At 42.0% G+C, this 115,343-nt stretch carries 127 protein-coding genes, 2 other RNA genes and 1 other annotated feature (2 of these 130 running past the window's edge); of the genes, 18 read left to right on the forward strand and 111 right to left on the reverse strand.

Annotated elements, in window-relative coordinates; translation table 11 throughout:
- From ACG3M1_RS19845 to ACG3M1_RS20080, 48 genes are all read right to left on the reverse strand, one after another.
- A protein-coding gene (locus ACG3M1_RS19845; RefSeq protein ID WP_242410823.1) for a phage tail protein crosses the window boundary here: on the reverse strand, positions 1 to 3,249 show its 5' portion. 519 nt of this gene lie to the left of the window's left edge; 3,249 of the gene's 3,768 nt are visible here — the first part of the coding sequence; the start codon lies at positions 3,247 to 3,249; its stop codon lies beyond the left edge, outside the window.
- 36 nt (positions 3,250 to 3,285) lie between these two features.
- Positions 3,286 to 3,558 carry a Gp15 family bacteriophage protein gene (locus tag ACG3M1_RS19850; RefSeq protein WP_240140331.1) on the reverse strand — a complete coding sequence of 91 codons (273 nt, stop codon included), beginning with the start codon at positions 3,556 to 3,558 and terminating at the stop codon, positions 3,286 to 3,288.
- Between the two features lie 53 nt (positions 3,559 to 3,611).
- On the reverse strand, positions 3,612 to 3,962 hold the full coding sequence (locus ACG3M1_RS19855) for a hypothetical protein (RefSeq protein ID WP_395814505.1): 351 nt from the start codon (positions 3,960 to 3,962) through the stop codon (positions 3,612 to 3,614).
- 1 nt (position 3,963) lies between these two features.
- Positions 3,964 to 4,434, reverse strand: a complete 471-nt coding sequence (locus ACG3M1_RS19860; protein WP_008818031.1) for a phage tail tube protein — start codon at positions 4,432 to 4,434, stop codon at positions 3,964 to 3,966.
- Between the two features lie 3 nt (positions 4,435 to 4,437).
- Positions 4,438 to 4,833, reverse strand: coding sequence for a phage tail terminator protein (locus tag ACG3M1_RS19865; RefSeq protein ID WP_161128897.1), 396 nt, complete (start codon positions 4,831 to 4,833; stop codon positions 4,438 to 4,440).
- Complete coding sequence (locus tag ACG3M1_RS19870) at positions 4,830 to 5,222, reverse strand: hypothetical protein (RefSeq protein ID WP_395814508.1); 393 nt, start codon at positions 5,220 to 5,222, stop codon at positions 4,830 to 4,832. Before ACG3M1_RS19870 ends, ACG3M1_RS19865 begins: the two co-directional genes overlap by 4 nt.
- Positions 5,219 to 5,566 carry a hypothetical protein gene (locus ACG3M1_RS19875; RefSeq protein WP_395814511.1) on the reverse strand — a complete coding sequence of 116 codons (348 nt, stop codon included), beginning with the start codon at positions 5,564 to 5,566 and terminating at the stop codon, positions 5,219 to 5,221. The genes ACG3M1_RS19870 and ACG3M1_RS19875 overlap by 4 nt, the downstream gene beginning before the upstream one ends.
- A complete protein-coding gene (locus tag ACG3M1_RS19880; RefSeq protein ID WP_008728257.1) occupies positions 5,551 to 5,910 on the reverse strand; it encodes a hypothetical protein in 360 nt (119 codons plus the stop codon). The genes ACG3M1_RS19875 and ACG3M1_RS19880 overlap by 16 nt, the downstream gene beginning before the upstream one ends.
- A gap of 1 nt (position 5,911) precedes the next feature.
- Positions 5,912 to 6,136, reverse strand: a complete 225-nt coding sequence (locus ACG3M1_RS19885) for a hypothetical protein (protein WP_008728256.1) — start codon at positions 6,134 to 6,136, stop codon at positions 5,912 to 5,914.
- A gap of 2 nt (positions 6,137 to 6,138) precedes the next feature.
- A complete protein-coding gene (locus ACG3M1_RS19890) occupies positions 6,139 to 7,044 on the reverse strand; it encodes a capsid protein (protein WP_161128901.1) in 906 nt (301 codons plus the stop codon).
- A gap of 13 nt (positions 7,045 to 7,057) precedes the next feature.
- Entirely contained in the window at positions 7,058 to 7,690 is a 633-nt protein-coding gene (locus ACG3M1_RS19895) for a hypothetical protein (protein WP_008728253.1), read from the reverse strand.
- Positions 7,691 to 8,020: 330 nt separating this feature from the next.
- On the reverse strand, positions 8,021 to 8,185 hold the full coding sequence (locus tag ACG3M1_RS19900) for a hypothetical protein (protein WP_164468389.1): 165 nt from the start codon (positions 8,183 to 8,185) through the stop codon (positions 8,021 to 8,023).
- A 29-nt stretch (positions 8,186 to 8,214) separates the two neighbouring features.
- A complete protein-coding gene (locus ACG3M1_RS19905) occupies positions 8,215 to 8,409 on the reverse strand; it encodes a hypothetical protein (protein ID WP_008728252.1) in 195 nt (64 codons plus the stop codon).
- Complete coding sequence (locus ACG3M1_RS19910) at positions 8,387 to 10,060, reverse strand: phage minor capsid protein (protein WP_008728250.1); 1,674 nt, start codon at positions 10,058 to 10,060, stop codon at positions 8,387 to 8,389. The genes ACG3M1_RS19905 and ACG3M1_RS19910 overlap by 23 nt, the downstream gene beginning before the upstream one ends.
- The gene (locus ACG3M1_RS19915; protein WP_008728248.1) at positions 10,060 to 11,604 is read right to left on the reverse strand and encodes a phage capsid protein; all 1,545 of its coding nucleotides are present in this window, start codon (positions 11,602 to 11,604) and stop codon (positions 10,060 to 10,062) included. Before ACG3M1_RS19915 ends, ACG3M1_RS19910 begins: the two co-directional genes overlap by 1 nt.
- Before the next feature lie 10 nt (positions 11,605 to 11,614).
- A complete protein-coding gene (locus ACG3M1_RS19920; protein ID WP_008728246.1) occupies positions 11,615 to 12,955 on the reverse strand; it encodes a terminase in 1,341 nt (446 codons plus the stop codon).
- Complete coding sequence (locus tag ACG3M1_RS19925; protein WP_008728244.1) at positions 12,952 to 13,812, reverse strand: terminase small subunit; 861 nt, start codon at positions 13,810 to 13,812, stop codon at positions 12,952 to 12,954. Before ACG3M1_RS19925 ends, ACG3M1_RS19920 begins: the two co-directional genes overlap by 4 nt.
- A gap of 187 nt (positions 13,813 to 13,999) precedes the next feature.
- Positions 14,000 to 15,625: an N-6 DNA methylase gene (locus tag ACG3M1_RS19930; protein ID WP_074747379.1), complete on the reverse strand. Its 1,626-nt coding sequence runs from the start codon at positions 15,623 to 15,625 to the stop codon at positions 14,000 to 14,002.
- Positions 15,626 to 16,191: 566 nt separating this feature from the next.
- A complete protein-coding gene (locus ACG3M1_RS19935) occupies positions 16,192 to 16,647 on the reverse strand; it encodes a hypothetical protein (RefSeq protein ID WP_217752750.1) in 456 nt (151 codons plus the stop codon).
- Positions 16,644 to 16,832: a hypothetical protein gene (locus ACG3M1_RS19940; protein ID WP_022300254.1), complete on the reverse strand. Its 189-nt coding sequence runs from the start codon at positions 16,830 to 16,832 to the stop codon at positions 16,644 to 16,646. Before ACG3M1_RS19940 ends, ACG3M1_RS19935 begins: the two co-directional genes overlap by 4 nt.
- Before the next feature lie 70 nt (positions 16,833 to 16,902).
- Entirely contained in the window at positions 16,903 to 17,025 is a 123-nt protein-coding gene (locus tag ACG3M1_RS19945) for a hypothetical protein (RefSeq protein ID WP_257269963.1), read from the reverse strand.
- A gap of 8 nt (positions 17,026 to 17,033) precedes the next feature.
- Positions 17,034 to 17,549, reverse strand: coding sequence for a hypothetical protein (locus tag ACG3M1_RS19950; protein WP_217752751.1), 516 nt, complete (start codon positions 17,547 to 17,549; stop codon positions 17,034 to 17,036).
- A gap of 10 nt (positions 17,550 to 17,559) precedes the next feature.
- On the reverse strand, positions 17,560 to 18,426 hold the full coding sequence (locus ACG3M1_RS19955) for a hypothetical protein (protein WP_395814514.1): 867 nt from the start codon (positions 18,424 to 18,426) through the stop codon (positions 17,560 to 17,562).
- 11 nt (positions 18,427 to 18,437) lie between these two features.
- Complete coding sequence (locus ACG3M1_RS19960; protein ID WP_257269965.1) at positions 18,438 to 18,902, reverse strand: single-stranded DNA-binding protein; 465 nt, start codon at positions 18,900 to 18,902, stop codon at positions 18,438 to 18,440.
- A complete protein-coding gene (locus ACG3M1_RS19965; RefSeq protein ID WP_257269966.1) occupies positions 18,899 to 19,303 on the reverse strand; it encodes a YopX family protein in 405 nt (134 codons plus the stop codon). The genes ACG3M1_RS19960 and ACG3M1_RS19965 overlap by 4 nt, the downstream gene beginning before the upstream one ends.
- A 35-nt stretch (positions 19,304 to 19,338) precedes the next feature.
- Positions 19,339 to 19,965, reverse strand: a complete 627-nt coding sequence (locus ACG3M1_RS19970) for a hypothetical protein (RefSeq protein WP_257269967.1) — start codon at positions 19,963 to 19,965, stop codon at positions 19,339 to 19,341.
- A complete protein-coding gene (locus ACG3M1_RS19975) occupies positions 19,962 to 20,765 on the reverse strand; it encodes a hypothetical protein (protein ID WP_257269968.1) in 804 nt (267 codons plus the stop codon). The genes ACG3M1_RS19970 and ACG3M1_RS19975 overlap by 4 nt, the downstream gene beginning before the upstream one ends.
- The gene (locus ACG3M1_RS19980) at positions 20,734 to 21,393 is read right to left on the reverse strand and encodes a ThiF family adenylyltransferase (protein WP_217781062.1); all 660 of its coding nucleotides are present in this window, start codon (positions 21,391 to 21,393) and stop codon (positions 20,734 to 20,736) included. Before ACG3M1_RS19980 ends, ACG3M1_RS19975 begins: the two co-directional genes overlap by 32 nt.
- A 2-nt stretch (positions 21,394 to 21,395) precedes the next feature.
- Entirely contained in the window at positions 21,396 to 21,716 is a 321-nt protein-coding gene (locus ACG3M1_RS19985; protein ID WP_008728229.1) for a hypothetical protein, read from the reverse strand.
- Positions 21,716 to 22,678 carry a hypothetical protein gene (locus ACG3M1_RS19990; RefSeq protein ID WP_008728228.1) on the reverse strand — a complete coding sequence of 321 codons (963 nt, stop codon included), beginning with the start codon at positions 22,676 to 22,678 and terminating at the stop codon, positions 21,716 to 21,718. The genes ACG3M1_RS19985 and ACG3M1_RS19990 overlap by 1 nt, the downstream gene beginning before the upstream one ends.
- Entirely contained in the window at positions 22,675 to 23,100 is a 426-nt protein-coding gene (locus ACG3M1_RS19995; RefSeq protein WP_008728226.1) for a hypothetical protein, read from the reverse strand. Before ACG3M1_RS19995 ends, ACG3M1_RS19990 begins: the two co-directional genes overlap by 4 nt.
- Position 23,101: 1 nt before the next feature.
- Positions 23,102 to 23,872 (reverse strand): DnaD domain-containing protein, encoded by a 771-nt coding sequence (locus tag ACG3M1_RS20000; protein WP_008728225.1) that lies wholly within the window; start codon positions 23,870 to 23,872, stop codon positions 23,102 to 23,104.
- Positions 23,873 to 23,889: 17 nt separating this feature from the next.
- On the reverse strand, positions 23,890 to 24,054 hold the full coding sequence (locus tag ACG3M1_RS20005) for a hypothetical protein (RefSeq protein WP_008728224.1): 165 nt from the start codon (positions 24,052 to 24,054) through the stop codon (positions 23,890 to 23,892).
- Between the two features lies 1 nt (position 24,055).
- A complete protein-coding gene (locus tag ACG3M1_RS20010) occupies positions 24,056 to 24,445 on the reverse strand; it encodes a DUF1064 domain-containing protein (RefSeq protein WP_242410832.1) in 390 nt (129 codons plus the stop codon).
- A complete protein-coding gene (locus ACG3M1_RS20015) occupies positions 24,426 to 24,794 on the reverse strand; it encodes a hypothetical protein (protein ID WP_074747358.1) in 369 nt (122 codons plus the stop codon). The genes ACG3M1_RS20010 and ACG3M1_RS20015 overlap by 20 nt, the downstream gene beginning before the upstream one ends.
- Before the next feature lie 9 nt (positions 24,795 to 24,803).
- Positions 24,804 to 25,322: a hypothetical protein gene (locus tag ACG3M1_RS20020; RefSeq protein ID WP_395814517.1), complete on the reverse strand. Its 519-nt coding sequence runs from the start codon at positions 25,320 to 25,322 to the stop codon at positions 24,804 to 24,806.
- Between the two features lie 2 nt (positions 25,323 to 25,324).
- Positions 25,325 to 25,609 carry a hypothetical protein gene (locus ACG3M1_RS20025; protein ID WP_257269971.1) on the reverse strand — a complete coding sequence of 95 codons (285 nt, stop codon included), beginning with the start codon at positions 25,607 to 25,609 and terminating at the stop codon, positions 25,325 to 25,327.
- Positions 25,602 to 26,345, reverse strand: coding sequence for a DUF1071 domain-containing protein (locus tag ACG3M1_RS20030; protein ID WP_257269972.1), 744 nt, complete (start codon positions 26,343 to 26,345; stop codon positions 25,602 to 25,604). Before ACG3M1_RS20030 ends, ACG3M1_RS20025 begins: the two co-directional genes overlap by 8 nt.
- 10 nt (positions 26,346 to 26,355) lie before the next feature.
- Positions 26,356 to 27,267, reverse strand: coding sequence for a PD-(D/E)XK nuclease family protein (locus ACG3M1_RS20035; RefSeq protein ID WP_257269973.1), 912 nt, complete (start codon positions 27,265 to 27,267; stop codon positions 26,356 to 26,358).
- Entirely contained in the window at positions 27,245 to 27,544 is a 300-nt protein-coding gene (locus tag ACG3M1_RS20040; protein ID WP_257269975.1) for a hypothetical protein, read from the reverse strand. Before ACG3M1_RS20040 ends, ACG3M1_RS20035 begins: the two co-directional genes overlap by 23 nt.
- Positions 27,544 to 27,702: a hypothetical protein gene (locus ACG3M1_RS20045; RefSeq protein ID WP_257269976.1), complete on the reverse strand. Its 159-nt coding sequence runs from the start codon at positions 27,700 to 27,702 to the stop codon at positions 27,544 to 27,546. Before ACG3M1_RS20045 ends, ACG3M1_RS20040 begins: the two co-directional genes overlap by 1 nt.
- Positions 27,689 to 27,820, reverse strand: a complete 132-nt coding sequence (locus ACG3M1_RS20050; RefSeq protein WP_257269977.1) for a hypothetical protein — start codon at positions 27,818 to 27,820, stop codon at positions 27,689 to 27,691. The genes ACG3M1_RS20045 and ACG3M1_RS20050 overlap by 14 nt, the downstream gene beginning before the upstream one ends.
- A complete protein-coding gene (locus tag ACG3M1_RS20055; protein ID WP_217781066.1) occupies positions 27,805 to 28,539 on the reverse strand; it encodes an ORF6C domain-containing protein in 735 nt (244 codons plus the stop codon). Before ACG3M1_RS20055 ends, ACG3M1_RS20050 begins: the two co-directional genes overlap by 16 nt.
- Positions 28,520 to 28,858, reverse strand: coding sequence for a hypothetical protein (locus ACG3M1_RS20060; RefSeq protein WP_217781065.1), 339 nt, complete (start codon positions 28,856 to 28,858; stop codon positions 28,520 to 28,522). The genes ACG3M1_RS20055 and ACG3M1_RS20060 overlap by 20 nt, the downstream gene beginning before the upstream one ends.
- A 96-nt stretch (positions 28,859 to 28,954) precedes the next feature.
- On the reverse strand, positions 28,955 to 29,077 hold the full coding sequence (locus ACG3M1_RS20065; protein ID WP_257269980.1) for a hypothetical protein: 123 nt from the start codon (positions 29,075 to 29,077) through the stop codon (positions 28,955 to 28,957).
- 127 nt (positions 29,078 to 29,204) lie between these two features.
- The gene (locus tag ACG3M1_RS20070; RefSeq protein ID WP_142419838.1) at positions 29,205 to 29,456 is read right to left on the reverse strand and encodes a hypothetical protein; all 252 of its coding nucleotides are present in this window, start codon (positions 29,454 to 29,456) and stop codon (positions 29,205 to 29,207) included.
- A 14-nt stretch (positions 29,457 to 29,470) separates the two neighbouring features.
- Complete coding sequence (locus tag ACG3M1_RS20075; protein WP_142419839.1) at positions 29,471 to 29,656, reverse strand: hypothetical protein; 186 nt, start codon at positions 29,654 to 29,656, stop codon at positions 29,471 to 29,473.
- A 10-nt stretch (positions 29,657 to 29,666) separates the two neighbouring features.
- An RNA gene (locus ACG3M1_RS20080) (hammerhead ribozyme type II) lies at positions 29,667 to 29,729 on the reverse strand.
- A 34-nt stretch (positions 29,730 to 29,763) separates the two neighbouring features.
- On the opposite strand from ACG3M1_RS20080, the gene ACG3M1_RS20085 reads away from it, so the two are divergent.
- Complete coding sequence (locus ACG3M1_RS20085; protein WP_142419840.1) at positions 29,764 to 30,447, forward strand: DUF4145 domain-containing protein; 684 nt, start codon at positions 29,764 to 29,766, stop codon at positions 30,445 to 30,447.
- Here ACG3M1_RS20085 and ACG3M1_RS20090 read toward each other — a convergent pair.
- A complete protein-coding gene (locus ACG3M1_RS20090; protein WP_373143821.1) occupies positions 30,411 to 30,614 on the reverse strand; it encodes a hypothetical protein in 204 nt (67 codons plus the stop codon). The genes ACG3M1_RS20085 and ACG3M1_RS20090 overlap by 37 nt on opposite strands.
- A gap of 121 nt (positions 30,615 to 30,735) precedes the next feature.
- Between ACG3M1_RS20090 and ACG3M1_RS20095 the strand changes: the two genes are divergently transcribed.
- A complete protein-coding gene (locus ACG3M1_RS20095; RefSeq protein ID WP_416328144.1) occupies positions 30,736 to 31,119 on the forward strand; it encodes a helix-turn-helix domain-containing protein in 384 nt (127 codons plus the stop codon).
- 254 nt (positions 31,120 to 31,373) lie between these two features.
- Here the strand turns inward: ACG3M1_RS20095 and ACG3M1_RS20100 are convergent, their stop codons facing one another.
- Positions 31,374 to 31,571 carry a helix-turn-helix domain-containing protein gene (locus ACG3M1_RS20100; protein WP_373143819.1) on the reverse strand — a complete coding sequence of 66 codons (198 nt, stop codon included), beginning with the start codon at positions 31,569 to 31,571 and terminating at the stop codon, positions 31,374 to 31,376.
- Between the two features lie 86 nt (positions 31,572 to 31,657).
- Between ACG3M1_RS20100 and ACG3M1_RS20105 the strand changes: the two genes are divergently transcribed.
- On the forward strand, positions 31,658 to 32,539 hold the full coding sequence (locus ACG3M1_RS20105; protein WP_373143818.1) for an SHOCT domain-containing protein: 882 nt from the start codon (positions 31,658 to 31,660) through the stop codon (positions 32,537 to 32,539).
- Positions 32,540 to 32,567: 28 nt separating this feature from the next.
- Here the strand turns inward: ACG3M1_RS20105 and ACG3M1_RS20110 are convergent, their stop codons facing one another.
- The 20 genes from ACG3M1_RS20110 to gap form a co-directional block, all read right to left on the reverse strand.
- Complete coding sequence (locus ACG3M1_RS20110) at positions 32,568 to 33,809, reverse strand: tyrosine-type recombinase/integrase (RefSeq protein ID WP_395814520.1); 1,242 nt, start codon at positions 33,807 to 33,809, stop codon at positions 32,568 to 32,570.
- Positions 33,810 to 33,944: 135 nt separating this feature from the next.
- Positions 33,945 to 34,326, reverse strand: a transfer-messenger RNA (tmRNA) gene (gene ssrA, locus ACG3M1_RS20115).
- A gap of 77 nt (positions 34,327 to 34,403) precedes the next feature.
- A complete protein-coding gene (gene smpB / locus ACG3M1_RS20120) occupies positions 34,404 to 34,859 on the reverse strand; it encodes an SsrA-binding protein SmpB (RefSeq protein ID WP_002605967.1) in 456 nt (151 codons plus the stop codon).
- 14 nt (positions 34,860 to 34,873) lie between these two features.
- Complete coding sequence (locus ACG3M1_RS20125; RefSeq protein WP_008728198.1) at positions 34,874 to 36,040, reverse strand: CapA family protein; 1,167 nt, start codon at positions 36,038 to 36,040, stop codon at positions 34,874 to 34,876.
- 18 nt (positions 36,041 to 36,058) lie between these two features.
- Positions 36,059 to 38,191 carry a ribonuclease R gene (rnr, locus tag ACG3M1_RS20130; protein ID WP_002605969.1) on the reverse strand — a complete coding sequence of 711 codons (2,133 nt, stop codon included), beginning with the start codon at positions 38,189 to 38,191 and terminating at the stop codon, positions 36,059 to 36,061.
- A gap of 73 nt (positions 38,192 to 38,264) precedes the next feature.
- Positions 38,265 to 38,495 (reverse strand): preprotein translocase subunit SecG, encoded by a 231-nt coding sequence (gene secG, locus ACG3M1_RS20135; RefSeq protein WP_002605970.1) that lies wholly within the window; start codon positions 38,493 to 38,495, stop codon positions 38,265 to 38,267.
- A 226-nt stretch (positions 38,496 to 38,721) separates the two neighbouring features.
- A complete protein-coding gene (locus ACG3M1_RS20140) occupies positions 38,722 to 40,557 on the reverse strand; it encodes an APC family permease (RefSeq protein WP_002605971.1) in 1,836 nt (611 codons plus the stop codon).
- Between the two features lie 496 nt (positions 40,558 to 41,053).
- Entirely contained in the window at positions 41,054 to 42,352 is a 1,299-nt protein-coding gene (gene eno / locus ACG3M1_RS20145; RefSeq protein ID WP_002605972.1) for a phosphopyruvate hydratase, read from the reverse strand.
- Between the two features lie 103 nt (positions 42,353 to 42,455).
- Positions 42,456 to 43,220 carry an HAD-IIA family hydrolase gene (locus ACG3M1_RS20150; RefSeq protein ID WP_002605973.1) on the reverse strand — a complete coding sequence of 255 codons (765 nt, stop codon included), beginning with the start codon at positions 43,218 to 43,220 and terminating at the stop codon, positions 42,456 to 42,458.
- Positions 43,221 to 43,280: 60 nt separating this feature from the next.
- Positions 43,281 to 43,472, reverse strand: a complete 192-nt coding sequence (locus ACG3M1_RS20155; RefSeq protein WP_002605974.1) for a hypothetical protein — start codon at positions 43,470 to 43,472, stop codon at positions 43,281 to 43,283.
- A gap of 261 nt (positions 43,473 to 43,733) precedes the next feature.
- Positions 43,734 to 44,285 carry a transcription termination/antitermination protein NusG gene (nusG, locus tag ACG3M1_RS20160; protein ID WP_002605975.1) on the reverse strand — a complete coding sequence of 184 codons (552 nt, stop codon included), beginning with the start codon at positions 44,283 to 44,285 and terminating at the stop codon, positions 43,734 to 43,736.
- Between the two features lie 10 nt (positions 44,286 to 44,295).
- Positions 44,296 to 44,475 carry a preprotein translocase subunit SecE gene (gene secE, locus ACG3M1_RS20165; RefSeq protein WP_002605976.1) on the reverse strand — a complete coding sequence of 60 codons (180 nt, stop codon included), beginning with the start codon at positions 44,473 to 44,475 and terminating at the stop codon, positions 44,296 to 44,298.
- Positions 44,476 to 44,486: 11 nt separating this feature from the next.
- Positions 44,487 to 44,636, reverse strand: coding sequence for a 50S ribosomal protein L33 (gene rpmG, locus ACG3M1_RS20170; protein WP_002605977.1), 150 nt, complete (start codon positions 44,634 to 44,636; stop codon positions 44,487 to 44,489).
- A gap of 92 nt (positions 44,637 to 44,728) precedes the next feature.
- A complete protein-coding gene (locus ACG3M1_RS20175) occupies positions 44,729 to 45,313 on the reverse strand; it encodes a sigma-70 family RNA polymerase sigma factor (protein ID WP_395814523.1) in 585 nt (194 codons plus the stop codon).
- 32 nt (positions 45,314 to 45,345) lie between these two features.
- Positions 45,346 to 46,068 carry a 23S rRNA (guanosine(2251)-2'-O)-methyltransferase RlmB gene (rlmB, locus tag ACG3M1_RS20180; protein ID WP_002605979.1) on the reverse strand — a complete coding sequence of 241 codons (723 nt, stop codon included), beginning with the start codon at positions 46,066 to 46,068 and terminating at the stop codon, positions 45,346 to 45,348.
- A complete protein-coding gene (locus tag ACG3M1_RS20185; protein ID WP_002605980.1) occupies positions 46,065 to 46,451 on the reverse strand; it encodes a Mini-ribonuclease 3 in 387 nt (128 codons plus the stop codon). Before ACG3M1_RS20185 ends, rlmB begins: the two co-directional genes overlap by 4 nt.
- Positions 46,451 to 47,788: a cysteine--tRNA ligase gene (gene cysS / locus ACG3M1_RS20190; protein ID WP_395814526.1), complete on the reverse strand. Its 1,338-nt coding sequence runs from the start codon at positions 47,786 to 47,788 to the stop codon at positions 46,451 to 46,453. Before cysS ends, ACG3M1_RS20185 begins: the two co-directional genes overlap by 1 nt.
- A gap of 37 nt (positions 47,789 to 47,825) precedes the next feature.
- Positions 47,826 to 48,030: a binding site (T-box leader), on the reverse strand.
- A 38-nt stretch (positions 48,031 to 48,068) separates the two neighbouring features.
- Positions 48,069 to 48,257 carry a hypothetical protein gene (locus ACG3M1_RS20195; protein WP_002605982.1) on the reverse strand — a complete coding sequence of 63 codons (189 nt, stop codon included), beginning with the start codon at positions 48,255 to 48,257 and terminating at the stop codon, positions 48,069 to 48,071.
- Between the two features lie 68 nt (positions 48,258 to 48,325).
- The gene (locus tag ACG3M1_RS20200; protein ID WP_395814529.1) at positions 48,326 to 49,450 is read right to left on the reverse strand and encodes a GGDEF domain-containing protein; all 1,125 of its coding nucleotides are present in this window, start codon (positions 49,448 to 49,450) and stop codon (positions 48,326 to 48,328) included.
- Positions 49,451 to 49,696: 246 nt separating this feature from the next.
- On the reverse strand, positions 49,697 to 50,710 hold the full coding sequence (gap, locus tag ACG3M1_RS20205; RefSeq protein WP_008816593.1) for a type I glyceraldehyde-3-phosphate dehydrogenase: 1,014 nt from the start codon (positions 50,708 to 50,710) through the stop codon (positions 49,697 to 49,699).
- Positions 50,711 to 50,974: 264 nt separating this feature from the next.
- On the opposite strand from gap, the gene ACG3M1_RS20210 reads away from it, so the two are divergent.
- Together ACG3M1_RS20210 and ACG3M1_RS20215 are read left to right on the forward strand one after the other, a co-directional pair.
- Positions 50,975 to 51,544: an ATP-dependent Clp protease proteolytic subunit gene (locus ACG3M1_RS20210; RefSeq protein ID WP_002605985.1), complete on the forward strand. Its 570-nt coding sequence runs from the start codon at positions 50,975 to 50,977 to the stop codon at positions 51,542 to 51,544.
- A 64-nt stretch (positions 51,545 to 51,608) separates the two neighbouring features.
- Positions 51,609 to 52,094 carry an acyl-CoA thioesterase gene (locus ACG3M1_RS20215; protein ID WP_002605986.1) on the forward strand — a complete coding sequence of 162 codons (486 nt, stop codon included), beginning with the start codon at positions 51,609 to 51,611 and terminating at the stop codon, positions 52,092 to 52,094.
- Between the two features lie 248 nt (positions 52,095 to 52,342).
- On the opposite strand, the gene ACG3M1_RS20220 is transcribed toward ACG3M1_RS20215, so the two are convergent.
- Positions 52,343 to 53,413 carry a tyrosine-type recombinase/integrase gene (locus tag ACG3M1_RS20220; RefSeq protein WP_154410709.1) on the reverse strand — a complete coding sequence of 357 codons (1,071 nt, stop codon included), beginning with the start codon at positions 53,411 to 53,413 and terminating at the stop codon, positions 52,343 to 52,345.
- 230 nt (positions 53,414 to 53,643) lie between these two features.
- On the opposite strand from ACG3M1_RS20220, the gene ACG3M1_RS20225 reads away from it, so the two are divergent.
- The 3 genes from ACG3M1_RS20225 to ACG3M1_RS20235 all read left to right on the forward strand — a co-directional run bounded on the left by ACG3M1_RS20225 (position 53,644) and on the right by ACG3M1_RS20235 (position 56,360).
- Complete coding sequence (locus ACG3M1_RS20225) at positions 53,644 to 54,465, forward strand: PTS mannose/fructose/sorbose/N-acetylgalactosamine transporter subunit IIC (protein ID WP_002605993.1); 822 nt, start codon at positions 53,644 to 53,646, stop codon at positions 54,463 to 54,465.
- Positions 54,455 to 55,501, forward strand: a complete 1,047-nt coding sequence (locus ACG3M1_RS20230; RefSeq protein WP_009270628.1) for a PTS system mannose/fructose/sorbose family transporter subunit IID — start codon at positions 54,455 to 54,457, stop codon at positions 55,499 to 55,501. Before ACG3M1_RS20225 ends, ACG3M1_RS20230 begins: the two co-directional genes overlap by 11 nt.
- 184 nt (positions 55,502 to 55,685) lie before the next feature.
- On the forward strand, positions 55,686 to 56,360 hold the full coding sequence (locus ACG3M1_RS20235; protein ID WP_008816589.1) for a hypothetical protein: 675 nt from the start codon (positions 55,686 to 55,688) through the stop codon (positions 56,358 to 56,360).
- 188 nt (positions 56,361 to 56,548) lie between these two features.
- On the opposite strand, the gene ACG3M1_RS20240 is transcribed toward ACG3M1_RS20235, so the two are convergent.
- The 4 genes from ACG3M1_RS20240 to agaV form a co-directional block, all read right to left on the reverse strand.
- The gene (locus ACG3M1_RS20240) at positions 56,549 to 57,223 is read right to left on the reverse strand and encodes a hypothetical protein (protein ID WP_009270629.1); all 675 of its coding nucleotides are present in this window, start codon (positions 57,221 to 57,223) and stop codon (positions 56,549 to 56,551) included.
- A 121-nt stretch (positions 57,224 to 57,344) separates the two neighbouring features.
- Positions 57,345 to 58,349, reverse strand: coding sequence for a PTS system mannose/fructose/sorbose family transporter subunit IID (locus tag ACG3M1_RS20245; protein WP_008816587.1), 1,005 nt, complete (start codon positions 58,347 to 58,349; stop codon positions 57,345 to 57,347).
- A complete protein-coding gene (locus ACG3M1_RS20250) occupies positions 58,339 to 59,160 on the reverse strand; it encodes a PTS mannose/fructose/sorbose/N-acetylgalactosamine transporter subunit IIC (protein WP_002605988.1) in 822 nt (273 codons plus the stop codon). The genes ACG3M1_RS20245 and ACG3M1_RS20250 overlap by 11 nt, the downstream gene beginning before the upstream one ends.
- Before the next feature lie 61 nt (positions 59,161 to 59,221).
- A complete protein-coding gene (agaV, locus tag ACG3M1_RS20255; RefSeq protein ID WP_002605994.1) occupies positions 59,222 to 59,698 on the reverse strand; it encodes a PTS N-acetylgalactosamine transporter subunit IIB in 477 nt (158 codons plus the stop codon).
- 412 nt (positions 59,699 to 60,110) lie between these two features.
- On the opposite strand from agaV, the gene ACG3M1_RS20260 reads away from it, so the two are divergent.
- The gene (locus ACG3M1_RS20260; protein ID WP_009588851.1) at positions 60,111 to 61,292 is read left to right on the forward strand and encodes a helix-turn-helix domain-containing protein; all 1,182 of its coding nucleotides are present in this window, start codon (positions 60,111 to 60,113) and stop codon (positions 61,290 to 61,292) included.
- A 412-nt stretch (positions 61,293 to 61,704) separates the two neighbouring features.
- On the opposite strand, the gene yajC is transcribed toward ACG3M1_RS20260, so the two are convergent.
- From yajC to ACG3M1_RS20275, 3 genes are read right to left on the reverse strand one after another with little or no spacing between them, the layout of a single operon-like run.
- A complete protein-coding gene (gene yajC / locus ACG3M1_RS20265) occupies positions 61,705 to 62,010 on the reverse strand; it encodes a preprotein translocase subunit YajC (protein ID WP_008816586.1) in 306 nt (101 codons plus the stop codon).
- A 14-nt stretch (positions 62,011 to 62,024) separates the two neighbouring features.
- Positions 62,025 to 62,453 (reverse strand): PTS galactosamine/N-acetylgalactosamine transporter subunit IIA, encoded by a 429-nt coding sequence (gene agaF / locus ACG3M1_RS20270; protein ID WP_002605998.1) that lies wholly within the window; start codon positions 62,451 to 62,453, stop codon positions 62,025 to 62,027.
- 17 nt (positions 62,454 to 62,470) lie between these two features.
- Positions 62,471 to 63,649 carry an SIS domain-containing protein gene (locus ACG3M1_RS20275; RefSeq protein WP_217792956.1) on the reverse strand — a complete coding sequence of 393 codons (1,179 nt, stop codon included), beginning with the start codon at positions 63,647 to 63,649 and terminating at the stop codon, positions 62,471 to 62,473.
- Positions 63,650 to 63,836: 187 nt separating this feature from the next.
- On the opposite strand from ACG3M1_RS20275, the gene ACG3M1_RS20280 reads away from it, so the two are divergent.
- Positions 63,837 to 64,403: a hypothetical protein gene (locus ACG3M1_RS20280; protein WP_395814532.1), complete on the forward strand. Its 567-nt coding sequence runs from the start codon at positions 63,837 to 63,839 to the stop codon at positions 64,401 to 64,403.
- A gap of 246 nt (positions 64,404 to 64,649) precedes the next feature.
- On the opposite strand, the gene ACG3M1_RS20285 is transcribed toward ACG3M1_RS20280, so the two are convergent.
- From ACG3M1_RS20285 to rapZ, 6 genes are all read right to left on the reverse strand, one after another.
- Complete coding sequence (locus ACG3M1_RS20285) at positions 64,650 to 65,564, reverse strand: GNAT family N-acetyltransferase (protein ID WP_008816584.1); 915 nt, start codon at positions 65,562 to 65,564, stop codon at positions 64,650 to 64,652.
- A 3-nt stretch (positions 65,565 to 65,567) separates the two neighbouring features.
- Positions 65,568 to 65,834, reverse strand: coding sequence for a hypothetical protein (locus ACG3M1_RS20290; protein WP_002606002.1), 267 nt, complete (start codon positions 65,832 to 65,834; stop codon positions 65,568 to 65,570).
- Positions 65,835 to 65,906: 72 nt separating this feature from the next.
- The gene (locus ACG3M1_RS20295; protein ID WP_217792954.1) at positions 65,907 to 66,461 is read right to left on the reverse strand and encodes a nuclease; all 555 of its coding nucleotides are present in this window, start codon (positions 66,459 to 66,461) and stop codon (positions 65,907 to 65,909) included.
- 37 nt (positions 66,462 to 66,498) lie between these two features.
- Complete coding sequence (whiA, locus tag ACG3M1_RS20300; RefSeq protein ID WP_395814536.1) at positions 66,499 to 67,437, reverse strand: DNA-binding protein WhiA; 939 nt, start codon at positions 67,435 to 67,437, stop codon at positions 66,499 to 66,501.
- A 2-nt stretch (positions 67,438 to 67,439) separates the two neighbouring features.
- Positions 67,440 to 68,387, reverse strand: a complete 948-nt coding sequence (locus ACG3M1_RS20305) for a gluconeogenesis factor YvcK family protein (protein ID WP_118002167.1) — start codon at positions 68,385 to 68,387, stop codon at positions 67,440 to 67,442.
- 4 nt (positions 68,388 to 68,391) lie between these two features.
- On the reverse strand, positions 68,392 to 69,246 hold the full coding sequence (gene rapZ, locus ACG3M1_RS20310) for an RNase adapter RapZ (protein ID WP_118002168.1): 855 nt from the start codon (positions 69,244 to 69,246) through the stop codon (positions 68,392 to 68,394).
- A 520-nt stretch (positions 69,247 to 69,766) separates the two neighbouring features.
- On the opposite strand from rapZ, the gene ACG3M1_RS20315 reads away from it, so the two are divergent.
- The 5 genes from ACG3M1_RS20315 (at position 69,767) to ACG3M1_RS20335 (ending at position 74,581) form a co-directional block, all read left to right on the forward strand.
- On the forward strand, positions 69,767 to 70,198 hold the full coding sequence (locus tag ACG3M1_RS20315) for a GNAT family N-acetyltransferase (RefSeq protein WP_002606007.1): 432 nt from the start codon (positions 69,767 to 69,769) through the stop codon (positions 70,196 to 70,198).
- A complete protein-coding gene (gene rbsK / locus ACG3M1_RS20320) occupies positions 70,195 to 71,112 on the forward strand; it encodes a ribokinase (RefSeq protein WP_002606008.1) in 918 nt (305 codons plus the stop codon). The genes ACG3M1_RS20315 and rbsK overlap by 4 nt, the downstream gene beginning before the upstream one ends.
- Position 71,113: 1 nt before the next feature.
- Positions 71,114 to 72,034: a ribonucleoside hydrolase RihC gene (rihC, locus tag ACG3M1_RS20325; RefSeq protein ID WP_002606009.1), complete on the forward strand. Its 921-nt coding sequence runs from the start codon at positions 71,114 to 71,116 to the stop codon at positions 72,032 to 72,034.
- 29 nt (positions 72,035 to 72,063) lie between these two features.
- Positions 72,064 to 73,479, forward strand: a complete 1,416-nt coding sequence (gene dcuC, locus ACG3M1_RS20330; RefSeq protein WP_395814539.1) for a C4-dicarboxylate transporter DcuC — start codon at positions 72,064 to 72,066, stop codon at positions 73,477 to 73,479.
- Between the two features lie 94 nt (positions 73,480 to 73,573).
- The gene (locus ACG3M1_RS20335) at positions 73,574 to 74,581 is read left to right on the forward strand and encodes a LacI family DNA-binding transcriptional regulator (protein WP_021420519.1); all 1,008 of its coding nucleotides are present in this window, start codon (positions 73,574 to 73,576) and stop codon (positions 74,579 to 74,581) included.
- An 88-nt stretch (positions 74,582 to 74,669) separates the two neighbouring features.
- Here ACG3M1_RS20335 and ACG3M1_RS20340 read toward each other — a convergent pair whose 3' ends face one another.
- The 7 genes from ACG3M1_RS20340 to uvrA form a co-directional block, all read right to left on the reverse strand.
- Entirely contained in the window at positions 74,670 to 76,484 is a 1,815-nt protein-coding gene (locus tag ACG3M1_RS20340; RefSeq protein ID WP_254879666.1) for a hypothetical protein, read from the reverse strand.
- A 381-nt stretch (positions 76,485 to 76,865) separates the two neighbouring features.
- On the reverse strand, positions 76,866 to 77,024 hold the full coding sequence (locus tag ACG3M1_RS20345) for a rubredoxin (protein ID WP_008816574.1): 159 nt from the start codon (positions 77,022 to 77,024) through the stop codon (positions 76,866 to 76,868).
- 2 nt (positions 77,025 to 77,026) lie between these two features.
- Entirely contained in the window at positions 77,027 to 77,947 is a 921-nt protein-coding gene (gene trxB / locus ACG3M1_RS20350; protein WP_002606014.1) for a thioredoxin-disulfide reductase, read from the reverse strand.
- A complete protein-coding gene (gene lgt / locus ACG3M1_RS20355) occupies positions 77,926 to 79,398 on the reverse strand; it encodes a prolipoprotein diacylglyceryl transferase (RefSeq protein ID WP_217792950.1) in 1,473 nt (490 codons plus the stop codon). Before lgt ends, trxB begins: the two co-directional genes overlap by 22 nt.
- A gap of 9 nt (positions 79,399 to 79,407) precedes the next feature.
- Positions 79,408 to 80,016, reverse strand: coding sequence for an HPr(Ser) kinase/phosphatase (gene hprK / locus ACG3M1_RS20360; RefSeq protein WP_395815476.1), 609 nt, complete (start codon positions 80,014 to 80,016; stop codon positions 79,408 to 79,410).
- Between the two features lie 29 nt (positions 80,017 to 80,045).
- Positions 80,046 to 80,351, reverse strand: a complete 306-nt coding sequence (locus ACG3M1_RS20365) for a hypothetical protein (RefSeq protein ID WP_395814542.1) — start codon at positions 80,349 to 80,351, stop codon at positions 80,046 to 80,048.
- 5 nt (positions 80,352 to 80,356) lie between these two features.
- Positions 80,357 to 83,179, reverse strand: coding sequence for an excinuclease ABC subunit UvrA (gene uvrA / locus ACG3M1_RS20370; RefSeq protein ID WP_008816571.1), 2,823 nt, complete (start codon positions 83,177 to 83,179; stop codon positions 80,357 to 80,359).
- Between the two features lie 171 nt (positions 83,180 to 83,350).
- Here uvrA and ACG3M1_RS20375 point away from each other — a divergent pair, with 171 nt between their 5' ends.
- The 3 genes from ACG3M1_RS20375 to ACG3M1_RS20385 are packed head-to-tail and all read left to right on the forward strand — an operon-like array spanning position 83,351 to position 85,157.
- Positions 83,351 to 83,881 (forward strand): hypothetical protein, encoded by a 531-nt coding sequence (locus ACG3M1_RS20375; protein WP_008816570.1) that lies wholly within the window; start codon positions 83,351 to 83,353, stop codon positions 83,879 to 83,881.
- Between the two features lie 57 nt (positions 83,882 to 83,938).
- On the forward strand, positions 83,939 to 84,421 hold the full coding sequence (locus ACG3M1_RS20380) for an RNA polymerase sigma factor (RefSeq protein WP_002606019.1): 483 nt from the start codon (positions 83,939 to 83,941) through the stop codon (positions 84,419 to 84,421).
- On the forward strand, positions 84,408 to 85,157 hold the full coding sequence (locus ACG3M1_RS20385) for an anti-sigma-I factor RsgI family protein (RefSeq protein ID WP_008816569.1): 750 nt from the start codon (positions 84,408 to 84,410) through the stop codon (positions 85,155 to 85,157). The genes ACG3M1_RS20380 and ACG3M1_RS20385 overlap by 14 nt, the downstream gene beginning before the upstream one ends.
- 303 nt (positions 85,158 to 85,460) lie before the next feature.
- Here the strand turns inward: ACG3M1_RS20385 and ACG3M1_RS20390 are convergent, their stop codons facing one another.
- From ACG3M1_RS20390 to ACG3M1_RS20485, 20 genes are all read right to left on the reverse strand, one after another.
- A complete protein-coding gene (locus ACG3M1_RS20390) occupies positions 85,461 to 86,315 on the reverse strand; it encodes a DegV family protein (protein WP_008816568.1) in 855 nt (284 codons plus the stop codon).
- A 115-nt stretch (positions 86,316 to 86,430) separates the two neighbouring features.
- The gene (locus tag ACG3M1_RS20395; RefSeq protein ID WP_009589149.1) at positions 86,431 to 87,285 is read right to left on the reverse strand and encodes a DegV family protein; all 855 of its coding nucleotides are present in this window, start codon (positions 87,283 to 87,285) and stop codon (positions 86,431 to 86,433) included.
- 148 nt (positions 87,286 to 87,433) lie between these two features.
- Positions 87,434 to 89,572 carry a type I pullulanase gene (pulA, locus tag ACG3M1_RS20400; RefSeq protein WP_002606023.1) on the reverse strand — a complete coding sequence of 713 codons (2,139 nt, stop codon included), beginning with the start codon at positions 89,570 to 89,572 and terminating at the stop codon, positions 87,434 to 87,436.
- A gap of 483 nt (positions 89,573 to 90,055) precedes the next feature.
- Positions 90,056 to 91,213 (reverse strand): M20 family metallopeptidase, encoded by a 1,158-nt coding sequence (locus ACG3M1_RS20405; protein ID WP_009270638.1) that lies wholly within the window; start codon positions 91,211 to 91,213, stop codon positions 90,056 to 90,058.
- A gap of 112 nt (positions 91,214 to 91,325) precedes the next feature.
- On the reverse strand, positions 91,326 to 93,740 hold the full coding sequence (locus ACG3M1_RS20410) for a glycogen/starch/alpha-glucan phosphorylase (protein ID WP_008816564.1): 2,415 nt from the start codon (positions 93,738 to 93,740) through the stop codon (positions 91,326 to 91,328).
- Between the two features lie 301 nt (positions 93,741 to 94,041).
- Complete coding sequence (locus ACG3M1_RS20415; RefSeq protein WP_008816563.1) at positions 94,042 to 94,686, reverse strand: hypothetical protein; 645 nt, start codon at positions 94,684 to 94,686, stop codon at positions 94,042 to 94,044.
- Between the two features lie 463 nt (positions 94,687 to 95,149).
- A complete protein-coding gene (locus ACG3M1_RS20420; RefSeq protein ID WP_008816562.1) occupies positions 95,150 to 96,097 on the reverse strand; it encodes a glycosyltransferase family 2 protein in 948 nt (315 codons plus the stop codon).
- Positions 96,098 to 96,115: 18 nt separating this feature from the next.
- Positions 96,116 to 96,517 carry a GtrA family protein gene (locus ACG3M1_RS20425; protein WP_009270639.1) on the reverse strand — a complete coding sequence of 134 codons (402 nt, stop codon included), beginning with the start codon at positions 96,515 to 96,517 and terminating at the stop codon, positions 96,116 to 96,118.
- 263 nt (positions 96,518 to 96,780) lie between these two features.
- Positions 96,781 to 98,658 carry a HAMP domain-containing sensor histidine kinase gene (locus ACG3M1_RS20430; RefSeq protein ID WP_008816560.1) on the reverse strand — a complete coding sequence of 626 codons (1,878 nt, stop codon included), beginning with the start codon at positions 98,656 to 98,658 and terminating at the stop codon, positions 96,781 to 96,783.
- Positions 98,651 to 99,352: a response regulator transcription factor gene (locus ACG3M1_RS20435; protein WP_008816559.1), complete on the reverse strand. Its 702-nt coding sequence runs from the start codon at positions 99,350 to 99,352 to the stop codon at positions 98,651 to 98,653. The genes ACG3M1_RS20430 and ACG3M1_RS20435 overlap by 8 nt, the downstream gene beginning before the upstream one ends.
- 116 nt (positions 99,353 to 99,468) lie before the next feature.
- Positions 99,469 to 102,015: a YfhO family protein gene (locus ACG3M1_RS20440; RefSeq protein WP_008816558.1), complete on the reverse strand. Its 2,547-nt coding sequence runs from the start codon at positions 102,013 to 102,015 to the stop codon at positions 99,469 to 99,471.
- A gap of 191 nt (positions 102,016 to 102,206) precedes the next feature.
- Positions 102,207 to 103,307 carry a CDP-glycerol--glycerophosphate glycerophosphotransferase gene (locus ACG3M1_RS20445; protein ID WP_008816557.1) on the reverse strand — a complete coding sequence of 367 codons (1,101 nt, stop codon included), beginning with the start codon at positions 103,305 to 103,307 and terminating at the stop codon, positions 102,207 to 102,209.
- Between the two features lie 4 nt (positions 103,308 to 103,311).
- Positions 103,312 to 105,900 (reverse strand): bifunctional glycosyltransferase/CDP-glycerol:glycerophosphate glycerophosphotransferase, encoded by a 2,589-nt coding sequence (locus tag ACG3M1_RS20450; protein ID WP_224720988.1) that lies wholly within the window; start codon positions 105,898 to 105,900, stop codon positions 103,312 to 103,314.
- 178 nt (positions 105,901 to 106,078) lie between these two features.
- The gene (locus ACG3M1_RS20455) at positions 106,079 to 109,531 is read right to left on the reverse strand and encodes a bifunctional glycosyltransferase/CDP-glycerol:glycerophosphate glycerophosphotransferase (RefSeq protein WP_008816555.1); all 3,453 of its coding nucleotides are present in this window, start codon (positions 109,529 to 109,531) and stop codon (positions 106,079 to 106,081) included.
- 14 nt (positions 109,532 to 109,545) lie between these two features.
- Entirely contained in the window at positions 109,546 to 109,938 is a 393-nt protein-coding gene (tagD, locus tag ACG3M1_RS20460; RefSeq protein WP_008816554.1) for a glycerol-3-phosphate cytidylyltransferase, read from the reverse strand.
- A gap of 50 nt (positions 109,939 to 109,988) precedes the next feature.
- Positions 109,989 to 110,825, reverse strand: a complete 837-nt coding sequence (locus ACG3M1_RS20465) for an ABC transporter ATP-binding protein (protein WP_002606036.1) — start codon at positions 110,823 to 110,825, stop codon at positions 109,989 to 109,991.
- A 12-nt stretch (positions 110,826 to 110,837) separates the two neighbouring features.
- Positions 110,838 to 111,656 carry an ABC transporter permease gene (locus ACG3M1_RS20470; RefSeq protein ID WP_008816553.1) on the reverse strand — a complete coding sequence of 273 codons (819 nt, stop codon included), beginning with the start codon at positions 111,654 to 111,656 and terminating at the stop codon, positions 110,838 to 110,840.
- A 376-nt stretch (positions 111,657 to 112,032) separates the two neighbouring features.
- Positions 112,033 to 114,006, reverse strand: a complete 1,974-nt coding sequence (locus tag ACG3M1_RS20475; RefSeq protein ID WP_008816552.1) for an MBL fold metallo-hydrolase — start codon at positions 114,004 to 114,006, stop codon at positions 112,033 to 112,035.
- Between the two features lie 177 nt (positions 114,007 to 114,183).
- Entirely contained in the window at positions 114,184 to 114,999 is an 816-nt protein-coding gene (locus ACG3M1_RS20480) for a PIG-L family deacetylase (RefSeq protein WP_009589161.1), read from the reverse strand.
- Positions 115,000 to 115,087: 88 nt separating this feature from the next.
- Positions 115,088 to 115,343, reverse strand: partial view of an NAD(P)H-dependent glycerol-3-phosphate dehydrogenase gene (locus ACG3M1_RS20485; protein ID WP_008816550.1) — the 3' end only. The gene runs 746 nt beyond the window's last position; 256 of the gene's 1,002 nt are visible here — the last part of the coding sequence; its start codon lies off the right edge, out of view; the stop codon is at positions 115,088 to 115,090.

Below are 115,343 nucleotides of genomic sequence, written 5' to 3' on the forward strand. Positions count from 1 at the left end.
CATGTGGTTACCCCAAGAGTAAGAGCTGCCGCCAAGACCACTCAGCCACGATGTTGCTGTTCCTACACAGGACTGCACGGCAGATTTTATATTCACTGAGCCAGAACCTTTTTTGAATTTATCCATCATGTTTTTGGCCTTATCGTACATGTCGTTGTACATTTTATTAGCAATCCATTTTGTAGTATCGCTTAGATTGCTTGTTACAGATGACTTCATCCCTTTACTGCTTGAATCAACAGTGTTTTTAGAATCCTTAAATGTGCGTGAAATATCATTTTTAATAGAGCCGCACTTATCAGACATAAAGGTGACCAGAGGTCCCCATGCATTTTTAGTGTCATTACCCATTCCACGATTTGCGCCGATAAGGGAGTCGCGCGCATTGTTAAAGTTCTGCTCTATGGCCTTTCCCGCTTTTTCCGAGTTGACACTCACATCGTTTCTTATGGTGTCTATGGAGCCTGCCACAACGCCCTTTATGCTCCCCCAAGCACTTTCGGTATCCTTATCAGATCCATTCCACACTTCGCTGATTTTATCTCCGATTTTGCCGAAGATATCGCTTGCGCCTTTTTTTAAATCCTTCCAAGTATCGCCTAAAGACTTTGATATTTTATCCCACGCTTTACCCGCGCCTGTTTTAATGCCGTCCCATGTATCGCCAATAACTTGCTTTACGTTGTCAAATGCAATGCCAGCCCCCTCCTTGATCTGATTCCAAGTATTTCCGACATGAGTTTTTATTCCTTCCCATGCTGTTCCGGCAGCTGATTTTATGCCATCCCATACATCACCAATCGCGGAAGCAATTCCTCCGAATATGGATGGAATCAGTCCAACAAGAGCGCCAACTCCTGCTTTAATCCCGTTGATAAGCCCTTCTATCAAGAAACCCCCGATATCAGAAAATACTGTACTCGGCGAATGAATACCAAACAGCTCTTTTATGCCGTTTATGATAGGTTCGGCAATAACTCGATAAAGGAAATCTATTGGATCAGAAAAGAAATCCCTCACACCGTTGCAAAAACCGTCCCATAGCCACTTGCCAAGGTCTGCAGCTAGGCTCAGGATACCAGACCCTATGCCGTGCACAGCTGCGATTATTGTTTGGAGCAAGGAGCCTGCAACGCCCCACCAATCAATGTTTTTGATAAAGGTTGCAATGTCGGTACCGATTTGCCCCCAGTCTACACCCCTTATCGCTGTAAGCAATGTATCGAGGATACCCTGTGCTGCATCGCTCAGAGTCATGCCAAAGTCAGCCCAATTTATGTTATTAAAAAAGGCGTTTATACTCTTGGCAATCGTATCTCCCAGCTTGTGCCAGTCAATGTTTTTAACAAAGGTATGCACAGAGCTTATTGCTCCACTTAGACCTTTGCCGAGAGCTGCTGTAAATTTTGGCATATCCACGCTGTACATAAGACCCATTACTCCATCAGCCAGAGCCTTACCGATAGCAGGCCAGTCTGCTGTCGTTACAAATCCATAGAGAGCATCGATGTGAGCCTGTAAAAACGCGCCCATTGTATGCCCTAGCTTATCCCAGTCAACGCTGTATACAAGACCGTTAAGCCCCTGAGCTAATGCTTTACCTATCCGCTCCCAGTTAATGCCAGTAAACAACAAATACAACGTATTTACGATAGTGTTGATTCCGGCGCCAAACATTCGCCCGATATTTTCCCAGTTGATTGTGTCTATCAAGCTGTTAAAGAGCTCACAAAACCCGTCGCAAAACTCTGTGATGGATTTGCCTAAGTTATCCCACGATATCCATTTTGTAAATGACGCTACAGCCTTATTGACCTGCTGACCTATGAGCTTACCGATGCCAGCATAGTCACCCTTAGCCCATAAGTCTTTAAGTTGCTTGACCCATTTTTTAATAGGTCCGTCATCGACATCAGTCGGTGTGTAGACCGGCATATCGCTCCCGCCGCCACCTCCGCCGCCAGAGCCGGCAGAATTATCCGCATCATCCAGCTTGTTGATCTCATCAAATCCCATGAGTGACCTACGAGCTTTTTCCGACGCCTTGGCCGCTTTGTCAGCAGATGAGCCATATGCACCCATCGCATCCTTTGCTGCATAGATACCGGATGTAGCCTGCTTTGTAGACGCCATTGACTTACCAAATAGCGCAGACATAAAAGCTGCTATATATCCGGTCACTGTGGCCAATGCAGACATTAGCGCATTTAGAGCCGGCATGATTGCCTGAAAGATAGGTGTAAACGCTGTTGCCAGATTAGAGCGTATCTGGTTTAGACTGTTTGCAAAAGCGGTATTTGTCATAAGGGTAGCCCCGATATTTTGTGCTAAAGCCATGATGCCACGGGAAACCAAAGGGAAGATCAGCGAGAAAATCGTAAACGACTTAATCAGCTGACCTACGCCCATATGAGCGCGCCCCATACCGTTAGAGGCCTTTTTACCGGCTGACCCTATACCAAGTAATCGGCTTGCAAAAGACGCCGCATGCTGTCCTGCTGATTTTAGCCCATTACTAAACTTGTGCAATGCTGATGAGGCTAAGCGCTTTGTAAATTGCGCGATAGCACTGCCTGCTGCTCTAGCTACCCCGGACGTCGCCCCCATCTGTCTATTCATCGCGCTAAGAGTGATGTTTGACCGTGCTGCAGCGTCTTGTAGCTTAGCAATCTGCATATCAAGACTCATTACCTGCTTATCCAAGGCTCCCTCTGCTTGTGCTCCCATGTTAGGCTTATAGGATTCCAGCAGCGTTTTCCGCTGTGCTTGTTTAGCGAGTATCTGATTGTCGTACATATCCATCATGTTTTCAAGCTCAGCATATTTCTGGCGGAACATTTCTGTGTCAAATTGCGGGTCAAACTTGACTTTAGGCTTGCGGATACTGATTCCCGGTGGCCCCCTCACACTTGGACCCTGTGAGGCTGTTGTGTTTGGCTCCGTATCGCTTTGAGCCTGCTGATAGGGCATCTGTGCACCAGACATTTGTTTGACCATGCCCGCCATCTGCTCAACGAAGGCCTGCATTTCAAGTTTAGTGCGGTCGAGCGTAGCCTTAATTGATTCATTCATCTTATCCAGACTTGCCACAAGAGATTGCCTAAGATTTTTAAACATATCGCCGCTCATAGCGTCTACCTGCTTACGTATCCTGTCGGCTATCTTACTCGACTCTGCCTGTATGTCCTTGTCGAGGTCTGATTTTATCTCCAGATCCATCTGTATAGACCCTGCACTTGTTGTTCCCATATCATCACCTGCCTTTCTGCAAAATAAAAGAGGAAGCTATCTACACATGTCCAAAAACATTGAGCGGACTTCCTTCATAACTTCCTCTTTGCTCATACTTTCAATCATTCTCTGGGTTTGCTTATCTCTCCATTCATCCCGAATACGATGCTGCTCCTCGCTAAAGTGCTCCAGCGTGTCAGCATCATCCTCAGCTCTAATGGATATGATATTGCCCAAAGGTGTGTCTGGCATAATACCTGCTAAAAGCGTGGTAAACTCAATCCAGTCCATCTTATCATCATACAGGTCCTTTGTAGGGTACTGCATGGCAAAAGATGACTCTATCAGCTCCCAGTCTTCAAAGATATCATACCAGCGGTCTACTTTTTTTCATCCGGCGTTTCCTCATCCTCGAAATCTACCTCTGTATCACTGATAGCCGCCATAATAACAGCCATGATATCGTTTGTTGCAGCCATTGTCATATTGCTCTCATTGATATAATCAAGAGCCTCTTTGCCGAGAGCAATCTGTATGATCTTATCAATCATTTTAATGTCAGATTCAGGGTCGTCTTCCGTCTTTTTCTGCGCTTTCTTGACCTCGGACATAATCAGCAGCACATTAGTTTTAGACGTATTGATAGGATACTTGTGCTCTGCGTCGATTTCAACTACAGGTCTTTCGTTGCGGTTTCTCAGGCGGTCTATGACATCGTATCTACGTCCCATCTTAAGCGCCCCCTTCTGGTGTTGCTGGTGCAGGTACAAAGGTAGGCTTTCCGTCGAATATGATATCAAGCTCCAACGCGGCAACATTTGTGCTATCGCCGCCTGGTGCAGCTTTAACATCCAGCACACAATTACCAGTGATGCTAGAGCCATCCGGGAATTCAATAGAATACTTAGTGCTACAATCAAGACCATCCTTCCACAGTACAGTATAAACATAATCGTTCCCCTTATCTCCTACGCTTCTTTTGCCTTTCAGGGATACAGTAACTGCTTTAGCAGTTGCCAGGGCTCTACCCCATCCTCCTTGGTCCATCGGGCTCCATTTTTCTACATTACTTTCAACGGATAGGGAGAATGACTCCATATCCTTAATGGATGCCATATCATCTTCTGAGCTTGCAAGTCCCTTCGTCCCAATACTAAAAACAATGTCAAATACCGGATATACACCGGTCGTTACTTTTGCCATAAATTACTCCTTTCGCTCGTATGTGAGCCATGTTTCAATTACATATTCGTATATCCCATTTGTATCAGTCCCCACACTTATGGGTTCGTCGCTTCTCATATCGCATTTAATAACTCGGTAATCACCAATTTTCGGCTGCTGCCCGTAAAAAAGAGCATGTATGCTTTGCGCTACACGCTCAGTTTCATCCGGGTTTTTATTCCAGTGCACTACGATAGATATTCCCTTGACAGCTGTCGTGGTGTTTTGCAGGCCGCCTACAGCTAACATGCCACGGTTACTCGTCAGATTACGCACACAGATCATTTTGCCCTTGGATGCATCATAGACACCTATCTTCCATACATCAGCCGTAACTTGTTCGCTGAGCCAGTCCTTGACATCTTTTAAAGTCATCATTTGATAAGACCTCCACTTTCTTGCTTTAAAAACTTAGCAAACGTTTCTTGTACCCACTGCAATCCATCGCCATCCAGATAGTAATCCATCCAGTGATCCTGCGCGTTCGGGTTTTTAGTACGCTGAAACGTAGCGTCATCTAAGTTAAAGTACCATCGGCGCGCATATGGTGTGTCAAATACAATACTTGATACTAGCTCTGTATCAATATGCCCATCATCCACAAAACCGCTACGTTCTAGCTCTCCAATGTCTTTTGGTGCTACACCCCGAGATACAATATCTGACAGTATCGCATGTGCCGTGAGCACGAGGGCTCGCTTTTTTGCTTTGTCAAGCTGTGCCATCGCCTCCCGATTGATTTTGACCTTTACGCTCTTAACTCTCATAATAGATCAATCTCCGTGCTGTAGATAACACCTAGCAGTTTTGGCTTTCGCACAGCGTATATCTGCTTCTTTTCTTCACCGATTTGTACAAAGCCTTGGAAAGCCGTTTTGCCCTCCAAGGCCTGTACATCACCGTGTATGATAAGCATACCGCTGAGGGATATCTGCTTACTGTCTTTGCCGTATACAATCTTTGACTTTTCGTCGTAGATTGCCAATCCGTCGTAGATAACAGTCTCAATAGGTCCCTGGTCCCCTGTGTCCTGCTCCTGATAGACGACAACGTGTGTCGTGGCCTCCCAATCCGGGAAAGGAAAGGGGCTTACGATTACAACACCAGGCATCTTAGTCCTGTATCCTCTAAAAGATTGACGATTTCCTGTGTAGTGTTGATACCGCCATATGTTACGTTGGCCAGTTCGACCTTAGTGCTGCCCGCGTTATAGCCTTTGACGGGGTTTATGAGCATTGCCCCAAACTGCTTAATATAATCAGCCTGCAGGCAGACAGCACGACTTATGAGCTCTTGCTGATAGGGTGATAGGTTATCAAACCCTTTGCCCTTGATGCGGCCAAAACAAAGGTGGTCGATGCTGTACTCCGCATCTTTTAAGGCCTTGGGTAGCTCGTCTTGTGATATGAGGGTACCGCTGTAATTAGCGGTGTAGTATTCAGGTGTTGCATACATGCTATTCACCTGCTTTCTTTTGTTCCTTTTCATACTCCTTGATTCTTTTCTTTAACTGTTGATTTTCTTTTTCCAAAGCAGCATATTCACTGTATGCGATTTTCTTCTTTGGAGAGTATTCCAGCAGTTTTCCATCCTCCCCATAGATATCGTATCCTTCTTCAAGGTATGCATGCTTCTGCTCTTCGGCAATGGTGTACTCTTTATTGTCTTTTAATGCTTTCATGCTTATCCCTCCGCTTCTGCATTGATGATACATCCCTGTTTCAGCAGATCATCCAGCAATGCGAATGTTCCGTTGAAACGTCTGTTCTGATAAAGGTATTTGTCCGCAGTGCGGCTGTCATGACCTGGTGTAAATGCCTTGATATAAGAGTATTTGACGCGGGATACCTGTGCCTCAGGGTCAATCATGATGTAATTGATTTGTTTTCCTGCACTTGCTACCTGGAAGCCTTCTGTGAAGTCAAAAGCAGTCTTTAAGCGGCTTGCCGGCGCAGTCTTAATAGTGCTGATATCATCCAATGAGCGTACACGACGATCAATATTCTTCGCGCCACCAGATACCTCCAAGGTACGCTGGATGCCTTCTGCGTTTTTCAGTTTAGTTTTAAATGCAGGTGTACAGTACATGATAACACGTTCTAAAGGTACTCCTGCTTCTTCCATTGCCTCGATATTTGCGTCAAAATCAGAAAGGATATTTGCGGTTGTGATCGCTGTATTACTGATTTTTGCACCAACACGTTTTGCCTCTGTGTAGAGCTTAGAGAAGGTGTAACAATCTAATTCAGGAATAGCCTGCGTCTTCTCAAAACGTGATTGAATGTTTGCTAAGGAAACAATCTGATTCGTTTCGTCAACATCCATAGGGTCAATCGCGAATTCGATATCGCGATCATGGTCCAATGTCTTTGTTTCAAAGTCGTTACCATAAGAACCTGTGTTAAATGATAACGTCTTACGATTGTGATCTTTATAACCGGATACTGTGATTTTTGGTAATCGGATATCTTTTGTATTGATAATCTGAATGTCCTGATTTGTATTATACAACTCATTAGACATTAGCAAGTGCCCGTACATTTCAATGATACGTGGCCAAAATTGCGTTACATAATTTAATTCTGCCATTTATATAGCCCTCCTATTTTTTCTTAACTCCGAAAATATTGTCAAGTTGATCATCGACACCATTTCCGCCTGCAGTGCCTTGATTCCCTCCACCAATCTGCTGGAATCCTCCTGCTTGTGTTGTGGACTTGAAATCAGGGAATGCCTTTAAAACTGTTTCAATGGCCGTTTTGATGTTGTCATCGTTCAGCGTACCATCTTCTTTTGTTGCGTTTGCACGGTCTACAAGCTTACTTAAAAATGGTACTTTTTCAGCCTGCACTCCTAGCGTCCCTGCTAATTCTGCAACTTTCGCATCAATCTGTGAGTTCAGGATTTGTGCTTTCAGTTGTGCATTTTCCTGCTGCATAGTCTGGATACGCTGCGCCTCTTCCTGCTGCTTCGTTGCCTGCGCCTGCTTATATTGATTCATTGCTTCACTGGCCTGTTCTGGTGTCAATCCCTGCTGTTTAAAATATCCTTGTAGCACCTTGTCTTCTGTTCCAGCTGAACGTTTTGAAACAACTTCCGCAAGCTTGTCATAATCAATCTGTTGTGTGGCTGTCACTTGCGCTCCTGCTTGCGCCCCGGTATCGCCACCTTCTCCGCCGCTTCCATCTTCTGCAAAAAGCTGAATATTCAACGGATATCTTAGGTAATTTCTCATTTTTAATTTCCTCCTGTTTATTCGGGTGTGCTCCCCTATCCTTTCGGACATGCACCTTTTAAAGCCTTGTCATGGTTGGGCATAAAAAAGCAAACTATTTACGTCCGCCTTTACCTTTCTTTTTACAAGACATGTTAATCACCTCCTTAACTCTATACCGTCCTTCACTTCAAATGCTTACCAAAATACGGTAGTTTGCGCTTGGGTGGGTCTTTCACGTGCCTTACCTCTCTTTCCGTTCTTCCGCAAAAAATGCAGGAACGCTTTATTTTCAACGTCCTGCACATCAATCTTTTATCATGATACTGGTCTTCTACTGTCTCACAAAAGCTATGCATGCACATTTCTTTTACCAGCTTCTTTTATTTTCTTGTGATAATGTGCTTGCATGCGAAATAAATCATCACTTTCATCATCATGTGTTTTATAGTACTCATCAATCTTGTAATCAAGTTCCTGCACAATCTTTTGCTGCTTCCTATTTGCCTTTTTCACGATGTTCCTCCACTAAAAAAGCACCCAGTTTATGAGTGCTCGTTTGCTGCTTCTCTAATTCTTTTTAAATACTCTTGCTCCATGACTCTAAGAGGGAGGTATAGATCACCATTAGGCCACTTCTGCTTTTCTTCTTCGGGGACATTGTCATAAAACTCATCAGTTTTACGCTGTAATTCGTCCCAAAGCTCTTGCTGCTTTTTATTCAACTTTTGTTTTGGCATATCTAACATATCCCTCCCTATCTAACAGCTCAAAGGCTAGATCTCCAAAATCAATAAATTCAGCAAATATATCCACGTCCATGCTCGCTCTTAACTTTATATCCCGATATGATACCTCACTGAGGTCCTTTAGTACCTCTACTTCATAGCGCGTATTGCCATAAGTAGCTCGCAGCCGTTTAATCTCTGTTCCGAAATTCTGCAGAAATGCAAAATCGTCCTCCTGAAAGCTATTGCTTGGCTCTCCGGTGATAACGGGATGATTATGCAGCAACGTTGCGTTTTTCAGTATTGCATCTTCAAAGGCTACAGCTGCCTCTTTACCTACATATTTTAAGACCTTGCCATCCTCTTGAATGACATAAGCATTCTCAACCGGTAAATCCTTTATTTCATTTTCGTACTTTTCGATGTACTTGTCAATCTCTGAGGGGGTAATTGACTCGACGTATTTACCTTTAGACTTGGCAGCGGCGCCGCCCGTCCCATTGCCAAGCTTCACAGAAGTACCGTGCACTTTCTCCTTGCGTTGGCTGCGCTTAAATTCAGGATGTGCATCCAGAAAGTCTCTAAGATTTTTCTGTGCCTGCCTTAGACCAGCTCTTGCCTCTTTCCGGTCTTCGTCCTCCACAGTTCCAGCAAGTATCCTTTTACGTTTTCTGATTTCTCGTTCCAGCTTTCGCTGCCGCTGCTCATAGTTGTAATTTTCTAGGGCTATTTTTGGGTCTTGCGGTTTTGGCAGCCTTGTCACGCCCTCAAAGTACGTAGCAAGCGTGTGCCTGCAATTTGGGTGCAGAAGTCCTGCCTTAATAGCATCGGACAGCAGCTTATACTTCTCTTTGTATTTTGCAATGTATTCATCATTGGGATGGCTAAAAACATCATCAATGAGTATTTGTCCCTGCCAAGGCAAACAAAGCTTACAGGCGTTCGCATGGGCTGATACAAAGACCAGATGCACACCTAACTCGTCACGCTTGCTGCCCTCACCGAGTAATGTTGCTCTATGGCTCGCTGTGCGCAATGCCATTTCCGCATAGTCTGCAATATTCACGTATCTTATAATCTCGCCGTTTTTATCTTTATAGGCTATACAGTTAACGCCCTTGGCAAGAAAATCCTCTGTAGCCTTATCGATTGCCTTACCAAGTGATATAGCCCCGCTGGACAGCTGAAACTCAGTCTTAAAGATTGTTTGACGGTACACGTCATCCATCTTGCGATATACAGCTTGTTGCACATCCTCAAAGTCATTTTTTGTTGATTTGATCAGTGCGTCAAGCTTTTTCTTGTTCATGCTGAAAAACTGTTTTTCCTGTGGAGGTTCTTCGCCAGGCAGAGCAGTGCTGACTCCATCCTGCGGCAGTTTAATATCAGCTTTACGCTCTCCTACGCTAAAGTGATTACGTAAGACCTGCTCAATCGCTGCGCTGATTCGCTTTTTAAACCTGTATATGACGCTGGTTGTCTCCTTGCGGTACTCCTGCAAGTTACGCAGTTTAGCCTTTTGCCACATTTCCCAGCTAAATCCGTGCGCCTGTTCTTCAACTTTATGATTGATAAAGTTACGGCGCAGTGATGCCACGAGCTCCATCTCCATTTCCTTGAAGATATCCCTCAGTGCATATGGATCTTTCACTTTCTTTGCCATTATTCACCTTCATAATCTTCTGGTGTAGGTATCGTACCGCCTAAATCATCAAACTCTGATATAACAGGCTCTTGAGTTTCCATGACGCCATTTTCAATACGTAGCCGCTTTATTTCTTCTGCTTTCCATTCCTCATCTTTACTATCACCATACATTTCATCAACCGATGCCTCAACTGACATAATGACTTTGCCTGGTCTTGCTTTAGCAACAGTTTCCACAGTCGCTTCAAACGATGGACTTGCATATTCCCCGAAATTAACTGTAACATCGACATCGTTACCACTCGAATTTTTTGTGTAAGTATCAAATGCCTTGATAACGCAGTTTATTACCTCAGGAAGTGTTTTTTGTATCGCTTCAATGATGATATTTCTTGTATACAACGTGGTTTTTTCTTTTTCTCTCTGTGCTTCCGCATTATCCATCTTTTTTGTATCAATACCTAATGTAGATGGTGATATAACTCCCTGCAAACAGAGGTCTAGGAAAGAAATATAAGATTGTAGATAATTCTCAGAAGGGATGACAGGTTGCGTGACATTGATTTGATTTTCACCTTTTTCCTTCATGTTGCCTTCTATCATCAGGAATCTATCATCATATTGATTGAATTGCAGCATCTGCCCTGTTTCTGGATCACGAGGAATAAGCGCCTCCGGAATATATTGCTTTGTCCTGGCGGCTCTTACAGCATCTACCCACTGGCTGATAATCTCATCCAGCCCGTCAAAGGATGATGTTTTCTTATCAAAAATACTTTCTCCGCGATTCTCCCACTTTGTGCTATCCTTAATCTTGAACGGTACAGCCATTGCAAATCGACCGTAGACTTCATTTTCACCTTTTTCATCCGGCAATTTATAGCCAGCGAAGGCAACATCAATAATGTTAGCTGTTTGAGGGATAGTTGATAATGGCAAAGGATCATCCATGCCCCATTCTGTTAAAACATTTTTGATGTACCCCTTGCCGTAGTGCTCGTAATGAACATAACGCTTGTGTGCGTGCTTATATTCAGTCTTGAATACACATTCCGCAAAACGGCCACGTTCATAGACGATTTCCACCTTATCCCCAGGAACAAACTCTATAATTGGATATTGTGTAAGCTTCTTATCAAATGAGATTTTAAAAGCGCCGTCACCAATGAACAGCGCTTCTTTAATTGCCTTACGTAAAACCTCATTGAAATTGTTATCTTTGCTGATGTTATCCCAATCTATTTGCCGCGCCTCGACCTCGATGCCATTTAAATCGCGTATTACGATATCAGTAAGGACCTGCACCATCAACGAAGGAAGACCTGAATGAATCTTGCGTATCTTTATACGGGGGCTCGCTGCCCAGAAGTATGAATTGTCGCGCTCTAGTTGTTTGTAAAACTCATCAAGTTCTTCTGGATCGCCTCGCATCCATATACGATTTTTTATCGCATTAGACTCAAAGTTAAATGTTTCATTCAGATAATAAATGTTTTTCTGCGCAGGTGTGATATCGAGCCATGCTCTTATCACGTTCTTTGCTTTATTAAATAGTTTCATTGCCCACCTCCTATGGATCGGATGTCTTGATATACTGCACAAATGGCAGCCATCCATACTGACCAGCATTGATTGTATGGTCATTTCTATCTTCTGGCTCGTATTTATCTTCCTGCCAACTGTAAACCTCCAGCTCTCTGATGTGATGTACGCAGTCATCAACAACTAGATAATCACCATGATATATCCACCCTTGCTGCATATGGATACGGTCAATGATGGTTGTTTCTTTCCATGCGTCGTTAAATGTATAAATACACGGGTGAGTCCGCTTATATTTGTATAACTCTGTCAGCGTAGCTTGGTCTGCGCAGTCAACAAATACATTTTTTGCAAATCCCCAATCCTCCCTGTTTCTGTCAAGAAAGTCTATAAGTCTTCTTACAACATCACTTGGCGCAAGCGGTGTATTCAGATCAGCGTTGTTGTATACTTCCTCGTTTAGTATGATGACCTTACCGCATGTTGTAATGCCGATGAACAATAAAGCAATGGTATCCGGACTATTCGCTGAGTACGATGTATCAACGCCAACAGTAAAATACCGATACGTATATTTCTTCGCATCGGCTTTTGATATGACATTTTTACTTCTACTGAAATTCGGGAATACAAGCCCTGTAGCACGACCACGTAGACCAAGAATCTTATTCTTATACATTTTCGTGCCAGGTGCCACTGCCTTTTTCTTTCGCTCAATAGCTTCCTGTGACAATGCAGCATTGTCGTTGAAATTGAAATACCAGTGTACCCACCCTTTTTCTGCAGGCTGATTCAGCATATACAATAATTCCTCTGGATAATCTTTTCTGTATTTTTTCAGAGGTCGTGACCTGTTAAGAAACTCATCATATACAGGAAGAGAAGGATCATCAGGGTTTGAAGTCGTCATCATGTAAACACAGCGGTGGGATATCTCACGCAAAAACTCCATATCAGCAATGTTTACCTCATCAACATACACACATCCTACTTGACCACCAAGCACTTTCTGCCACCGCTTTTTATTGTCATATCCACATATGTAAATGATCTTAGTGCCTTTGTTTGTTTGATACTCAATATGAGGCAATCTGATTTTACGTTTACCGGATGGATAGTACTCTGCTACTCCGTCGAATTGATCGAGCAGCATCCGCTCTCCATTTATGACGTTTTTTTCCACTGTACCTAGATCAGCACCAGCGATAACATGAAACCTTATGCCGCTATTTGCAACCTTACACATGAATTTGAAAATGCCGACGGTTGTTTTACCACAGGCTGTAACACCTTCCAGAAATTCTCGCTCAGTGTCTAAGCGAAGGAAATCCTTGAACTTAGGCGATAGTAATAACATTGGTTGTGTCATACGTCATCATCTCCAAGTGGTTGCATTTGATCTACAATACCAGTGATAGCATCCATTTTGTTCTGTACGCTCTCATCAGGAATATCATTGCTATCTGCTTTCAACTTATCCGTCTGTGCTCTTAACTGCTCGATCTGTGCTTTCTGCAAGTCTGTAGCCCATCCCATATGGTCAGATAGCCATTGCAACGCCTTCATGCGGTCCGGAAGCTTAATAGATGCGCCATCCTTCCCCTGCTTGACTTCGCCTATGAGAGTACCGTCTACAGTTGTGTGATGTCGGAAGTGTACGAAGTTCTTGCTCACAACATCCCCGCTGTCTGCATCAATTTGATCAGAACCAAATTCAAGGAAATCTGTTATGTCCGCAAAGGCAATATCCATGTACTTCTGGAAGATATCTTCTTTTGTGAGCATGGACCGTGCATAGCGCTCTTTTTTGAGCCGCATGATTTCATCTTTTATCTTTGGGTTTCCTAGGGTCTTGCTTCCTTCACACATTGCTGTTTGATATGAGCAATCATATGCTTTCTTGTACGCTGATGTTGCGTTGAATGACTTTGAGTAATACAAACAAAAAAGGCGCTGTTTCTCGGTCAGTTCTTCATTGTTCAGTGTTTCTATTTCCTCCGGCAGCAACTCTGTTTCAGGCGGCCCTTTGTCTTTATCTGCATCTGCAACCAAAGTTGCAACTTTTTTCTTGTTTGGTTGCAACTTTTCTTTCTTCCATGCTCTGGATGCTAATGACTTTATAGAGGATTCTTTTATACCGGTTATCTCAGATATTTCTCGGTACTTCTTGCCTTGCAGCCATAGCTCTTTTGCCTGCTGCTTGGTTTCTTCATCAATAACCGCCATATGATCTCTCCTTTCATTTCGCTTTATTATAATTCCAATGACTGCTTGTACTGTATCCTACTGTGTTTTCAGTCCGCCTGCGTGCGTTTTCTGCGTCCAGTGCCTTACGCTCTGCCTTATACCATTCGCACGCTCCGTGGCATCCTGGATGGCGTTTAGGGCAGTCTTTACATACTGTAATCATAAACTACACCTCTATTTCACCAGACATTAGCTTTTCAAGCAGTACGTCTCTCAACTCGGCTAAAAGTATATTTTGCTTGTTGTTAAGATACATAATATGAGCTTTCCAACTGTTGATAATCTGCATAATCAACTCTGATGCAATCTCCTTGTCTTGCTGTTCGATCTTGATTTCGTTTTTATTCTTGCTGACACGTATAAAGTGTTCTTCGTCAACTGCTATTCCTAGATGTTTGACTGATTCATTCCATTCTCGCATCATCTTATTACTTCGTTCTTGCAATTCGTATATATCATACATGCCGATGCCTTTCGCAAGTGATTCATTGATTGTAATTTTGGTTACATTCTTGTCTCTTACATTATTATTTATGTCATTGACAATATCTTTGATATCACGGTGGATTGTTTTATATGCAATGTCTATATATCTGCTTGGCATCAATATGTAATCCAATGATTCGATGTCTTTTATAGATGGGTGACTATAAAATTCTGTAATCGGATCAGCGGCTTTTATGGCATCCAGACATCGCTTGATGTTATTTGGAGTAAAGACATTGAACTCTTTTTTATACACTCTGTTTGTGTGCGAATTACTGCCGTATTGCCCTTTTTGTTCTCTTACTTCCTGTGCGCATTGTTGGCGCATGTCAACCATATGCACTTTGTTGCCTTTTCTCTTTTTGTCCAGGATAACGATACACGTAGGTATGGATGTTGACACAAACATTCTATCTGGCAAGGTAATAACCGTATCTATGATATTACCGTTTACCATCTCTTTTCGGATACCTTGTTCTGGTCCTCCTGCACTTAATACTCCATTTGGCAGTATAAAAGCGCATCGTTCTGCCTTGTTTAATGCGTTTAGCATAAAAGCATAATTCGCGTTGTTTTCTGGCGGTACTCCATACTCCGCAAATCTATTGTCGAATGCCGCGAACATTGGATGCTGCCATTTGATGTTATATGGCGGATTACTGATGCATCCGCTTATGTTACTGTAATCGACATCGAGACGGTCTATTTCTGATACCATCGAAAACCTTTCACCTTTTGTTAATTTATAACAGTGGTATGTCTCGTCAGCTAAAATATCCTTTCGCACTACATATCCTTTGATATTCCGCACCGACAAATTAAACAATAGATACGGCATGACATTTTCGTCCAATTCTTCACAGATAAATTCTGTATCCGGATGTTGCGACCAATACTGTATTGTCAACGATCCGCTTCCTGCGCATTGATCATATACTTTGCTGCATTCACCCAATAACTGGCATAATAAAACACCGATTGTTTTCGGTGTGTAGTCTTGTTTCTTATCTTCTCTGTCTGCCTCGTAGTATTGGTATATCATTTGCAGCCAATCTGTTTTTAAATCACCTACAATATCCACGAATGACTTATGGTATTTGAAATCGTTGTTTATTGAAACATCTATAAGACGATCAGTTAGTTGCTTTGTGTCATTGGCATTAAAAAGCGTTTTGATTTTATTCAATAATTCCGTTAGTTCCATGTCATCATTCCTTTCGGGTATATAAAAAGCACGTTTTCTCCTGTATCCCTTATAACGGGCAGTTCTACGTGCTTTGTTTAATAGGCGTTCGGTTAATAGCATACGTCTATGCATCCTTAGCCTCTATAGAGTTATCTGTGCCACATTGTTAAGAGGTGCGATAAATACGTTTTAATTTTAAAGCGCCCTTTTCAGACGCTTTACGCTGGTAAGTCCGCTTAGGATTCCTTACCGCTTTTTCTTTTGGTTATTCCGCCACCAGGGCAACCAATATATCTAACAGGTGTTCTCAACAATATGAGGTATATCCCTGCTTTGATATCAATTTATAGCGCCTTTTTTTATGTCTCCCTACATGAGTGCGCTATCTCATCATTGACCAACTCGTTTCCTGCTGGTTTGCCAAGCTCATTTCGTCAGCCCAGGCCCTTAAAACGCTTGCTTCGTAATTTGCATTGAGGGTGTTTTGAAGCAAGGAAGCATTTACCCTAATCTACAGACGATACATGGATGGGGGGATCGTCTGTAGATTACGGCAGGCATCTTAGGATGCCGCGTAAGTAAACCGTAAGAGGAAAGTGAAGCACAAGGAAGAGAATCACGCCTCATCCCCCGTACTTCCACGCTATCATTATATCATGTCAAGCCTATCCTAAGACGGTACACTTTTACAAAATATTGCTATTTCTTGTGTATATACGGTTGATAGCTCGCTTTGTATATTTGTTCACTGTATCTACTGAGAATCCGGTTTCACGCGCCGCTTCACGTAAGTTGTCACATTGATACTTCATCACATATACCGAAATCACCTTGCATTGCGATTCGGTTAAGCAATCCATCCAATTTCTGATTTTTTCCATACGTTGATACAATGGCTCCTGCTCCATAGCGATGGCACTTTCATTCATGGCTGCTTGATGTTGGATACCATCTTTGCTACACTGCCCTTCTGGAGCTCGTACAATGCTGCCGCCAGGCGACTTATGGTATAGGAAATATTTTTTATCAAGTAATTCATACCACCTTGATTTTAAAAGGTAGTAACTCATGAGCTCTCCCTTTATGTATTTTTTCATACGCTTCTCTTTATCGAATTCAAACTCTTCCTCCTCCCATATCATTTGATTTTCCACCTGCCTGCTTCCAGATTGTCATACAGCCCTCTTACTGTGCCGTCGTACATCATTCTGCCGGTGCTAAGTTTGCGATACGCTTTAGCCTCTCTCTTGTTGTGATCAACTTTGTAATAGCCTTCAAGTCCGACAATTTCAAAATATTTGTCTTTGCCGATATCTTTAAACTTCATTCAGTCACCCCTTTCGTTCAAAACGCAGATAAGCATAAATGATAAATACAGCAGGATGCACAATGATAGATCAACCATATTTCCTTTTCAGCTCCTTTTCTGCGTTTCTCCATTTTTTTATTGCCATCCGGATAATAAACCACAACCGGCTGTTTGTATGTATACGGCCGTCTATGCTATTGTATTTTTTCATTTGTTACATCACCTTCCGCTTCTCAGCATACAAAATAATAATTCTGTAATAGATTTTTTCCGGTGTTCAGGATATGCATCTTTGATTTTATGCAATCTCCAATCGTTACTTTCACCTTTAAATTGAGTCGGATTCTCAAACTCCCTGTAGATATCTTCATTTTTTCTTCCTAACGTAGACGGTACTGGAACTAGCACTCCGATATCATGCGGTATGTCATGAATGACTTTCTTGTATAATTCCATCGGCATCACCAGATAGTTTTCTTCTCCTATGTAATTTTGCCCATGCCCACTTTTAAAGTCGCCTAAGCAGCTTTTTACCTCGTAGCAGATAAAGATGCCTTTTTCTAAGCCGCTGATACTCATTTGGTTTGGCGGAACAAATTGCATATAGTCTACTCTGCACGCATCTTTCGTGCCGTAATCAACGGTAACCTCACTGGCATAGTATTTACCGACACCGGTAAACCTTTGCTGATAAAGGATATCGCCTAACAGTATAGTAATCTCCTTGCGCGTCATCGTTTACCTCCTAATCACTGAATACATCGTTATAATCGAAATCCTCATAATATCCGATAAGCTGGTCTTCCATTACAAATTTATTGTCTGTGTCCACCTTATGAATATCTCGGATAATCTTTACAAACTCATCATTGTTCCAGCTAAATCCTCGGCCGCCATACTTATAAAGCCTTTTAAGTGATGACACTGGATAAAATGAATTAACATAATGCAGCTCCCGCTTTGACAGAGCTTCCCATGTTTCCTGCGTGGTTATATACTCTCTGGTTGCCAGATCATATGCAATCTTACAATGCTGGAAATCAAACGTTTTATCCATCATTTCCTGCGCGTCACCATAAAATCGTAAGATAAATTGATAAACCATATCATTTCTTTTTAAAGTGATACTTTTGTTTCCTAGGAAATCTTTATCATTTACTTCAAAATGATTTCTCTCTAAAAGCACATAATCATATCCATTGTCAAACATCCATCGTTGCTTCTGAAATAATGGTTCTGGTATTTCTATCCATCCGGCGTAATCTTCAATGAGGTAGATAACATTATCTTTTCTTTTGTCTGATGCAATTTTAATCTTAAGTTCATCAAAACATTTATCGTCTCCAACCTCGATTACTTTACCAGTGAGCAGGCTGTCGTACATGAGTAAAGCCTGCCACTCATTTGATGTTTTAGTGATGTATTTATCATCACCGACCTGCTCCATAAATAAGTCTCTTGCATCTTTTGTCTTAAAATAGATATCCACATCATGGATAGGCTGGCGTGTGGCATTACTCACACACGCCCCTCCTGCTATATAGCAATTCTCCATGATCCATTGATTATTGATTAAATCACTGATGTTTAAATCTTTTATTAGTAGCTGCATCTTACATCCTCCTAAAATGGTAAATCATCACTGGCGATATCCAGTGTACTACTTGTAAAGTCATTGGAGTAGGACTGAGAGCTGCTGTTGTCACTCTGGTAGCTCTGATTGTTTGCCTCTGGTACATAGACATTGCTGTTCGCATTGCTTGCAGCAGCACTTTTGCTTTCCAGAAACTGTACGCTGTCTGCGACCACTTCTGTTACATAAACGCGTTTCCCACTCTGATCGTCATAGCTGCGTGTCTGGATTCTTCCTTCCACGCCGACCAGTGAGCCTTTGTGTGTATACTGATGTACAATGTCTGCTGTTTTGTTCCATGCAACTGTGTTGATAAAATCAGCATCCGGCTGTCCTTCCTGCTTGAAGCGGCGGGTACATGCTACAGTAAAAGAAACAATCGATGCACCGTTTGCAGTCTTACGCAGTACTGGGTCTTTTGTAAGCCTGCCGACTAATACCACTCTGTTGATCATAAGCTCACAACCTCCAGCAATTCGTCATTTTCATAAATATTTCCAACGACTTCAACGCTTTTCTCGTATTTTCCAATGTTCACTTCTAATAATTCTTTGATATCATATTCGTATTCTCTTGATATTTCACCGTCGATTAAGTAACGAGCACTGAATCCGATGTCATTCCACACAATTACAAACAAATTACATCCATTAACGGTTTGGTGTATGTCTATGATATCTCCCTCATAGATTTCTTTGCCATTCATGTCTTTTAATCCTGTATATTGCATGACGATAAATGCACGTTGCTCTGGTGTGCCCGGAAAAATCTCCCATGCAGGAAGATTCATGATGTCGCCCCATTGCAGCATTCTTTTTCCTATTAAATCCCATACTCTAAATTTTAATACTTTCATTTATTTTTCACTCTCCTAACGCAACCAGGGTATTATTAAATCACTCCACCCAATGTCTTATTAAACTTAATCAATAAATCATACGGAAATTCATTCACGGACAAATATTCAAAATACTTTTTCGTCTCTTTGAATGATTTTATGTTGTCTGTATGTCCGTGCGTATATTGAGTAAATATGATTTTTTCAAGTGCTTTTACATAATCTTTCTTTTCGATTTTTCTTGGTGCTGATCCCATGCATATTCTGTTTTCCGTTAACATATTTGGCATGGCATATTTGTAAAGCTCCGTGTCTTGGCCTTTAAACTCCTTGTAGCAATATGCATAGATGCTGTCAACATTGTTAGTTTTATACGTCATGATGTAGATAGAATTAGGGAATGAAATATTGTATGCTGTGTTTTCGTACGTCACTATCCTTTTATGCTCTTTTTGCATGATGACAACACAGTTATTTCCTATCCCGATTATCTGATCACTATACAGTACGATATCCCTTTTTCTATTTTTTTGATCCCTGTTTTCAGCAAATGTTTCCAGTTTTTCAATCAAGTCATCAATCTGTATGGCAGAGAAATATTCTCGATTTCGCGCATTGTCGTATTCTAGTATTTCGGCATCAGAATTAAGGTCGTTAATCCTCACTATTAACTGCTTCAAAACAGCACCTCCCTCATACTGCTCCTACTCCTCAACAGCATAAACAAATAATCATCTGCTTCCATTTCGTTAAAAACACTTAATTCATTACCATCTAAGTTCCTGTCCTTTTCACTCAGGGCTATCTCATCATAGATATCTTCCACATCCTCTGCATTTAATGTTATGTCTGCTTCTCCGTATCCGGAACACCCAAAACCTCCATAATAGAATAGTCCTGGGCACACCTCCGAAAACCCCATTGTATTTAATATTTGATAGATTGATAAATATGATACCTCTCTTTCATCTACAACTATAATCGCTGAATAAAAATCATAATCATATGTCATGTCATCAGCGTCATTTGTTTTGAGTATCTTTATCAGCTCATCGTCTGTTATACCTGAAAATTCATCCTCTAGATCAGACCAGTTCTCTATCAAATAATCTGCGAGTATGCGTTCATGAGTATATCCCGATAACTTCCTTCCCCTTTTGGTGTATCGGAAAAATGAGCTAAGCATACCTTGCCTGCAATCAGAAATTATAAACTGCGTTGTCACGCAGGATAAAATTAACTTTATGATTACATTATCAACGGCAAAAACATCCGTCATATGGTAATCTGCTATCAAAAATTCAAAAGGGTTAATTTCATTGTCTCTGATTATGTAACTATTCTCTGTGATATTGTCCATGAGTGTATTTACAAGTTTGTTATCCTTGCACCGCTCCATAAACTCTTTGAAGTACCATGCAACACTGTACTCATCAATTTTTACAGTATCAGTAATGTATTTCCTCAAATCGTCTAACAATGGTAACACCTTCTTTCACTTCGCCATGAACTATCGAACTGATATGTTCCAGCAGCACCGTAGCCATACGAAGGTTTGTGACAAGGTATTGCGTATTACCAACAGCAGCCTGCGCCTCACAGCTTTTATCCGCCGGGTGTTGGTCATTAGATAACTTATAGCAGTCGCTCCTTAAAGCTCCAACCTCGTTACTTTTCAATTTTGCTTTAACATATACATTGCCCTCATATTCGCTATTTGCCGAATCCAGATAGATGCAGTAATCTAATTTGCGATACGTACTTTCCAACAGGAGACGCGTTTTATCATTATCAACACATCCAACAAGTACCGGCACAAAATCCTTGTATTTCCGAAGAAAAGAGATAATCTCATCTTTTGTTACATATTTGTCTACGGCCTCACAGATATTGCCGTAAAAAGTGTTGATTTTCTTAGACAATGCCAGCGCCTTGTTTTGGTTGATATCATGTTTCTGGTATGATTGGCGCACCATGTTTTTTTCTTCTACGGTATCTCCGTCAATAATGACCATACGATGTGGTGTGTCGATCAGCAGCTTAGGTATGTCTCTGGCCAGGAGGGAGCCGGTCCCGCCTACTCCCACAATTACAAATAGATATTTCATACTTACCCTTTTTTGTGCTGCTGGAACACCGGTACAAGCACGTTATCCTTTTCCATGTAGTCATACGTAACGTTCCCGGAAAACTCGTAGAATCCATGCTGCAGCATTGCCTTGGTGATTTCATCTGTTGTATACTCTGCACCATCTTCAAAGATATGTGAAACGTCTCTTTTCTCAGCTGCAAGGTAGATTTCAAACGGATACTTGTACTTCTTTCCTTTTGGCTTCTCCTCTTTTTTTACAACAGTCTTTTCAGCTTTCTTATCCTTTTTTTTCGGTTTTTCATCGACCGTTTTTGCTGTAAGCATACTCATTAAATCCATTATACTACCTCCCTATCTGGCTGATTTATATATGCACATACTGCTGTGGTTTCGTCTTTATTAAAAATCATCATTCTATCGTTAAAGCTTAGTACGATTTGATTCTCTTCCTCCAGTTCTACGATTTTTAGCACATCATCAATATACAATTTGACATTTAATTTACTTCCCTTTGCCAGTTCACTTTTTACAACAATGTCAAATTCGTTTGTTTCTGATTTGGCCAAAAGATGCAGGCCACCATCGAAAACAATTTGGACCTCAGATGAATATCCTCTAAGCATTTTTAGTGTATCAATAAACTGCTTTTTATCTGCGGCTACTGCACAGATTTGCTTTGTATCAAGCTTTGGCATGTCCATCGCTACAACGATGAGTGATATGTAAAATATCCCCTGCGGACCGATGAACGCAGCTCTCTTGCCGTCCGTCATGCATGTTTCTGCTGAGCTGATATACTTAAATGCTTCTTTAGGTACACAAATCGGCTCTGCAGCTCCTGTATCCGCTTTTCGCATGTAGATGCATTTTGAATTAGAGATTAAATATCCGGTTGGTGTAATATTTACACCGTTTAACTGGACATGTGCTTTATCATTCCCGACAAATTTCTCGCCGGCGGCGAAATCACATGGCTTTACATTCAGCTGAATAGCGTTATCATCTAAACTTGTATCCGGAATCTTCTCTTCTTTCATGTTTGCGAGAAGGATATTGCCGTTCTGGGTTTTTATGTGTATCTTACTATCTTTCACTTTTAAATCAAAATCACTCAACATGGATAAAGTCTGGTAATCTTTTTTACTTAAGGTAAATTCTGTTTTACCGCTGTCTTTATCCAACAAATATTGATTTATAATGCCGTAATCAATATCAGAATTGTGGACATTTATTTGCTTTCCATCAATCACAATATGGTTTATGGTCATAGCATCGCGAAACATGGATCCGTTTAATTTCATAGCTCCACCCCACAATCCATTGCCGATAACTGACCAGCTGCTACCTTCGTCCTTTTATGTCTTACAATCAGCTCATAGCCTGCAGATGATAGGTAATTGATCATGTCGTCAGCCGGCATCACCGCACCGGTATCCAGATAAAGCAACAAACTTTTATCTCCTGCATCATATTTTCTCAATATCGCGCATACGTCACTATACTCTCGTACGGTGATTCTTTCGGATGCTAGAAACGCATCCTTGAATGCTTGTTCCACTTCTGACGGCATTTCTGCTGTTCTGGCTAAATAGTTCACCATTTCTTGTTCACATACGTGTATACCTTCCGCTAAAACAGATTCACGCATTTTGTTATCTGCGATATATCCATATTGTGCTGCTTGATCAGCTTTCCTGCTTTTAAAAATTCTTTTTTGAGTCATTTTATCTCTCTCCTCCCTCATACTGTTCGGGCGTGAATCCTCTCTGTTTCCATTTCAGCAGGATACGGTCTACGTAATCAATGCTCTGTTTGTCATAAGTCAATGCCTCACGTAAGGCGTATCGTATCAGCCGGTCTTCGTGTTCCTCTGCCCACTGGCAGATTGTCTGTATCTCACGTTGAGATAATGGTCTGCCGAATCCCTGCTCATACAAATCAATGAGCGATGAGTTGTATATGTCAGTTTGCTCCTGCACTTTTTCTTCAAGCTGTTTTTCGACATCCGGAAACGGAGATACGCACGCGTTGTTTATATTATTTAAATGTCTTTTACTATCCTCTACTATACTAACCTTACCTATCCTATCCTTACCTAACCTAGGCGTACAAGTTGTATCCAGTATGTATCCATTCTGTATACATGATGGATTTTTGATCGTATATGCCTTATTTTGCTTAAGTTCTAGCATAGATTTTTCGAGCTCGTATGCTGTTGGTTTATACCTATCTTTCTGTATGTAATTATGCATTTTCCAGTGCTTGATAACGCATATTCCTGTATCAAAAAGATAGATAAAATTCTTCATCAGAAGGAGCTTCATATCATCCTCAGAAGCTCCTATCATTCTTTGCACTCTTTTTGGATTTCCCAGAAATCCATCATCATCCGCTTTCATTCCCAAATGGAAATACAATGCTTGTGCTGACAATGACATATCCTGGAATGCGTCGCTGTCTATTATCTGTGACGTAAACATTCTTCTTTCTGCCAATTTACCACCTCAATCTGTTAGCTTTCTGTGACAAAAATCTCACATTTGCTGTTGTCTATCTCAATACGTGTTTCATTTGTATTAGCACTTGCACAACTAATTTCTATACATATCGTATACTCTTTGAGCAAATCCTCTGGAACACATCGTTCTACGATGTTTTTCATTTCTTCCCAATTCATTTCATGTCTCCTTTATCTCAATACCATTTAATTCAGCCATTAGGCGCCGTTTTAAGCGGTACACAGGCGTTTTTACTCCTTTGGCATCCTCCACTATCGGCTGACCGTTTCCGTCGTTATACGTAAAGTCTGCTATGTATCTGATAGGCATACCGTACTTGCTCTTGGGTATTAACTCAAACGGCACCTGCAGGCAGAGGTTTGTTATCTCCCCTGCCTGCTCCAGTAGCCGCAGCTCTTGGTATCTCTTGGCTTCATGCTTACTGTCAAACTTTATCCCGTCTACCTCTGTCTTTACTGCTCCATACTTGCTCTTTTTAGGCTTTGTGGGTGATACTTGTCCAGAGGTATACTTACGTCCGTCTGGGTAGTTAATCGACGATGATCGCATCAGCAATACTCATTAATTGATTTAACGATCGCTGCGTATCACCTTTAACAAATTCATCCAATTTTTTGTTAGGTTTCTTACCAGCTAATAATAATTTGATAATTTCAATGTTATTTTCGGTGGCATCTACTCTAGTGATTTCATCAATGTACTTTTCATCTTTATAAATCCAAAGAATTTGATTTTTACAAACTAAAGCAATGTTTTGATTATTTTCACCTAACTTTTCACACATGTCATCATCTTTAAATATCTGATAGAAGAATCCACTTTGGTCGTAGATTTCTCCCGGACAATAACATCTGTCTGTTAAATAATCATGCATATCTAAAACGTCTTTTAATTGCATTATATCCTCCTATAAACTGCCATAGTAAGCAGTGTCGAGCCCTATCTTTGCGGCATAATCTAACGCCACATCAATGAGCTTGGTCATTTCTTTAGTGTTGAATGTACTTGATTCGGGATACAGTCGGTAAATCAAATAGCCTTCCTGCTGTGCAGGACGCAAGACTTTGACTGCGCGCAGTCCCTGGACCTTACGAAACTCCTCTTCTGCTTCCGCCGGTGCCACCAAATCAGTATGCTTGGCATCTGCCAGCTCCAGCAAAGCACAGTATGTATCCCAGTCATTTGCAAGGTGCCCATCCTCTTGCTCTGCTATATCGTGGATGATTTTCCACAGCAACGCATTTTGGTCATTTGACCGTTTGCTCCGTGGCTTTGATATCTCCAAGGCATACGGCTGCGTTTCAAGGCTTTTACAAGCTGATATCCAGTTGTAAGAGTGTTTGTCTACCTTAAAGGCAATCTCCATGTCACCGTCCTCTGTGAGGCTACGGCGCTGGAATGTAGCTATGATTCTTTGCTTTGCCATAATTACTCCAAATAATTGCGATGGAATACCATCATAAATGCATCATGACCATACAGTGCCTCAAAGCGCCGTTGGCATTCTTGTTTAAGTTGCAGGTCCAGTGCTTTATCAAAATGTACTCCGTGGTCTGACATGTTGTGATATTTTGCTGTCAGCCATACCCAGCAACCCCACTTTTCGGACTTTTGGCGGTTTGCCGTGCCGCAAAAAATATGATGTTTGTGCAGCTCCAGAGTAGAATGCGTTATATAGCACTCTTTCTGGTCCTGCATGATTGATTTAGCCATTTTTCGATTCCTTCTTTTTGCTCTTGTTTATGGCAATTTGTTGATAAATGTTTTCCAGTACACGCAGTTCCGGTATAGTCAATTTATCTATATCTGTGGTCGGGACTCTTTTTAAGCTCATTACGTAATTAACAATCACAGGATCAAACACATCGGTTTTAAAATCCTTTTTCAGTATCGCAATTTGTTTATTGACAGCATTAACGACTTTTTTTCGTTCCTCTTGGTCTTCTGCTATTTCGGTTTCTTCCTCCGTGATTTGCTCTGGCAGGTCTTCACCAGAATAGATATAAAGTCCCAAGCCAAACATGCTTATATTTTTTACAAGGCATCGCATGATAGCTTTGTTAATATCAAACATAGTTGCAGGCTGTACCGTTCTTTTGGTTGGTACTTTTTTATGCTGCGCATTATCCCATGCCATGACTGTATATTGATATGCGACATTCTTCATCGCTTTGTTTGCGCCATCCATTACAGGCAACCACATTTCGCGTGTCTGCCCTTCTATGGTTACAGTTGTAAAAACCATGTATCCGGTGTTTTCATCGTAGAGATACGGCTTTCTTAATTCTCCGAATTTCTCAATGGTATATGATGCACTGGGATATCTTTTTTGTAGTTCTGTCCACGCCCATGACCAAGATAAATAAGATAACCCATTCTTTTCTTCCTTGTGCCCGTTTACATCAATACTGTTCAATTCCTCAAAGACCGATTTAACTTTTTCTGTCATTCTGGTCACCTCACTGCTCAGCTGTTTCAGCGTCACACTGGTTATCACAGCACTCTGCATGTTTGCTCCTGTAATAAGGGCACCACTTATTTACGTTGCAGTAGTTGTCGCAGCGGTTGTCTGCACCCTCACGTTTCACAATACTGTGTTTATCATCCAACATCATATTGTCAAAATAAGCTCTTGCATCCCCTTCTGTTTTAAACAGCTTAACAGCTGATTTCCTGCCCTTTTTCATGATTGCGTATGTATCATCCTTATGCCAACGTTCCTCCGGCGTGCAGCTCGGCAAATCTGCATCGTCCATTTGCTCGCAGTCGCTTAAATCTTCAAATCGCTGCTTTATCCATTCTTCAATTTCCGCAAATTCCGTATCTGTGAAATCCCACCCAATGCGATATACAGGATGCTGTGGATAGTTACCACCTTGCAAAGCCTTAGTTTTGCTCTGGTCTTTGAGCATGGCCACAATCTCACCACGGCGCGCATCAAAGCCAATCTGTCGCAACATCCAACAATAAATCAGTGTTTGCTTACGATAATCGGCCCAATCATTAAACAGTACCTTGTTAACTGATGCCGTCTTGTAATCGGTAACTGTTCCTGTCTTATCATCGTAGAGGTCAAATATTCCACTCAACTTGTAACCGTTAGCCAGGTCTATGACCAGCTTATTTTCTTTCAACTGATTTTTGGTTTCCTGCGCCTGCTCCAGGATGCTATGTACAGCAGTACCAAATATCATCCATATCATTTCTGATACATCCTGCTCGATTTCATCATCATGACGGCGTTCCAGTATGACCTGCCCCGGTCCTTTTAACAACGCTGTAACACTATACTGCTTTGGTTTGTATGTATGTTCACGCATAACTGCCGCTACGATCGGTTCCGGCAGGTTAAGCTTGTTTGTTATTATCATTCTTTTCCTCCTCAAACGGGTCAATTTTCCCATTTATGATATTTGTAATTTCTACCATTTTTCTAGCAATTGCCAAGTCTGTATCACGAGCTTTAAAACGATAAGATCGGTGTTTGATAATTTTAGATTTATCGGTATCCCACATATAGATTGCAAAATCTAAACACTCCAAGTATCCATTACCGATATACGCTTCGTAGCTTATACTATTGCTTAATTTATTTTTGACAACGATTGTTGCAAGCTGTACAGCTGCCGCCTGTAATCTCTCATCCATCAAAACACCTCCTCAGTAGATCTGATATATCTCTCCACTGCTGTTTCCTTTCTTTCTTCTTCCTCGGCTTCCGCCTGCAGGTCTGCCAGCTCCTCAGCTGACGGTGCCCACTCTTCGTCGTAGTGTTCTGGATCCATGTGGTTATCAATGGTTTTCATAATGATTCTCCAGCAAAACAACCGGGTCACATATAACTCCCATGCACAGCGTGTTGTACATACTGATAACCAGATATATAGTTAATACTGCATGACCGATTACTATGTATTCCCACATGATGCTCCATCCTGTTGATTTACTGCCAATATTTCTTCCAGCAAATTCTGTGGACATGTATATGCTTCCAATACCGCTTTCACATTCGGCATGTATTTACGTTTGATAGCTTTGTACTTTCGCACACCGAATTTGTGTTTCACCTCATGCCATATATCCTGGTACACTCTCGCTCTTAGTGATTTGTCGCTATAGGCATTTGATTTTTTACCGCCCAATAGCTTTAAGGCGATTGCATTTACCTCTGATACTATTTCTTCTGGCTCATCACCCACTAAAGGTAAGTCCTGAAAACGATTATCCACGTCTTCTTTCAAGTTTGTTACACGCATATCTGTATTCCTTTGAGCATCAAACATAAGTCGCAATGCTTCCATAGGATTTTGAGGCACTCTGTAGCCGCCTGTGTGATTGATTTGCGGTAACACCTCATCAAATACCCATGATTCAAACTTTTCAGCCTGTGGTAACTTGCTTCGTGCTGTCAATCGGTATACATCACCTTCTGGGATAAATGACATTTCTAATTCTTTTGTTGGATTCTGTGGATGAGGTATACTGTGTTTTACCGTATACCTGCAATGTTGGTTTATAGCATCATTAGGTCTTGCATAACCCAACGCTCTGGCAACGTCGTTGCCGCAATAATAAATCTTTCCTTCGATTTCGGCTGTTCTCAATTCACCGAATTGCGTGCTATTAAATGTTTGTAATTCCATTTTTATTCTCCTTTGAAAAAACCTCCAGTATTATTTCCGATTCATGCTTTACGTTTTCTAAAAGTTCATCATATCGGTGCTGTGGTACTTTGGATGCTGAACGGTATCCCATCTTTAACGCTACTGATGTTCGGATAGCTGTCCACGTAGTATTCCAATTCAAGTCTAATTTTTTCTTATCTATTTCTTCTCTGAAATGCGTTTCCATTTCTTTCATTCGTTCGTCTCTTACTGGTTTAGCATTTGCTAGTGCTGCCTGCACTTTTTCGTCTATCATGTTGTTTAATTCTTCAACAGATAATGTGATAGTATTATTCATAAATTTAAACTCCTTTCTGACAATTATGTGATATGATTATGTGTAATAAAGAAAGGGTGGTTTTGTGAAATTGATTGTTCAAGTAAATGTATATATTCAATCTTTGGTATCTAAAGTTTTTAACTGATCTATCCGTTCTTTTCTCCAACTTTTTATAAGTACTAAAGCGATATTGTCTAATAACATCCACCAAAATAGTAATTCTTTGATTTCTTCCATCAAATCACTCCCTTGCTTTTCGCATATGTATCCCTTATAATAAAGATGAATCTTTTTATAAGGGTTCTACGTTTAGATGCTCGTTCAGTTTGCCGACCGTGGAGCATCTTTTTTAATACTCTTTTTCTCATAGAGTAGTCCTTTCCTGCTTGCGTTTCTTTCGAGGATCAAATACATCCTCGCTGTAATATGTTTCATACCACGAGAGAGGTATTCTGCGTTCGTCGTAAAGTTCAACTTTACCAAATTCCTCTTCAAATTTCATTCGGCACTTCTGCTTGATATCGCATGCCTTAGCGTAACCGATATGATTCTCTGGATTACGTTCGTTGTGAATACGCTGAATGTCTTTAGCCGTCACATATCTTGCAATAGGCATAGTTTTCCTCCTTTCTAACGTGCATTGCCGTGTGTAGGCGTTCGGCAATTTGCGGCTTCCCGTCTGATTTGACCGCTTAAAAGCATGGCGATATCAAATTCCGAATAGTCATATCCGTTGTCCTGCAAAAATTTAATCAACTTGCATACTCGTTCGTTGCCATTCTGCTTGACAATTTCAAGGTATTCATTTGCTGTCATTTAATCACCTCCTAGCCTGCCATCATCAGTACAGGGAGGCTAACCCCTGTAGACCTTTAAATAGGTTTCGGCTTATGTTATAATTTTCTTTAGAAAGAAGGTAGTTTATGGATGTAATAAAAGATACAATAAATGCGGCTAATACAAAGCAGCATAAAGAAATAAGATATAAACTCCAGCCTATTTGTCCCAGGTGCAATACAGCTAGTAGAGGTGAAATTGTTTCCGCTTTTTATTCGGTTTCGACGAGATATAACAACAAGGCATATTTACTATATTTTTGCCCTGCATGTGATACATGTTATATGGTTGTTTATAGTTTAAACAGAACTTCAAGTGATGCTGATACAATTACTGATATTTTTCCTCTACCGAAAGCAGCAGCGGATAAATTTCCATCAGAAATCGAAGCGATATCAACCACATTTATTGATATATATCATCAAGCTCTAGAAGCTGAAAAATTAAAGCTCAATCATCTGTGTGGTATTGGTTATCGAAAAGCAGTAGAATTTTTAATCAAAGATTACTGCTGTTACAAGAATTTCGACGACATTGATACAATTAAGAGTAAACCTCTCGGACAGTGCATCAAAGATTACATCGAAAATGAGAAAATCAAAACATTAGCACTTGCTGCCACTTGGATAGGTAATGATGAAACACACTATGTAAGAAAGCACGAAGACTATGATATAGAGCACCTTAAGGCTTTTATCAAGTCAATGATTGCTTACATCGAATACGAAACTGCCTATGAAGAAGCATTAACACTCACTTCATCCAAATAATCTATTTCGTCAAGTTCAAAAAGAAATTTCCCTTCCATATCCCAGTACTGATAAACATATCTTACTGGGTCTTTTTCTGTCCCTTCTCCGCGTAATAGAATTGTTATTATAACTTTTGTTATTTTAACTCCATCCAGTCTTCTGCATTCTCTTCTATCCTTTCTCATATTTGCACCTCCCGCAATATTGACTACGCCATCATGTTATCGTACTTAGTCACATTTGTCAAGTTGTTTTGTTATTTTTATTGACTAAGTACGATTTTAAGTATATTATTATGTCAAGGAGGTGGAAGTATTGAACGACCGTATAAAGTCATTACGTAAAACACTAGGTCTAAGTCAAAGGGAATTTGGTAAGAAAATCGGTATTAGCGATACTGCTGTATCCAAATTAGAAAGTGGTGAACGCAATCCATCAGAGCAAACATTGTTATCAATTTGTCGAGAATTTAACACTGACTATTACTGGCTCACTGAGGGTGCAGACGTCGATATGTTCATGAAAATGCCAAGTACGTTAATGGAAAAATTATCAGAGCGGTATAATCTGAACAAAAAAAGCCAGATGGTTTTGAAAACCTATCTGGAGGCACCGGATGATGAAAAAGAAGCAATCGAAAATTTTCTTACAACGTTGGCAGAAAATCTGCAAAAAGAAGGCAAGGAGTGATTTCCTTGCCTTTTTAATTACTGATTCAATTTTATATGCAACAATTCATAATACAGCTCCCTTAATATACCTATCGACCTAATTTCCCTTACCATTTTTACGATATGCCTTATGTAGTAATCTTCTGTTTCCATGATCTCTGTCCTCCTGTAAATTGGTAATATTTTCTGTAGCTATATTATAGCGCATAACGCTAAAAAATTGTTAATATTGACAGCAACTTCCGCCGATGTCCAATATTTTGGACATACATGTCATTTAAAATCGGACTCAAACAGGTCCGTTATTTTTATATGTAGCGCCTCCGCGATTTTTTCGAGCTGGTGTATCGTAGGTGATGTATTTCCGTTTTCATAGTTATTCAGAGTACTCTTAGTTATCCCTGTTAGCTTTGATAACTCCCGCAAAGATTTTTCTTTTTCCGTACGCCGCTCATATATTAACAGTTTCATGACAGTATATTATATGCAAGTAAGTATTTTGTGATTCGTTATTAAGTGATATAATGTAATAAATAACAGTATGGAGGGAAATGAAAATGGGAATCTATGATATTTACGCAAAAACAAAAAGGAGAGCTCAGAGTGTTGCGGAGTTTACAAGCGAAGTCAAGGAAAAAGGGATTGGGGGTGTCGCAAAGGATATAGCATCAAATACAAAAGAAAGTATAAACGAATCTATTGAAATCAAAAAGGAAAACGCTGAATTAGCTCGACAGAAACGAGAAGACTTTAAGGAAAAGCAAGCTGCCTATAAATCTATTTTTCGCTCTACACAGAAAATGGGTGACATCGAAATAGACGAAGTCAACAAGCTTTTAAAGATCAATAACGCTAGCTCTAATATTAAGAAAAATGGTAAGATGAAAATCTTAAGTAAGAGCGTTCTTGCAATGTATACGCTAGGCGCATCGCTTGCTATTGAAATGGCCTTAAAGCCTGGGGATGTGATTTTTAGCTATGATGAAATACAAGACTACGATCTGCTCGAAAATAATATATCGGTGGAAAGCGGAGGCCTTGGAATGGCTGTCGTTGGGGGTGTTGCTGCAGGTCCTACAGGTGGTATTATTGGAGGACTAACAGCTAAGCGCAAGACCAGTAAATCTATTGACATGCTTGCTTTACAAATTACAACTACTAATTTTTGTTTTCCTAGTATCATAATTTCATATATAAAAAGTGAAACAAAATCAAGGAGCTCTAAGTACACAAAAGCGTTGAGCCATGCTAGAAATACAATTGCGTGCCTGAATCTGATATTTGCTCAGTGTGAAAATTCAGGCTTACAATCTGAAAATCAAACAGAGGATATCAGTGATCCATATGAAGATATAAAAAAAGCGAAAGAGCTTTATGATTTGGGTATAATCACTAAAGATGAGTTTGAAGAAAAGAAAAAACAATTATTAGGGTTATAGCTAAAAAACCGCTGATCTTAGCGGTTTTTTATATACCTAGAAGCTGTTTCTTTTTTGCAGTAAACTCCTCATTCGTTATGATTCCTATATCAAGCAATTCTTTTAGCTCCTTAAGTTCATCGTATTTACTTGTTTTAGGCTGTACTGGCATTGTTTCGTCCTTGCTAGTGTCTTTATTCATAAATTCAATAATCTTTCTGTCAGCGTCTTTAAATAGGTGTGCATATGTTTTTCTGATGGTTTCGACGGTATCTCCTAATCTTTGTGCTATCTCATAATCAGAATACTGGTCAGCTTTATTGTTGATCAAGTACGACACATGAGAATGGCGAAAATCATGCACACGTATAAGGCACAGTGGATTTCCGTCTGCATTTGCAGACTCCACTCCACGAATAAGATTTTTACGGATTGTTTCGGCCGGAAGCGGTCTGTCGAAACCAAATACAAAGCAATCCACGTTATATCCATAAAGCCTTTCACAATACGTTTTCTGTTCTATCATAGCAGTTTTTACAATATCAGGCATAATTATAGTACGCATGCTGTTTTGTGTCTTAGGACTTGTAATTTCCCACGCTTTACCCTTTATTTTGTTTGTTACTGTTTTATAAATTCTAATTGTGTTTTTATCAAAATCTATATCCTTCCATTGTAATGCCTGAGCTTCTCCTTTTCGTGTTCCCATATAATACAAAAAGATATAAAATCGTTTCATTTCTGGATTTTTAACATAGCGTATAAATGTTTCAAATTCGGATGGTTCCCAAAACAGCATTTCTTTTTTTACTTCGTCTTTAAATGCCGATCTGCGTACTTTTGTCATAGGATTTATGGCGATATAATCCTCATCAACAGCATACTTAAATATTTTATTTATGGTGTAGTAATACTTCGATACATACGACTTACTGTACTTTTCTTCCAATTCTTTTATAAATTTTTGCAGGTACTCTTTATTGAATAGATTTATTTTCTTTTTTCCGAATACTTTATTGCATTTATCTATAATATCCTGATCTGTCCGGATGGTCACAGCTTTAACATTTACAGCTTGTGCCAGATATTCTTCTGCCAGTTCAGCGAATGTTTTATTGTATTTTGCAACTTGGATTGCTTGCCATCGTTTAACAAACTCCGTTTCGTATTCTCGCGCTTCATTAACGTATTTGCATCCACGAGCAAGTTTTGTATATTGATAATACGTACCATCCTCTCTTTGTATCCTACCTTTAATGTACCATTTACCATCGCGTTTAATCGTTGCCACACTATCACCTCTGTACCCAATATATCCCAATAATGCTAAAAAATCAACGATTTTTGTGGTACAGCGTGTGGTACAGAAATATTTTTAACAAAAAAGTATCAAAAAAGCCTTTAAACAAAGGCTTTATTTTTATATTGGTGGAGGCGAGGAGAGTCGAACTCCTGTCCAGAAACAGCCCCACGTACAGACCTCTACAGTTTAGTCCATGAAGATTAAGACATCAGCAGGTCATGAACATCCGCTGATGAATGTGCCTGAAGAATTTTCGTGAATCTGATCTCAGGCAAACCAGATTCCTTATCCCTTGCGTCTTACGCGCACATCCACATGGTCAAGGAAGAAGCATGCAGAGGCGGCTGCGAACCTATATCGGTTATTAAGCAGCGAAAGCCATTCTCTGGTTTCCACCAAAGAGGTTAGCTAATTTAGTTTTTCCGTTTAAATTTAATTGGTTATTACGTAACCACTCGACTGCAGTCTGTACCAGACATATCCCTGTCGAAACCAGTACACCCCCGGTTTTCAGGCATTGATAGTTTACCACAAAATACCGCAAACTACAATGCCGTTTGCTTTTTTGGCGAATTTTCCAGTCTAATACTGATTCTTCATCGCCTTTTCTATCTCGCGCTTGGCATCTTTTTCCTTTTGAACATTACGCTTATCATGCAGATCCTTCCCTTTTGCCAGAGCAATCTCCATTTTTGCCATTCCTTTTTCCAGATATACAGAAATCGGAATCACTGTGTAGCCCTTCAGCTTTACCTTCTGCTGCAGCTTACGGATCTCTTCCTTATGCAGGAGCAGCTTTCGTATTCTGGTTTCATCATGATTGAACCGGTTGCCAAACTCATACCCCAGAATATGCATTTCCTTTACATACGCTTCATCATTGGTAAAGCTGATATACGCATCCCGAATCTGGACATGACCCTGGCGAATGGATTTGATCTCCGTTCCCTGCAAAACCAGTCCGGCTTCAAAGCGTTCCTCCAGAAAATATTCATGAGAGGCCTTGCGATTAAATACAACAATTTTTCTTCCTGCCATGCCTGTGTTCCTTTCTAATATACGATCTTCACTTTATCATTCATAACCCTGTTCACAAGATTTATGTAATACTCCCTTGTATTCTCCTGATGATACTGCGTCGTCAGTGTATGACGTGCAGCAAGTTCATTTGTATAATCCTTCAGAGTATATGTACGAAAGAATGAGAAATTCCCTTCTATATGAGTAACGGTTGGAAGAAACTCCACATTTTTAAAGCTCACTTCACCATTCGTTATATTATAGGACAGGGTCCAGCTTGCCATGCCTCCCAGCATATTCTCATGATCATCCTGTGCAGACAGGAAATTGCCAAGTGAATAGATGACAAGAGTCTGATTCCCGTCTTTTCCTGTCACATAATCCATCGGCTGTATGACATGCGGATGCTCACCGATAATGACATCCACACCCAGATCACTCAGGAACTGTGCAAGCTCTTTCTGTTCCTCATTCGGCTCAAAGGAATACTCCGTTCCCCAATGCATACTAACGATTTGGACATCGCTGACCTTCTTCAGCTTTTCCACATCATTTTTTATTTTATCCTTATCAATCAAATCAACCATGTACTCTTTACCTTTTGGAAGAACATAGCCATTCAACCCATAGGTATATCCAAGTATTCCAAACTTCACACCCTCACGGGTGATAACCTGCAGCTGCTCACTTTCCTCTCTTGTTGCATGACTTCCCGTCACCCTGATATCCGGATGATGTTCCTTCATGTAAGCAAGCTGATTCAAGATACCCTGTACACCGGCATCCAGTGTATGATTACTGGAAGCCGCCATCCAGTCAAAGCCTGCATCCGCAACCGCATCCAGCACCTCGTAAGGCCCGTTAAAGGATGGATAATGGCTCAATCCCAGCTCCGTACCGCCGCAAATCGTCTCCTGATTGATATAGGCGATATCCGCCTTGCGTGTATAGCGGTTTGTATGCTCATAAATATCCTTAAAATCATAGGTGCCATCCCCCTTGGCATTGTAATAGAAAATTGCACCATGAATCAGATTATCCCCTACCGCAACAAAGGATACATCGCGGATATCATCTTTTTCCTCTGTTTTTACAACGGGGTCCGCAGCCTTTTCCTGCTTCGTTTCCTTCGTACCGCTTTTCCCCGAACAGCCTGTCACAAGCAGCACACACCCCAAAACTATCCATAATTTCTTCATACTCTTTCCCTCAATACCCTATCGGGATGCCTTCTTACGCTGCCGCTTTTTCTTCTCTACAACCTCAAAGTCAACCTCACGTTTGAAACGATCCGCTCCACTGCACTTTACACGAACCTTCTGCCCCATTTTATACACCTTAGCCGTATGCTCGCCAATCAGTGATTTCGTCATTTCATCATAATGATAATAATCATCCGTAAGGGCTGTCACATGCACAAGACCCTCTACCGTATTCTCCAGCTCTACAAACATTCCGAATTTGGTAATACCGCTGACAACACCGTCAAACATATGCCCGACAAAGCGCTCCATATACTGCGCCTTTTTCATATCGTCTACTTCCCGCTCCGCATCCACTGCATTGCGTTCCCGCTCACTTGCCTGATTAGCGGCAGCCTCACACCACAGCTCATCCTGCTTCATGCGCTCGACATCATCACTGGATGTAAAGATATAACGCCGAAGCATTCGGTGAACTACCAGATCCGGATAACGCCGAATCGGCGAAGTAAAATGCAGATAATTTTTCAATGCCAGACCGAAATGCCCGATACAGCGGTTATCGTAGCGTGCCTTCTGCATAGCCCGCAGCATAAAGCTCGATAACACAAAATAATTCTCCTGTCCTCTGGCCTCATTCAGAAGACTCTGCAGCTGTGCGGGGTAAACATTTTGTATACCGCCCTGAAAATTATAGCCGAGTGACTTTGCAGTAGTAGCAAAATCACGCATTTTCTTAGGCTCCGGAGCTTCATGGATTCGATACATGGAAGGGACCTCCATCCATTTCATGTGCATGGCGACACATTCATTTGCGGCAATCATAAAATCTTCAATGATCCGCTCACTCTCTCCGCGCTCCCGCAACACGATATCTGTCGGATTCCCCTTTTCATCAACGAGAATCTTTGCTTCTCTCGTATCAAAATCTATCGCTCCCAGACGCTCTCTTCGCCGTCGGATGATACCGGAAAGCACCTTCATGTTGAGACACAAGTTCAACAGGTGCGGATATTCCTTCTGTGACTGCGCATCACCCGCAAGAATCGCATTCACCTTTTTATATGTCATTCGCTCATCACTGCATATAATGGAAGGATATATCTTATAATTGTCGATTTCACCCTTCTTATCGATATCCATACAGCATGTCAGCGTAAGCCGATCCACTCTTGGATTCAGGGAACAGATTCCATTGCATAGGGCGTGGGGAAGCATCGGTACCACACGGTCAACGACATAGACCGAGGTACCTCTGGCATAGGCCTCCTGATCAATGGCACTTCCCGCCCTCACATAATGGGAAACATCCGCTATATGAACATACAGCCGGTATCCTTTATTGTTCTCCAGCTTTTCCACAGATATGGCATCATCCAGATCCTTGGCATCCTCTCCATCTATCGTAATGGTCAGCAGCTTTCGCAAATCCTTGCGCTGTGCAATATCATCCTCTTGGATGGTTTCCGGTATCTGCTGTACCTCCTGCATGACATCCTCAGGAAACTGCGGATTGATATCCTTTTCCAGTAAAACTGATAAAATATCAATACCCGGATCATATTTATAACCGATTTCCTTCTCAATATGGCACTTCAGTACAGTCCCATAGCTGTCAATTCCTAGCAGAACCTTGGAATCATTCACAAGACGGAAATCATCGAAGTTTGTTATTCTAACCTTGCGGTAATTCAAAAATGCATCCGACAGGAAATATTTTCTGCCCTCTTTGATTTTCACGGTTCCCACCAGCTGTCTGACACTGTGCTCCAGAACCTCAATCACTTCTCCCTCAACACTTTTATCATTGTTTGTCCATGTCTTCGCAAAAACAATATCCCGATCCATACCGAGACCCAGGTGATCCCGACCTATATAATAGCTGGTATCCGCTGTTTCCACAAAGCCGAAGCCTTTCGGATTGATGCGTAGTGTACCTGTAACATACCCCAGCTCTTCACTTGTGAAATAACGCTCCTTGGCGTCTCTTGCGAGTATATGCTCTGCTTCCAGATCATTTAACAGCTTCATCAGCTGTGTGAAGGATGCACTGTCTTCCATATCCAGGGCTCTTGAAAGCTGTGCCGCATGCATACCTCGATAACCGTTTCCATGAATCAGCGCCAGCAGTTCTTCTTTTTTATTCATAGCTCATCAGCCCTCCTTTTTTCCTATAACAATATTATACCATTAAAAAAAGACCTTAGACGGTCTTTCTTACTTACTTAACAATACGAATGATTATAACAAGAGCGAAAAACACAATTCCTGTCACCAGAGTGACATTGGACATGACTTTTTCAGAGCCACGTTCCTTAACGTTTGCGAACAGATTCAGTCCTTCACTTCCACCGAAGGCGCTTCCCAACCCGTCAGATTTTCCGCTTTGCAATAAGGAGAGTATTATTAAAACGACCGCTGCAATCATCAGTAAGGTGTCTAAAATGCCCATAATAATCCTCCTTTCTCAATACGTTCTTAATCATTATAACAAACACACGGATAAAAAACAATTTATTTTTTGTAAAAGGACGAGATTCTCCTGTGTTCAAGGCATAATGGATGTATCTTGTATGCTGTACATAAGACTTATGCTGTCAGATGCTCCCTCCTCGATCTGAACACGCTCCAGCTTCTGCCCCACAGACAGGACGAAAAACAGCTGCTTAACGCTCTCACTATATGATATAGGGAACACTGACAACGGAAACATTGCGCAATTTGCTCAGCTGCAGCTTTAGCTGCATGGAGGTTTGATTGTGCAGAGCATGAAAACGTTTTTTCTTCATAACGAATTGCGGTAGAATCACCGTTACACTTTCCTTCTTTTTCAAATCGTTCTGCGCTTCCTCGACATGATGCAATATCATTTCATTCACATTCCGGTATGGAGCATCCTCGACGATCAGCGGAATATCGAGCCGCATTTGCTGATACAGCTCCTGCAGCTTTTCAGTCGCCTCCGCATTCGTATTTACGTGATAGAATTCCATTTCCCTCACCTGCAGGGAGCATGCATAATGATAAGCCTTCAGAAAGCTGCGGTTGATGGAATCAACAGGCAGTATGACGCTTCCATGGATCTGCAGATCATACGGCTGCAATTCCTCGGCAGAACGGATTTTCAGGCTCTCCTTGACATAGTGGTAATGCCGGTGTATCCGCTCCATGATATATACAAGAACCGGAATGCAGATCAACACGATCCATGCACCGTGCAGAAATTTACTTGCTGCGATGATCACACAGGTAATTCCGGTGATCACCATACCGGCTCCGTTGATGAATGCCTTATGCTTCCACTTATCTTCCTTTCTTTTCACCCATCGTACAAACATTCCCGCCTGTGATAATGTAAAAGACAGAAATACACCGACTGCATACAGCGGCATCAAAAGATGGGAGGACGCATGAAAATAGATCACGAGTGCGGCAGAGAGGAAAAACAGCAACAGAATTCCATTGGAGAAGCTTAAACGGCTCCCCCTTGACATAAACTGTCTTGGCACGAATCCATCCCTTGCCAGAATGGACAACAGTAATGGTAAATCAGCAAAGGCTGTGTTTGCAGCCATTGTAAGAATAACTGCGGTCGTTACCTGCACCAGATAAAACAGCAGAGTCCCGTTTCCGAAAACAGCCTCCGCTATCATGGCAATCACCGTCACATTCGCATTTGGTATAATATGATATAGGGAAGCAAGTGCAGAGATTCCAAGGAAAATCACAAAGACCAGCCCTGCCAGAAGGTACAGCACACGCTTGGCATTTTTCTGCGCCGGTTCACGGAAATTAGGAATTCCGTCGCTTACTGCCTCTACGCCGGTCAGTGCCGTACAGCCGCTGGAAAAAGCCTTTAGAAACAGCAGCAGACCTGCATTCTCCACAAACTGCGGCATAGCTGCGGAAACAGCCGGAGTTTCATGGAATATCAGCACCTTTACAAAGCCTGTGACAATTAACAGTAAAATCGTGATAATAAACAGATAGGTCGGAATACCAAACAGAACACTGCTGTCCTTCATTCCCCGCAGATTGCCAATCGTAAGCAGGCTGATAATTATCAGCGCGATGCCCGTACGCATAGAAAGCAGCTGTGGGAATGCGGAGGTGATTGCTGCTGTTCCTGCACAGACACTGACCGCCACTGTCAGCACATAGTCAATTGCCAGAGAAGCCGCCGCAATCAATCCGAATACCTTTCCCAGATTATCACTGGCAACGATATAGGAACCTCCTCCCTGCGGATAACAATTGATGGTCTGCCGATAGGAAAATACCAAAATAAAAAGAAGAAATACAATTGCAAAGCCTACCTTCATCAACAGTCCGTAGGATGCCATTCCCAATACAGGAATCAATACCATCAGAATTTCCTCACAGGCATAGGAAACGGATGAAATCGCATCACTTGAAAGGACAGGAAGTCCCCATATCACACTGAACTTCTCATGATCCAGTGCATCACTACGCAGCGATTGTCCCAGCACAAGATGCTTTATTTTTTTTAACATAGCTACTCCCTCGATTTCTATGAAGCATGCAGAAAATATCTGCTGACACTATTTTATGCTTCCAGCGAAAATAGTCAATTCATACACAGGTTTATTTAGATAAACTTTATATACGATATAGTTTCGCAAAGTATGATAGAAATTCATTAGAGAAATGCTAGAAATCCTTATCATATGAAAAGGCCCTGATGGACTGATCAAGCTCGAACAGACAATAGCCGGTATCAAATCGCAGAATTCTGCAGGTCGCTCATGGACTGGGAAACAGGTAAAGGGATTACCTTTCTTTGGTATGCGACAGGAAAAGAATATAAGCAGCAGCCCTGAAGCACTCTTCGCAACAGCTTGTCCTTAATTTCTATAAGCAGTGGGCCACATTATTACCGCATTGCCTGAATCCGCTGCACTGTGGCTGAAAACCATTTCACAACAAAAGGGTATCCTCCTGTAAATTCGAGAATACCCCATGATGTATTTATAAACGCTGAATGAACGCTTAATGCTTGTAAATGTTATAGAATGCTGATTTCCCCTGGAAAAGAGCAACATCACCCAGCTCTTCTTCAATACGAAGCAGCTGATTGTATTTCGCAATACGATCTGTTCTGGACATGGATCCGGTTTTGATCTGTCCCGCATTGAAGGCAACTGCGATATCCGCAATTGTCGCATCCTCTGTTTCACCGCTTCTGTGAGATACGACAGCCGTATAGCCGTGTTTCTTTGCGAGCTCCATTGCATCGAAGGTTTCTGTCAGTGTACCAATCTGATTCACCTTAATCAGGATGGAATTCGCGATATCCTTATCAATTCCCTCCTGCAGGATTGCCGGATTTGTGACAAACAGGTCATCCCCGACAATCTGAATTTTCTTACCCAGATGCTCCGTCAGCTTTTTCCAGCCATCCCAGTCGCGTTCTCCCAGACCGTCTTCAATGGAGATAATAGGATATTTCTCAACCAGTTCATCATACCATGCTATCATTTCATCTGTTGTCTTGGAGCCCTGTCCGGATTTTTTCAAATCGTACATCTTTGTTTCTGTATTATAGAACTCACTGGCCGCAACGTCCATCGCAATGCAGATATCCTCACCGGCACGGAAGCCGGCAGCCTCGATTGCTTCCATAATACATTTCAGCGGCGCTTCATTGTCTTCCAGGTTTGGCGCAAATCCACCCTCATCACCGACAGCAGTGACCTGTCCCTTGCTCTTCAACACTTTTTTCAGGGCATGGAAGGTTTCAGCACCCATACGAATTGCTTCGCGAATGCTTTTTGCGCCTACCGGCATAATCATAAACTCCTGAAAATCCACAGAAGAATCCGCATGACTTCCGCCGTTTAACACATTCATCATAGGTACCGGCAGTGTCTTGGCATTGATACCGCCTAAATAGCGATACAGTGGCAACCCATAGTAATCCGCAGCAGCATGTGCAACCGCAAGGGAGATTCCCAGAATCGCATTCGCTCCGTATTTGGATTTATCCTTAGTTCCATCGGCATCAATCAACGCCTTGTCAATTGCAGCCTGGTCGGTAACATCCATTCCCAAAACCACATCGATCAGAATATTGTTAACGTTCTCCACTGCCTGCAGTACACCCTTACCGCCATAACGGGAAGGATCGCCGTCACGCAGCTCCAGTGCTTCTCTTTCTCCAGTGGATGCTCCGCTTGGCACCATGGCACGACCTACAAATCCGGAAGCTGTTTCCACTTCCACCTCAATTGTAGGATTTCCTCGAGAATCCAGAATTTCTCTGGCATGAACATTTGTAATCAATGACATAACCTATGTCCTCCTTTATCTACACTTTTTATACATGCACAGTATAGCACAAACCCCCTTTTGTCTAAAGGAGTTTGCCCAAACTAACACATTTTCACACAATTTATTCCGCAAGTAATTCTCTAAGATCATCAATGGTACGCGTTGGATAAATCTGTAGTTTTTCCACATCCTCGCGCTGATGCACACCACTGGTCACAAAAATCGTATCCACATGGTTTTCCACACCCAGCAGGATATCTGTTTCCAGATTATCTCCCAGAATTACTGCCTCATCCGCATACAGCTGAAAATATTTCAATGCTTCCTCCAGAATCGGAGCATGCGGCTTCCCGATTTTCGGAGAAACCTGCCCGCTTGCATATTCAAACATCGCTACAATGGAACCATTGCCTACCGCAAATCCACCCGGCTGTGCAAGCAGGCGGTCATTATTGGTACCGATCAGCTTCGCTCCCTTCAACAGAAAATCCAATGCCTTAGAATATTTCTCATAGGTACCTGTGTTATCCAGACCAACAAAGACCAGATCAACATCCTGCTCTGTAACGGTAAAGCCGTTATCCTCCAAGGCCTCTCTTAGTCCATCCTGCCCGATATACCAGACGTTTCTTCCCTCATAATGCGCAGCCGCATACCTAGCCGCTGCCATGCTGGAGGTAAAGAAATGCTCTTCCCGGATACCGGTGAATCCCATCTGTTCCATATGCTCCACATTCTGGCGCTTTGTACGCTTTGCATTATTCGTCAGAAAAACAAAACGCTCGCCCCGTTTCGTCAGCGTGTCGATAAACTCCTTAGCACCTTCTATAATCTGTGATCCGCGATACATGGTACCATCGAGATCTATGAAATATGTTTTTTTCATACTGCCACCTGCTTTCTACTCCTTAATGATATAGAAAGCACCATTTTTGTCAAGTGGCACCTATCTGCTTTTCCCTCTTGTTTTCTTCTTTTTCGGGTTAACCAGGAGCAGGCCGATAATAATCAGAATAGCCGGCCAGTAATTCCCCACAAGATAGTTGAAATACATTGCCATTTGATCCGGATCAAAATTAGGCTTGAGAAGAAGCACAACACCACTGATTCCAATGATAAATCCTGCCCGTTCCCGCATTTTTATCACTTCCTGCCTCTATTATAGGAAGATACAGCGACGAATTTTGTCAGTTTCCCGCCATGTCTGCATATTTTTTTAAACAGCTGCATATATGCACAGCAGTCAATTATTTCCACTTTATTAAGGAAACAGTTTCTATCCTATGCTCCTGTGCTGTTTAAAGGAAGCCCTGAAAAGTCTTTTGAGTGCTCATTAAGGTAAACGAAAAAAGACGCAGGTATTCTACGTCTCAATTATTTTATAGAAATTCGCAGCGCTTTAAAGCTCCACTTTCTCCAATTCGCCGTATCCGATTTCCGTCGGAGTTTCACGCCCAAACAGAATGGTCAGTACAACAGCTGTCTGAGAATCCTCATGCAGTTCCTCAACAGTTCCTTCAACATTGGCGAAAGCCCCGCTCAGAATGCGTACACGGTCTCCAACAACAAAATCGATCTGTACCTTACGCTCACTCATACCAAGACGGCGCAGGATGCTCTCCATTTCCTCTTCAGCAACAGGGAACGGCTTCGCACCACCACCACTGGATCCGATAAATCCGGTAACGCCCGGCGTATTACGTACGATATACCATGCTTCATCTGTCATGATCATTTCAACAAACAGATAACCGCTGAACAGGTTGGTCGTTTTCTCTACTTCCTTACCGTTCTTGTATTCAATCTCTTTTTCTTCTGCGACAATTACACGGAACAAATAATCCTGTAGTCCCATGGATTCCACACGACGCAACAGATTTTCTTTTACACGATTTTCATGTCCGGCATATGTATTGACCACATACCACTGCTTTTTATTTTCCTCAGCCATGCTTTACCTCCTACACGATTCCAATCAGTTTCAAGAAACCGGATGATACAACCTGACACAGGTAAAAGAATAAGGCCAGGAATGCTACAAATCCAAATACTGTTACACTGTCTCTGGCAAGATCCTTTGCCTTTGGCCAGCGTATTCTCTTCATTTCGGTTAAAATCCCGTTAATACTGAACCATTTCATAAGCTGCCTCCTTATTTCGTTTCCTTGTGAAGTGTATGTTTACCGCATTTCTTGCAGAACTTCATCAATTCAATACGCTCATTATGCGTTTTTTTGTTCTTTGTAGTTGTATAGTTTCGAGAAAGACATTCGGTGCAGGTTAATATGACTTTATCGCTCATCAGGAACACCTCTTTCTTTGCCTATTTACTTTATCATAAAGAAGTGGTTTCGTCAATTTAATTTCCAATTCCAAGCAGGAATGCTGCGAATTCTACCGCATTTCCTCCCTTTCCCTGTCTTTTCGTACCTTCTGTAGTGTATTATCCACTTTTTTCACCTTGACCTGAAGCGTGTCCGCAATCTGGCGGTACGTATATCCAAGCGCACGCAAATCGACGATTCTTTTTTCCAAATCGCTGAGAGCCTCCTTGCGTGTATTCACACGATGCTGAAATTCATAGGAAACCGCAAAGCTTTCATTAGGCTTTTCCATTATATCAAGCAGACAGTAGCCTCCCGCCTCCTCGCGTATACAGCTATCCAGGGAAAGCACACGTCGTTCATGTGCCGACTGCCGGTAACAGTCAATCAACAGATTGTGAAATACACTGCAAAAATAATGATAGAAGCTGGCCTCCTGATCCTCGCGATAGTCATCGATCGTCTGTACAAGCTTGAGTCTTGCCAGCTGCAGGTAGTCATCCTCAGATAGCCCGCTTTTGCAGGCTCCGATATATTTCTTAATCAGCTTATCAGCTATTTCCTCATACTTATGCATGAGGGCTGCAAATGCCATTTCGTCTTTTTGTCGTATTAAATATAGTAATTCATAATCGTTTTCGTAAACTTCTTCCATCTATTTTCTCTCCCCGAAAGGGAAGCAGAAAATTACAGAGGATGGCGCTGTGCGTGAATCTGGTAAAGCAGGATGCCTGCTGCCACGGAAGCATTTAAAGAGCTGACGCTTCCCTCCATCGGCAGACGGACACAATAGTCGCAATTCTTTTTCACAAGAGAGCTGATACCGAAGCCTTCGCTGCCAATCACAAGAACAAGAGGTACATCATACTGTCCTTCACGGTAATCGCGGGAATTCTCAAAATCTGTTCCGACCACCCAGTAGCCCTGCTTCTTCAGGTATTTGATTGCTTGTACAAGATTGGTGACCACGCTTACCTTTACGGTATCAATTGCTCCGGTACTCACCTTGGCAACCGTCGGTGTCAGACGAACATTGCGATGCTTTCCAATGATGACGCCATCTGCCCGGATACAGTCACAGGTACGTAGAATCGCCCCCAGATTATGAGGATCCTCCAAGCCGTCCAGCATCACCAGCAGCGGCTGTTTTCCCTGCGGAACGCTTTCCAGCAGTTCTTCCAGCTCCCAGGTCTTGTAATCGTCGATACAGGCGGCAATGCCCTGATGGTTTCCGTTCAGCAGCTGATCCATCTTCTTTCTGCCCAGAACCTTTACAGGGATCCGTCTTTTTTTGATTTCACCTTCCAGTGCTGTATCACGGATACCCTCCTGTATCAGAACCTCATGAATGGGCTTCCCGTCCTGCAGAAGCTGCTTTACAACATTCTTTCCATATACATACTGCGTCATTGGTATTCTCCTATCTTCTGAATTTCCTCCCACAAGGCCTTCAGACGGTCCTCCTGATGCGTCAGATACAGCCAGCCGAATAATGCCTCCAGACCGGTTGACATACGGTAGGTTGTCACATCCGCATTTTTTGCCTTGCTTGCGGAATGGGTATTGCGTCCGCGCAGGACGATTGCATATTCCTCTTCACTGAAAAATGCACGCTCCTTCAGCTGAATCAGAAAATACGCCTGTGCCTTCGCACTCACCCAGGACTCACTCTTCTTCTGTAAAATTTTGGATTTCTGCCAGCCCTGTGCCAGCAGCATTTCCCGAACCAGCAGCGACATGACAGCATCTCCCATATAGGCAAGCGATGTTCCGTTATACTCCTTAATATCCATTACAGGATACCCTTCTCTATCAGCTTCGCACGGTATTGATCAGCCGTCTCAAAATCCTTTTCCTTAACGGCTGCCTTCCACTGACGGTGCAGCTGTTTGTCTTCCTCGCTCATTGTCAGACGCAAAAGCTCAATGCCCAGGACATCCATCATTTTCTCCAGGGTACGAACCAGTGCCTTCACCACCTGCAGATCACTTTCTCTCTGACGCAGTGCCTGATTGAGAGCCTTAACAGTTTCAAACACAGCCGCAAAAGCATTCGGTGTATTCATGTCATCCTGCATAGCATCAAGAAACGGCGCAAGCTGATCCTCATCACAGGTCTCATCCATGTCAACATCGGCAAGACCCAGTTTAACATACGCCTGCTTCATTGCAGTAGCCACGCGGTTCAATTCCTTTTTCGCCGTTTCGATTGCTTCCTCATTGATATTCAATGGTGCACGATAGTGTGCAGACAGCATGACCCAGCGCAATACATTTCCACCGATTTTCGCAATCATATCCTTTGCCCAGATCACATTCCCCAGACTTTTGGACATCTTCTCTCCATCAATATTCACCATACCATTATGAATCCAGTAATTAGCAATCGGAGAGTCGTAAGCTGCACGAGACTGTGCAATCTCATTTTCATGATGCGGGAATTTCAAATCCATACCACCGCCGTGAATATCAATCGTATGCTCACCGCCAAACTCCTGATTGATCATGACTACACATTCCGTATGCCATCCCGGACGTCCCACAGACCATGGAGAATCCCACTTGATACCTTCTTCTGTTTTTTTCCACAATGTGAAATCCAGCGGATTTTCCTTCTTGCTGTTCTCGTCAATACGCGCACCAACAAGCAAATCCTCGATCTGCTGATTGGACAGCTTTCCATAGCTTTCCACACTGTTTACTCTAAAATACACATCGCCTTCCATTTCATATGCATGTCCCTTATCCACCAGCAGCTTAATAAAAGCAATAATGGCATCCATGGTTTCTGTAACCCTTGGAGCCGCATCCGGCATTGCAGCGTGCAGGGATAAACGGTCATGATTATATGCATCTATAAATTTCTCTGTAATTTCTGCTTCACTTACTCCACATTCCTTTGCGACCTTGATGATCTTATCATCAACATCGGTATAATTTGAGACCATTTTAACGTTGTACCCAATCGCCTGAAACGTGCGCTTCAGCGTATCGAATACAACGATGGGCCGGGCATTCCCGATGTGGGGATAGTTATATACTGTTGGACCGCATACATACATATGCACCTCATTTTCATGCAGGGGTTTAAATTCTTCCACCTTTTGATTCATACTGTTGAATATTTTCATATCATTTCCTCCTTATAAATAAAAAAAGCACTTATATTATAGAGACGCTGTTTCGCGCGGTTCCACTCTATTTGAAAAATGCTTTTCCACTTGGTACGTTAACGCCGAACTACGTATTCTTCTACATTATCGAAAAATCCCTCCAAGGGGCATTTCCCGCATGAATTGTTTCTGCTTCCACCATTCAGAAATCGCTGTCTTTCCATACATATGCCGGTACTCATCCTTGTCACAGGTTTATCTTGTTTTAGTATAACAGGGAACTATGCGGATTTCAATACTACCGCTCATTTCCCTCGCTTTTTTCCTTCTCAAGCGCTTTTGATATATTCATGAATTGAGCCATCAGGTCATCACTCAGTCCGGATTTTTTCATTTCATCCACATAGACTGCATCCAAATCATCTAGCTCCTTGAAACCATTTGTATCTCCTTCATCATTGGTATTCAGCTTTGTACGCAATGCCATGATCTTCACCTCACTCAGAACTGTGGTTATAGTTTACACCTTTCCGTCACATTTGAAAAGAGGAGATGCTATATTTTTCTGCTGTTTTTCATTTTATACATCTGCACATCCGCCTCATGGAATACATCCTGCAGCGATGCACACTGTACAGGATCATACAGCGCATACCCAACCGATAGGGAAATCGGTATGTCACAGTCCTTAGGCACGGTTTCCTCATAGGTCAGAATACGTTCACACAAAGACTTCATCTTCTTATCATCCGCATCGGGTACTAAAACAACAAACTCATCACCGCCGAAGCGATATACCGGACAGGTACTGGCACATTTTCCAATCACCGTTGCCGCCTTCCTTATATATTCATCCCCGATCTGATGCCCCTGTTCATCATTGATTTTCTTTAATCCGTTCAAATCCGCAATCAGTATCCCCAGCACCTCATCCTGTTTGTTCTGGATATCGAGTTCAAATGCATTTCGATTTTTCAGACCTGTCAAAAAATCTGTATTCGCCATATCCTTATACATGGGATTGCTGATACGCTTAAACAAACGAACAGCGATGAATACGGCGAGCAGACAGGCAATTGCCGCAATGATCGGTGTACCGATGCGAATTATCTGAAAAGCACGGTACTGATGGGTGGCATCAAATTCAATTCCCAGCACACCCACGACCTCATTGCCCTTATGAATCGGGAAATAAGAGATAAAGATAGGACCCCATTCCGTATTTTTTATCTGATTCGGCAAAATAATTTTATCATGTAAAGCAGCCGTTAGCTCCGGGATGATTTCCTCTTCGATTTTATCTCCGGGATTACGAAAATCAGAGCTGTCATACGGCAGACCATCCACCAGATATACATACTCCCCCTGTATATTTTTTTCTGCAGTATATAGATAACGTACATTCGTGCTGGCTTTTACTTCTTCCAGTTTCTCCTTCATACGTATATAGGCAGGATTATCTCTCGTCAATGCCTCTGTATTTTGAAAAGTGGTCTTATCCACATAATCATCCACATACTGATAGATGCTGTGAGAGCGCTCCTTGAGACTGTTGATCATATCCTCATGTGTGATAAAGTAGTTAAAAAAATACACACAGATCAAAGGTGTTGTCACAAGAACAGCTGTCACAATGGATACCTGTACATCTACTCTGCTGATTCGCCGTTTTCTATCCATAGTTCTCTCCCCAAATTTGTTACATCAATTATAGCATGCACATAGAAAGGAAAACAACGACGAAACAGAAAACATTACAATTATTCTGCCGATATCAGTAGCTTCCATCTCAGAGGCGATATTTGTAATTGTTTTCGTCATTCTTTCACGCCATATCCGGAAGTGCGTTCAGCTTTAACTTCCTTCGCATGAATGCATAAAAAAGACCACCGTAGTGATCTTTTGTTTATACTTTTCGTCTGGGAATTAAGCTAATTCAGAGAAGAATTTGATTGTTCTAACCATCTGGCTAGTGTAAGAGTTTTCGTTGTCATACCAAGATACAACCTGTACCTGAGTATTTCCGTCTTCCATTTCCATAGCCATTGTCTGAGTTGCATCAAACAGTGATCCGTAACGCATACCGATAACATCGCTTGAAACGATTTCGTCAGTAGTGTATCCGAAAGATTCATTTGAAGCAGCCTTCATAGCAGCGTTGATTTCGTCAACAGTTACTTTCCCCTTAACAACAGCAACTAAGATTGTAGTTGATCCTGTAGGAGTAGGTACACGCTGAGCGGAACCGATCAGTTTACCTTTCAGTTCAGGAATAACCAGACCGATAGCCTTAGCAGCACCAGTAGAGTTAGGAACGATGTTTACTGCAGCAGCACGGGAACGACGCAGGTCACCTTTTCTCTGAGGTCCGTCCAGTGTCATCTGATCACCTGTGTAAGCGTGGATTGTTGACATGATACCGCTCTGGATAGGAGCTAAATCATTCAGTGCTTTCGCCATAGGAGCTAAGCAGTTTGTAGTACAAGAAGCAGCAGAGATTACTGTGTCTTCCGGTTTCAATACATCGTGGTTTGTGTTGAATACAACGGTAGGCAGATCGTTTCCTGCAGGTGCAGAGATAACAACCTTACGAGCACCAGCTTCGATGTGTGCAGAAGCTTTGTCTTTTGAAGTGTAGAATCCTGTACATTCCAGAACAACGTCTACACCTAATTTTCCCCAAGGCAGGTTTTTAGCATCAGCCTCAGCATAAATTGTGATTTCCTTTCCATCAACTGTGATAGAGTTTTCACCAGCAACTACTGTATCAGCTTTAGCGTATGTACCCTGTGTAGAGTCGTATTTTAATAAGTGAGCCAGCATTTTTGGAGAAGTCAGGTCGTTGATTGCAACTACTTCGTAACCTTCAGCCCCAAACATCTGTCTGAATGCAAGACGCCCAATACGTCCAAATCCATTAATAGCAACTTTTACTGTCATCTTCAAAGTCCTCCTTTTAACACTCTTATTATACGTATTTCATAGGTAAATGTCAATTGAGAATCTTTTCACTTGCAGTTTTTTTCAGCCTTCCTTCCGTTTTGGACAGTATCCGGCAAAAATTGCGATTTTCACCCTTAAAAAGGGCTTTTTTCAGTATAACAAAGCGTCATAATTTGTAAACGATTACATCAATTCACTGCTGACATACGGTATTAAAACGCCTCTTTCGAGCATACTGTGTATAGAGACGGGAGTGATAGTATGGTCTTTGTACCGACAATTATAGAAAGAAACGCAAGCAGTGAACGGGTGTATGATCTGTACTCCTGCCTGCTGAAGGAAAGAATCATCATACTGACGGGAGAGATTGACGATGCCATGTCCAGCTCCATTTGCGCACAGCTGCTGTATCTGTCCAGCATTAGCAGCGAGCCGATTCAAATGTATATCAATTCTCCCGGCGGCAGTGTCAGTGCGGGACTGGCTATTTATGATATAATGAAATATATCCGCTGTGATGTCAGTACGATCTGTATGGGAATTTGCGCAAGTATGGCTGCTGTGCTGCTGAGTGCGGGAACACAAGGAAAGCGAAGCGCATTATCAAACAGTGAAATCATGATTCATCAGCCTATGGGCGGTATGCAGGGACAGGCCAAGGATATGGAGATCGCTGCACTGCATATTCAGAAGCTGAAGGAGCGGCTGTACAGCATTCTCAGTGAGAATACCCGGCAAAGCAATGAAACACTACGCCGGGATTGTGATAGAGATTACTATATGGATGCGAAGGAAGCACTCTCCTATGGCTTGATTGATGCCATCATCTAATGCAGAAAATTCTGCCCTTTCCTTATATGTTATGGTAAAATAATCGTATAAAGGAAGTGATACTATGGAACGTAAAGCAAAGAAGGTATGTGAATCTGAAGCAGAGCAGGTTCAGCTTGTCATGGCCAACCATCTGAATGGCAGCGGTCGTCTGTTTGGCGGACAGCTTGCCGAATGGATTGATGTTCTTGCGGGTGTGGTTGCCAGAAGGCACTGCAACAGCAATATTACAACCGCATCCATTGACAGCCTGAATTTCAAGGAAGCAGTACATCTGAATGAGCTGATGGTGCTTCATGGCAAGGTGACCTATGTGGGAAATACCTCAATGGAAATCCGCGTGGACAGCTATGTGGAAAACAGGGACGGTGTCCGCCGCCTTGTCAATACAGCATATCTGACAGAAGTCGCTTTGGATGATGAAGACCGCCCGACCACTGTACCGGGGCTGATTTGTGATAGCGAAGAGGAAAAACAGGAGTATCAGGCAGGCATTCGCCGAAGAGAAATCCGCCTGCAGCTGCAAAATATCGCAAAGGGCAAGGATTAGTATCATAAAAATACTGCACTTACAGACCCTTCACATGATGATAGGGAAAGTATAAGACTTATCCAAGCATGTATACCAGCATGCTGGAGATAAGTCTTTTTATTGCCTCATATAAATTCACAGCTGTATTGTCCTTCAAACATATAGAAAACACTGAGTCTTATAACGCCGACTCAGTGTTTTTTTCATACATAGGATTTTCACGCAAAACCAACTGCTTTCTTTTGGTAGCTAACACGTAGCTATCATCATTTCAGGGTAGATATGGCCCGCCGCAGCTGTGCAACATCCTTATGCGTATAGATTTTTTCTGTCGTGGTATAGGAGCTGTGTCCGATCAGCTTTTTGATGCAGGTACTGTTTGCGCCGTAATTACTCAATCTGGTCGCAAACGTATGACGGCAGTCATGTGGCAGATGCTCCATTTCCAGCATATCCATTATTTTATCAAAATACTGATTGCGGTACATATGATAATTAAATTTTTTACGTGTATCCGCATCACTGATCAAATATTCATGACCCTGCAGATAGTAGTCCATCACGTATTTTTGAATTTTTTCATGCACCGGAACGAGCCTGTTTTTACCAGCTTCTATTTTACTTCCCCCGCGTATGGTCATATTCTGCACATCTACATCTTCTCTGCGAATGTTAAAAAGCTCTCCTACGCGAAAGCCGGTGTAGATCATAATAAGAATCGTATCTACAAACGGAATATTTTCATGATCAAACAGCTTTTCAATTTCCCATTCAGTAAATGGCTTGTGAATTTCGGGGTGATCCTCTTTCCTATTGATAATCACGTATTTTGCGTAGTTTTTCTGAATAATATCGTTTTGCACAGCATATTCACATACCAGCATCATCAAAGAGCGCAGCTTGAGATCACTGGACAGCGACAATGTACTTTCATCCATGATTCGCTGGAAATGCATTGCCCTGAGATCACTCATGCGGACATTCCATATACTGGAACAGCGTGCATAGGCTGCCTTATAACCATTTATCGCCGTTTGTGATATATTCCGATATTTGGTGGATGACCATTCCATATAAACATTTTCAAACGTTATCGTACCCAGCTTTTCAATTTCCGCATACAAAGCAGGATTTTTATTATAATTCCATAACGAAAACTCCGCCATTTCCTCTGTCTCATAATATCCGATGATTTTACGCTTCTGATGCCGCATGCCATCCTTTCGTTTATAGGATACGGTCACACATGCAACCCATGGCTTTCTTCTATTTCCCTGCAGCTTGTATACACTGCCCATCCCGTTTGCCTTTTTTATACCTACTGATTTCCCTTTCATCCTTACACCTTCCAACTGCCTGTCCTCATATAAACCATACAATGTCAAGGATGGAATTGCAATCATGAAATGATTGGTTGCGAACACGTAGCTAACATACGGCATTCTGCTATTAATCGCATACCTCCTTTTTATATAGCGCTTATTCTTACCAATATGCCGTATTCCGTGAATTATTCAAATAACAATTTGCTTACAATTATCTTTAATAATCTGAAAGGAGAAACAACATGGATGTAAATATTATTCAGGCTTTACTGGTATTCGTTGTTGCCTTCATTATGGGTATTGACCAGTTTAGTTTCTTGGAATCATTGTATCAGCCAATCGTATTGTGTCCGATTATCGGCGCAATTCTTGGAAACTTCCAGCTTGGTGTCGTAGTTGGTGGTGCTTATCAGCTGATTCAGATTGGTAGTATGCCAATCGGTGGAGCGCAGCCGCCTAACGCAATTCTGGGTGGTATCATGGCGACTGTATTCGCAGTTTCTATGAACATGGAGGCAACTGCAGAAGGTGTCGGAGCTGCTATGGGTCTTGCAATTCCATTCGCAGTATTTGGACAGTACGCAGTTACATTAACATTCACTATTATGTCCGGTATGATGGCAAAAGCTGATGCTTGTGCTGAAAACGCTGATGTAAAGGGAATCCGTAACATCAACTTCATCGAAATGGGTATCTTGGGCTGCCTGTTCGGTGCACTGGCTGTAGCCGGTTTATACGGTGGTTCTAAATTAGGTATCACATTAAAGGATCTGTCCTTCCAGTTCTCTTGGGTAATGGCTGGATTAGACGCTGCCGGTGGTGCTATGAAATTTGTCGGATTCGCTATCCTGATGAAGGTTATGATGTCCGGCGAAATGTGGGGATTCCTGCTTGCAGGCTTCGCTATGTCTGTTATCTGCAGCAATATTTCCGCAATCTCCGGAGCAACTCTGCTTCTGTGTGCTTTCGTTGGTATCGCAATCGCACTGTACGATTACCAGGTTAACATGAAAATCAAAAATAATGCAGGTTCAAATGTAGGAGGTGTTTCTGATGGCATATAATATTCCTGAAAGATATAGTGACTTAACTCCGGCACCTCAGCTGGATAAAAAGACATTAAACAAAATGGTATGGATGTCATGCTTCCTGCAGGCTTCTTTCAACTATGAAAGAATGCAGGCCTGTGGATGGCTGTGGGGTATTCTCCCGGGTCTTCAGAAAATTCATACAAACAAGGATGACCTGAAGGCTTCCATGGCTCACAACCTGGACTTTCTGAATACGCACCCGTTCCTGGTAACCTTCGTTATGGGTATCGTATTATCTCTGGAACAGAACAAAACGGAAACACAGACCATTCGTTCCGTACGTATTTCCGCTGCCGGTCCTCTGGGTGGTATCGGTGATGCACTGTTCTGGTTGACATTGGTTCCGATTACTGCAGGTCTGACTGCAAATATCGCAATGGAAGGTAACATTCTGGGTGCTGTATTGTTCCTGATTATCTTCAATGCTGTACAGTTTGTTGTTCGTTGGTGGCTGATGCACTGGTCCTACAACCTTGGTACAAAGGCTGTAACCATGCTGACAAGCAACGCTAAGGAATTCACTCGTGCTGCATCTATTCTGGGTATCTTCGTTGTTGGTGGTCTGATTGCCAACTACGGTGCTACTTCTCTGCGTATTACTGTTGGTTCTCCTACAATCAACATTCAGAGTCTGATTGATGGAATTCTGCCAAAGCTGATTCCATTACTGATTACGCTTGGTATCTATACACTGATCAAAAAAGGCTGGACACCTGTTAAATGTATCCTTCTGATTCTGGTTACAGGTATCGTTGGATGTGCATTCGGTATCTGGGCTGGTGATTCCAAAGCTATGGATAACGATGGAAACACAATCGCAGGTGGATACAACCCGCTGGTTGAATGGTACACTTACGATGGCGGTGAAAAAGAACCTTCTGCTAAAGAGCAGAAACACGCAACTCAGGAAATCATTAAGCAGCTGCAGGATCTGGGTATCAAGATTGATGCTACTGCAGACGCTATTAGTGACTTAGGCTACGGCGGTTCTGGTTACGAACAGAAATAATAGTATTTCGCTATTATAGATAAATAGTAAAAAGCTCTCTCTACTTTAACGTACAGTTCATACGTGGAAAAGGTTTCTTCGGAAACCTTTTTTCTAAATATAGCGCTGAATTACAGTGTCTGTACTCCGTTTCAATTATGATATATATTCTTGTACCGTTTTCAATGAAGGAATGAGGTATTTTATGAACCCTATTTTATTAGTCATTATTATGATCGGCGGTATCCTTATCCTGGCCTATCAGATAACAAAGAACAGACTGCTGAATAGCTTGAACAGGGCTTTGACAGCAAATGATAAGGAGGCAATCAACAGGATTACCGATAAGTCTTTGAATCAGCGAATTTTATCTCCTTATGTATGTGATTTATATATGCTGCGTGTTCTTTTCAAAACCGGGCAGATTGAAGAACTAAAGGAACATCTGAACCTCGTACTGGATAAGCCATATACACTTGAGAAAAGAAAAGATATTCTGGACATTTACTATTATCAGTTCTTATTTAAAGACGATGCAGAGTACGCTGAAATACTGCTGGACCGGATTAGAGAAACCAATGATGCAGCCTATATTGAATACAATACAAATGCTTACAAGGTGATGATTCTAAAGCATACAGACTTACTGGAGGATATGATTCAGGGTATTGATGATAAAAAATATCATGGATTTGCCTTGGGAATAACTTTATATCTGGCAGCCTTGCAGTATTATTATTTAAACGATATGGAAAATGCGCGTATTTTCTTTTACAATAGTCTGAGCTGTTTCCATGCGAAGTCGATCTATGCTGCGCATGCACAGGCCTGGGTGGATAAGCTGAGTAAGGATATGAATGCAGCTGATCTGGATTATTGAAATATGCAATGATTTGTTGATTACTATCGTAAATAAAAAAAGAGGAAATCTGAGGTTTCGTGTTAACCTTTACCGATTTCTTCTTTTTATTTACAAAGCGTACTTCCTTATTTTACTATTCTAAGGTGTCTCTATAAAGAATACAGTAAAAACCGTGAATAGACTCATGCTGTTGAAAAGTAAAAGCATCAGTAATCTAGATCCTCGGCACCAAGTTCTTCCGTCAACCGGTCAACATACGCCTTTGCTTTTGCATAGTAAAAGGATTTTTTGTTAAAGCAGCTCAAACTGTTATAGAAATATGTTCTTGCATTATCCTTATCCTGAAGAAGCAGGTATTGCATTCCTACCATAAAGACAGCAATTCCCAGCCCTAGCCCCGAATACTTCTTATTTTCTATTCCTTCTATCATGGTGTCCAGCAGATCTGTATTATGTTCAATCATAACAGAATATGCTTCTTCATTGTATGTTATATACTGTGGATCATTTGTTTCCCTGATTTTCTCCAATAGCCTGAACGCCCATTCCTTATCTTCATGGAATAAAAAATGATAAAAATAAATATCCAATACTTCCTTACGCTTTTCCAGAGTATACGGCTTCTCCAGCGTTTCCATAAGATATTTTTTAAAACCGATATTATCACCTTTATTTAAGAGTGCACGCAAAATATAAAGATCACAGACAAAGCTTCCCATAAAGCGTTTATAGAATGACTTTTCTGAAAGCTGCAGGACCAGATCATAATTCTGATTTTGCATTGCCTTACTGACTTTGGATAATACATGGTTTTTTATCATTTGATATGCCAGAAAGCATACGATAAAACCAACTGCTATAACGATTGCCATACCGTCCATTAAATCACCTCGTTCATTTGATTTAGAAAAAGACCATAGACCGAAGTGCTATGATCTTTTTCTTTCGATACACATTCATGTATCTTAAGTAGGATGAGAGAGTTTTAGATAATCGTAAACCTTATTCAGGCATTGTTACGTTGACACCAGCTTTATTCAACTGATCAACAACGCCCTGGATTGCATCGTATGCCTGCTGACCTGTTTTCTCTGCAGCTGCAGGTTCAGGATAGTCATACCAAGAAACAAGTGGATCATATCCACCATTGATAGAAGCACCGTTTTCATCAATTGCCTTAGAGTCACCGGCAAAGATTCCAAATGCGCATCCGACAATACCAGCTACCAGAATCAGAAGGATACATTTGATCGGTGTCCAACCCTTTTTGATTAAGAAGAACAGACCGATTGTGATAACCAGCGGTAACAGCTTCGGCAAGATACCGTTCAACAGATTCTGAACATTGATAGCAGGATCTGCAATAGCGATACGAAGTGAAGTGGAACCATAGTTGGCAATCAATGCACCTACTGTAAAGATACCAAGAATACTAGCAGCACGAGTGAATTCCTTAGCGTTGCTTGTCAGCATGGTTACAGCCTTTGTACCAAGGTTGTAGGACCAGTGCATCAGAAAATAACGAACCGCAAACTGTACAGCGTTGAAGATTACCAGAAACAGAATAGCACCAATGATGCTCTTATCATTCAATGCCATGTTAGCCGTGATACCCGCTGTAATTGGAACTAATGTCAACCAGAACAGCGCATCACCGATACCACCCAGAGGACCGGCAGCGGAAATACGTACGGAACGAATTGTAGCTGTTTCAGCCTTGTTCTGTTCCAGAGATAATACGATACCCATAACGAAGGTTACCAGGAATGGATGCGTATTCAGGAAGTCCAGGTTATGTGCCATGGAAGCCTTTAAATCCTCTTTGTTTGTATGAATCTTTTTCAGACCTGGGAGGATTCCCCACAGCCATCCGCAGGCCTGCATTCTTTCATAGTTGAAAGAAGCCTGCAGGAAGCATGACATCCATACCATTTTATTCAGTGTTTTCTTATCCAGCTTAGCTGCCGGAGTTAAATCGCTATATCTTTCAGGAATATTATATGCCATCAGAAACACCTCCTACATTTGAACCTGCACTGTTTTTGATTTTTGTGTTGATCTGGTAGTCATATAATGCAATAGCCAGACCTACGAATGCACACAGCAGCAGTGTTGCGCTGCTAACAGATTCGATACCCATACAGATGTTAGCCATAACGAAACCTGCGAACAGGAATCCCCACATTTCGCCGGACATCATAACCTTCATCAGGATAGCGAATCCGACAAACTTCATAGCACCACCGGCAGCGTCTAATCCAGCCATTACCCAAGAGAACTGGAAGGACAGGTCTTTCAGTGTTACACCAAGTTTTGATCCACCATAAACACCAGCTACAGCCAGGATACCGAACAGGATACCCAGGATAGCCATTTCTGTAAAGTTAATCATTGCAATTGCTTTTCCGTCTGCCTCTTCAGCAGCTTTATCAGCTTTTGCCATTAAACCTGACATAATAGTAAATGTTAATGTTACTGCATACTGCCCGAATACTGCGAATGGAATAGCCAAACCTACAGCCAGACCTACACCTTCTGCAGTCGGTTCAAGATTCATGGAAACTGCGAACACAGCTGTCATGATTGTACCCATAATTGCGTTAGGCGGCTGCGCTCCACCGATTGGCATACTACCAATCTGTACTAGCTGATAAGCACCACCGACAACGATACCTAATTCAAAGTTACCTAAGATAGCACCAATAATTGGTCCCAGTACAATAGGCTGATACAGGGATTCTAAGAAACTGAACTGGTCAATACCCATAATGAACGCCACTATGAATACCAGTAAAGCTTGAATGATATTTACATCCATGTTGTTTCTCCTTTCAAATCAATGATTTAAGATAAGATTTTTTTAATTTTTCGATAAATTATTATTTGAATAATTTATCAAGATTTTCTACAGGTGTATCTGGAACACGTTTAATTTCCAGCTCTACGCCCAAGTCCTGTAGTTTCTTGAAAGTCGCAACATCGTCATCATCTACAGCAACGCTGGTGGCAACCTGACGCTTGCCGTCTGCCATATGCATGTTTCCGATATTGACTTTCTTAATAGGTACTCCACCTTCTACTAATCTTAGTACATCCTGTGGAGTTTCACAGATAATTGCAATGTGCTGTGCTGGACTTGCTTTTCCGATAATGTCAATTGTCTTCTGAATTGAGAAGAAACGTGTCTGCGCATAAGCCGGTGCAGCCATGTTCATCAATCCCTGACGGAATTCATCTGTAGACACTGCATCATTGGCTACTAACAGAAGGTTAGCTCCTACAACTCCACACCACTGTGTTGCAACCTGTCCGTGAATCAAACGGTTATCAATTCTTGTTAATACGATATCTGGCATTTTGCTCTCTCCCTTCTACCATTAGACATGAACTAATTTACCGAACCTTGATGAGGTGGATTCGATAAGTAAACCCTTTCAGTTCACTTAGATTCTATGTCAAAAAACAGCATAATTCTTTACACTTTTTATCAGTGATTTTGCACTTTTTAGTAATTTTCCGGAGATTTTGCAGGTAAATAATGCAAACTATCAGAAATATACATACCAGCATCAAAATTTTACATATTCCCATGATTTTTGTTAATTGTGTGATAAATAAATTAAATTTGTCTTTTTTTATTACCATTTCCATTTTATGAAAACACTTACATAAAAATATAGAGTTTTCAGTGATTTCATTGCTGCTTGATTTTCTTCCTTTTTCCTTTTATATCAAATCTGAATTTGATATACTAATAGTAATGAGAGGGTGATTGCTTTGTTTAATAAAACAACAAGTTTTATTTTCAATAAATACGGTGAAATCGTCAATGAACTCACAAAGCACCAGACACCGAAGCTCAGTCGCACAATTGTAAAGCTGAAGGACAAGAGCTTTGATAATTTCATGTTCTATACCAGTGACATCTATGTTCGCGTACAGAGCGGAATCGTTATGCTGGTCGTCACAAAGGATGATACTGCCAGAAGCTATGAGCGTTTTGTAGTACATCGCCATATCAAAATACGAAAGGGCGTTAAATTTAATTTTCTATGCATATCCTCCAGTGCTAAGCTGGAAGTGGAGATGGATTTCAAGGCAAAGAAGAGACAGATGTCTACCTATGACCATAATCCAATCGTCTATGAGCCAATCGTACCAACCTTTGAGATAAAAGAAATTCTAGCCTATTATTATCAGGTCCGCAATGCCAGCTATACCTTTCCAGGTGAGAAGCACAATTACTGGGAGCTGACCTTCATCGACAATGGCGAGCTGGAAACGACTGTGGATGGAGAAACGTATCAGCTGGATGAATTGGATCTTATTTTATATGCGCCCGGGCAGTACCATACCCAGAAAACCGGTCACGCAAAATCATGTTCCTATCTCACCATCATGTTTGATATGGAAATACCCGATTCCTATCTTGTCACGAATCGTGTCTACAATGCCCACCGTGATATCCACAACGCTTTAAACAATTTTATTAAGGTCTCCGGCAATGATATGCTTTATGACAGTGAATTGATGCTATGTTACATGAAGGAGCTGCTTATCAAAATTCTGCAATATGACTTCCTTACCAGTTCCCCTGTCGCATCAACACCGATGCAGCAGCGGTTTGAAAATGAGCTGTTAAATGAAATCGTAATTTTTATCAATGACAGCATCTATGAGCAGATCACCATCGAGGAAATCTGTCTGAAATTCTCAATATCACGCTCCAGCCTGCAGACGCTCTTTAAAAATAACCTTGGGGTTGCGCCGAAGCAGTATATCAGTGACCTGAAACTTAACAAAAGCAAGCTGCTCATTAAAGAGAGTGTCTACACAATCAGCGAAATCGCCAGTATGATGGGATTTACCTCCATTCACTATTTTTCAAGGAAATTCAAGCAGCAGTTTGGTATCACTCCGACAGACTATGCAAAGACGATTTACAATTAGCAGCATCTGTAAAGCGTATGGTTATCACAACACACAGATATGTTCACAGATTCCTATTTGAAATATGGAATGAGTTGGTTTATGAAGGAAGAATCAACTCATATTCAAACAATGATTCATAAAAGGCAGCTGAAAACCAGACGATTTCTTGTATTGTCTGGTTTTTATGTCCTCATGTATATGAATTTGGATGAAAAAGCGAATTATTCTTCTGAGAGAACAGGAAAATGTATTTTATATGCGGAAAGTTTATGCCAGCGGTAGCAGAAGAATAGAAGCAATCATGTGATTCTGCAACAGCTCTGTGGTAATCACAAAGGGATATTCTTTCATATAGGAAAGACTTCTGAAATCTTAGCGTCGAATTCATAGAAAAAGCACACAATTCCAGCATGGTTTTGTGTGCTTTTCATTATTTTGTTTTCGAAGAGTTTCTTTTCTCCAGCACCTGGTTGACCGCAAGTCTGGAAATTGTAATTTCAATTCCTTTTGCCACTTCAACATCGAGGTACTCTTCCTTTGCACGGATAATCTTTCCCCTGATACCGCCTGCGAACAGGATATCCTTCCCCGGCTTCATACGGTTGAGCTGATCCTTCAGTTCTTCTCTTTTCTTTTTCATCATACGTGCGCTGACGATATAATAGATGAGCAGAAAGCAGATGAGCAGAAAACCAAGGGTGATGCAGCACCAGAGTATGGTATGCCAATCAATCATGCATCAGCTTCCTCTTAGATTCCGTCTGTTGGCTCTTCCTGCTGAACAGGCTTAAATTCATAACGAACAACCTGATCTTTTCCAGTGTTCATTGCCATTTCAGTCAGCATACCCAGTTCTTCTACAAACTGGCGTCCCATATTGACTTCAATCAGCATCGGCAGGTTTGTACCGGCAACAACTTCAACATTGCCTCTCGGGTATCCTACCATAACTGCAGTTTTGAATGGAGACCCTCCACCAAGGTCAGACAGAACCAGAACGCCTTCGCAGTCCTTCAGCTCGTCCAGTGCTTTTGTTAATTCGCGTTCCAGGTCATCTACAGAATAGCTTTCCAGGAAGTCTACTGCTACATAATTCTTTGGTTCTCCGGCAATCAGCTTCAATGAGCTGGTCAATCCGGATGCAAAATTACCGTGTCCGGTTACGATTAGTCCGATCATCTTTATATCCTCCGTTCCTATCTCTTTGTGTAAGGGTGCAGAATTACGCCCTTTACAACACGGTTAACCTCTCCTGTAGGACATGGGTTATCCGGAGTTATATCATATGATAAAGATTTGAATAATGCAAGTACCTGTGCAGCAACGATGTAATCAAATCCAAGGAATGCGTTTTCATGCTCATTGTCCAGATCGAATGAGAATGCATAGTCAACCAGACCTGCAACCTCTTCATCTCTCTTATTCATGATTGCCATCAGCTTGTTTCCTTTACGCTGCGGGCTCATTTCCTTAATCAGATCCACTTCATACTGACGGGTATATGGATCGTCACTCAGATAAACGATGGTCAGGGTGTCATCATTGATGATGGATTTCGGTCCATGACGGAATCCCATTGGAGAATCATACATTGTCGCAACGCGTCCGGCAGTCAGCTCCAGAATCTTCAGCTGAGATTCCTGTGCGATTCCCTTCAGGCAGTTTGCGCCAAGATAAACGATACGGTTGAAGTCATATGCGCCTACAGCATCCTTGAAGAATTTCCAGTTGTTGGCAAGCATTCTTTCTGCAGCCTTGATAACGTCCTCCAGCTCTGCTTTCACTTCATCCAGATTATCCAGACTGAAGCACAGCAGGGTGGCCAGCATCATATTAGAGAAGCTGGAAGTCATAGCGAAGCTTTGATCGTGTGTTTCAGGAGTCAGATTGATTGCATATGCATTCTCTCTTTTTTCCGCTGCCTTTGAAAGAGCACCCTCATGATTGCAGGTAATAAACAGATGATACAGATTCTTACCGCATACTTCATCCGCTACATCTACTGCACCTACAGATTCCGGTGAGTTTCCGCTGCGTCCGTAAGAGATCAGCAGGGTTGGTTTTGTCTGTGACAGATAGTTTTCCGGAGCTGCCACGATATCTGTAGTGGCATATGATTTTGTTTTATAGTTTGTTCTCTTGCTCACATATGTGAAGATGGCGTTTCCAACGAATTCACTGGTACCTGCGCCTGTCAGAATGATATCATAGTCATCGTGTTTCGTTACGTTTTCGATAAATGCCTTGATTTCTTCCTTGTGTTCCTCTACCTGCTTGATTGTTTTTTTCCAGGTGTTCGGCTGCTGGTTAATTTCTGTTGCCGTGTAAATTCCTTTTAAACTTTCCCATTCTTTTGTGTCTTTTCCAAAGATCATGTTCCTTCACTCCTTTTCCGGATTTGAAATCCTTTTCATTACGATTTCATTATAGCTCAGCGTTTATAAAAAAACAACGAGGTGCGCAAAATGTTGTTAATTTGTACAAAATTATTGCTAATTTATATTCTTGTTTTGCTAGACGAAAAAAGCGTTTCCATATATAATGTAAACTAGAGGTGATAACATGGCTAATAAAGCTGTAAATAAGAAGAAAAAAGGCATGAGCGGTGAAGATCTTGCCGGCATGCATATCTATAAGGATGATCACAACCGCTATGTGTATTATAATGTTTTCGATCATGTTGGTTACATTCTGAACGATATTCCAAAATACAAAACCTACAGCTCCCGTTTCATTGTAGGTCTGATTGGCGGTATTCTGGCATACTCCTTTGATTTGGGTGCTCTGCTTTCCATTATCATCGGTGTTGCGGCTTACGCACTGATGGAGGTAAAATTCCGTTTGTTCCTGAAAAAGCAGACGCAGATACCGAATTTCAAGCCGAAGGAACGCCCGCTGAGACTGTTGACTGCCGCAAGTGAAGAAACAAAGAAAATTTATATGAAAATAGCCGCTTATCTGCTGTTTGGTATTCTGATCATTCTGCTTCCGTTCTCGGAGGGTGGCTATGATGATCTGATGAAAGCCATGTGTATTGCGATGGGCATTCTTGCAATCGGTGTTTCACTGTTTCAGGTTCGCGCTCTGTTTTATAAAAAAGCCAATCCTTCTTTGACAGATAAGAAATAAGTAATGAACGGATATCCGCTATATGGATATCTTTTTTTATCCCTTTCTGTCTTCCTTTATCAAAGGATGTATGGATTTTCATATGAGCCAGCACTTCCTCCTATGAGTGCCTGTGTCTGTTTTCAGAATGCACCTTAGGATTTCCATTACCTTCGCAGATGATCTCCAACCGGATGACTATGCTTCCCTTTGCTGGAAAGGCCTGTGTTTCAGGTAAACAAAAAAAGATATGCCGGATGCATATCCTTAATAATATTCATGAATCCAGAGCGGCCGCAGTGCAGAAGCAAAGGCCTCGGCAGCGGATTTCACCTCCAGATTGTAAAGCTTGTTGAAAAGCTCCGGATTATTGATTCTGGCCATGATGAATGGCTGTTTTTTTGGAATCAGCAGCGGAAATATTTTTTCCAGTTTCTCACTCTGGGATACCTCTACAAGTATCTCCTGTTCCCTGCCGATTGCCGCCTTCAACAGACGCATCAATACGACAGATTCCAGATAGATTGCTTCTTCCACATGAATCTCCTGTTTTTTCTTATGGAAAATCAGATAGCCGCAAACCTCCCCCTGCCGGTTCCGATATACCACCATCTGCTTCTGTGTAACCACAATTTCGTTTTGCAGAAGTACATAATATTCCCGATCACGCACATAGCAGCCGTCAAAGTGCTTTGTAAAATTCTGATAGGCCTGTAACAGCTCCTGCGGCTCAGCCGCATAGGATATGTTTGTCAGCGAAACCTTGTGCAGACATTCTCTGGGAACCGTATACAGCTTTCTCTCATACACGGTCTCAAATCCGAACTGCTCATACAGCTTTGGATAAAAGCCGCGAATCAGTGTTACCAGATGATTGTGTCCCGCCTCATCAAGCGCCGATTCCATCAGTCTGCGCATATGTCCTCTTCTGCGATAATCAGGCAGCGTGGACACACCGAGTATGTAGCTGATTTTCAGCTGCTTGTCGCGTAAACGAAGGATATGCTCATTGAGCTGCAGACTGGAAATAATGCGCTGATCCTGTTCCAGAGCAATACAGCGTCCCTTGTCGAATATATTTTTAAAATAAAAATTCAGATAATTTCGGTTTTGATTTGGATACGACTGCTTCCATAATTCATATATTTCTGCCTTGTCCTGCTTCCCTGCATCTCTCAGCATACGTTACTCATCATCCCGTTCTGTGAATTCCACATCAATGACATCATCGGAATCCAGATTGGAATTGTTGCCGGTTGTATACTCTTCCTGCTGCTGGTTCCATTCATTTTCATATTCCTCCATATGCCTGCGTACCTTTCGCTTGGCATACCAGATAAGTATGGAAAATGCAATCACAATAATTGCTACGATCGGCAATATCACCGGCAGCAGTGTTATCACAATATAAATGACCAGGCAGATAAAGAGTAGATAAATGATAACATCCATGTACGATTTCCTCGCTTTCTTCTCTCATTATAATATAAAACCGCACATCTGTGAATGTAAAAGCGTAAAAACTTACCCTGCTTCGGCCTCTGTCTGTTCTTTTTCCACAGGCCGCTGCTTCTTTTTGCGCCTGTGCAGCATATACGGCAGCATGAGCAGCCAGAGCAGTAAAGCAGCACCGAAATACAGCGGACCGACAAGTGCAGGACGGCTTTTGGTTTTCACTTCGGCAGGCTTAGCCATCGTCTGTGTGGCATCATAGGCACTTTCCAGACGTTTTTCATACGTATATTCCGGATTGCGGATCATCGGATAGGCGTGCCCCTGCTTCATCAGCTCCTCCTGTACCAGCTTATCATCAGCGAACAGATACACGGGAACCGGCTCTTCGATCTTGCTGGAAGGATCAATTTCAAAACGGATGGATGTTGCATCCTCCAGCAGCTCACAGGTCTTTTGCCAGCCCTCTTCCTTTGTTATTTTCGTATTGAACAGCGAAACTCTGAATTCACTGTCCTGACTTTTCAAAACAATCTGATCCTGGCTGCAGCTGACCAGCTTTGCAGAATAGCTTGTCGCATGCAAGAAAGGAAAAAGTGCAAACATAATAAACAGTCTTAATTTCATAAGATCACCCTTTATAGTCTGCACTTTCTATTCGATTTTATTCCTTGCGATACTGATCTGCCAGTTCCCGCAGCTTTGCAAGGCGATGCTTCATACCGGATTTGGATATCGTTTCATTGAATTCCTCTGCACAGTATTCACACAGCTCGTTCAGGCTGGCTTCCGGCAGCTGTTTTCTGGCATATGCGACATGCTGAAGCTTTTCCGGAAGGCTGTCCAGGGTGCGATAGGTCTCGATCCACTGAATATCCTCCAGCTGTTTTTTGCCGGCGGTTATGCTTTTCATTTCATTTGCCAGCTCACAGTTGTCCAACCGTGTTAAGGAATTCATGAAATCCCGCTGAATGCGGCTGTCCTCAAAGGTGAATACCGCATCACTTGCTCCCACACAGCGCAGAAAGTCACTGATTTTATCACTGGCCTTCAGGTAGACAACCTCCTGATTCCGACGCCGGATCTGCTTGGCAGGAAGATCAAAGCGCTGCATCAGCTTCCATATGAATTTGGCCAAATCCACATTCTGGGTACTGATTTCCAGATGGTAGTTGGATTTGCTTGGAGAATTCACAGACCCTCCGGCCAGAAACGCACCCGCCAGATATGCTCTGGCACAGCATTCCTTGCGTACCATCTTGCTGGAGGGATGGTTCTGCAGTCCGCGCTCTGTCATAATTTCCAGATCACGAAGTATTTCCATCGCCTTGTTTTTCACGCGGATTACATAGATGTTGTTTTTCTTCAGTTTCATCTTCTTTATGACAGACAGCTGTGTATCCACCTGATACAGCTCCTTTAAAAAGCGAAACACGCGCTTGGCGGTATTGGCATTTTCCGTCTTTACCGTCAGATGCATCCCCTCCGATGTGAAGTTCATCGTAAAGCACATCTGCAATACGGCTGTCAGCTCCGCCTTCATACAGCAGGGATGCAGCTCATTTGCCGCAATCTGCGCTTTTACTTCCGTTGTAAACGACATTTCTATTCATCCTTACTGTTTATAATTTCTCCGAGAACATCCCGGATTTTATTTGAATCATGGCGAATCAGATCATCATCGAAATTCAATACATCCCGATATAAAATCTGATAAGGATGATCCTTTTGCGCAACCCGCACCGGTTCACTTCCCATATCCTTATATTTTTCAAGAATATGCGGTTCTGCACGATTGTTGTGGGTGATTACGATATCCACTGCTTCCGGAAAGGAGTGCTTCTGTATCGCCGCTACGTGCTGCTCCAGCGTGAAATCATCGGTTTCTCCAGGCTGTGTCATGGCATTGCAGAAGTAAATCTTTTTTACCGGATTGCTGCGCAGCTGCTCAACCACACCGTCCACGATCAGATTGGGCATTATGCTGGTATACAGACTTCCGATACCGTATACGATAACATCCGCCTCATGAATTGCCTGCAGGGCTTCTCTGGTTGGCTCCACACGCTGCTGATAGAACACCTTTTCAATGCGGTTGTTGAAATTCGGAATATTGCTTTCTCCACGTACGATTGTTCCATCCTCCATCACGGCATACAGGGTGATGACCTGCAGCGAGCTTGGAATGATTTGACCCTTCACGTTGAGAAACTTTGAGAATGTACGAATTGCCTCCATAAAGCTTCCGGTTGTTTTCGTCATGGCAGTCAATATCAGGTTCCCCAGATTATGTCCGCCGACATCGTCACATTCTCCGTCAAAGCGATAGTTCATAAGAGATGTAAAGATACTCTCCTCCTCCGCCATGGCGCACATGACATTGCGCACATCTCCCATGGCAGGAATATGAAACTGACGTCGGATCCGCCCAGTGCTTCCCCCGTCATCCGCTACGGTGACAATGGCTGTCAGATTGATATTCTCAATCTGCTTCATACCACGCAGCATAACAGATAAACCAGTCCCTCCGCCGATTACGACTACATTTTTCATTCGGTCAGCCTACTTTCTTATCTCTGTGTGATTTATAGCAATGATACTGGTCCCTATAGTGGGAATACAGCCAGTTGGTGACAGACACGCTTCGGTGGTGCCCTCCGGTACAGCCGATTCCCACGGTTAAATGATTTTTCTTTTCATTTTTATACTGGATAAACACATAGTCCAGAAAGCTTTTCAGATGACGGATAAATTCCTTCGTCTGATCAAAGCTCATGACATAATCATAGACCGGAGCATCATCGCCAGTCTGTTCACGCAGCTCCTCTATATAATATGGATTTGGAAGAAATCTGACATCAAAAACAAGGTCTACATCCATCGGTACGCCATGCTTAAAGCCGAAGGATACGAAGGAAATCGAGAAGACCGGCTTGCTGTTGAGTGAGAGCTTCTCCATCAGCACACCTTTCAAGCCGTGCTGATCCATCATGGTCGTGTCGATGTGAAGAACCGCACGTTCATTCAGCGCGTTGAACATATCACGTTCCACCTCGATAGCCTCCTCCAGCGTATTCGCCTTGGAAAACATCATCATCGGGTGATGGCGTCTTGTGAATTTATAGCGCAGCAGCAGCTTTTCATTGGATGCGTCCAGAAAAACCACGCGTACATTTACATCTATATTCTCAAAATACTGCAGGAACTTCGGATAATCGATCGCAGTCGTTGCCAGAGCGATATTGCTGTAGCGCGGATCCGGCTTGGCGTTGATGATTTTTCCCAGAGATTCCAGCAGCTGCACGGGGAAATTATCAATGCAGTGATATCCCATATCCTCCAGAATACCCATGGCCGTCGTTTTACCGGCTCCGGACATTCCTGTTATCAATACTACGTTCTGTTCGTTCATTGCTACCACCTCATATCATAAGTTTACCACAGCATACAGGTGTGCGCCAGTTTTTAAGCAAAAATATAAGAATGTGAACCTTCCTGTCTGCACTTATGAGAAAAGCAGATACGTAAATGTATCGGCTTTGTTCACATGGTGCTTTGTCTGTCTGCCCGCCTGTTTTCTGTCATGGATAGACCGTTTGTTCAATTGGCTGTGAACTACCGCCAGCTATAGAGCAAGCGGCTTTTAATGAATGCCTGCACATTCATCAAAACGTTTTGTTCGTGTTCAGATACACGTAACTGGTACAAGGCGTTTTCTTTTTATGCGAATAGGAGCGTTATGGCATAGCCTGCCTGCATGTGCATTTCTACCATATCTCAGAAAGCGTTTACCGCAGTTTTCGATGTAAGCGTTTTAACATTACCGTATCAATATGGTAAAACGTTTTATCAAAACTGTTGACACCGCTTTCACTCCGTGATATTATATCCCCGTAAACGTGATAAAACGTTTTATCAAGGAGATGAAAGACATGAGGTTCCTTTGTAAGGATAATGCGCTTACCGCATCCATCTACATTGATTTGCGTAGAAAAGTGAATTTCAAAGAATACAGAAAAGAGGATGTGGAAACGGCGATTGCCAATTCCCTGTACTCCGTTGTGGTATTTGATGATAAGCGTCCCATCGGCATTGCCCGTATTGTCGGAGACGGCCGTATCGCCTTCTTTATCAAGGATGTGGTGGTGGATCCTGCTTATCAGAAGAACCGGATCGGAAATCTTCTGATGCAGAAGCTGCAGGAATATCTTGCAGGCGCTGCCTGTGAGGGTGCCTATATTGGTCTCATGTCCACACCGAACTGTGTTCCCTTCTATAAAAAGCATGGCTTTCTGGAGCGTCCATGTGACGGAATGGGACCGGGTATGGTGAAATTTTATGATCCCTGTGAGGTGAGAAAATGAAAAAAGTGATTGTATTAGGTAGTTTAAACATGGATCTGACCATACAGTGTGTCGATCTTCCAAAGAACGGGGAGACCATCAACGGATCTGATTTCTTTGTCAATCCGGGTGGTAAGGGTGGCAACCAGGCGGTAGCTGCAGCCAAGCTGGGTGCCGAAACGCATATGATTGCCAATATCGGCAATGATGTGTTCGGAGAACAGCTGCTGGAGGCACTACAGGGCTATGGTGTTCATACCGAAGGCGTTTTCCGTGATGCGCATGAAACCAGCGGAGTTGCAATGATTATCCGAAGTCATGGAGATAACCGTATCATTCTGGGGAATGGAGCAAACCATACACTGCCGGAAGCGGCCTTCGTGGAAATGCTGCAGAAGCTGGCACGAAAGGATGATATCTTCCTGACACAGCTGGAAAATGATTATGCACTGGTAAGAAACGCATTGCGTCATGCAAAGCAGGCGGGCATGTACACGATGTTAAATCCCGCACCTGCCCGTGTTCTGGACAGTGATGTGTATGAGCATCTGGATCTGATTGTTGTGAATCAGAGTGAATGTGAGCTGTTGACTGGGATTTATCCAAGTGATGAAGATTCCTGCATGGAAGCTATGCACAGCTTTGAAGCCAGAGGTGTGGATGCGCTTATCACGCTTGGAACACACGGCAGTATGTGCAATGCCTTTGGCAGGTATCTGTTTGTACCTGCACAAAAGGTGGAAACCGTTGACACTACAGGAGCCGGAGATTCCTTTATCGGAGCTCTCTGCAGCTGCCTGTCAAGGGATGTGGATATGAAGGAAGCCATGGAATTTGCGACCAGAGTTGCGGCACTCACCGTAACACGCAGAGGCGCACAGGCATCCATCCCGTATAAAAAGGAAGTAGAGCACTACTTCAAGGAGGAAAACTGATATGAACAAACGTCCGATTATCATCGATACCGATCCGGGTATTGATGACGCACTCGCCATTGCCATTGCATTATTTTCAGAGGAGCTGGATATCCGTCTGATTTCAACCGTTGCAGGTAATGTCGGTCTGGATAAGGTAACCTACAACGCCCTGCGCCTGTTGAAATACTTCGGGCGTGAGGATGTTCCGGTGGCTGTGGGTGCCGACCGACCGCTGATTCGTGAATTTGAAGATGCCAGCAGTGTACATGGAAAAAGCGGTATGGAGGGCTTTGATTTTGAAGAGCCGACGCAGCAGCCGTTAAAGGAAAATGCCGTTGATGCCATGCGTAATGTCATCATGAACAGCAGCGAGCCGGTAACTCTGGTTCCGATTGCACCCTTGACCAATATCGCGCTGCTGTTGAAGACCTACCCCGAGGTGAAGCGGAATATCCGTGAAATCGTCCTCATGGGAGGCAGCGCAAGCCGTGGAAACAAGGGTGTCATGGCTGAATTTAACATCGCATTGGATCCGGAAGCCGCACATATGGTATTCCACAGCGGGGTAAAGCTGACAATGGTTGGACTGGATGTCGGATTAAAGGCTCTGGTATTGCCGGAAGACAGTGAGGAAATCCGCACCATGAACAAAACCGGGGAAATGGCATACTGCCTGTTTAAGAAATACCGCGGGGGAAGCTTTCGCACAGGCCTGAAAATGTATGATGCAACAGCAGTTGCCTATCTGTTGAAGCCGGAGCTGTTTGAGGCGGTGGAAACGTATCTGGATGTAGAGCTGCATGGCACGATGACTGCCGGCTGTACGCTGGTTGATCTGAAGGGCTATTTAGGGAAAGAGCCGAATGCCACAGTTTGTCTGGATATCGACGGGAATGCATTCCGTACATGGTTCAAGGAAGCCATTGCGAAATGCAGATAGAATGTATAATATAAAAGGAGAGAACACATATGAATGATATCATTATGTATGGATCTGCACTGATTGCCGTTATTATCGTCGTTATCATGCTGATCAAAAAAATGGATATTAAAATCACACTGTTTGCCATGGGTATTGTGTTGATGTATATCGCAATCGCCATGGGAAATCCAATCGCAATCAAGGAATTTGAATCAACCGGTCTTACCATACTGGATCCGCTGAAGGCTGTAATCGATCAATTCAAGAGTACACTTCCGGCTGCCGGCTTCATCATCCTGATTCTGGGCGGCTATTCCGCCTATATGACGAGCATCGGTGCCAATGAGGTTACGGTTCATACTCTTACCAAGCCAATCAAGAAAATTAAATCGGTATATATCCTTGTTCCACTGGTATTCCTGATAGGAAATGTACTGTCTCTTGTAATTCCAAGTGCTTCCAACCTTGCCATCATCCTGCTTGCGACACTGTATCCTGTTTTGCGTCAGGCCGGTATGTCTCCGTTGACCGCAGCGGCAGTCATTGCCACTACCGCAACGGTTATGCCGACTCCTCTTGGCGGTGACAATGTTGCCGTAGCAACAGAGCTTGCAAAATATCCTGCATTTGCAGGTATGAGTGTTACCGACTATGTTATCCAGTACCATGCCATGATTTCCGTACCGACCCTGATTGTTATGGCCGTTGTGCACTTCTTCTGGCAGAAGTTTATGGACAAGAAAAACACAGGTAAGCTGGAAGACAATGTTGAGGTTCACGAGGTTAAGGCGGTTCCGGAAGGCGGATTGTATCGTTTTGTTTATACATTGCTTCCCATCTTCCCGATTCTGCTTCTTATCGTTGTTTATATCATTCGCAGCGTAACCGGAAGTAATGTTGATATCAGTGTTGAGGTAGCTTCTCTGCTCTCCTTCCTGATCGCTATCGTGTGTGAAATTATACGTACGAAGGATAGTGGAAAGGTATTGAAGCAAACAGAAGATTTCTTCAAGGGAATGGGAAGTTCCATGCCAATCGTTGCACTGCTGGTTGCAGCTAGTGTATTTGTATTAGGTCTGAATTCCATTGGTCTGATCGATGCTTTACAGACTGCCATGCTTGGTGTTCAGGGATCAGGAATGGGCTTTGTACTTCCGTTGATTCTGATGGGACTGACGATTCTGATTGTACTGCTGAGCGGAAGTGGAACAGCATTGTTCTATGCCATGGTTCCTTTGATGGTACCACTGGCTGAAGCTGCCGGAATCTCTGCCATCGCCGTATCCATTCCGATGGGACTGTGCGGTAATCTGATGCGTGCGGTATCCCCTGTTGCAGCCGTTGTTGTCATTGTTGCCGGTACGATTAAAGCGAACCCTCTGGATATTGTTAAGCGTACCTCTGTTCCTATGATCGCCGGTGTTGTTACCATGTTTGTTTTATCCATGATCATGTTCCTGTAAAATCATCAGCAATCCCTGCAGGATTATGATAAAATAAAGGTAATTATCAGGAAGGGTAATTACCTTTTTAAAAATTACAGTGCAGGAGGAGTATATGAAAGTGACCATTAAGGACATCGCAAAAAAAGCAGGTGTCAGTGTCAGTACGGTGTCGCTCGTGTTGAACGATAGACCATGCCGTGTAGCTCAGCAGACACGCGACACCATCAAGGACATTGCGAAGCAGTATAATTATAAGGTCAATCAGACCGCAAGAAGTCTGGTCACCAGAAAATCGAATATTCTGGGCCTCATCATCCCGGATATCGAAAACCTGTTCTTCTCCGCATTATGCAAACGGATGGAGGAATACCTCCGGGAGCTGGGATACGCACTCATGATCGTAAATTCCAATGATCATGCAGCGGATGACAGCATGCTCATCGATCTCCTTGTTTCAAGAGGGGTTGACGGTCTTGGTATCACCGTCAGCAATGAATCCTATCAGGATGAAACGATACGCAAAAAGCTGGCATCCCTTTCCATCCCCTATGTGATGATTGACCGTATGTATCCCGATCTGAATTGCAGCAAGGTTTATTTTGATAACGAATCAGGTGCTTATATGGCCATTGAAAAGCTAGTGAAAAGCGGCCACAAAAAAATCGCATGCATCGGAATTTCTTCCGCAAGCAAAACTGGGGCGAGCCGTGTTGCAGGCTATCGCAAAGCTATGCAGCAGTTCCAGCTGGAGGTTCGTGAAGATTATGTTCTCGATGGAAATTATCGCTTTCAGGGTGGATATACCTGTGCAAAGCAGCTGATGAAGATGGATGTTACCGCTGCCTTTATCTGTAATGATATGATGACACTGGGGGTCATGCGTTACTTCCAGGAGCATCATGTCCGCATACCGCAGGATATATCCATCGTCAGCTATGACAACACATTAAACCGGTTTACGCTGGGTACTGAGATCACAAGTGTGGATCAGAATGTCGGACTGCTGGCGAAAACTTCCTGTAATGAGCTGCTGGCACAGCTGCGTGATCCTGCGCATCGTCAACAGGATATCTGTCTGAAGCCGCAGCTGATTGAAAAAGACAGCGTACAAATCATATAATACAAAAAGTGCACCATGGCATCACCCGGGTGTACTTTTTTCATGTATAACCGCACTGGCTTTGGTTCAGGATGTGAATTGGCCTGTATCATTGAAACAGTCTTTGCAGAATTCGCAGGAAGGGAGCACTGCTTTCCCATACCTCCCCCATGATGTTACCGGATTGAGAAATCGTTTCATACTGTTCACCGGTTATCATGTCCTTTAAGGCAGCCGGATTCAATGTAAGAAATTCCCGCAGTACGGCGCTTTGCGACTGCTTTATCTGTGAAGAGCCTGTATTCTTGTTCTTCCCTGTATATAATTGCTCTGTATCCGCATAATCTGCTTGGGCTGTCGTCTGTATTGCATCCGGTTTTCCTTCATGTTTCTCCATCCTGATCACCTTCTCTTTTTTTCTCTGTTCTTTTTTTACAGCTTCGCTTATCTGTGAGGCATCCTGTCCAATCGTCCAAGGTATTGTTTCGTCTTTGTCATTCGGTGTATCCGGTACATAGGGAGACTCTCCTCTTCCACCGCCCTGCCCGTCATTTCCTTCTCCACCGCCATCATTTTTATTCTGGTCAGAAGCATCCGGAATCGGATTTCCGGCAGCATCATGCACCTTTAGCACATAGCTTCGTCCATCATAATATCCACCGATGATTTCAACTCTGGCATAGGTGAACGGTTCTGTTACCTGCAGCATATAAACAACAATATACGGTGGCAGGACAATGCTTCCCGGTGCATACTGCGACATGCTGGGGATGCTGTCGTGTTGAAATTTCCAATGCGTTCTGTCAGTGCTTGTATACAGATGAATCGCTTTGGCATTATATGCACGCGGAATATGAAAATAATAATCGGTATCATTGCGAATCATATACAGTGACATATCAAACACAGGTTCGCTGTCGGGGATGATATAAAAGGGAAACACATGCTCAATGATATCAATCCGTTCCCTGCTGCTTTCATCCGCAATACCATACAAATAAAATGGCTTGTGTGTCTGCATGCCACGCTCATATGCTGTGGTATCATACTGCAGGGATATCTGAAAGCTTTTTTCTTCTCCGGTTTCTGACACAGCAGTCACTTCAACCTGCTTAGGCAATGGCAGATCATCCACCATATGGGATTGCAGGGCTGCAATCTCCTTTGCCGGCATGGGAGTATCTAGCTTCCATTCCTTTTCCAGCGGATGATTGTTTTCCACGATAATAACCTCATTGCCGATATAGCAGCCGTCCGGTATCTGAATCGCCTTTGAACCAGTACCGTTTACCTCAATGCGTGAATACTCAATTTGAAACCAGTCCGCAAGCACGCCGATGCTGTTGTCTCCGTTGGTATAGATATCAACATCCACCATACTTGCGGAATAATAATGTTCCTGATACGGATTTTTATTTAATACTCCGATTGCATTGTCACCCTCAGCACTGATATAATTCTTCTTATCTGTATATTTTGCATATAATCCTTCACCGCCGGCTATTTCCAGAGCTGTGCCCTCTGTGCTGTGAATGCGCAAACCAAACGCACTTACACCGGTATTCATATATACTAGCGGTCTGTTTTTTCCGCTGCCCTCTATCGTCAGTGTTTTTTCTTTATCGACAAATCCCCATGCAGCATCGTTATTGAAATTATCTATATTAACGTTGGAATCCCCATCGATGTTATGTTCAATTCTTACCTGATAGCCATTGGTATAAATGGTAATCTCTCTGCTTGTGATGATATCCGCATTGATGATCATGTCACCCTGCATTTCAAATGTCCCACCCTGCGGATGCTCGTGTACAAAGCTGAGAAAGCGTTCAAATTCCGTTTGTATGCTATCAGCCGCATATACCGGTAACAAATAATGAAGCAGCATACATACCATGATTCCAATTCCTGTTATCCTTTTCATATTCTCTCACCTTTCACTGCATCACTTCTTCTATTTTAGCATATCCTGTCAGCCGGCAATATAACAGATTTCACATTTGAAGCATTCTTTATGCCATGGAATGTATTCCCTTCCGGTATTTATCTACCCTTCCTTATATTATGAGGTATCTGTTGTGATTTTTTTGTTCAGAAAGCCATGACAATCAGGAAATGATAAGAGGATGTGCATAGATTTACATTGTATGCATGAAGAAAGTCTGTTTTCATAAAGCAGATGATTGTTCGTTATACAAGATACTTTAAGAGACAGAAAGAGAAGCATCAATGCAGAAAAAAAGACAGGTCTTCCAATATCCATGCAGGATATTGCGGATGACTGTCTTTCTTTATCCCATTCGATTTACAGCTGTGTGAACATTTCCTTCGGTGCACCGCACAGAGGACACTTGAAATCCTCCGGAAGCTCTTCCCACTTTGTACCCGGGGCAATTCCCTGATCCGGCAGACCTGCCGCCTCATCGTATTCCCAGTTACAGATATCGCAAACGTATTTTGCCATAATCAGATCCCCTTTATCTCATGAAATGCATGCTGTGCCGCAATGGCTCCGTCGTTGGTTGCCGTAACAACCTGGCGCAGTTTTTTCGCAATGACGTCTCCGGCACCATAGATGCCCTTTGCCTTTGTTTCACAGTTTTCATCCACGATCATGTAGCCGCGCTCATCCAGGATACCCAGCCCCTCTAAAAAGGAGGTAGCCGGATCCAGTCCGATATACGGGAATATGCCATGTGTTTTCATTTCTGTTTCCACATTCGTATCCACATTTCGTATGACCAGACCGGTAACGCGCATGCCGTCATCGACAACACGCACCGGCACATGCTTTGTCACCACCGTGATTTTCGGATTATCCTTGATTGCATTTTGAACAATGCTGTCTGCACGGAATACATCCCGTCGTATTATGATATTCACCTTGCTGGCAAACTGTGTCAGATAATTTGCTTCCTCCAGCGCAGAGTTGCCGCCGCCGATGACCACAACCTCCTGATCGCGGAAAAATGCACCGTCGCATACTGCACAATAGGATACACCTCGTCCGACATTTTCCAGTTCCCCCGGCACATTCATCATACGCTCCTGTGTTCCGGTTGCCACAATGACAGCCTTTGCCTCATACTCCGTTCCATCCTCACAGATGATTTTTTTATATGCGCCATCCTCCACACGGATGACATTGCCATACAGGTATTCCGCACCAAAGGATGTGGAATGCTCAAACATATCGCTTGCCAGCTTGGCACCGTTTGTTTCAATAATGCCCGGCCAGTTGCTGATTTCCGCCGTCTTGATCAGCTTTCCTCCGGGAGCACCCATTTCCAGCATTGCTGTTTTCAAGCCGGCTCTGCTTCCATATATTGCCGCACTCATGCCGGCAGGTCCGGCACCAATGATAATTAAATCGTAACGTCGCTCCATTCGTGATCCTCCTTTATGATCGTAATCAGATCAGACATGTCTCTAATGATAGCACAGGGTTTGCACAACTGCATCTCTTGTGCCCGTGATTCTTCATAGACAAAGGCTACCGAGAAGGCGCCCATCTTCTTACATGCCTCTATATCCGTAGGTGCATCCCCTACATAGACAACATCATCATGCGGAACATGCAGCTGTTCACAGGCAATCAGAATACCAATCGGATCGGGCTTCGGCCGCTCAACGTCCGCACCGCCCAGGATAATCTCAAAATACGATTCCAGATCAAACTGCTTCAATCCCATACGGACAATATCCTGCAGCTTGTTGGACATGACGGCAAGCGGATAATCGTTTGCTTTTAAATATTCCAGCGTTTCCTTCACATGGGGAATCGGCTTGACAAATTCATCATGATGCTCATGATTGTAAGCACGATAGCAGGCGATGATTTCATCTACCTGTTCCTCCTTGAAATAGCGCAAGAAGGACTGCTTCAGCGTAGGTCCCAGAAAGGACTGCTTTTCCTCTTCACTCAATGTATAGCCCGGCTTGTATTGTGCAAAGGTATGCTCAAAGGACTTGTAAATCAGCTCCTTGGTATCCACCAGTGTGCCGTCCAGATCAAAGATCACCGCCGGCTTGTGCTTTTTAAACGGATAGATGTTTTTAAATACCTTATCCCAGACACCGAGTATTCCTAAAATGCCGATCAGGACACCGAGCAGAGATACCAGCTGTGCGACGCGAAGTCCTCCCAGCATCAGGGAATCGGTTCGCATTCCTTCAATAAAGAAGCGAATCATGCCATACCATGCCAGATAGGCAAATGCCAGATCCCCGCGTTTTTTTCTGCCGTGTTTTTTATAAACCACGGTAATCAATACGAAGCCAATCAGATTTCCGACGCTTTCATACAGGAAGGTCGGCTGACGGAATGCACCGTCAATATACATGTGATCACGGATAAAGGCCGGGAAATGATCATAGAAGCTGGCATTTACCACACCGCCATACGCCTCCTGATTTATGAAATTCCCCCAGCGGCCGATTGCCTGCGCAAGCATCATATTCGGAAAAACAACATCCATAATACGCAGTCCGTTATACTGATAGCGGCGGAAGTAGAACCATCCGAATATCGTTCCGGCAATCACACCTCCGTGAATTGCCAGACCGCCCTCCCATATATAGAAGATACGGATCGGGTCTGCCGCATACAGATTGTTCCATTCAAAGATAACATAATATAGACGGGCACCGATGATGGCGATCGGCAGCATCATCAGAAAGAAGTTTTCAAATACCTCTTCCTTATACCCCCATTTCTTAAACTGACGAAGAGATAAAAAATATGCCAGAAAGGCACCGGACAGAATCAGCACGGCGTACCATGTGACCTGTAAGGATCCTATCGTCAATACAGTTTTCATATCGGGAAAAATTGTCATAAAAGCCTCCTATTGTTCATTCTTGTTCTTTTCGATATAGTCAAGGACACGCTGCTCAAACTCCTTGGCGCTGTCCATCCCCATGACGGATAACATATAATTCGTTACCGCAGATTCAATAATGACTGCCATAGAACGGCCTTCACGCACCGGGACAACGATTTTCGGTATGTCGATGCCCAGAATATTCTCATGCTTTTTTTCTTCGATTCCTACGCGGTCATAATCCTGATCCGCTTTCCACGGCTCCAGATTGACCTGGAAATTGATTTCTGCTTTAGGCAGGACAGAGCTGACGCCGAACATTCTGGATACATTGATGACACCGATTCCACGAATTTCCAGCATTTCCCGCAACAGCTCCGGAGCCTTCCCTACAATTTTGTTGTGGATTCGATAACAGTCCACTCGGTCATCCGCCACCAGCAGGTGACCGCGCTTGATCAGCTCCAATGCGATTTCACTTTTCCCCATTCCGCTTTCCCCGCGAATCAGTACACCTTTTCCATAGATGGAGAGCAGTCCTCCGTGAATGCACATACTGGTTGCCAGCTGCTCATCCAGAAACGCCACGATATCGACAATCAGACGGTAGGTCGGGGAGCTGGATAGGAAAATCGGAAAGTTTTTCCGCTTCGCATAGCGCTTTAATACATCCGGACACTTTGTCCCTTGGTCACAATAATGGCCGGTGTCTGTTCGTTGGTGATAAAGTCAAAGGATTTCCGCTGCTTGTGTACGCTCATTGTCGCAATATAGGCGATTTCCTTATCTCCGAGGATAACCAGCCGCTTCTGCTGGGAATTCTCAAAATAGCCTGCCAGCTCCAGACCGGGGCGGTTGGTATCCGCAATGACAATGGGACGCTCCAGAGATGCATCATCTCCGGTTATCTGTATGAAGTCAAAGTTTTCGACAAGCGTTCTGACTTTCACGATATTCTGTTCTTCCATATGCACTATCCTTTCTCCAGTACCTTTTTCAGATACTGACCGGTATAGCTGTTTTCTACCTTGATGATCTGCTCCGGTGTTCCGCTCGCAATGATCGTACCGCCTTCGTCACCGCCCTCCGGACCGATATCAATGATATAATCCGCACTTTTGATAACATCCAGATTGTGTTCAATGACAATGACCGTATCACCGTTTTCCACGATCCGCTGCAATACCTCCAGAAGCTTTTTCACATCATGGGTATGCAGACCGGTTGTCGGCTCATCCAGTATAAACAGGGTTTTACCGGTTGCTTTTCTCTGCAGCTCGCTTGCCAGCTTGACACGCTGCGCTTCACCGCCGGACAAGGAGGTTGCACTCTGTCCCAGCTTGATGTAGCCCAGACCGACATCCTTCAGCGTCTGCAGCTTATGTTTAATTTTATGCATATTGGAGAAAAAGTCAATCGCTTCCTCCACGCTCATTTCCAGAACATCATAAATATTTTTTCCCTTGTAGGTTACCTGCAGGGTTTCTTCATTGTAGCGCTTGCCGCCGCATTCCTCGCATGGGACATAGACATCCGGCAAAAAGTGCATGGATATGCGCAGGATGCCATCTCCCTGACAGGCTTCACAGCGTCCGCCCTTCACATTGAAGGAAAAGCGTCCCTTTTCATAGCCGCGCATCTTTGCTTCCGGGGTCTGTGTATACAGGTCACGGATATCATCAAACACACCGGTATAGGTCGCAGGATTACTCCGCGGTGTTCTTCCGATTGGATCCTGGGAAATATCAATCAGCTTGTCGATGTTTTCAATCCCCTTGATTTTCTTATGCTTGCCGGGACGGATTCTTGTTCTTCCAAGTGCATGCATGACACCCTTGCTTAACACCTCATTAACGAGGGATGATTTTCCACTGCCGCTCACACCGGTAACGACCGTTAATGTTCCCAGAGGGATTTTCACACTGACATTTTTCAGGTTGTTTTCGCTGGCACCGACAATCTCCAGCTTCTTGCCGTTTCCCTTACGTCGTTTCGCAGGGATTTCTATCTTTCGTTTCCCGCTCAGATACTGACCGGTTAAGGAGTTTTCATTTGCCATGACCTCCTTTGGTGTACCGGCTGCGACAACATTGCCGCCATGAATTCCGGCGCCCGGACCGATATCAATGACATAATCACTGGCACGCATCGTATCCTCATCATGCTCTACAACAATCAGTGAGTTGCCAAGATCCCGCATATTTTTCAGGGTGTCGATCAGACGGTCGTTGTCCCGCTGATGCAGACCGATACTCGGCTCATCCAGTACATACAGAACACCGCTTAAACGGGAACCGATCTGGGTTGCCAGACGGATTCGCTGCGCTTCTCCTCCGGACAAAGAGCCTGCCAATCGATCCAGCGTCAGATAACCGAGACCGACATTGCTCAAAAAGCCCAGACGATCTGCGATTTCCTTGAGGATCAGCTTAGCGATGTCCTTCTGCTGCTGTGTCAGCTCCAGCTGCTTCATAAATTCGATTGCCTGCTTGACAGACATGGTTGTCCATTCATAAATGTTGATGCCACCTACGCGAACACTTAATGCCTGTTCATTCAAGCGGCGTCCCTTACAGATTGGGCACGGTGCCTCCGCAAGGAAGGTCGCATACCATTCTCTGGACATTGTAGAGCTGGTTTCCATGTAACGGCGTTCAATCAGAGTACATACACCCTCAATAAATTCCGTCTTTTTCATGACATTGCCGCTGCGGCTTGCCAGTCGATAGGAAATGAGATCCTTGGAGCCATACAGTAATATGTCCAGTTCGCTTTTCTTCAGATCCTTGATCGGTTTATCGATATCAATCTTATAATAGTCAATCAGTGCCTTGAAACGCTGCCATTCCAGATTTTCTGTTCCGACAATATTCTTATAATATATAATACCGCCCTGTCGTATGGACTTGGTGCGATCCGGGATCAGATAATCCACATCCACCTTCTGCGTGATGCCAAGTCCCTTACAGTGGTCACAGGCACCAAACGGTGCATTGAAGGAAAACAGCCGCGGCTCCAGCTTCGGAATGTTGAAGCCGCAGTATTTACAGGAATAATTGCTGGAAAACAGAATCTCCTCTTCATTATATGTAACAACCGCCAGTCCATCACTCAGTTTCAGCGCAGTTTCCAGTGAATCGTGGAGGCGGGAACGATCACTCCCCTTTACGATCCGGTCTACCACCACATCAATATTGTGCTTTTTGTTTTTCTCTAAAGACTCCACATCCTCCAGAAGCTTCATTTCTCCGTCAACGCGGACACGGATATAGCCTTCCTTGCGCAGATGCTCAAACAAATCTCTGTGGGTTCCCTTTTTGCCATGCTCGATCGGAGATAAGATGGTCAGGCGTGTCTTATCCTCAATTTCCATGATACGGTCCACCATCTGCTTGATTGTCTGTGATGTGATGGGTTCATTGTGTGTCGGACAGTAGGGGATACCCACCCTTGCATACAGAAGTCTCAAATAGTCATAGATTTCCGTGACCGTTCCGACCGTGGAACGCGGATTGTTGCTGGTCGTCTTCTGATCGATGGAAATGGACGGGGAAAGTCCCTCAATGGAATCCACATCCGGCTTCTCACTGTTGCCAAGGAACTGGCGTGCATAGGCACTCAGCGATTCCACATACCGTCGCTGTCCCTCTGCGTAGACCGTATCAAATGCAAGAGATGTCTTACCGGAACCGGATACACCGGTCATGATGACAAACTTGTCTCTCGGGATACGGATATCAATGTTTTTCAAATTGTTTTCTCTAGCGCCTTTGATATCTATATAGTCATGATTCATAATCATTACCTCCAAACTTACCATATTATTATACATTAGTATTCCCGAAAAAGCCTAAGATTTCGCATCTTTTTTGTAGGAATTTCAAAGTTTGGAAAAAAATTAAATTTCTTTGAAAGGTTTTTAAGGGCTGCGGCATGTTATAGGTGGAAACCCTAAGGAGGAAACAAAATGAAAAAGAAAGTTATGTTAGCATCCCTGCTGGCAATCGGACTTGCGGCAGGTGTAGGTACACAGATTCATGCACAGGATACAGCTTATCTATGCGGAGGCTATCATTCTCACATGCATTCTGCGGCGGATGGATGCCTGCGTACGTTAAAGGAACAGCAGGCGGCAAGAGATGCGGCTGCCAAACGTCAGGCTGAAGCAGCACAGAGACAGGCGCAGGCGACACGGAAACAGAATGCGTCAACAACACCTGCTTCCAACACCACGGTACAGCCGGAAGCAGTGAGTACAGCGAACGCAAACAGCTCACAGCAGCCGGGATCACAGACTGCACAACAGGTCGCAGATACTGCATCCAACCCTTGCCCATATCACGAAAATTGCGACGGAATTCATCAGCATAGTGAAAACTGTGATGGAACTCACCAGTTGAATGAAAACTGCAATAACGGTATGCAGGGGTATCACCATAGTGAAGGTCGTGGCCAGGGAGCGCATCACGGCAATGGAAACGGCCATCACGGACGATAAAACAAACATGGTTTCAAAAATTGCGGTATAATGGAGGCATAGAGGGATGATAACGGTATGAAGAGTGAAGAGGAAATACAAAATGCCATAGAGCTGTATGCGGATATGGTACAGAAAATCTGTGTTCTGCATATGAAGCAGCGGGCAGATGCCGAGGATGTGTTCCAGACAGTCTTTCTGAAGTATGCGCAGAGTGAACCGTTTCGGGACCGTGAGCATGAGAAGGCATGGCTGTTAAAGGTAACAATGAATGCATGCAGGGAGAGATTTCGCGGTTGGTTCCATAAACATGCAGATTTACAGACTGAGGTGGAGGCCTGTGCCGATCTTAGCGAGGCTTCCTATTTCCTGCTGGATACATTGAATCAGCTTCCTCCGCATTACCGTGATGTCCTGTATCTGTTTTATTATGAAGGCTATAAGGTGCGGGAAATATCTGAAATCAAAGGAAAAAATGAAAATACAATCCATACCTGGCTGAAAAGAGGCAGGGAAGCGCTGCGTGAAAAACTGGGAGGTGAGCTTGATGATTTTCGATGAGTTTGACGGCATTCATGCCAGTGATGAAATCAAACAGAAAACCCTTCACAACGTCATGAAGCAAAGAAGCAGAAAGAAAAGAACCGGTATGACAGCAGCTCTCACGCTGTGTGTCACCTGCCTTCTGGTTGTTCTGTTTCAGCCCTGGAGGCTGATGGAGGCTTCTCCTGCACCGGCTCCTGCCCCTACTTTGGCAGTATACAGCTATGTGACTCTGGATATCAATCCAAGTATGGAATGGAAGCTGGATGAACAGCAGCGGGTGGTGAGGGTCACTGCCTACAATAAGGATGCGGACAACATTCTGACTGAGCTGCAGCTGGAGGGAGTGCAGCTGGATACAGCACTTCGGATGCTGCTGGACAATGAACAGTTTTCCGCTTATATGAAAACAGGCTTTCTGGAGGTCAGCGTGTATTCTGAAAACAGCAGTGTTTCTCTGGATCTGGAACAGCAGATCAATCAGCAGCTGGAGGAAGTGGTGCCGCAAAATCAGTTTCACTGTTCCCATTTGGATGATGATACGCATCAGGAAGCACAGCAGCATCATATGTCTGCCGGGAAGTATCGTGTAATTGATGAAATCCTTCGGCATGATTCTGCAAAGAGTGTCGAGGAGCTGCAAAAGCTAAGCATGAAGGAGCTGTATTCCGTTTTGGAGCGTTATGATCCTTCGGCAGTACCGGAGGGATGCCATGGAAGGCAGATGAGAAAAGGGCACCATCACGGCAGCTAAAGCTATTCCCTGATTTCGATACCATCAGCTTACACAGCCTTTTGGATGGGACTACAGCCTTTTGAAAAAGGAAGAGCAGAGAAAAGGAGTGGGCAGCTAACATATGTCTGTTGCTTATAACACTCTTACATAAAACAAACACCCCGGCTCTGCTGGGGTTTTCTCATAAAAAAAGCACGGAGCATTCATGTTATATGATTGTTCTGTGCTTTATGCTTTTTGATTATGACAGAAATTTTCGATGCCTATGCAGGAATCGTTTTATACGATCCCTCACAGATTGCTTTGTCCGGGATTTCTTCCTTATTCCTTGATCTGTTTAAAATACTGAACCGCCTGACAGCCGCGTCCCGTGTGAACACCTACCACACTTACCAGCTTGATGATCTGATGCGTTGCATTTGGAAAAGCCTGTTTCAGCTTGTCCATATACACAAGTGCCTCAGCCTCGTCATCTGCATGGGCAACGGTGATCAGATAGGAATCATCCACATGCTCACGCTTCATAATTTCAATTACGCGGTCCATCGCCTTGTGCATCGTGCGAACCTTGTCCAGCACATCAATTTTACCGCTTGTTTCCTCATTGATTTTCAGAATCGGCTTGATTTTCAGCAAGCCGCCCAATGTGGCTGCCAGCGGTGTCAGCCGTCCGCCGCGTTTCAGATGCTGCAAATCGCTTGGCAACAGTATGGTATTGGTTGTATGCACGATGTGCTGCAACACTTCCTTGATCTGCTCAATGCTTTTTCCAGCCTCATGCAGCTGCTTCGCCAGCTTGATCATGTATTCCTGCACTACCGCTGTTACATGGCAGTCAACATAATCAAACGCGATGCCCTGCTGCTGTGCAATCATTTCCATGGCATTGATCGTACCGCTTAATCCGCTGCAAATCGGTACCGCAAATATCATGTCATAGCCCTGCTGCTTCAGTCCCTGAAACAGCTCCTCAATTTTTCCAAGAGAAGGCAGGGAGGTGGAAAGCATCTTTCCATCCTTCATCAGAGCATAAATTTCATCAATGCCCAGCTCCTCCAAATCCTGATAATTTTTATTGTCACAGCTGACCTGCAGAGGTACGCTGTAGATTTCAGCCTGCGCAAGCTCCCCTACGGACTTCCCGGTCCCACTGTCTGTCACAAATGCTATTTTCATATGATTCAGCCTCCTCTTGTTTCTATTATACCTTATTTTCTCTTCAAAAAAAACTGTGTCTCCCTCGGTTCGACGGTTTCCGCTTGTATAAGACAAAAGGTGCACCGGGCACCTTTTACATTTCCACCTTGCGGATATACTGAATCCCCAGACAGCCTACACCGGTATGTGCACTGATAACTGCACCGATCAGGCCATAGTATACATCCAGTCCGGGAAACGCCTCTTCCATCATGGCTTTCAGCTTTTCGCCTTCCTTTGGCGCCCCGCTGTGAAGAACAGTGAGCGTGTAGGCTTCATTCAAGCCGCGCTCCTGAAATGTGGAGATTGCCTTGGACTGTGCCTTGCTCATGGTACGAACCTTATCGTACACATCCACCTTGCCTTCACTTTCACGATCCAATCGCAAAATCGGTTTGATTTTCAGCAGTCCGCCAAGTGCAGCTGCCAGCGGTGTCAGCCGGCCTCCACGCTTCAGATGCTGCAAATCATCCGGTATAATCAGTGTCCCGCTGTCTGCCGCACTCGCACGCAGACGCTCCACGATCGTTTCCAGATCATGTCCCTGCTCGACCAATTGACTGGCACTGATTGCCAGATAGCGCTGGATATTGCAGGTTGTATACGATTCGATGACATGCAGATTCACCTGATGCTCCTTGGCTACCGCCTGCATGACACTGGAGGTGGAGGATAAGCCGCCACTCAGCGGAACTGCAATGACCGCTTCATAGCCCTCTGCCTTAAGCTGTATAAACAGCTCCTCCACAAGTCCCATAGGAGGCATGGAGGTTGTCGGCATTTCGCCGTTTCTCAGATACTCATAAATCTCTTCTACGGTTATATTCTCTCCATCCAGAAACATTTTGTCCTGAATGATGATTTGCAATGGCAGATAATAAATTCCTAATTCGCCGGCCTGCTGCTTTGTCAGACCGCTGCCGCTGTCGGTTACGATTGCGATTTTCATAAGACTCGCCCCTTTTCTGTATTCGTGTTCCCTCGCGAATGCAGGGTTTTCAATACGGTCAGTTACACAGACGTGTAAAAATATCCTGTTTCATTATACCAAGTTTATTTTGAAAGTCAAACGAGAATCACCATGTTCTGCTTTCCAATTATCGGATGCCGGGTTTCAAAAAGTCATTTCGACTGAATACAATCGTACTGTAAGGCTCGATATTGACCTTTTTAATCAGGATATCCTCGGATGCTCCGTTATAATATAGCAGCGGATATGCCGCCTCAAATTCATAGGAAAAATATTCTCCTGTCGGATTGAAGATAATCACCATATCATCATGCTCGTCCCTGATTTTATACAGCAGTACCTTTTGGGCGATATCCGAAAAGGACACGTGCTGTTCCACATCCTCTTTCATGGAATAACGCAGAATCGGATGCTCCTTGCGGATACGGATCAGATCCTTTGTGATTTTCACCATATCCTGATACTGGTTTCTGCGCAGATAATCCAGTTTATTGATTTCATCGCTTTCCTCATATGTGTTGGGAAGCCCGTGTTTGCTGCGGGCAAATTCCTGTCCGGAGTGGATGAAAGGGATACCCTGCGCAAGCAGAACCGCCGCCATCAGCATTTTGGCACGGGCAATGCGCACCTCCTTGCTGTCTTCCTTGCAGCATTCCTTCAGCTTATCCCAGGACGTCATATTGTCATGGCATTCCACATAATTGACAGCGTTTCTCGGATGGGTGAACATCGGCTCCATTCCGATATTTGTACAGCTGCCGCTCAGACAGTTCTTCATGATATCAAGCAGGTAGACTGCCCCGGTGCAATAGCCCTTGACACTGACCTCGTTGGTATTCGTACGTCCCTTGACAACATCCCGGAAGCGATCGGAGAAATGAGCGACATACGGCATCTGTGCATTGTTGGAAATACTGGCACGTTTTCCGGAATCCAGAAAGCTCGGCATATCCCAGCCCTCGCCATAAACCATGAAATCCGGATTGAGTGCTTTGCAGGCCTCATATACCGCATTGATGGTTGCCACATCCAGAATTCCCATCAAATCGAAGCGGAAGCCGTCAATATGATAGGTTCTTACCAGATAGGTACAGGCATCCACAATATATTTATGACACATGTTTCTGCGGGAATCCACATCATTTCCGCAATAGGTACCATTTGAGAAGTCACCGTTTTCATTCATTTGAAAATAGTAATTCGGTACAGTGTTTTCAAAGGCATGTGTTTCCTTATCGTATACATGGTTGAATACGACATCCAGATTGACACGGATTCCCTGCTTGTGGCATTCCTCTATAAGCTTTGTCAGCTCGAACATACGGCCGTATGGATTCGCCGGTTCTGTACTGAAGCTGCCTTCCAGAACACGATACTGCACCGGATCATAGCCCCAGTTATAATGCATCAGCGGATAGTTTTCATCCACAGAGCCAAAATCCGTGACCGGCATCAGCTGAATGTGCGTGATTCCCAATGTCTTCAGATAAGAAAATCCGCTGCATTGCTGCTTCGTTATTTCATTTTCCTCTACAAACCCGCGAAATTTTCCAGGCATCGTGACACCGATTCCCTTCTGCATCGTGAAATCGCGCACGCTCGTTTCGTAGATAATGGCATCGCAGGCACTGGTCATTTTCGGCAGGGGTACGTCCCGCACGCGGATTTTATCCAAATCGACAACCGCACTTCTGCGTGAATTTTCAATCGAAGCTGTCCCATACGGGTCAATGCTTTCCCGCCAGACACCGTTTACCCGGACAAGGTAGACATAGGTCGCATTCTCCAGATTTTCCAATATAGTATAGCGGTATACCCCCTTGTCTGTCCGTTTCATTTCATACGTATACAGACGGTTGTTCTTGCAGACCTCCAGCTTGACTCTGCTGGCTGTCGGTGCCCATAACGCAAATGCAGTCTGGTCTCTGTCATAGGTATAGCCGAGATCATTACCGTCATAAAAAAACTGTTCATCAAAACGCTCTGTCTTGACGATACCGCTGTATTCCAGCACCACACCCCGTGCATGCTGATGCATCACCTGATATTCCACACCGATTTCGATGGGATCGTATAATGCCAGTGTATATTTATTGTAATTATTTTGTGTTGTTTCTATGGACTGAATGTGAAGGTCAAAGAGATGCCCCTGATCATCCTTCAGATAGAATTTATTGCTGACTCCCTCATAGCTGTTTCTTGACATAAATACAATGACCTTGTCATAGTCATCCAGATATGCCTCGTAATACTTTTCCTGTCGCATACTTATCACCATGTATTATTATACCAGAGTTTTCCAGGTTTATCACCAGAAAGGTAAAACAGGTGCTGTTCTTCTGCTAATCTGTTCAGATTACAGGGAAATGAGGGGTGTTTATGGAATCATACGGATTACAATTTCAGCTTTCAGGAACATAAGACAATCGACAGCAGTAGAAAGGTAAGGAATTTTATACCTTTTTGTAATACAAAGTCATAGAAATAGTAAGCATTGTATTCTTATTGAAAAGGAAAATAAGCTGCTTGATCTGCTCCTTATCTTGGCTTGAAAAAAGCATCTGCACGAAGGATGGTTTTTCAGCATACCACCGTTTGTACAGATACTATATAAGTATCATCAAGCTGATGCATCATGGTTTAAATTCTAATATGCGCAAGATGGCAGAGAACCTTTCCCTTGTTCCGTTTATGCTATTTGGATTCTGTTTCCTTTGCACCTTTGGCAGCAGAAAAGCAGCAATTGGGTTTATTTTCTATTGGCCTTAAGTTCCTTCCATGCCTTTTCCATCGTATCAGGCTCCATAATGAGACGTCTGCCGATATCAGCTAATGCAAGTGCTCCGTCGAACAGTGCCCGGCTGCCTTGTTGTGATATCGTGGCAGCTGCCATTTCACGGGAATGCCCGTTTACACAGCTGTCCGCGATTTTGATATACCCCTGCAGGGTTGGACAGCAATAGCTGACACTTCCCACATCACTGCTTCCCTGCGCAACCTCGTCCACACCTTCCCATGTATAACCGAAATCCTCATACTCATCCTTCAGCATATCCGCAAGAGTATAGTTGATAACACAGTCATCATACGGACACTCATAGGTGGTAATACGACTTGTACATCCGCTCATCGTACAGGCGCCTTCTACACAGGCTTTTGCTTTTTCACAAAGCTCCTTTACATATTCCATCGTTTCCCCGCGGAAATAGTATTCCAGACTCGCATACGCAGGAATAACGTTCGCAGCTTCTCCTCCATGCGCGATTACTCCATGGATAAATGTATTCGGTTCTGCGAACTGACGCAGCAGATTGATTGACATATAGCTCATAACTGCCGCATCCAGAGCGCTCTTTCCGTTCTGCGGTGTACAGGCATGTGCATTCTGCCCAAAAAACTCAAAGCGCAGTGGATAAATGGCAAGTGTTCTTCCCCCAAGGGAGTTCTTTGTATCCGGGTGCAGCATCAGCGCCGCATCCACATCATCAAACACATGTGCAGCAGCCATGGAAACCTTCCCTCCGAAATTTTCCTCTGCCGGTGTGCCAATAATGCGCACCTCTCCGCCGATGTTCGACAGTATGCTTTTTAACGCACAACCCGCTGCCAGTGACATTCCGGCAATCAGATTGTGACCACAGCCATGTCCAACCTCCGGTAAGGCGTCATATTCACACATATAGGCTATGACAGGCCCCGGTTTTCCACTGTTCCATACACCAAGAAAGCCGGTCGGTACCACGTATTCCTCCGTTACTTCAAATCCCTCTTTGCGCAGCATCTTGCACAGGACACGCATGGAACGAAACTCCTGATTTCCGATTTCCGGGTGTTCATACAGATCATTAACCAGATATTTGTATTCCTCCATATGTTCCTGTATATAATGCTTCAGCTGTTCCTTCATATCATCCCTCTTTCCTTTTTCACCATTGTATAGGCGAAACAGATATTTTTCAAGTCAAGATGTCATGAAAGCAGAAAAAAGAACTGAATGTCCAGTTCTTTCCTGTTTTCGTTTATTTCATATTTACCGGTTCAATATTCCAGATTTCATCCGCATACTGCTTGATCGTACGATCACTTGAGAAGTAACCGGACTGTGCGATATTGATCAGGCAGGTTTTTGCCCATTCCTCTTTATTGCGGTAACGCTCTTCAATATTTTTCTGTGCGTGAGAATACGCTTCGAAATCCGCCAGCAGCAGATACTCATCATTCTTGAACATCAGCTCGTTATAAATCTGCTTGAAGTCCTTCGGATCATTGGAGAAGGTGGAATCCACAAAGCTGTTTACCACCTTCTGGATGTTGGCGTTCTCATTGTATTTCCGCCATACATCATAGGTGTTTTCATGCTTGACAAGGGCTACATCATCTGCACGTAAGCCGAAGATTTCCGCATGATCATAGCCTACTTTCTCCACGATTTCCACATTGGCACCATCCATGGTCCCCAGTGTAATCGCACCGTTCATCATAAATTTCATGTTTCCGGTACCGCTTGCCTCTTTACCGGCAGTGGAAATCTGTTCGGAAACATCTGCGGCATTCATCAGAATCTCCGCAATGCTCACACCGTAGTTCGGAATGAAGACAACCTTCATATACGGAGAGACATCCGAATCATTGTTTACCTTGTCGGCCACATAATGAATCAGCTTAATAACCTCTTTGGCAAATGTATAGCTAGGCGCTGCCTTTGCCGCAAAGATAAAGGTTCTCGGATAGATACGGAAGGATGGATCCTGTTTCATACGGAAGTACAAATCGATAATGTTCATGACATTCAGCAGCTGACGCTTATAGGCATGCAGACGCTTTGCCTGTACATCGAAAATGGAATTGACATCGATATCAATATGCAGTGTATCCTTAATATAAGCCGCAAGGATTTTCTTGCGCTCCATCTTCACATCCATAAATTCCTTCTGCAGATCCTTGTCATCTACATACTTCATAAGATCCTGCAGACGCTCCGGGTTTGCTTTAAAATCAGGACCAATCGTCTTTTCCAGCAGGTTGCTCAGCTGCGGGTTGGAGTACAGCAGCCATCTTCTGTGTGTGATACCGTTTGTTTTGTTGTTGAATTTATTCGGATAGATGTCATGGAAGTTCTTCATAACATCCTCTTTCAGAATTTTCGTATGCAGTGCAGCTACACCGTTGACACTGTGAGAGCCGATGATTGCCAGGTTTGCCATGTGAACCTGTCCGTCCTTCAACACGCAGCACTCATTCATCAGATCAGATCTGCCCATATCATGACTTACCTCATATTTGAAGCGACGATCGATTTCCTCGATAATCATGAATACGCGCGGCAGCAAATCCTGTACATACTGAATCGGCCATTTTTCCAGAGCCTCGCTCAAGACAGTATGATTTGTATATGCCATAGTATTCTTTGTAATATCCCAAGCCTGATCCCAGTCATATTTATAATCATCCATAAGAATACGCATCAGCTCCGGTATACAGAGTACCGGATGGGTATCGTTCAGCTGAATCGCAACCTTTTCCGAGAAGTTATCCAGTGTATGATAGGTAGACATGTGCGATTCGATAATATTATTCAATCCTGCGGCTACGAAGAAATACTGCTGCTTCAGACGCAGAATCTTGCCATGCTCGGTGGAATCATCCGGATAAACATTGCGGCAGATTTCACGCACCTCGTTTACATATTCGTTCAGACTGCTCGCATCACAGGCATCATCCGCAACCTCTGCACTCCACAGACGAAGTGTATTTGTCAGGTTGGTGTTCTGTCCGACAATCGGCATGTCATAAGGTACGGCGCGTACAATCAGGGAAGGCACATGGTTAACGATTGCCTTGCCGTCTTCTCCCATCCACATGTCCACATGTCCGCCAAAGTTGACATTGACTGCATGCTTCGGTTTCCGCACTTCCCAGACATTGCCTAAAGACAGCCACTGGTCAGGTACCTCAACCTGCTCGTTGTTTACGATTTTCTGTTTGAAGAGACCGTATTCATAGCGGATACAGTTTCCATGTCCCGCCAGATTCAGACTGGCAAGTGAATCGAGGAAGCAGGCAGCCAGACGACCCAGGCCACCATTTCCAAGACCTGCATCGCTTTCCAGATCCTCCAGTTCATTGATATCCTGTCCAAGCTCGGCAAGACCTTCCTTGGCGATTTCATAGATTCCCAGATTCATCAGGTTATTTGTCAGCAGTCTTCCCATAAGAAATTCCATGGAAAAATAATACATCTGCTTTTCCTGTTTTTCGGATACGACATTCTTACTGGCGTTCCAGTGAATGCTTGCATAGTCACGAACCATTTCCCCCAGAATCATATATTTTTCAGTGATGTGGGCCTGTTCAAAAGAACGGCCGTAGCGCTCTATAATTCTTCTTTGAAACTCTTCCTTGAACTCATTTTTGTTTTTAAATTCGTTAGCCATAACTTTAACTACTCCTTCCAGCTCGCCTTTTATTTTACATTATTTTACACGTAATTACAAATACAAAAACTGTACGTAAAGTGCGCAAAGCCTCCCTTCTCCTGCTATTTTATGGTCTTTCTTCTCTTTTGTGACAAACAGAAAGAAAGGATACCGCTTCCACGATTTATGAAAATTTTAAAAGAAAAGAATATCCGAGCATTTCTCTGATATTCTTTCCATTTATTCTATATTTAAACGTCGTCTTTCGATTGTTTTATAATTTGTAGAAATGTATACAATGCCTTATTCTCTTACGAACTTATTCAACTTTTTTGATATATATCTTGAAATCACCATATTCAGGATAAAAATTTATGATATCCAAATACTCGTTTCCCTGAATTTTGAGAATTGCACTCTTTTTATTTTTAACCTGTACGTTATCCACAGCCTCCCATTTATTTTCAGTATTCATCTCCACCTGGAAAAATATCTCTGCATTTTTATGCTTACCTTCGACACTTACTTTGTATGTGCCTGCTTCAATTTCTTCTCCACACCGAAATGCTCCTGTGGTATTGTTCAATACGGCGATATCATCATGAAATTTCAATGGTTCGAATTTAGAGCGCGTCATTATCACAGAGCTACCCTGTGATAAAGATATCTTGTTATGATTGTAATATCTAATATTCAAGATTGTTTGATTAACTCCAAGATTAAATGCGTTCGTCTTAACCGGCTCCTTTGTAGAAACGTCATAGTATCCAGGTTCAAAGCCATCCGCACCGACAACATATTCTTTGTCTCCCGCAATTACAACTCTGTCTGTCGGGCTAGATAATGCACTCCCTTGCAAGGATACATATTCTTCCTTGCTGCTATACTGTGTAGCAATAATTCCAATTGTGCATACTGCTGCTATGCCAAGCACGACAGCTGCTAGCTTGTGTTTCTTTTCCATGGTACGCCCTCCTATTTAAGCTGTTATAAATTTTAGACTATTCAGCTAATTTCCTAAAAGTTACTAAGAAATAAATTCTATTCCAGATTTTGTATAAGTCAATCACCTTCTTTACTGTTTTTAAAGTATGCTATCCAAGTATGATCTTAATTTATTGTTTTTCCCTTACTTCGGATTAAATATGCCTTTATTCATTTTTTTTAAATCAATCCCCTATTGATCTATACTGACAAATACAGAGGAGGACATAAGAACTGTCCCCAAGACGATAGCGCTCAATGCCGCTGTAATCACTTTTTTTCTTTTTCATTTTCTTTCCCTTTTTAAACCACCTGTTCATACTTGTAGAATATCATATAGACTCATTGCACCGCTGATTTCTTAAGATTTCTTTATATTTGCTCGATTAGCGAATAACAGTATAAACCGCACAAAAAAAGCAGTGCAAGCATATCTGCCTATACTACTTTGTTCGTTCCTTATAATCAATTTTGTTTCTCTGTACATAAATTGGTCTTCGCTTTGTCTCCATATACGTTCTGGCAAGATACTCACCCATGATTCCAAGACAAAACAGTTGAATACCACCAATCAGCAAAATCAGACAAATAGTTGTCGCATAGCCTGGAATTGTGATTCCCATAATCAATTTCTGTATCAATACCACTATTAAATATAGAAATGCCAGTCCTGAAAATGTGATACCGAATACCGTCGCTATACGCAGCGGCATCGTCGTAAATGATACAAAGCCTTCGATTGCATATTTAAACAGCTTCCAGAAGGACCAGCTGGACTGTCCGTTTACACGATCCTGAACATCATAAGCCATATAATATGTATGAAATCCGACCCAGGAAAAAATTCCCTTTGAAAACCGATTATTTTCAGGCAATGACAAAATGGCATCAACCATAGGACGGCTCAGTAAACGAAAATCACTAGCTCCATCAACAAATTCTACTTGTGAAACACGATTTATCATATGATAAAATGCTGATTTGAAGCCTCGTAAAATTTTTCCTTCCCTACGCTTCTCCTGGAAGGCTGCAACACTGTCCAGATTGTCATCCTCATCAAGAATCTGCATCATGCGAAGAACATAGGCCGGATCCTGTTGAAGATCAGCATCTATAATAACGGTATAATCACCAACTGACTCTTTCATCCCTGCATACATTGCACTTTCCTTTCCAAAGTTGCGTGAAAAGTTTATGATGTTAATATGAGCGTCCGGATATGTCTTTACAAGCTCTTTTAGCTTAACATAAGTTTGATCCCTACTACCATCATTGATGAATATATACTCATAATCAAAGGTTTCATTCCGAAAAGTAGCTTCGACCTTTTCATAAAATAACTCTACGTTATCAGCCTCGTTATAACAAGGCACTACCAGCGACAATTTCATAATACATCCCTCGTTTCACTATTCCTGCGTTTTTGGTTTGAAAATCATAAATTTACAAAATACGTAATTGCCTATAACCGTAACAATGCTGACAAAAATCTTCGCAATATTTTCATTCATAGCTGCTAATTGGATACAGACAAACAGCAGAAGACTTTCCACAACGAGTGTTACAGCACGCAGAGACACAAATTGTAAAAATTCAGCTTTCTGATCATTTCCTTCACTCTTGAACACATATTTTCTATTCGCTATATAGGCGAACAGCACTGCAAATATCCATGCTATAACATTTGCTATTAAATAATGCAGTTGTATATGTGTACAGAAGAAATACACAACAAAATTCACAAGTGTTGTCAAACCACCAACAACGACATAGTTTAGCAGTTCTATTATATTTTTCTTCTTCTCATCCATAAAATACCTCTTTCATACCTGCTTAGCTTATATACGCTATATATAAGAATACGCCATTTTCCTTCTGTTTTCCAGTCTTTTATCAGCAATCAGTAATAAAGAAATCATATCTGATTATAAAACCAAACATTTATAGCAAAGGAAAGCCAGCTTCCTTCTATATTTTAACATTCATAATTTTTGTTTGCTATCAGCTTTATCTTAAGGTTTCTTAAAATCTGCAAATCATTGCATTAGTTTCATTGTTCCCATGATTCTGCGATTCATTCTGCAATAACCAATGGCAGCTCTAATACAACGGTAAATGTATTCTCTTTTACATCAATATTCATTGTTCCATTATGCATCATTATTATTTTTTCTACACTTTTCAATCCAATTCTGTTACTTTCTACTTTTTCATCATCTATGCGAATCTGATTACTCATGTATAACTGGTATTGATTTCCTTCGCAAATTCCACGCACAATGGCTGTAGCACTGTGATCTGCATATTTATGCATATTGGAGAATAAATTATCCATTGCTCTTTGCAGCATTTCAATATTACATGCAATCTGATAGTGTTCATCCTCCAGTGTATAGGTGATTTTCATATCATCCTGCTGCATAAACTCAATATTTTCTCTAATATAATTCAATAAATTGGAAAGCGGCTGTACTTCCAGATTCAGAGATTCTTCTTTTTCAAACACCAGAAAATATTCAAACATTTTATTGGAAAGACTTCGAATCTGTTCCACCTTTAACAGGGAGCGATCAAGATATTCTCTTTTCATTTCCACACTGCTTTCCCGATAACGAATCAATTCCAGATAACCAAGTAAAGAGGTTAAAGGTGTACGCAAATCATGCGATAGTGTTGTAATCAATTCCTGATTTGCTTTTCTCGCTTTTTTTTCATTTTGCATGTTGTCATAAAAGCTCTTCTGCATACTGCGTAATTCGTCACTCAGCTGACCTATTTCATCACTTCCATAATACTGGAAGGAATGGCTCCAATCTCCGCCTGCTAAAATAGAAGTATCCTTTTGTATTATTTGAATAGCTTTGATTTTATTTCTTATAAACAATTGAAGAAATATAAGGAGATAAGAAAACGAAAGAATGACAGATACTATCAAATATGGTAAAGTATAGTTCAAATAGGGATAATAGTTTATCCTTAATTGAACAAAGCCCTGATCATTCTCCATTATATAATTATAGTTGATATGAGCAGTTGATGCATACGTATGGTTTAAAATGTATAAATCATTATTCTCATACATTTCATTCATATATGAATATTCATATATTTTATCTTTTTTATTAGGAATAACTTCAATGAACGAATACGTTGTATCAGGGAGATTATTTTTTAATATTTTTTCAATTTCTTTGTTATTTCCCTTACTTATATCTATATTACGTAATTTCTCCTGGATGACAGCTGCTTGCTCATCCAGTGCATGTTCATATAATTGTAGTTCTCTCATAAATGCAATAGGAACATCACGACCTATGTATAAGAATACAAGCATAAAGGAAACAAATAGAATTGTTCCTATACTAACTAGGAGAAGTTCTGTTGATAATTTATGCAACCGATGTAGCTTAGGTTTGTTCCATAAGTGATATAAAACCGTTTTTAGTTTACTATTTTTTTGCTCATACCTGTATAGTATTATCATAATGAAAGAGATTATAATTGCATTAACTAGACAAAATAATCGATAAGCATTTAAATAGCTCGTTATCTTTGGATGAATTTGTACACTCAAAATTCCTCTAGCAAACGTTATATCTATTGTTTCCCTGTAATGCTGTGTTTCCTCGATATAATCATATCCTGTCTCATATACCTGAACTTTCTTTTTTTCGCCATAAATAGTTGACCATATATGATAATCATAGTCCGGAAACAATTCGTTTAGCTTATTTGTGACATCATTTATATTTTCAGGATAAATATATTTCTCTTCTATAACAGGCTTTAGCTTCTTTTCCATACTTTCCTTGGTTTCGAATTCTACATAACCTTTTTTATATAGAGAGTCCAATACATCATAACGAAAAGCATACACAGTGAAAAAGGTGATAAACGCAACGGTTAAAAGAACATATGTTTTTAAAAACCAGCCATTTTTTTTCTTATTCAAAGCGATACCCCTTTCCCCATATCGTCTTAATATATTTCGGATTTCTGGCGTCCTCTTCTATCTTCTTTCTGACATTTCGGATATGCACCATGAGGGTATTATTTGCAGATGTGAAATAAGGCTCATTCCATACAGATACAAATAATTCCTCAGCAGAAAACGTCTGGTTCCTATGTGTTGCCATGAAATGTAAAAGCTGATATTCCAGATCTGTCATTGCTATCTTCTCTCCTTTTACATATACTGCCTCATCGCGTTCTTCAATGCGAATATCCCTGATTTGAAGGATACGATAACGCTTTTCTATTTCCGCCTGCTTTCCCTGATAGACCATAAAGCGGCACAGCATCGCTTTTACACGCACCAGTAATTCCGAGTAGGAAAACGGTTTGGCAAGATAATCATCCGCCCCTTTAAAGAAGCCCTGCGCTTTATCTTTCTGTGTACCTTTCGCTGTAAGAAACAAAATTGGTGCATTACTATGTTTACGAATCTGTTCACACAGCTCATATCCATCCATGTAGGGCATCATAATATCCAAAATGTATAAATCAATATGATCGTTCATATACTCCAACGCTTCTCTTCCGTTTCTCGCTTCTGAAACATCATACCCTTCCTGCGTAAGCAGAACACGGATAATTTCACGAATTTCCTTATCATCATCTACAACAAGAATACGGGACTGCTCCATATGTATCACCTCTTACCTATAAGTATACAGAACTTTTCGAATAGGACGAGGATTTTTTAAGATTTCTTTATATATGAAAAACAGATCTGTGTTTTGTCACTGACCTGTTTCTTCTTCTATTTCTTTTGTTTCACCCGCTGCATGGATACTTTTTGTTTCAGATAAAGTGCTGTAGCAATCAGCAAAGAGAGTATACTGACCATAATTCCAGCGCTTTTTCCTGGCATTTGATACGTAATTTCTACAGTATGATGGCCTTTCTTTATTGGAAATCCAACAAATGCTGTATTTACTTTTTCATATGCAATTTCTTTGTTATCCAAACGTACTGTAAATCCCTTATCAAACGGAATAGAGGTTACAAAATAACCGTCATCTCTAACGTCTATTTCTCCCTTTAATACATTATTACCTGACATGCGCTCACCTTTTAATGCATCTATGCTCTTATGTCGCTCGGTTAAGACACTGCCATCCATAAGGTATGCCTTGGGATTTTGAATTGTATAAGCCCCTTTCTCCAATTTTAAAGTGATATCTCTCCATGGCTTGTCTCTATCCAGAACATAACGAAAATTATTTCTATTGTTGCCATACATATCACTGTTTGATCCGCGCTTATTCACAATGCCGTTAATTTCGATACCTACGACTGTTCTTGACGGCTTTTTAATTTCAGTAATCGGCAGATCCAAAATAAGCAATTGCCCGTCGATGCTTTGATCCAATCGTAAGTTTATCGTGCTTTTTTTACTTACTGTCAGTTGATAGCCATTTTTAAGCTTCTTCACAGTAACAGAATCATCCATGTGCAAAAGCTTATATGAAAGCTGCACTTCCTGCAGGCTGCTCTTCCACTCTTTCACATCAGCTCTTTCAACAACTGCATTGTTATATACAGCTTCCATGGAATAAGGATATTTCAGGTCTTGAAATTGCTGTTTGGATAACAAATCCGATGTTGCATACCCCATCGGCAATACATTCTCATTAACGGCTACATAACCGTTTTTATCACCGGACAGGATGCTGTAATGCAATGGAACAGTACCCTTACCATATAGATATTTAACAGACATCAGTGACTGAAAGAAAGAATTTTTTTCCGCAGTGACGGTTGCATTATTCGTGCTTGGTCCCGGCATCCCCATCACCTTGTCCGTAAAATAGGAATAATCCTGATTTCGATTTGAAGAATACAGAGATGTTTTATACATTCGGCTATCCAGAACCTGATTACATGTACGTAAAGCATAATGCAGATCATCAAAGCGATAAAGAGAAGAGTCCTGATCCAGCGCAGCTTTCACCTGTGCTTTTTTATCTGTATTTTCAAATTTTGAGAGTTGAGACTGTTTTACGAAATTCTCAACTTTATTTGTCGGCATTGTTAAAAGCAAAGGAAACAGCAGATATATACCAAATATATATTTTTTTCTTGTGACCGTATATAATATAAAAATTCCTGAACAAAAGAATGCGTCTATCAAATACAGAAGCTTCAGCTTTTCCAATTCAATAAAGAAATAAGGAAGGAATAAAAACGGTAAAATCCAAAGCAGCCTGCGAGATGGTTTGTTTTCCATTTCAGACAGCATTTCCGCAATCATATAGCCAATGAGCGGAATCATTGGAATCAAAGACTTTTCCCGTACATACTGCAGACCATTTAAAATATAACAAAACAAGGGTAGGATAGTAATCAGTAGAGTCATGATACCCAGAGCTCGTTTTTCTTTGGAATTTCTGAAAATAAAATATACAACCGCAGCCAAGGCAATCACACACATACCCGCAGAATACGCATTGGATCTGAATCCGGTATAGGTGAGTGCGCTGATATCCATGTCCGGCTTCAACAACTCCATAAGTGTTGGGGATTGGATTGCTTCTCTGGTATGACTGAACATCATGATTACCGTTGGAAGGAGAATGAAACAGCTGATGCCTACACCGATAAGCACTTGTCCCATCAGCCTGCCTATGGTTTTAAGAGACTCCAGATAATCAATTTTTTTCTGCATTCGCAGGATTTCATATATTGCATAGATACCGCACATAAAGAGAGCACTGACACTATAGAAATAGCTTTCCAGAATCATCAGTACAATACCAATCATCATAAGAGCACTTTTCCTTTTTTGAAGATAGCGTTGAATTCCGATAAATGTCAGTATAAGCCATGGCATATAGTTGATGAACATCACATGCTTATGCGTATGAAACAGCATGGGACCTGCACATAAAAAAATAACCGAAGCAAAAAATGCAGCATGTTGCGAAATATTTTGTTTCCTTATCCAGTAATAAAACAATTCCGTGCTTGTGATTGTGAGAGCAATGCTGCTGATCATAATGTAGGTAGACATCTTGATCATAGGAAACGCATAGGATAGCAATATCTCCGGTCGCAGCAGCCCGTAATAAATAAACTCTGCCATATTCTGACCAGCTCCAAGCTGTAATGAAAAGTCTGGATACAGCTGTCCTGTTTGATAAAAATTCTCGCGGAAATATTCAGCAAACGCCACATGCTGACTCAGCCAGTCCGTTATGGAACCATATACAAGCTGTTTGCTTTGCAGCAGCGTAAAGAGAACACCCGTAATCAGAACAATGAGTATTCCCAATACTGCCATATAACGTATATCATTTTTTTTCATTGCATTCCAACTTTCTCTAATTCTTTACTATTATTAACCTCTATGATTATATCATTCTATGAATTGCGACTTTCCTTTTTTTCCTTAAATATTCTTAAATTTCATCATATTTTTTAAAATGCCTAACGGCCCAATAATATGAAAGAAGGAATAATCGAAGAAAATTCTTCAATTACTCCTTCGCATATAACTCATGATTGTTTCAGCTGTTGATAAATAAAGCTGCTTACTCTTTTGGTACTTTCTCCATCCTGATACATAAAATACATATCCTTAAATGCTTTTATGGATTTCTTATCATAATCTTTTATACAAAGCTCTTTCGTCAGGCTCTCTGCTGTCTGACATACCGGAAAGGGTATGGATTTCAAATCTATGTTGAAGCCGAGTGTTTCTCCATATTCCGCAAGATCAGGCGTATAGAGAATGACCTTTTTCTCCATAATTGAAAAGTCAAACAAAATAGAAGAGTAATCCGTAATCAGGCAATCTGCTACCGTATATAGATGATTCAGCTCTTCATCTGTTACATTCAGAATCCGCTCACCACTTCCAAGGTCAACATCACGCAGCAAAGGATGCATCTTATACATAACAGCATAATGATCCGGTAGCTTCTCAATCAGAGATGAAAGATCTAAATCCACATGACGCAGCCCCTTTATGATATTACCTCGAAAGGTTGGAGTATAGAGGATTACATACTTACCCTGCAGTTCAGGGTACTTTTCCAGTAGCTCATTTCTATATGCCAGTCTGCACGCCTTTGAAAAAAGAGCGTCCGTTCGTGGTATTCCTAACGGCAGCACCTGATGCTCATTAACACCAAATGCTTTCGCATATACCGGTTTCCACTGATCACTTGTAGAAAGAACATAATCATAGTTTTTTATCTCATACTGCCTATCAATTTCATTTCCGAACTTCTTTACAGCACCGCATGCATGCCATACCTGAAGCACCCTGACCTGCGATCTTTTAAAATGAGAAACTACATAATTGTTATCGTTTAAAATAACAACTTTGCTTGTATTGATAAGAAATACCTGTTTAATACAATTTAGGAAATATAATAAATCACCTTTTATCGTCTTTTCAAACTTTGTGAGAATATAACGTATTTCAATATCCGGATAACGCTTCAGTTCTTCATCCAAGAGTTTGAAATCACCTGTAAGTATTTGCGAAGTCAGTGTTACAAAGGTGATTCGATTTTGTCTGACTGGCAGACATTTTGCCAGTTGATAAAAAAACCATAATACCATATGGAGAATAAGCTTTTTTAATCCCATGTCCTCATCTCCTGTTCTGTGAATCAATATATTTCTTCATACCGAATGTATATCTGCTTTTCTTAAAATCAACGCATTCCTTCACCTTAATATTTGGTAAAATTCGTTGGAATTCGCGGCGATAGGCCTCCATCCCGGGAAATCTGTGCAGCAGTCTCTTAAGTTCCTCTTTAGGCGATAACTGCATACGAACATCCATGACGATATAATCAAGGCATTCATGAAATTCCTGATACAGCAGTTTCTGTGTAAGCGGAGTGAAATCCTGACGATCCAAAACTGCTATTGCACTGTGATCCTCCGCAGCTTCCTTTAAATATTGGATGTCCTGCAGCCTCTTTATTTTCGGTATAAAGTACACTGTACGCTCTTTATTCTTATTATCAGCATAATCTGTAATGGAATCCACAGGAACCTTCTTCAGGCATACTGCAGGATCAAAAGCAGCTTTGGATACAAATACATCTGCATATGCATTCCATGCAGCTTTGCTGATTTCCACCGATTTCTGTTTCGTAATATATTCCTGAAGCTGTTTTAATGTTTCCGCCTTTACAAATGGAAGATCTTGAACGGAAAAATACATACCACGATCTCTGGCATATTCTTCAGCATCATAAACAAATAATATGACAGGTCTTTTTGTCAGTGCAAAGTCAAACAGTACACTGGAATAATCTGTTATCAGCATATCGCAGCCCATCAGAAACTCATAATTATCTACGCCCTCAGGAAAGGAGCATATATGCTGATAGCCTTGAATCGGTATCACATCCTTTACAAGAGAATGCAGATTGACATAAAGCATCTGATCGTCATTCAGCGTTTCATCCAATACCTGTAATATCTTTTTCAGTTCTTCGGCATAGCCCGCTATTTCCAATGCAGTGCTTGTCAATCCTCTCCATGTGGGCATATAAGCTATCATTTCCAGTTTCTCTGAACCATACCGTTTTTTAATAGCTATCGTTTTCTCATGCTCATGAAATACAAGATTACGGGGATATTCTGCTGTATAGGATAGCCCGGTAAATAAATTTGTCAAATTATAGTCTTCTATCATCCTCTGTTTGGTGAATACATTTGGAAACAGAAGCATACTGCTTTGCAGAAAGTTTCGTTGTATATTACTCATATCCTGGATACCGTTTTTCATTTTCTTACCTAATGTTTTCCATGGTGTTCCATGCCAGGTATTCAGATACACCTGTTCATCTCTTCTGATAAAGTATGGTGGAAATGTAACATTATTAACTAGAATTTCACTGGTTGCCAGAGCCATTTGATATGCTTTGCTGTATACAGGAACGAGTATGGCAGTCTCCAGTCCGTGCTCCTTCAGCAGCTGTTTATGCTCCTGCCTATTTTTTTCAGTTGTTGCAATGTATATTTTATCAACCTGCTTCTGAAGCTGCTGTGCGATATAGAAGGGTGAATCTGAAACGGTTTTTCCCTGAAAGGATTCGATCAGCACCTGTCCCTTTATCACCGGATGCTTTTTACAATATGCGTGATAGGCATACCGTGTAATATAGGAACGCTTGCTCACCAGTCGCTTAAGTTTACTGACCGTTTTTTTAACAGTCTTCATACAGGTGAGTGCACTTTTGGGTACAAACATAAACAAATACCAGAAAGCTTTATATGGAACCATATACTTGATTTTACGGTTCTTATATACATCCTCAAAAAAGATACTGTTTGTTTTCCAGTTTTTAAAATTCCTGTTCATATGTTGAAATCCGGTTTTGATCATTGTTTTTTTAAGAGACAGATTATGGTACCCCGGAAAATCCTGAAACCGCAGCAGCATATGCTTCAGATTAAGAAAGCACAGGATGTCCTGGTACTGATTAAAAGCATTTTGCTCTTTGTAATATGTATTTACCAGCTCCATAGACTGAAACATCTGTAATGTCTTACTGCTGTAGGTAGCTGTGATTGCCCCCTCTCGTTTCAGTATGTAGTAGTATAACGGTTCATCAACCTTTGAAATTTTATTCGCATGTAAAAATAAAGTCCAGGTTACTGCCATATCTTCATACAGACAGCCTTTTGGATACCGTATTCCGGTCTTTATAAATAATTCACGCCGATACAGCTTGTTCCAGGCATAGGTAGAGTTCATATACAGCAATCGAGGATTTTCCTGCAGGCTCTTGTCAAATTCCTGTAGATTTCCTTTTTGAAAATGCCGGAACTGCCCGTTTTGTTCCTGTACACCATAATATCCGCAAACAACAATATCCGCGTTTTCCTGCTTCGCTTTCTCATACAGCTTCTGATACATCTCGATATCTGTATAGTCATCACTATCTACAAATCCAACATAGGCACCACTCGCATGCTCCAAACCATAGTTTCTAGCGTCGGAAAGTCCCCCGTTTTCTTTTTTCAATGCAATGATTTTATCCGGATAGAGAGAAGAAAACTCATCTATAATTTTCTGTGAATCATCCTTCGTTCCATCGTTTACAACAATAATTTCGATATTGGATAATGTCTGATGAACCAGGGTGTCCAAACAAACGCGTATATATTTTTCAACATTATATACAGGCACGATTACACTGACATCTACACTTTTTGACATACGCATCTCCTTACTGCTCTTATAAGCTGTCTGTCTATACTGTATTTTAACACAGTCACCATAAACAGACCATCCCTTAAACATATTGTGCCTGAACGATTATATAAAGAAGTCAGTGTCAATAGACACTGACTTCTAACTTTCAAACGACAGGCTATTACATTCTTTATCCTGATGTTTACTGATTTTGCATAACCCTTTGAAAAATCTGTTCGGATGCCGTACCTTTTTCATACTCGCAGAACTTCTTACGGAATTTCTGCAAAGCCTCGTCATGCTCCTGAGCAACTTTATCAATATTCACAATACTCTGTATCACCTCATCGGAAGTTTTCAGCAGAGGTCCTGGTGCCTCTGCGACAAAATCAAAGTTAAATCCACGCAGAGTATCTCTGTAATCTTCCAAATCATATGTGAAGAACAGCATTGGTCTGTTTAAAATTGCATAATCAAACATTACAGATGAGTAATCTGTAATAACAATATCGGAAGCAAGATAAAGCTCCTCAACACTTGGATAGTTACTTACATTGATTACAAATTCATCCAGCAGGTCTTCCTTCAGACCTTTAACTGCAAAAGGATGTATACGCAGCATCAGAACATAGTCATCCTGAATCTGCTTTTTCAACTCCTGAATATCAATTTTCATATTGAACTGATTTCGTACACGCCATGTCGGAGCATACATAATCACTTTCTTCTCCGGTGAAATACCAAGCTTTTTCTTTATATCAGTAATATCCTTTTCATTGTTCTTTGCAAACAGCACATCATTCCTTGGGTATCCTGTTTTCAGAAATTCTTTCTTAAATGCATAGCAGCTGGATGTAATGCTCTCTGCCTTGCTGCTCTGCACAACCAGGTAATCCCAGCGGCTGCATTTTTTAATAAATTTCTGACGTGCCTCTTCTGTAGGAAGCTCTCCTGGAACATCCAATCCAAGTGTTTTCAATGGTGTCCCATGCATGGTCTGCACTTCTACCTGTTTTTTCCGCTTTTTAAAGGACTCCATAAAGTTTACATTATTCACAAAGTATTTTGATGTAGCCATGTAATAGTGGTAACGCAGACTCTTTCTACGTACGCGAATTCCATTTCCCTCAATTGGTGTTCTTTCATCTACAAGAGACCATATGCAGGTATAATCCGGATGTTCTTTATCCATGTATTTATAAAACGCCTTCGGATTACAGTGGAACTTCTGTCCCCACCAGCCTTCAAATACAATTCTTTTTTTACGTACCGGCAGCATTCTCAGCATTGGATATATGAATAATTCCACAAACTTGCGTCGCAGCTTATTACTCTCATACCATTTCCATTTTCTTGTGACCTTTACAATCATATCCAGATCCATATTTGGATATACACTATAGTAATAATCCTTATATGGTTTTCTGGACAGCTGCGCTACCGCATCAGCCGCAATGGTGTGCTTTTGTACGGAACCATCTTCAAATTCATAAATAATGTACGTTTTCCATTTATCCGCCACCATGTTCTTTGTGAAAGCATCATCACATATCGGAATAATTGCAGCTGCTGTTACAGAGCTTCCCTGAACATTAATTTTTCCAGTAACCGGTGGCATAGTCAAGCTACTGCTTTCGCCCTTCAATTCAAAATACGCAGTTTTCAGCTTATCTGCATTACTCAGTCTGGTTTCTACTTCCATACCAATCTGTTCTTCTGCCCAATATAGTCTTGTCAAAACAGAACGATGCGGTTCCCCTGCAAGGTTCATATATCCGGCATCATCACTATATACGCGAATCAGCTGATCAGTCGTGAATGCATAACGACTTAAACGCAAATCATTGCTGGATAATGCCTTGCCGCCCTTTGCCATGATAACCCCGTGGTCTGCATGAAAAGCATTCAGATCAAGCACAGCGCTCTGCATATCATTTTCTTGCTTGACTTTTAATTCATTCACAGCATCGTCACTTTTGCATATCAATGTTTCTTTTGACAACTGCGTCTTCACTATTAATTCATGATCAGTAACAGTAAGCTGTTGAACCTTTACATCAAGTGATTCACAATTCAGACATAAATCATACCCCAGATTGTAATATGGAAGTACTTTTGTATCCTTCACATTCAGATATTTGGGACGTGCATCGCTTCCGGAAACCGGCCCACCCGCATAAAAGGATGTATGTATTCCTTCGCGATCATATTGCAGCTCTACTTTCAGAATACCGTTTGCAATTTTCTGTATTTCCGGTCTGCTGAAATCAATTTCAATTTCAAAGCCGCTCCATTTATAATTATAATAACGCGCTTTACGGTTGCTTTTATCAACCTTTAATCCATGCCTTCCGCGAACACCATTGGCCTTGCATACAGTTAATGGTACAGATACAGATTCTTTTGTTGCGACATTCAATAGGTTAGCCTTCAGCTGCTGTGCATGTTTGCTTGAGCAGGTTAATCGTTGAATAAAGGAATATCCCTTTACTATCAGCTTATTGTCATTCCAGTAAACCTGCTGCAGAGACCTTGTCTCCGGATACAGGCGAAGCTCTTTTGTCATATCATAATATTCTTCAGGAAAATCATGAAATGGAAAGTCTCCGATATAATGCATTTCGCCATTTACTTTTTTTCTTTTGATTTTCAGTGTACGATAAGCACCCTTTTCATAAGCCAGCAATTCCAAAAGCCGCTTCTTATTTCCTGTTTCTATCAGATGATATTTCATGCGGTCGATTGCCTGTAAATCCTGAAAAGAATCTTTTCGGAAATCCTTCATATATTCACGGATTACATCCATCGCATAATCGATAAATTCATCATCAGCTGTCAGCATTTCTTGTATATAAAGCTTTAAATCAACAGACATCCATTTGTAATCCTTCATATAAAGCGCATGATCATCACTTACATGTGCATTATAAAAATCATCAACCATATGCATGATTTTCACTCGGTCCGTGAAGTTTTTCATTTCTGTACGGTTTTGTGTAATCGATTTATTCGCTCCATCACGTTCACGCCATAAGTATACGATTTCATTCAATACGGAAACCGCATTTGCATAAAAATGCAGTGGCATCGTCACTGGAATATCTTCATATAAAATCTTCTCAGGAAATTTAAAATCATGTTCCTTCCAAAAACTGAATTTAATCAATTTATTCCAGGAAGTGGTATCATATATCAACTGCGGAGTTTCTAAAATAGTTGTTTTATCATAGGCATCACGAAACGCTTTTCTATGAAGTCCGGAATTATATTTTTTCCTGGAATTAAACCGCTGTACATCACCGACAACCATATCATTTCCTGTTTCTACAGCCTTTTTGTACATCGCTTCATATGCGCCATCCGGCACAATATCATCAGAATCAAGGAAGATAATATAGTCACCGTGAACAAACTGTATACCATAGTTTCGGGCGTTTCCCAATCCCCCGTTTTCCTTCAGATAATAGAAAAAATTGTCATAGTTCTTTGCATATTCCTGAGCAATCACTCCACTGATATCCGTAGAGCCGTCATCAACCATGATGACCTCCAGACTATCGATTGTCTGGCGAACCATGGATTCAAGACATTCCTCCAGATACTCTGCGACATTGTATATCGGTATAATGACACTTACTTTATATTTCGCTGACATTTTTCTCCTCCTCACTACTTCTGCTTCAATTCACTCTTGATCATAGTGGAAGATATGCCTTCCGTTCTTGGCAGATAAACAACCTCACAATATTCCTTCAGGAAATCAAATTTCCCTTCCCAGTCATCTCCCATAACAAAAACATCAACATCATATTTCTGTACATCCAGCTTCTTCTGTTCCCAGTTTTCTTCAAGAATAACCTCATCAACGTAGCGAATAGCCTTTACGATTTCCATTCTGTCAACATCTTTGATTTGACAGACCTTGCCCTTTTCACGCAGATTAAAATCGTCACTGCTTACTGCCACAATCAAATAATCTCCTAAAGCCTTAGCCCTTTTCAAAAGATTTAAATGGCCAATATGAAACAAATCAAAAGTACCATATGTAATAACCTTTTTCATGATTTTCTCTCTCCTTTGTAAATTTATTTATATACCCTATAACCTTATTTCTACAGCTTGTGAAACAGCTTGTCAAGTAGAGAGGTTTTTTCATCAATGATCAAACGCTCCTTAAACTTCTCTTCCAGCATTGCTTTTTTCTCTTTATCGCTTAATTTGTTTAGTTTGTCTACATAGGCGGCATAGTGATCGCAAATTGTATCAATATCACCGGTTTCCACAAGCTTTCCACCTTCAATCCATATACCAGATTTACAGAAATCACGGACCTGTGGCAAGGAATGTGAGATAAATAAAATCGTTTTATCCTCTTCATCCCTCAGTTTCTTCATTCGATTCAAACATTTCTGAGCAAATCCTTTATCACCAACAGATAATGCCTCATCTACAATAAAGATATCCGGATTCAAAGCCAGAGATATAGAAAAGCCAAGACGGGCCTTCATACCACTGGAGTATTTTTTCACCGGCTGATAAAGAAAATCCCCCAGTTCTGCAAATTCAATAACGCCATCTGTTATCTCACGTATCCGCTTCTTCGTAAGTCCAAGTAACGCACCCTTAACATTAATATTTTCCAGTCCAGTCAGCTGGTTGTTTAGTCCTGTGTTTATAGAAATCAGTGCCTGTTCCCCATTGATTTCCATTTCTCCGCCATCGATATCGGAAATACCGGAAAGAATAACAGAAAGGGTAGATTTACCGGAGCCATTGGTACCAAGGATACCAACAACATCACCCTTTGGTATATTCAATGTAATATCCTTTAAAGCAAAAAAACGCTCATTTTCACTTTTCTTACCATCTTTTTTCTTTAGTTTATAAATTTTAGAAACATTTCTCATTTCTACAGCATTGGCACTGCTGTCATATATACTCTTTACCATATACACCTCCTGCTAAATCATATCAATAAACTTACGTTTGAATTTATACATAAGGGCACATCCGATCACAAATAAGATTATAACGACTGCCCAGAAATAAAGGGTCTGAGCCGGATGATCCAAAAATGTTTTATTGTAGAATATAGAATCGCGATATCCATTAACGATATAATATACAGGATTCAGTTTCATAATTTTATTCAAGAGTTCATGATAGGGAACATGATTACCAAAATGACATTCCCAGATAACGGGAGAAAAATACATCAGCATCCGCATCAGTGATGTAATCAGCTTACGAATATCTCGCCAGAGCATAGTTAAAACAGATAAAATCAGCGAAACGGCTTCAACAAATGCAAATGCACATAACGCATAATAAAGCAAACCAAACCAATAGATATTCGGAAAAAACCCATGAATCGCCAGTGTTACAAATGCTATTAGAAGCATACAACCATGGTTGAAAAACTCCTTTGCACAAATGGTAGCCGGCAGAACACTGACCGGAAATTTCATTTTCGTAATTACATTCGTTTTCGAAAAAACAGCACTGCAGCCGTTCTGAATACAGGGCTGCACAAACCACCATGCCGCATAGCCTACGACCAGCCATGGAAGATACTCAATATCACCGATTGGTTTCTTATTCCATGCGACACCGAATATCAACCAGTATGTAAATACCTGAATTGCCGGGGATGCAAAGTTCCAGAATATTCCGAACTTGGAATCGCGCATATCTGCCAGTAATTCATATTTCGCTATACAGAAAATACGGTACAGATTAGAGAAATTTTCATTTAATACATACCTTATACTTTTAAACATAGACCTAACTCCTTTGAATTTCACAAGAAATCATATTGATTATACTACAAATGATATCTATAAACTAGATGTTTTTCATTTTTCTGTTTTTTAACATAATAATTCCATAAAAACGTAGGTTATGTGCTTTTCATCCAGTATTCACGATAATCTCTCTTTTATTCTATCCTTATTAAAAACGCTTATAAAGCATACTGCTCTATTCAAAGGTTAATATGAATACACCTGGAAGATAAAATCTGAATTTTTCTTACTTCAGGGTATTCGCAAAAAAAGAATTCAAATCTATTGATAAATACAATAGTATTGAATTCTCCAATCTCTGTAATTAACTACAATCAGGTAAAAACCTAAAACAAAAGCCATTCTTATTTATTTACTGATTCTGGAACCCCCAGCTGTTTATGTACCCAATCCATTTGCCTTTGCTGTAACAGGAATAATACAAGCTTCCATCTGGTCTGGCCAGAGAGCGCTTTATAGTAAAATTCTGATTCTTATATTTCGTCATGCGTCTTACCCATTTATTGGAAGGAGCATTGTAAAGCCAGTATTTCTGCGGGTTTGGTGTATTGAATTTCCTAGTATTGTTGGATCCCCAGCCAAAATAGGTGTCTTTTGTCACATTGTTTTTTAGTGCATAGGAGTTTACATAGCCTATCCATTTTCCATTATAATAAGCTGACCAGTATGATGTTCCTTCATCATTGACATATTCTCTTGTAAGCAATAAAGGCTTATTGTTATAATTTTTCATACTGCCAAGCCATTTCTTTTTGAATGGATCATAGCGGTAATACTTCGAAGCGTTCGGTGAAGAGAAAACCTTAACCCTTCTGGATAGCTGATAAAACCCTTCTGTTTTGCCCGGATACGTGAATTCCTGTGAATAAGCAGCAGTGCTAAACCGCCATCCTTCTTTATATTTATCTGCTGTTCTTACTACAAAACGGTACGCTTTCCCTGGCTTTCCTTTTTTGAATGTATAGACGGTATCCTGCTGACATGACAGCCAATGCCATGCTTTGGAGTCATCTGTCTGATAATATACACGATATTCTGTTGGACGTGCTACCGGACTCCAGCTTAGCAGCACCTGGTCTTCCTGCACATCAACCTTCAGGTTTTGCGGAGTCTGTGCCTTGTATATTTTTTCCATTGGTTTTGCGGAAGTAGTTAAATGATTTCCATCGCTTTTCACAACAATGGTTCCATTATCTGCTGTTGAATAAATATCTGCATATGAGAGATCACGCCGTGTTCTTTCTGCCGGCAAAGCATTCAGGTTATTGCCAGTCCTTCCATTCGTTGAAGCTACTGCAATACTCGGCTTTACCTGTTCGAAGAATTCATAATTGCCGGAAACCTCCGAATCATCTGGTAAATCGCCTAAGTTCAGATAGCCATGATGCGGAAGCTTTAGGTAATCAACCTGTAGAATATTTTTACATTGCAGCAAATCCTTTAGATTATCATCTCTTTTGGCCATCTCCTGAAGCTGTGTAAGCAAAGCAGGAGCACTGGCAATCAGTTTTTTCTGACCTTCCCGCTGCAAATCGCCGGTTAATAAAAATGAAGCATTCTTATAGTCAATTCTTATCACTAATGAGCTATTGTTTATTGCATCAATACTGGTACCTTCCGCTGGATCGGCAGATGTCAGAAACAATACACGCGCCTGCTCATCACCTTCTCCCAGCATAAAGTAATCTCCTGCACGAGGTCCGCCAAAGCTCATAAATGGATCAACAAGTCCATCATCCTCGCGTGCAAGCTGAGCATCCATTAATTCAGACTGGTATGCTTCATAATAGGAATCTGTTTCAAATGGAGCACCCCAAAACATTCTTGTATTTACGCCAAAATAGCGATTCATAACAGGAATGAACCCACCGATATGGTCGTAATGTGGATGTGTTGCAATCATGACATCCAGCCCAGATTTGCCTTTATCCGCAGATCCTTCCTGCGTATTCACGGTTTGAATCCCCTGTGACTCCAGATATTTTGTGACAGTGTTATCCGGATTTTCAGCAATCAGCTGCTTCACATTATTCCGGAATGCATCCGACTGCTCTTTGCTAACCTTATTGTTTCCCATAAGGTAACTGCTTAACGGATTTTTGAAGCTGTTCCCTTTTTCTTCTGCTTCCGTAGAATAACCGGCATCAACCAGCATTGTCTGTCCCCCGCACCGGATCAACGTTGCATCTGCATTCCCTACGCTGATCGTATGTATTTCAAATCCAGTATTTTCTGCCGCCTGAATAACGTTTTTCTGAAATGGTGAAGCTATATTCATACCCAGCGCCAGAAATAACACCAGAATGCTGATACCAATCTTTCTCATTTAAATCCCCTTTCTTACATACATAGCATTATAGCGCAATCCTATCCATAATATCAACTTTATATAAAACTTTCTTTAATATTCATTTTTCGCTAACTATATTTACTATTTATACAAAAAGTCAGAACCTATGTATATACGCTTTTGTTCTGACTCTAATTTAATTTCTGAACTGCATCAAAAGCCAAAATACCAATCCTTGTATCGGATAAATTTTTCATATGGCACCATATGATTAAAAATTCTGTGTGCATATCCCTGCGAGAGATAAACCTCACTCATTAAATTTTCCTTTGCCTGCGCATCCTGCAAATCTAAGGCACCCGGTATCGTATGATTCAGCAGGTAATTTGTTTTATAAAATTTTCCGAAGTATTCCAGCTTACCCGTTAGTCCCAGCTTTACACATTCATTGGTTACAATCATACTTGTGAATTTATGTTGAATATGACCGTATTCACCATCCGGATTATGTGTGACAATCGAATCCCACTTTTTATAATTAAGAACATAATCAATATCATTACGTATTGGATCCTTAACTTTTTTCCAGTTGTTTTTCACGTGCTTTGGATTATCGGGATAGTTAAGAATAATACCATAATTTCCAGTCAGTTCCATTGCCTTTTCAAATTCCTTTTTCCTGATTTTGTTATTCCCATTTGTCAGACAAATTATCAGATATCTGTCTTTCATTATATGATCTCCGGCCCATAGTGTTTCATCATCCGGATGCGCTATAATCATAACATTCTTTATCTGTTTCACCAGCTGACGATCAATTTTGAATGACGCAGGATTCAATTTTTTTGTAACATTTTTGATGCTTACTGTATTACTGCCTTTATAGGCGATTTCCTTCACATTCTCTTTACCCTGTATATATTGTTCCGTAATTCGATAGGTTGCTGTATTCGTAATCGCAAGAAGCAGAATCACGACAGCAGCTATCCGCAAATGGTACTTTCGTTTGTTTCGTTTCCTCATCATCATCACCTGGTCTCATTCTAACATAAAAAAAAGTCTACACTTCTTAATATATCTTAAGTTATGTAGACTTATACTTAATAACTATTAATTTTTAAAAATTTATCTCGGACTTCAAATCACGAAGCATTAGATCCCTTGCGGAATCCTCGGGATTTTTATCCTCAAACAGCACCTGATATATTTCATTGACAATCGGCATATCGATACCCAGACGCTTTGCATTTTCATGCACCGCCTTCGCTGTTCTGACACCCTCCACGGTTTTCGTATTATTATCCCAGAAATACTTTGCACTGTTATGCTTGCCGATATCATACCCTGCCTGAAAATTTCTGGAATGCTTACTT

It is taken from the genome of Clostridium sp. 10cd*, assembly GCF_044336395.1.
In the GTDB taxonomy this organism is placed as follows: domain Bacteria; phylum Bacillota_I; class Bacilli_A; order Erysipelotrichales; family Erysipelotrichaceae; genus Clostridium_AQ; species Clostridium_AQ innocuum.

Coding starts and splice junctions, on each gene's coding strand:
- ACG3M1_RS19865 (WP_161128897.1), bottom strand. CDS start 4,833: ATGATGACTTTAAAAGATGTCAAGGACTGGCTCAGCGAACAAGTTACG.
- ACG3M1_RS20065 (WP_257269980.1), bottom strand. CDS start 29,077: ATGGAAGAAATCAAAGAATTACTATTTTGGTGGATGTTATTAGACAAT.
- ACG3M1_RS19910 (WP_008728250.1), bottom strand. CDS start 10,060: ATGGCAAAGAAAGTGAAAGATCCATATGCACTGAGGGATATCTTCAAG.
- ACG3M1_RS19950 (WP_217752751.1), bottom strand. CDS start 17,549: ATGACGCGCAAGGAGATTACTATACTGTTAGGCGATATCCTTTATCAG.
- gap (WP_008816593.1), bottom strand. CDS start 50,710: ATGACAGTAAAAGTTGCTATTAATGGATTTGGACGTATTGGGCGTCTT.
- ACG3M1_RS20445 (WP_008816557.1), bottom strand. CDS start 103,307: ATGGGATTAAAAAAGCTTATTCTCCATATGGTATTATGGTTTTTTTAT.
- ACG3M1_RS20245 (WP_008816587.1), bottom strand. CDS start 58,349: ATGGCATATAATATTCCTGAAAGATATAGCGATTTAACTCCGGCAGCT.
- ACG3M1_RS19920 (WP_008728246.1), bottom strand. CDS start 12,955: ATGACACAACCAATGTTATTACTATCGCCTAAGTTCAAGGATTTCCTT.
- ACG3M1_RS20210 (WP_002605985.1), top strand. CDS start 50,975: ATGGTCTTTGTACCGACAATTATAGAAAGAAACGCAAGCAGTGAACGG.
- ACG3M1_RS20455 (WP_008816555.1), bottom strand. CDS start 109,531: ATGTCAGCGAAATATAAAGTAAGTGTCATTATACCGATATACAATGTC.
- ACG3M1_RS19955 (WP_395814514.1), bottom strand. CDS start 18,426: ATGCAGCTACTAATAAAAGATTTAAACATCAGTGATTTAATCAATAAT.
- ACG3M1_RS19940 (WP_022300254.1), bottom strand. CDS start 16,832: ATGAAGTTTAAAGATATCGGCAAAGACAAATATTTTGAAATTGTCGGA.
- rlmB (WP_002605979.1), bottom strand. CDS start 46,068: ATGACGCAGTATGTATATGGAAAGAATGTTGTAAAGCAGCTTCTGCAG.
- agaF (WP_002605998.1), bottom strand. CDS start 62,453: ATGATCGGACTAATCGTAACCGGACACGGTAATTTTGCATCCGGATTG.
- ACG3M1_RS20225 (WP_002605993.1), top strand. CDS start 53,644: ATGGATGTAAATATTATTCAGGCTTTACTGGTATTCGTTGTTGCCTTC.
- ACG3M1_RS20440 (WP_008816558.1), bottom strand. CDS start 102,015: ATGAAAAAAAATGATATACGTTATATGGCAGTATTGGGAATACTCATT.
- ACG3M1_RS19930 (WP_074747379.1), bottom strand. CDS start 15,625: ATGCTATTAACCGAACGCCTATTAAACAAAGCACGTAGAACTGCCCGT.
- secE (WP_002605976.1), bottom strand. CDS start 44,475: ATGAAATGGTTCAGTATTAACGGGATTTTAACCGAAATGAAGAGAATA.
- ACG3M1_RS20450 (WP_224720988.1), bottom strand. CDS start 105,900: ATGTCAAAAAGTGTAGATGTCAGTGTAATCGTGCCTGTATATAATGTT.
- tagD (WP_008816554.1), bottom strand. CDS start 109,938: ATGAAAAAGGTTATTACATATGGTACTTTTGATTTGTTTCATATTGGC.
- ACG3M1_RS20020 (WP_395814517.1), bottom strand. CDS start 25,322: ATGGCAAAGCAAAGAATCATAGCTACATTCCAGCGCCGTAGCCTCACA.
- ACG3M1_RS20220 (WP_154410709.1), bottom strand. CDS start 53,413: ATGAAAGGGAAATCAGTAGGTATAAAAAAGGCAAACGGGATGGGCAGT.
- ACG3M1_RS20420 (WP_008816562.1), bottom strand. CDS start 96,097: ATGAAATTGTCGCTGGTAGTGCCTTGTTATAACGAGGCTGATAACGTA.
- ACG3M1_RS20375 (WP_008816570.1), top strand. CDS start 83,351: ATGAAAAAGAAAGTTATGTTAGCATCCCTGCTGGCAATCGGACTTGCG.
- ACG3M1_RS19880 (WP_008728257.1), bottom strand. CDS start 5,910: ATGTATGCAACACCTGAATACTACACCGCTAATTACAGCGGTACCCTC.
- ACG3M1_RS20035 (WP_257269973.1), bottom strand. CDS start 27,267: ATGATAATAACAAACAAGCTTAACCTGCCGGAACCGATCGTAGCGGCA.
- ACG3M1_RS20435 (WP_008816559.1), bottom strand. CDS start 99,352: ATGGAGCAGTCCCGTATTCTTGTTGTAGATGATGATAAGGAAATTCGT.
- uvrA (WP_008816571.1), bottom strand. CDS start 83,179: ATGAATCATGACTATATAGATATCAAAGGCGCTAGAGAAAACAATTTG.
- ACG3M1_RS19870 (WP_395814508.1), bottom strand. CDS start 5,222: ATGAGAGTTAAGAGCGTAAAGGTCAAAATCAATCGGGAGGCGATGGCA.
- ACG3M1_RS20085 (WP_142419840.1), top strand. CDS start 29,764: ATGGATGTAATAAAAGATACAATAAATGCGGCTAATACAAAGCAGCAT.
- ACG3M1_RS20405 (WP_009270638.1), bottom strand. CDS start 91,213: ATGAAGGAACAGCTGAAGCATTATATACAGGAACATATGGAGGAATAC.
- whiA (WP_395814536.1), bottom strand. CDS start 67,437: ATGTCGTTTACAACGGAAGTAAAAGCGCAGATTGCGGCAAATGAGCTG.
- ACG3M1_RS20240 (WP_009270629.1), bottom strand. CDS start 57,223: ATGGACGGTATGGCAATCGTTATAGCAGTTGGTTTTATCGTATGCTTT.
- pulA (WP_002606023.1), bottom strand. CDS start 89,572: ATGCGACAGGAAAAGTATTACGAGGCATATCTGGATGACTATGACAAG.
- ACG3M1_RS20060 (WP_217781065.1), bottom strand. CDS start 28,858: ATGAATAATACTATCACATTATCTGTTGAAGAATTAAACAACATGATA.
- ACG3M1_RS20050 (WP_257269977.1), bottom strand. CDS start 27,820: ATGTGGGAATACATAGTAATCGGTCATGCAGTATTAACTATATATCTG.
- ACG3M1_RS20070 (WP_142419838.1), bottom strand. CDS start 29,456: ATGCCTATTGCAAGATATGTGACGGCTAAAGACATTCAGCGTATTCAC.
- ACG3M1_RS20335 (WP_021420519.1), top strand. CDS start 73,574: ATGAAAGTGACCATTAAGGACATCGCAAAAAAAGCAGGTGTCAGTGTC.
- ACG3M1_RS20140 (WP_002605971.1), bottom strand. CDS start 40,557: ATGTTAAAAAAAATAAAGCATCTTGTGCTGGGACAATCGCTGCGTAGT.
- ACG3M1_RS20380 (WP_002606019.1), top strand. CDS start 83,939: ATGAAGAGTGAAGAGGAAATACAAAATGCCATAGAGCTGTATGCGGAT.
- ACG3M1_RS19895 (WP_008728253.1), bottom strand. CDS start 7,690: ATGAGAAATTACCTAAGATATCCGTTGAATATTCAGCTTTTTGCAGAA.
- ACG3M1_RS19850 (WP_240140331.1), bottom strand. CDS start 3,558: ATGCAGTACCCTACAAAGGACCTGTATGATGATAAGATGGACTGGATT.
- ACG3M1_RS19885 (WP_008728256.1), bottom strand. CDS start 6,136: ATGAAAGCATTAAAAGACAATAAAGAGTACACCATTGCCGAAGAGCAG.
- lgt (WP_217792950.1), bottom strand. CDS start 79,398: ATGACAATTTTTCCCGATATGAAAACTGTATTGACGATAGGATCCTTA.
- ACG3M1_RS19990 (WP_008728228.1), bottom strand. CDS start 22,678: ATGAAATTAAACGGATCCATGTTTCGCGATGCTATGACCATAAACCAT.
- ACG3M1_RS20415 (WP_008816563.1), bottom strand. CDS start 94,686: ATGGAAAAGAAACACAAGCTAGCAGCTGTCGTGCTTGGCATAGCAGCA.
- ACG3M1_RS19980 (WP_217781062.1), bottom strand. CDS start 21,393: ATGAAATATCTATTTGTAATTGTGGGAGTAGGCGGGACCGGCTCCCTC.
- ACG3M1_RS20040 (WP_257269975.1), bottom strand. CDS start 27,544: ATGGATGAGAGATTACAGGCGGCAGCTGTACAGCTTGCAACAATCGTT.
- ACG3M1_RS19985 (WP_008728229.1), bottom strand. CDS start 21,716: ATGGATTTAATGAGTATGCTTACAGCAAAAACGGTCGATGAAAAACCG.
- smpB (WP_002605967.1), bottom strand. CDS start 34,859: ATGGCAGGAAGAAAAATTGTTGTATTTAATCGCAAGGCCTCTCATGAA.
- ACG3M1_RS20470 (WP_008816553.1), bottom strand. CDS start 111,656: ATGTTTAAAAGTATAAGGTATGTATTAAATGAAAATTTCTCTAATCTG.
- ACG3M1_RS20275 (WP_217792956.1), bottom strand. CDS start 63,649: ATGATCTTTGGAAAAGACACAAAAGAATGGGAAAGTTTAAAAGGAATT.
- ACG3M1_RS20010 (WP_242410832.1), bottom strand. CDS start 24,445: ATGCGATCATCGTCGATTAACTACCCAGACGGACGTAAGTATACCTCT.
- ACG3M1_RS20280 (WP_395814532.1), top strand. CDS start 63,837: ATGGCTAATAAAGCTGTAAATAAGAAGAAAAAAGGCATGAGCGGTGAA.
- agaV (WP_002605994.1), bottom strand. CDS start 59,698: ATGCCAGATATCGTATTAACAAGAATTGATAACCGTTTGATTCACGGA.
- ACG3M1_RS20055 (WP_217781066.1), bottom strand. CDS start 28,539: ATGGAATTACAAACATTTAATAGCACGCAATTCGGTGAATTGAGAACA.
- eno (WP_002605972.1), bottom strand. CDS start 42,352: ATGTCATTGATTACAAATGTTCATGCCAGAGAAATTCTGGATTCTCGA.
- ACG3M1_RS19875 (WP_395814511.1), bottom strand. CDS start 5,566: ATGCCTGGTGTTGTAATCGTAAGCCCCTTTCCTTTCCCGGATTGGGAG.
- ACG3M1_RS20100 (WP_373143819.1), bottom strand. CDS start 31,571: ATGAAACTGTTAATATATGAGCGGCGTACGGAAAAAGAAAAATCTTTG.
- ACG3M1_RS20345 (WP_008816574.1), bottom strand. CDS start 77,024: ATGGCAAAATACGTTTGCGATATCTGTAACTGGGAATACGATGAGGCG.
- ACG3M1_RS20200 (WP_395814529.1), bottom strand. CDS start 49,450: ATGGATAGAAAACGGCGAATCAGCAGAGTAGATGTACAGGTATCCATT.
- ACG3M1_RS20075 (WP_142419839.1), bottom strand. CDS start 29,656: ATGACAGCAAATGAATACCTTGAAATTGTCAAGCAGAATGGCAACGAA.
- ACG3M1_RS20025 (WP_257269971.1), bottom strand. CDS start 25,609: ATGGCTAAATCAATCATGCAGGACCAGAAAGAGTGCTATATAACGCAT.
- ACG3M1_RS20395 (WP_009589149.1), bottom strand. CDS start 87,285: ATGAAAATCGCAATCGTAACCGACAGCGGCAGCGGTCTGACAAAGCAG.
- ACG3M1_RS20195 (WP_002605982.1), bottom strand. CDS start 48,257: ATGGCATTGCGTACAAAGCTGAATACCAATGATGAAGGAGATACAAAT.
- ACG3M1_RS19860 (WP_008818031.1), bottom strand. CDS start 4,434: ATGGCAAAAGTAACGACCGGTGTATATCCGGTATTTGACATTGTTTTT.
- dcuC (WP_395814539.1), top strand. CDS start 72,064: ATGAATGATATCATTATGTATGGATCTGCACTGATTGCCGTTATTATC.
- ACG3M1_RS19905 (WP_008728252.1), bottom strand. CDS start 8,409: ATGCCAAAACAAAAGTTGAATAAAAAGCAGCAAGAGCTTTGGGACGAA.
- ACG3M1_RS19925 (WP_008728244.1), bottom strand. CDS start 13,812: ATGGCGGTTATTGATGAAGAAACCAAGCAGCAGGCAAAAGAGCTATGG.
- ACG3M1_RS20315 (WP_002606007.1), top strand. CDS start 69,767: ATGAGGTTCCTTTGTAAGGATAATGCGCTTACCGCATCCATCTACATT.
- ACG3M1_RS19945 (WP_257269963.1), bottom strand. CDS start 17,025: ATGAAAAAATACAATAGCATAGACGGCCGTATACATACAAACAGCCGG.
- ACG3M1_RS20290 (WP_002606002.1), bottom strand. CDS start 65,834: ATGGATGTTATCATTTATCTACTCTTTATCTGCCTGGTCATTTATATT.
- ACG3M1_RS20365 (WP_395814542.1), bottom strand. CDS start 80,351: ATGGAAGAACAGAATATCGTGAAAGTCAGAACGCTTGTCGAAAACTTT.
- secG (WP_002605970.1), bottom strand. CDS start 38,495: ATGGGCATTTTAGACACCTTACTGATGATTGCAGCGGTCGTTTTAATA.
- ACG3M1_RS20155 (WP_002605974.1), bottom strand. CDS start 43,472: ATGCGGGAACGGGCAGGATTTATCATTGGAATCAGTGGTGTTGTGCTT.
- ACG3M1_RS20215 (WP_002605986.1), top strand. CDS start 51,609: ATGGAACGTAAAGCAAAGAAGGTATGTGAATCTGAAGCAGAGCAGGTT.
- trxB (WP_002606014.1), bottom strand. CDS start 77,947: ATGGAGCGACGTTACGATTTAATTATCATTGGTGCCGGACCTGCCGGC.
- ACG3M1_RS20385 (WP_008816569.1), top strand. CDS start 84,408: ATGATTTTCGATGAGTTTGACGGCATTCATGCCAGTGATGAAATCAAA.
- ACG3M1_RS20410 (WP_008816564.1), bottom strand. CDS start 93,740: ATGGCTAACGAATTTAAAAACAAAAATGAGTTCAAGGAAGAGTTTCAA.
- ACG3M1_RS20105 (WP_373143818.1), top strand. CDS start 31,658: ATGGGAATCTATGATATTTACGCAAAAACAAAAAGGAGAGCTCAGAGT.
- ACG3M1_RS20230 (WP_009270628.1), top strand. CDS start 54,455: ATGGCATATAATATTCCTGAAAGATATAGTGACTTAACTCCGGCACCT.
- ACG3M1_RS20305 (WP_118002167.1), bottom strand. CDS start 68,387: ATGAAAAATGTAGTCGTAATCGGCGGAGGGACTGGTTTATCTGTTATG.
- ACG3M1_RS20390 (WP_008816568.1), bottom strand. CDS start 86,315: ATGAAAATAGCATTTGTGACAGACAGTGGGACCGGGAAGTCCGTAGGG.
- ACG3M1_RS20425 (WP_009270639.1), bottom strand. CDS start 96,517: ATGGATGAGAAGAAGAAAAATATAATAGAACTGCTAAACTATGTCGTT.
- ACG3M1_RS19915 (WP_008728248.1), bottom strand. CDS start 11,604: ATGAAACTATTTAATAAAGCAAAGAACGTGATAAGAGCATGGCTCGAT.
- ACG3M1_RS20045 (WP_257269976.1), bottom strand. CDS start 27,702: ATGAAAACCATTGATAACCACATGGATCCAGAACACTACGACGAAGAG.
- ACG3M1_RS20090 (WP_373143821.1), bottom strand. CDS start 30,614: ATGAGAAAGGATAGAAGAGAATGCAGAAGACTGGATGGAGTTAAAATA.
- rihC (WP_002606009.1), top strand. CDS start 71,114: ATGAACAAACGTCCGATTATCATCGATACCGATCCGGGTATTGATGAC.
- ACG3M1_RS20340 (WP_254879666.1), bottom strand. CDS start 76,484: ATGAAAAGGATAACAGGAATTGGAATCATGGTATGTATGCTGCTTCAT.
- ACG3M1_RS19855 (WP_395814505.1), bottom strand. CDS start 3,962: ATGGGACGTAGATACGATGTCATAGACCGCCTGAGAAACCGCAACGAA.
- ACG3M1_RS20235 (WP_008816589.1), top strand. CDS start 55,686: ATGAACCCTATTTTATTAGTCATTATTATGATCGGCGGTATCCTTATC.
- ACG3M1_RS20150 (WP_002605973.1), bottom strand. CDS start 43,220: ATGAAAAAAACATATTTCATAGATCTCGATGGTACCATGTATCGCGGA.
- cysS (WP_395814526.1), bottom strand. CDS start 47,788: ATGAAAATATTCAACAGTATGAATCAAAAGGTGGAAGAATTTAAACCC.
- rnr (WP_002605969.1), bottom strand. CDS start 38,191: ATGAATAAAAAAGAAGAACTGCTGGCGCTGATTCATGGAAACGGTTAT.
- rbsK (WP_002606008.1), top strand. CDS start 70,195: ATGAAAAAAGTGATTGTATTAGGTAGTTTAAACATGGATCTGACCATA.
- ACG3M1_RS20015 (WP_074747358.1), bottom strand. CDS start 24,794: ATGCAATTAAAAGACGTTTTAGATATGCATGATTATTTAACAGACAGA.
- ACG3M1_RS20175 (WP_395814523.1), bottom strand. CDS start 45,313: ATGGAAGAAGTTTACGAAAACGATTATGAATTACTATATTTAATACGA.
- yajC (WP_008816586.1), bottom strand. CDS start 62,010: ATGATTGATTGGCATACCATACTCTGGTGCTGCATCACCCTTGGTTTT.
- ACG3M1_RS20005 (WP_008728224.1), bottom strand. CDS start 24,054: ATGAATTGGGAAGAAATGAAAAACATCGTAGAACGATGTGTTCCAGAG.
- rpmG (WP_002605977.1), bottom strand. CDS start 44,636: ATGAGCGATAAAGTCATATTAACCTGCACCGAATGTCTTTCTCGAAAC.
- ACG3M1_RS19890 (WP_161128901.1), bottom strand. CDS start 7,044: ATGGCAGAATTAAATTATGTAACGCAATTTTGGCCACGTATCATTGAA.
- ACG3M1_RS20250 (WP_002605988.1), bottom strand. CDS start 59,160: ATGGATGTAAATATCATTCAAGCTTTACTGGTATTCATAGTGGCGTTC.
- ACG3M1_RS19960 (WP_257269965.1), bottom strand. CDS start 18,902: ATGATCAACAGAGTGGTATTAGTCGGCAGGCTTACAAAAGACCCAGTA.
- ACG3M1_RS19965 (WP_257269966.1), bottom strand. CDS start 19,303: ATGAAAGTATTAAAATTTAGAGTATGGGATTTAATAGGAAAAAGAATG.
- ACG3M1_RS20285 (WP_008816584.1), bottom strand. CDS start 65,564: ATGCTGAGAGATGCAGGGAAGCAGGACAAGGCAGAAATATATGAATTA.
- ACG3M1_RS20295 (WP_217792954.1), bottom strand. CDS start 66,461: ATGAAATTAAGACTGTTTATTATGTTTGCACTTTTTCCTTTCTTGCAT.
- ACG3M1_RS20475 (WP_008816552.1), bottom strand. CDS start 114,006: ATGAGAAAGATTGGTATCAGCATTCTGGTGTTATTTCTGGCGCTGGGT.
- ACG3M1_RS19935 (WP_217752750.1), bottom strand. CDS start 16,647: ATGATATGGGAGGAGGAAGAGTTTGAATTCGATAAAGAGAAGCGTATG.
- ACG3M1_RS20185 (WP_002605980.1), bottom strand. CDS start 46,451: ATGGATATTAAGGAGTATAACGGAACATCGCTTGCCTATATGGGAGAT.
- ACG3M1_RS20480 (WP_009589161.1), bottom strand. CDS start 114,999: ATGATGATGAGGAAACGAAACAAACGAAAGTACCATTTGCGGATAGCT.
- ACG3M1_RS20125 (WP_008728198.1), bottom strand. CDS start 36,040: ATGAAGAAATTATGGATAGTTTTGGGGTGTGTGCTGCTTGTGACAGGC.
- ACG3M1_RS20030 (WP_257269972.1), bottom strand. CDS start 26,345: ATGACAGAAAAAGTTAAATCGGTCTTTGAGGAATTGAACAGTATTGAT.
- ACG3M1_RS19995 (WP_008728226.1), bottom strand. CDS start 23,100: ATGACTCAAAAAAGAATTTTTAAAAGCAGGAAAGCTGATCAAGCAGCA.
- ACG3M1_RS20465 (WP_002606036.1), bottom strand. CDS start 110,825: ATGGTAAAGAGTATATATGACAGCAGTGCCAATGCTGTAGAAATGAGA.
- rapZ (WP_118002168.1), bottom strand. CDS start 69,246: ATGAACGAACAGAACGTAGTATTGATAACAGGAATGTCCGGAGCCGGT.
- nusG (WP_002605975.1), bottom strand. CDS start 44,285: ATGGCTGAGGAAAATAAAAAGCAGTGGTATGTGGTCAATACATATGCC.